Here is a 115343-nt window from a genome sequence, read left to right on the forward strand (position 1 = left end):
TGTGGACGGCGGAGAACGACGGTCTGGTGGCCTTCGAGATGCTGCACCGCATGGTGCACGACCGCCAGTACGGTTGGTTCTTCGATACGGAAGGCAACCTGGTCAAGTCCTTCGACCTGGTGGATTCGAACGGCGCCCTGCCGGTCAACGTCTTCAACAACGAGTTCCTGGACGTGGCTAACCTTGGCGCGCTCGGCTTCGAGACCGTGCCGGACGTGTACGCCAACGTGCAGCCTCGGCCGACCTACGAGGACTCGCTGCTCGGGACCGATCCCTACAACGGATTGGAGCAGTACGACGCCCAGCACGGCGCGCGAGCGACCTACGCGTCGAAAGTGCTCGTGTGGGGCGCCAACGATCGCATGGCCCGGCAGGACCTGATCAACCAAGCTGCCCTGTGGCAGATGGAATTCCACGAGGGCCCCGGCGGTCGCCTGAAGACCCTCTACAACTGGGCCAAGCAGAATCCCCACGTGGCCGGCGAGTTCGGCCGCGGCGAAGCCTGGATCCTCGACGCCATGAGCCACTGGTACGCGATCGCGGACACGGCCGATCGCGCGCGGATGGATCCCTGGTTCCAGATGGTGGTCAAGACCCTCGAGAAGCTGCGCACGCCGATGGGCATCTTCTACGGCAACCGCGACGGCAAGATCACCAACTACTACCAGTTCCAGAACAAGTACGCGATCATCCAGTGGTACGAGCACGAGATCCTGATGCACACCCTGGCCTGCGTGCTGGAGTCGTGGGCAGCGGACGTGGCGACGCAGAACAAGCTCGCGATGTGGTTGGTCGAGGGAGTCCTGGCGTGCAATGACGTGGGTTGGAAGCCCGGCTCGGTCGGCACCTACGACCAGCAGGCCGTGGCTTGGATGGATCCCTCCCTGCCCGCCTTCGCCAACCTGGCCCAGATACCCACTGACGGCGCCGGGGGGGGGCCCGACGCCGACCAGATCGCCGGCCCGGTGGGCCTGGCGCTCCCCTATGCGCTGCCCCAGCAGGCGGTCCAGCTGTTCGGCATGGCCCAGGGATTGACGGGCGCCACGGATCCCCTGCAGGGCTTCGAGTCGCTCTACACCTACTACTTGGGTGTCGAGAACCGTGCTCCGCTCTTGGCCTGGCTGCAGGTCATCTTGCACTGATCTCAGGTCCTCGCCGTCGGCGATCTCGACCGCGACGACGGGAGCGCTATTCGGTGGCCCAGAGCGAATGCTCTGGGCCACTTCTCGTTCGACGAGCGCTTTCGAACAGAGGCGGGCCACGTGCTGAATTCAAGCCCTGAAGTCCAGCTCCCATGTCTGCTCGACGTTCGAGCTAAGCAAGGCCAACGTCGACAGCGCCCCCAGGGCCCCTCTCTCGCCCCCTGGTGTGTGCGAGATGGTTCAACCGTGTTCGACCTGAGAAACGGCCCAAACCTGATGGAACCTTCCCGCGTCTCATCCGACGCGTCCGGCGCGATGCCCCCCGTTGCGTGTCTGGACGTTGTCCCCCTCTCCCACCCCATCATCCATGCTCCGTTCCTCCATCGTGAGCGCGGTCGTCGCTCTCGCGTTCGCTGCCTCGTTCAACGCAGCGCCCGCCGACGTCCAGCACTACGGTCCGACGCTGCGCGTGACGCCATCTGACGCTTCCACCTACGTGGCACGCGGGACGATGCCCCTGCCGCCGGGCACCACCTGGTCGTTCCACTGCCCCTTCGGACTCCGACGCAACGGCACGGTCTATCCGACCCAGTGGTGGCCCGTCGCCTTCCACCCCGACGGGAGTGCGTCGGTGGTAGAACTGGCCGCGACCGTGCCTGGAGAGCCGAGCTTGCCGGCCGATCCCGGGCTGGTCGACTTCGAGATCGTCACCAGCGACCCGCCTTTCGCCCTGACCACGCCCCAGCTCGACTCGGGCCTGGTGTCGCTGCTGACCAAGCCGGGCAAGCTGCGCCTGCGTGTGACCGACTCACACGGCAACGAGTACACCGGCGATCTGAGCCAGTCGATCGTCTCGCCGGCCTCCGATCTGGAGGTCCTGGGGCGCGCCAAGCTGGTCTACATCACCGACGAGCTGCTGACCCTGACCAAGGGTGCTCCGGGCGCCTTGCCCTACCTGGGCGGGTTTCGGGCTTGGTTCACGGCCTACGACCAGGGTCGCGTGGTGGAGCTGGATCTGCGCTGGCACAACGCGGTCCTCAATCCGTTCGGACCGATGATCCCCGACGTGGTCTTCGAGAAGGTCGAGCTGCTCCTGCCGCCCGACTGGACTGCGACGCCCCGCTGGCCGATGCCGACCTCGGGCCCGGCCACCAACGCCAACGTCGACGGCAGTTCGACCAAGGTCTTCCCGATCATCGCCGACGGGCCGACCCCCCACCTGCTGCGCCAGCGCGGCAACTTGACCTGGCGCCTGGTTCTGAGCCGGGCCGGTGACGGCGGCGAGCGAGACGACGCGATCGATCGGCGCGGCTGGGGCACCGTCCAGGGTGGACCGAAGGGTTGGAGCGACCCGGCAACCTCGAACTGGCTGCCCTCCCACGTGCCGGTCCCGGACCTGTCGCCCTGGGAGCCGTCGATCACCAACGAGCTGCGCGGGGATCGCAACCAGATCGAGTTCGCCTTCGCCAACGGCACGCCCTACTACTACGCCGGTGGCCTGGGTGCGCTTGGGCCGTACCACACCTATGGGGTGACCTACGGGGGCATGACCAGCGGCTCGGAGATCTACCAGGTCGCCGGAACCGACCTGGTCTGGAGCGGTGAGAACGATGGCCTGGTCGCCGAGGAGATGCGTCACCGGATGGTGCTCGATCGCCAGTTCGGCTGGTTCTACGACCCCTTCGGAAACCTGGTCGACGCCTTCATGCTGGAGCAGCCGGACGGATCCCTCCCGGTCAACGTCTTCAACAACGACTTCATCAACATCGCGAACCAGGGCGACCTCGGCTTCAGTGAAGCGGAGGACGTCTACGCCGACGTTCTGCCGAGACCGACCTACGAGACGGTCGTGCTCGGGACCAATCCCTACGACGGCCTCGAGCAGCACGACTCCCAGCACGCGACCCGGGCGATGTACCCGATGAAGACGCTGGTCTGGGCCGCCAACGACCGCATGGCGCGCCACGATCTGTTGGCCCAGGCCTCCCTGTGGCACATGCAGATGCACGATGGCCCGGGTGGACGCCTGGCGGCTCTCAACCAATGGGGCAAGGAACATCCCCACGCAGGTGGCGAGTTCGGCCGCGGCGAAGCGTGGATCCTGGACGCGGTTGCAACCTGGTACGCCCTCGAGTGGCCCGGCAAGCGCGAGAAGCTCGACGACTGGATGTCCATGGCGGTCGAGACCCTGTTGGAGCTCAAGACGCCCCTCGACGTCTTCTACGGCAATCGTGAGGGCAAGATCACGGAGTACTACGAGTTCAACAAGCAGTACGCGATCATCCAGTGGTTCGAGCACTCGATCGCCATCAGCACGATCGCATCGGTGCGCGAGAGTTGGGCCCACGACCCCACCACGAAGGCGGCCCTCGAGGACCTGATCGTCAAGGGCGCCTTGGCCATCTGGCGCACGGGTTCGAAGCCCGGGACCAGCGGTCCCTACGAGCAGCAGGCCGTGGCCTGGATCGACCCCGACCTTCCGGCCTTCACTACGCCCCAGGAGATCCCCAGCGACGGCACCGGCGGTGGCCCGGACAACGACCAGGTCGCCGGCCCCTTGGGCTTCGCAGCCCGCTATGCCACCGGTGCCCAGGCCATGGAGGTGCTCGAGTACGCCTCGACGCTGATGGGCTCCGGCGATCCCTTGGGCGCACTGGAGAACCTGACCACCTACTACCTCAACCTGGAGAACCGGGCGCCCCTGGTGGCCTGGCTGCAGTTGATGCAGAAGTGAGCCGGCCCGCCGCCCGCGCGGGCGACCAGGGCGAGCCCCGTGGCTCGGGTCTGCCGAGCTGAGATCCCGGAGCGCTCCACCGGTCCACGGTGGAGCGCTCCGTCGCTGGCGGGCGAGCGATCCCGCTCCCGGCCGGCTTCCTGGGGGCTGGAGGGCACTCCCGCCCCGCGCTACACTCTCCCGCCTGCACGGACGGCGGCATAGCCAAGTGGTAAGGCAATGGATTGCAAATCCATCACCCCCGGTTCGATTCCGGGTGCCGCCTCCAACATCGTCCGAGGGCCGCGCCGACCCGCCCCATCTGGAGCTGGGCGCACGAGGCACAGACGGATCCCCTAGACTCCACCGCCTGGACTCCGACGTCGGCGCACGCGCTGGCCGGGCCCACGGGGTAGTGGCGAAATCGGTAGACGCAGCGGCCTTAAAAGCCGCAGTCCCCTGGGACGTGTGGGTTCGAGTCCCACCTACCCCACTCCGGTTCAGCCAGCGTCCGGGTCGATCGACGACTGATTGGCTCGAGGACTGATTGGCTCTTGTACCGAGTCACTATTGGACCGGGTCGGTCGAGCGCGACGTCAGTCGAGGGCGACGACGACTTCGAGGTCGCCGTCCAGGGGCAGGTCGAGTTCGCGCTCGATCGGTTCACGACCTTCGAGCTCGACCACGAGGCGCGTCGCGGCGGGGTCGATCGGAGTCCAGGAGCGCGCCGGTCGACCGGGTTGCGGCAGACCCTCGCGCTCGGCGCTCGACTGGTCGTAGAAGCTCAGGCGCCTCCAGCCGCCCGGCTCCAAGACTTCGACAGCGCCGCGCGGTTCCCAGCCTTCCCTGGGAGGCTCCAGGGTCAACACCAGGCGCTGCCCGGACCAGACCGGTAGCTCGAGGCGACGCGCATCCCCCGCTCGCAACTCGAACTCCAGCTCGACCGGCGCGAAGGGCAGGGACAGGGTCGGATGGCGCGGGTCGCGATCGCCGACCGCCTCCAGGCGTAGGCGCCATCGACCGGGCTCCAGCGGACCGATCCAGCCCTCGGCGTCAGGCGCGACTTCGAGCGGATGCTGTGCGCCACCGTCCTCCAGTCGCCACAGGCTCGTGCTCGCGGCCAGGGCCCCCCCGCCCGGCGCGATCGCGACGGCGAGCAAGCGCGCCACACCCGGCAGGCCCAGGGCCCGCATCTCGACCCGCACCACTCCCGTCGGCTCGTCGCCCAGATCCACCTGCGACGCCACACGCAGGCCGCCTGCCCCCTGGGCCTCCAGCTCCAAACGCGCCGCGGCCGGCACCAGCAGGGTGCGTTGACCGCGGGCGGAATCCAGCGGGCCACCGGTCTCGAAAGCCGAACCGTCGGGGCCGACGCCACGGACCCGCACCCGGCCCTCGCGCAGCGGCAGGCCGCCACCGTCCGTTGCGACCACCTCGACCAGCAGGGCGTCGATCGAGACGACCTCGCGCTGGCTCCGCTCGCGAGCGGAGACGAGCGATGCAGGGTGTGACGTGATCCACAGGCGCGCCCACGACTCGTCGGCGCCCAGCCGAGCCTCGAGCAGGTGCTCGCCAGGTGTCAGGCCCGTCAGGTCGAAGCGTCCCAGGGGATCGGTGTGGGCGACGCGGACCTCGGCCTCGGCGGCGATCGCTTCCATCCCCGCCGTAGCGATCCCCGACGCGTCTCCCTCCAGGGCGACCAGCCGCGCCCGCAGCTCGACGCCCGAGACCGGGGTCCCGTCCGGCAGCAACAACTGACCCAGGATGGACGCCTCCGAGGACAGCACCAACTCGTCGAGCCAGGCGCTCTCGGTCGGAGCCGGCCGCCAGTGGACCGCGCCCTCGTCGGCGATCACGATCACGGCGTCGCGACCCAGGGCCTGGCGCGCGGGCCGTAGCAGCAGCAGTCCGCCGGAGTCGGTTCGCGCACGGGCCAGGATGCGTCCGCCAGGACCGGCGACAACAGCCGACGCGCCCGCGACCGGACGACCCAGGGAGTCGAGCACCCGCGCTGCGAGGGCCACGTTGGCGCTGGGCGGCGATTCGTCAGCGGGGGTCGGCCCGTGGTCCTCGGGCTCGACCTCAGGACTCGAGCCGAATGCGGGCTCCGGCGCCGGGTCAGCCGACTTGGGCGGCAACCACAGGCCCCAGGCCAACAATGCTGCGCCCGCTGCCAAACCCGCGCTGGCCACCAGTCGCAGTCCGCCCGCCGGTCCGCGGGCGCCGGACCTCCTGGCCTTCACGATCGGATCGACCGGGTCCCCTCGAGACTCACGACGGCGCCACCCTGATCGAACCCGACGACCGGATCGATCGAGGGACCCGGCCCGATCGAGGCTCCATCTCGATCTTCGTCCGCCGTCGCCCGGCGACGAAGGCCTCCGTGCTGAATCTCGCCGTCGGCATCGCTCTCCTCGGTGGCCTCCAATCCCCGGTAGTCGCCCGAGCCGATGTCGCGCTTGGCTGAATCCAGGATCAACCACAGCCCCACCGTCGCCGCGATCATCAGCGACAACAGGACCAGCAAGATGATCAGGTTCTTCCCGCGCCGCCCCAGTGCCAAGTGCGAACTCCTCGGGCCTCAGCCCCGCTCGCCGATCGGCACGTAGGGTCGCTCGGCGACACCCACGTAGACCTGGCCGGGACGGTAGAGCTTGTTGTCCTGCATCTGCTCGTGCAGGTGCGCCATCCAGCCCGCCGTGCGCGCGATGGCGAAGATCGGCGTGAACTGGTCCGTGGGGATGCCGAGCTTCGAGTAGACGATACCGCTGAAGAAATCGACGTTGGGGTGGATGCCCTTGTCGCCCAAGCGATCCACGACGACTTGCTCGAGCTTGAGCGCCACGTCGTAGATCGGAGTGCTGCCGAGCTCGTCGAAGAGCTTGACTGCGAGACTCTGCAGGGCGTGGCTGCGGGGATCCTTGACCGAGTAGACCCGGTGCCCGAAGCCCATGATCTTGCCCTTGTTCGCGAACTGGTCCTGGGCCCAGGCGTCGACGGCTTCGACCGAACCGATCGACTGAAGCGAAGCCAGGACGCGTTCGTTGGCGCCCCCGTGGAGCGGACCCGAGAGGGCCCCTACACCGCCGCAGATCGAGGCGTAGGGATCAGCCTGGGTGCCATAAACCACGCGCGCGGCGAAGGTCGACGCGTTCATCGTGTGGTCGGCGTGCAGCACCAGGGCGCAGTCCAAGATGCGCTCGGCGATCTTGCTGGGACGGTCGCCGGTCAACTGCAGCAGGAAGTTCCCGGCGGTCGACAGGGTCGGATCCGGCGAGATCGGATCCTGACCGCGGCGGAAGCGCTCGTGCGTCGCGACGATCGAGGGCACCGCCGAGAGCAGCCGCAACCAAGCGCCGCGGAAGGCGGCCTCGTCCCCGAAGGGCACCCGGGGCTCGCAGGCTCCGAGCGCGGCGACCGCTGCCTGAAGGACCGCCATCGGATGGGCGTCCTTCGGCATGTCGTGCAGCATCGAAACGAGCGGCGACGGCAGCTCGCGGTGCTGACCCAGCTCCTTGCGGAAGCTCTCGAGTTGCGCGGCGGTCGGCAACTCCCCCTCCATCAGCAACCAGGCGGTCTCCTCGAAGGTGCTCTCGACGGCGAGCTCTTCGATCCGGTATCCGCGGTACTGCAGGATGCCGGCAGCGCCGTCGATGTAGCTGATCGCCGACTCAGCCGCGGGAACGCCAGCGAGTCCGGGAACGAGTTCTTTCTGTGCCACTGTTCGAGAAGGGACGGTTGGGGAAGGTTTCGTTTCGGCGGGGAGGGCCGGCGCTCTGCCGAGGCACTCGCCGCTGCGGTTGGGTCGACGGGATCGGGGGCCGGTGTCGCCGCTGCAGGTGGGCCTGGAGCGGCCCGCCGCGACGCGGCCCTCGAGATTGGGCCTGAGATGGTACGCGCTGGAACCGGTCATTAGGCCGGGCTTGGCGCCGATCGAACCCCTCCGGTCACGGATCGGCTGCTCTGCAGCGGTCCGTCCCGGACTCAGGCCCGCGCCGGCGCCGACGCTGCGGAGAAACCCTCGAACAGCGCCGGAGACCGAGGGGCGACCGGGGCCAGGCGGGTCAAGACTCGGTCAGGTACTCCATCAGCAGCCGCGGGCCGACACCGGAGCCCATCGGGCCGCCGGTGTAGTCCCGATCGAGGCTGCCCCAGGCAGTTCCTGCGATGTCCAGGTGGCACCAGGGGGTCTCCCCCACGAAGTTCGACAAGAAGGCCGCGCCGGAGGTCGAGCCGTTGCCCTGCCCGGGGGTGTTGATGTTCCGCAGGTCGGCCACGGTGCCCTTCATCTGCTCCTTGTGGCACTCCAAGAGCGGCAGCTCCCAGACCGGCTCGCCGGTTGCGTCCCCCGCGGCGCGCAGGCGATCGCGCAGCTCCGGGGTCGACGGGAACATGCCGGTCAGCTCGTGGCCCAGGGCGATGATCACCGCGCCGGTCAGGGTCGCCAGGTCGATGATCTCGTCCGGCTTGACCTTGGTGGTGGTGTAGCAGAGCGCGTCGGCCAGGATCAGGCGGCCCTCGGCGTCGGTGTTGATGACCTCGATCGTCGTGCCGTTCATGGCCGTGTGCACGTCGCCGGGCTTCGTGGCCTGGCCGTCGGGCAGGTTCTCCGAAGCCGGCACGATGCCGTGCACCTCGTGGGGGCAGCCCAGGGCCGCCAGGGCGTGGAAGGTGCCGAGCACCGCGGCGCCGCCGGACATGTCGTATTTCATGTCCTCCATCTTCGCGGCCGGCTTGATGCTGATGCCGCCTGCGTCGAAGGTCAGGCCCTTGCCGACCAGCGCCACCTTGCGGGAGCCGCGGGCGCGCTTGGTGGGCTTGTAGACCAGGTGGATCAGCTTGGCGGGCTCGCGCGAGCCGTTGCTGACGCCGAGCAGGGCGCCCATGCCCAGCTTCTTCATCTCCGCTTCCTCGATCACCTTGATCGTGAGGCGCGGGGACGACCCGGCCAGCTTGCGGGCGGCGGCGGCGAGCTTGGTCGGCGTCAACGCGTTGCCGGGCGCGTTCTGCAGGTCGCGGGTGAACAGGTTCGCGTCGGCCAGGGCCGCGCCGCGCTCGACGCCCCGCTTGAACTCGGTGCCCTTGCCGATCAGCGTCGCGCCCGCGAGGGACGGCTTCTCGGCCTTGGACTTCATCTCCGTGTACTTGTAGGTCCCCATCACCGCGCCCTCGGCCAGGGAGCGCCCGGTGCCCTCCGCGCCACATCCGACGGAGTCGTCGGCGTCGGACGTCCACAGGGTGTAGCTCTTCAGCCCCAGGCTCTCCGCACGCTTCGACGCGATCGCGCCCGCACGGCGTTGGGCCTCCCAGTTGGCGGCGTCGCGCTTGCCCAGGCCGACCAGCAGGACCCGCTCGGCATCGCCGCCAGTGGGGTCGACCAACCGCGCCTCACGAGCCTTGCCCTTGAAGTCCGCCAGCGCGGTCGCCGGCAGGGTCACGCCCGGCGGCAGGGAGAGCGTCTCGCCCTCACAGCACAACAGCACCAGCAGGGGGGTCTTGGCGAGCTTGGCGGAGCGGTCCTTGGTCGTGATCTTCATCGGGGGGAGCGGTGCGTCGGTCGGGGTCGAGGGCGGTTGGTCGGGATTCGCCGCGGCTGCTCGGCTCGCGAGTCGGGGCCGAGCGCTGGGGCTGGATTCGGGGCAACAGGGGGGCGTCGCGGGGATGAGCCGCCCCCGTGCTCACATGTCGATGTACTTGGGACCGCCGCCACCCTCGGGCACGGTCCACTCGATGACCTGGTAGGGATCGGCCACGTCGCAGGTCTTGCAGTGCACGCAGTTGCTGGCGTTGATCATCACGCCGTCCTTGGCCGAACGCTCGGTCCACTCGTAGACGGCCGCCGGGCAGAAGTTCTGGCACGGATTGCCGAACTCCTCGGTGCACCTGGTGACGCAGATGTCCGGGTCGGTGATCACCAGGTGACTGGGCTGGTCCTCCTCGTGGACCGCGCCCGAGTGGTACACGTCGGTCAGCTTGTCGAGGGACAGACCGTCGTCGAAGGTCGGCTTGGTGAGCAGCGACTTGTCGATGCGCTCGGTGTACTGGTAGTCGGGATGCACGCCGCGCCGGGCCTTGAGGCCGCGGCCACCCGTGATCATCTGCAGGCCGGCGTCGATCGAGCCGGCGAAGAAGCCCTCCGCGAAGGCCTGGCGGAAGTTGCGCACGCCCCACAGCTCTGCCTTGATCCACGAGCCCTCGACCAGCTCCTCGTAGCGCTTCAACTTGCCCGCCGAGGTGTCGTCCGCGGCCAGGGCGTCGATCAGCGCTTCCGCCGCGAGCATGCCCGACTTCATCGCCAGGTGGATGCCCTTGAGCCGCGCCATGTTGACGAAGCCGGCGCAGTCGCCGATCAACATGAAGCCGTCGCCATAGGTGCGCGGCAGGCTGTAGTAGCCGCCGCCGGGGATGGTCTTCGCTCCGTAGCGCTCGATCTTGCCGCCCTCGAGCAGCTCCGCGAGCGCCGGGTGCTGCTTCCACTGCACGAACAGGGCGTGGGGATCGAGCTTCGCGTCGGGGTGGTCGAGGCCCACGACGAAGCCGATCGACAGCTTGTTGTCCTTCTGGCCGTAGATCCAACCGCCGCCGTAGCCGCGGGTGCCGAGCGGGTGCAGGGCGGTGTGGATCACCGAACCGAGCATCTGCTTGCCGCGCTCCTCGGGGATCGACCAGATCTCCTTGATGCCGGTCTCCCAGATCTGCGGGTTCTTGCCAGCGTCCAGACCGAGCTTCGAGATCAAGCCCTTGGTCAGGCTGCCTCGCGTGCCCTCGGCGAAGACCGTGGCGCGGGCCTTCACGTTCATGCCCGGCTCGAAGTTGCCCTTCTGGCTGCCGTCCTTGGCGAGCCCTGAGTCGCGGGTCTGCACCCCCACCACGCGGTCGCCGTCGTACAGCACTTCACTCGCCGCGAAGCCCGCGTAGATGTCGATGCCCAGCTCCTCGGCCTGGTCCTTCAACCAGCGCACGACCTTGTAGAGGCTGACGATGTAGTTGCCGTGGTTCTTGAACTGCGGCGGGACCAGGGCGCCCTTGAGGCGGAACTTGCCCCCGCCGGCGAAGAGCACGTCGACGCAGTCGAAGGTGACCTCGCTCTCCACCGGGCAGCCCTGCTCGAGGAAGTCCGGGAAGAGCTCCTGCATCGCGCGCGGATCCATGACCGCGCCCGAGAGGGTGTGGTAGCCGATGTCCTCGGCCTTCTCGAGGATCAGGATCGACAGCTCCTGGCCCTTGGCCTGGGCCAGGCGTTGGAGCGTGATGGCGGAGGCCAAGCTGGCCGCGCCGGCACCCACGAAGAGCACGTCGACCTCGAACTCCTCACGCTCCACGCCGCTGGCGTTGAGGTTGACCCCCCCCACGCGGCCGATCCGCGCGGTGCGGTCGGCGCCGGGCAGGCCGGTCAGGGGGCTCAGGTGCGCGCCGTTCGCGGCGGTCGTACTCGATCCTGCGGTGCTCATGTCGGGGGAGCGATCGGGCCGTGCTACCGAGCCCGGCGCGCGGTCTCGGTCGCGTTGGGGCGGACTGGGCGGGCGGGACGGACGGTCCTTGACGGGCTCGTCCCGGGTTGGATCCGCGCGGACGTGTGGAGCAGAGGACCGCCAGCGGCGGGCCCCATCACGCCGATTCGCGGCCGCGCAGGGTAGCAACGGCGGGCGGGCGTTTGAAGGCGGGGGCCAGCCGCGGGAGGCCGTGGGAGCCGACCCCAGGCGCCCGCACCCGACTCAGGAACGGTCGCCGATCCAATGGTGCCCATCGCCATAGTGCTCTTTCTTCCAGACCGGCAGACGGGCCTTCAGCTCGTCGATCAGGAAGCGGCAGGCACGGAAGGCGGCGTCGCGGTGGGGACTCGCCACGGCCACCACGACCGAGGGTTCGCCCAGGCCCACGGCGCCGGTGCGATGGACGCACAGCATTCGCAGGCTGCGCCCCTCGGGAGAGTCGTAGGCCGGCTCCTCGCTGCCGCCCTCGCCGAAGAGCGCGCGGCAGTCCTCGAACACCCGCTCCATCTCGGGACCGGCCATGGCGGCGAAGGCCTCGTACTCGAGCCGGTCGACGTCCTGGCCCCGGTTGCGGTTGCGGGTCGTGCCCGTGAAGACCACCGAGGCGCCGCAGGACTCGTGGGTCACCCGCGCCAGGCAGGCCCCGGGATCGAGCGGCTCGGACGAGAGCTCGAACAGGCCCCGCTCGAGCAACTCGTCCTCCCCCGGCTCGCCCCCGGAGACCGGAGGCAAGAGGTGCAGGACCTCGGACCCGTCGACGGCCTGGCCGTCGGGCACGTAGCGCGTGCCGAGCACCCCGCGCACGTGGTCCAGGTTCCCCAGCTCGGGCCAGCGCTCGGCCACCAGCCGCTTGGCTCCGGCCACGGTCAGGTCGTCGGGGACGCCGTCGAGGGTCAAGTGTTCGGCGCCGGCCCGCTCGCGCAGGACCGCGTGGAGTTGGATCGTGATCTGCATTCTGAGGAGGCCCGCTATCCCAACGACGGCCGGGTCCGCCTACAAGGTCCTGTCCGGCCAGACCCTGGTCATCAGGCCAGCGGTAGACTTGGCGGTTCGAATCGCACGATGGAAGACCGCGACACCACCTCCCCCAGCTCCCAGGAGCTGCCCCTACACCCGTCCCAGGACCAGCCGGCCCTGGGCGGCTCTCCGTCGGAGCTGGACCTGCCCCCCCACCTGGTCGGGGCCAGCCAGGAGGCGATCTGGGAGTGGGTGCGCGAGACCGGTACGAACCCCCTGCCCGTGCGCGCCCTGCAGATCGAGACGACGTCGATCTGCAACTTCCGCTGCCAGTCGTGCCCCCTTTCTCTGGACGGCTACGACCGGCCCACCGAGCACCTCTGCCTGGCCGAGTTCAACCGGATCCTCGACGCCTTCCCCGGGGTCGAGAAGGTCGAGCTCCAGGGCCTGGGCGAGGTCTTCCTGAACCCCGAGCTGTTCGCCCTCGTGCGCGCGGCGCGCGAGCGCGGGATCGAGGTCCACACCTACTCGAACGCCTCGAAGGTCACCGCCGAGGCGGCCTTCGGCCTGATCGAGTCCGGCCTGGCGTTGATCAATTTCTCCATGGACGGGGCCGACGCGGAGACCTTCCGCAGCCTGCGCAAGGGCGGACAACTGCGCGTCTACAAGCGCTGCGTGTCGAACCTGCTCGCGGCGCGGCGCGCCCTGGGCTCGACGACGCCTTCGATCGGCGTGATGAGCGTGCTCTCCAAGCGCAACCTGAAGCAGGTCCCCGAGCTGCTCGCCATCGCCGAGGAGCTGGGCGTCGACGCGATCACCTTCACCAAGCTCAACGGCAGCCACGTGGCCGGCCAGGAAGTCCTCGAGCTGGACGAGGCCGACCGCGAGTGGCTGCGCTCCCTGCCCCCCTACGACGGCCCGCTGCAGGTCCACTGGGGCTTCGAGCCCTGGACCAAGGAGCAGCGCATGGACTGCTACTGGCCGCGGCACATGGCCTACGTGACCGTCGAGGGCGACGTCACCCCCTGCTGCAACTTCTTCGACAGCCGCGAGCTGAACCTCGGCAACGTGCACGAGAAGACCGGCCGCGAGATCTGGAACGACGTCCCCTACCGCCAGTTCCGCAAAGATCTGCTGGCCGGGGACCTGCACGAGAAGTGCAAGCGCTGCTGAGCGCGCAGCCCACGTCGGCGGGTCGGGTTTGGGCCCGGACGCCGAGAGATCGGGCCAAGGCACGGGCGCGCTGAGGCCCGCCGGCGGGGTCTGGGTGCGGGGAATTGGCGGATGACCGCGCCCGGCGGGTTCGGCGGCGGCTGTTCCCTGGCCCCCTGGATTCACCGGCGCGGGCCGGACCGCCGCGGCGCACGTCCAGCGAAGGGCCGGTCCCGCGGACGTCCTTCGAGGGCGAGCTCGGTGGCAGGATGGGAGCCATGAAGAACTGGACCGTACCCGCCACATCAGCGCTCGCAGCTCTCGCCACCCTCGCAGCCCTGACTCCCGCGTCGGCCGCGCAGACGCCGACCGGCGTCATCACCGTGAGCTACTTCCAGAAGGCCTACGAGATGGACCTCGACGGCGGCCCCGCGACGACCCTCGCGACGATCTTCGGCGTGCGCCCCAACGCCATGGCCAAGGACGCAGCCGGTCGGCTGTGGACGACGGGGAATCCCAGCTCCACCGCCGGCGACCTGATGCTGGTGCGGCTCGATCCGTTCACGGGAGCGACGCTGGACGAGCGCCCGATCCTGGGGCTGGAGAGCGTGCGGGGCTTGACCTTCCTTCCGGACGGCAGCCTGCTCGCCGTCGAAGGCGACAGCACCGGCGGCCCCTCGGAGTTGTACGAGATCGCTGTCGACGGGACCGCGCTGCCGCGGGGTGTCACGGGCAGCCTCGCGATCCAGAGTTTGCACTGGCACGGGGCGCGCCTGCTGGGCGGCACCTCCTCGGCCGTGGTCGAGCTGGACCCGGCGACGGGCGCCGTGCTCTCGACGCTGATCGCGGACACACCGTCGATGCAATGGATGGCGACTGACGCCTGTGGCGACCTGTATGGCGGCTGGGGCAAGTTCCACCGGCTCGACGTCGACGCCGGCACCTGGATCGACCTCGGCTTCCTGCCCTACGGCGACAACCGCGGCTTCGAGTTCCAGCCCGTGCCGAGCACCGTGGAGGTCATCCCCGGCTCGCCCGCCAACCCGCTGGTCTTCGGCCTGGCGCCGGGGACGGACGCCCTGATCGGCAGGACCCTGAAGCTCGCCGTCGACCACACCACCTTCGTCTCCTCGGCCGTCCAGGACGTACTACTGCTGGGCTACACCCAGGCGAACATCCCGACCTTTGCCGGGACCCTGTCGCTGGTCGCGGTCGGCGGCGGCCCCTACTTCTTCGACCAGGTCGGGCTCTACGCGGTCGACATCCCGCTCAGCTGTGGGCTGTTCGGACTGGACCTCTACTTCCAGGCCGCCTCGATCTCCCCCGACAGCGGCATCAGCCTGACCAACGCGATCCGCGTGCAGTTCGGCTGGAACTGAATGGAGCTTCGCGCGGTTGGCGCCGCGGCCTTCGGCGGCCCCGCCCGGGTCACGGGCAGGTAACGGGCTGCGCGGAGCGCCGTGCCCATGGAATCCGAGGGTTAGGGTGACCGAACGCGGAGAGCCCATGATCACCACGACCTTGCTCGCAGCGAGCCTCCGCGCCGCCGCGCCCGCCGACGCCATCGACCGCTGCCGCAACTCCCTCTGTTCGCCGGGCGACCTCGACGGAGACGGCGTGTCCGACGTGGTCGTCGCCGGGCGGCTCGCCGCCGAGGTCTTCGGCTGGGGCGGATGCAGCGTCCCGACCGTGCGGGCCCTGAGCGGGGTCGACGGCAGCCCGCTGTGGACAGCCGAGGGCCAGCCGGGCTTCGGCCTCGAGGTCGCCGCGGCGGGCGATCTGGACGGCGACGGGATCGGGGACGTGGCCGTCGCCTCGCCGAGGGCCTCGGAGGTCTGGAGGGTCACCTCCGGCCCCCTGGTGCTGCTCTCCGGCGGCAGCGGCGCGCGCCTGGCAACCGTCCAGTCGCCCCGGGGCATCGCCGCGTTCGGCACCTCGATCAGCGCCGGACTGCAACTCGTCGGCGACCCGACGCCCGACGTCCTCGTGGGCGCTGACCGGTGCGTCGTGCTGGTGGACGGCGGCCTGCGGCGGCCCGTGTCCCTGTGGTACCGGACCGAGGCCGCGGTGGTCTCGGCCGGCTTCGAGGTGGACGAGTCGGGCGCACTGGTCGCGCCGGCGGAGGCCAGATCCCAGTTCGGCAGGTCCTCGTCGAACCTGGAAGTCGCCGGCTTCGGCATCGCGGACCTCGACGGCGACGGCCGGGGCGAGGTCTTGATCCCCCGCTTCTCGGGCATCTGGCCCGCTCCGTCGACGCAACCGCTGCCGGAGTTCACCGAGCCACTTGCGCTGCGACGTGGCCTCCCGTTGCGAGACGGTTGGGCCGCCACCTGGTTGGTGGACGCCTCGGGGGTGCCCGACGCCGTCGTCACCACGACCATCGACGAGAGCATCTCGGCCACGGACCTCGAGACCGGGGAGGAGCGTTGGTCCCACGACTACAGCGGCGGCTACCTGCAGGCAGAGGGGGCGACGATCGCCCGCGTGGGCGACTTCGACGGCGACGGTCTGGCGGACCTGGCGCACACGGCGAACGAGACGGGCATGGACTGCGACGGGGGATTCCTGGTGATCCACTCCGCGGCGGACGGGTCGGTCCTGCGCCAGCTCGACGTCGTCGGCCTCGACGACTCGCTGCTCCCGATCGAGGGCGATTGGTGCCGCTCGGGCTACGACGTGACGGCCCTCGACGACTCGGACGGCGACGGTTTCCCCGAGCTCGCCCTCCACGCCCCGCGCTACCGCCAGGTGCGCCTGCTCGACGGGCGGACCCTCGAGCCGCGCTGGAACGTGAACCTCGGCCGCTGACAGCGGGTCCAAGGCGGCGGATGCATCTGGTCGCTCGGGAGTCACCGGCAGTGCGGCACGAGGGCTGTCCAGCCGGCCCAGTGGCCGAAGGGCGCGGGCTCCGCCGAACGGCCGACGGGGCCCGTGGGCCCCGTCGGTAGTCGCGTCAGTCGATGCCGCAGGGTCGAACTCCTGTCGGCACGCGGCCCGTCGCCGCTCGGATCTCAGAAGGGCGTGTCGGACATCTCGTCCTCGAAGGACGGGGAGCCGCCCCAGGCGTCGTCGCCGCCTTGGTCGGAGGAGCCGCCGGACTGCTGCGGAGGGGCGCTGCGCTGCTGGCTGCTTCCGCCGCCGCCCCAGGAACCGCCGCCCCCACCGCCGCCGCCGTCTTCCTTGCCGCCGACGAACTCCCAGTTGTCACCGACCACGTAGAGCTTGGAGCGCTTGCCGCCGCCGTTCTTGTCCTCCCAGGTGTCGAGGCGCAGCTTGCCCTCGATGAAGGCCGACTTGCCCTTGGTGTGGAAGCGCGCGAAGGCCTCGCCGCGCTTGCCGAACATGGTCACGTCGACGAAGGTCGGGCGGTCCTGCCACTGACCATCCTGGGTCTGGAAGCGCTCGTTCACGGCCAGGCCGAAGTTGACGATCGCCGTGCCGCTCTGGGCGAAGCGGGTCTCGGGGTCGCGGGTCAGGTTGCCCATCAGAAGGACTTTGTTGTAGCTCGCCATCGTGTCGTGTTGCGGCTCGCAGCCGCCAAGGGGCCGTTGGTACGGCCAGGGAGGAGAGGGAGTCAGATTTCGATTGCTGCGCGGGCGGCGCCGTGCCGCCGGGAGCGGGAGGACGCCCTGGAGCTCGGCTCCTGGGGTGCTTCCCCGGGCGAGCCGCTGGCCCGCCCGAGCCCCGATCCTACTCCCGGCGGGGTTGCCGATCACCTCCCGGCAGGCGTCCCTCCAGACGGTCTACCCGGCCTCCGTCGTTGCGCTGGAGGGGGCGGGGTGCCTACCTTCGGCCATCCCCCGGCCACCACCCAGCCAGCCCCCCCATGAGCGACTCTCCCTCCGCCCCCCGCGATCGTGGCCCCGCCGTCGACGAGCGCCGCAAGCACGCCCGCGCCAAGGCGGAGTGGTCGGCGCGCATCGCCCTGGAGAAGGGCTTCACCGAGGTGCAACTGCGCGACATCAGCGCCGCCGGGGCCTGCTTCTTCTCCGATCGGGAGATCCCCGAGCTGACCCTGCTCGGACTGCACATCGACGTGCCCGATGGCGAGGGCGGCAAGCTGTCGATCGACTCGCGCGGCGTGGTCGTGCGCTGCGCCAAGATCAGCCCGCACCTCGACCACTACGAGGTCGCGGTCTTCATGAACGAGCTCAACGACGAGCAGCGCGCTTCGGTCAATCGCTACGTGGCCGTGCGCAATGCCGACGGCCCGACGGCCTGACCGCGCTCGTCGAGCCTCGGCGACCGGCGCCTTCAGCTCGTGGCTGCACCCGGTGTCAGGCCCGGTATCAGGGTAGTTGCCGCCCGCGGACGACGTCGATCGAGGCTCGACGGACGCGCGTGGGCGAGTGGCGCAGGTCCCTAGCGTTCAGCTCGCGAGGCTCGGCAGTTCCAGCACTCGCTCGTGGCCGCCGAGGTCCTTGTGGAACTTGCCCTCGACGCCGCGCTCGGCCATTCGTTCGCGCAGGCGCGGGGCCTGGTCGTAGCCGAGCTCGATCAACAGCACCCCTCCGGGCCGCAGCAGGGCCAGGCCCTGGTCCATCAGGCGCAGCGCCCAATGGTCCGGATCCCCGGCCGGCGCGAACAGGGCTTCGACCGGCTCGTGGTCGCGCACCTCACGGGCAAGGTCGCCTGCGTGACCGGGGTCGATGTAGGGCGGATTCGACACGATCAGGTCGAAGCGCGCGGTCTCGGACCTCCAGGGCCCCAGACCGTCGCCGCGGTGGAAGCTGACGTCCGCACCCAGGCGGGCGGCGTTGGCCAGGGCGCGATTCAGCGCCGGCTCCGACACGTCGATCGCATCGACCGTCGAACCCGGCAACTCGAGCGCCAGGGTCACAGCCAGGCAACCGCTGCCAGTGCCCACGTCGAGCACCCGCGCCCCGCCGGAGGGGAACAGGGTCTGCTTGGCCCAGTCGCGGGCGAGATCGACGATCAGCTCCGTTTCCGGCCGCGGGATCAGGACCCCGGGCCCGACCTCGAAGCCGCGACCGTAGAACTCGCGCTCGCCGATCAAGTAGGCGACGGGCTCGCCCTTGGCCCGACGCACGAGGAGCTCGCGCGCCGCGACGACCTCGGTCTCGACGACCGGCCGGTCGAGCTGCAGGAACAGGTCCAACCGCCCCAGGCCCAACGCGTGGGACACCAGGAGCTCCGCGTCGAGGCGGAATTCCTCGAGCCCCTTGCGCTGCAAGAACTCCCGTCCCCGCGCGAGCATCTCGCGTGCGACGCGCGGGGGACCCTCGACAGCCGTCACTAGCTCTTGCGCGCCGCTCGCGCCGCCTTGCGGGCCTCGACCGCGGCGGCCTTCTTGGCGTCGCCTTCCTTTTTGGCCTCCATCAGCGCGAGCACCATCGTGTAGACGGCGAACAGGCCCGCACCGGCCGAGAGGATGCTGCCGAGCAGCGCGGGCACCTTCGAGCCGATGTTGCCGCCGCCGATGGTCTGGATCAGGATCGACGTCCCGGCCAACGCCGGGCCGATGAAGAGCATCGGGAAGATCGGCGAGAAGTGCGCGCCCTTGCGGTAGGCGAAGATGTGGACCAGGGTGCCGCCGCCGAGCAGCAGCGAGCCGACCTCGACCATGGCCTTCAGCAGATCACCCATCTGGGGATCGGCCAGGGGCAGGAGGAAGCCCGCGCCGGCCACGAGGAAGGCGAGGATGTGCAGCGGCGTCGGGATCAGCTGCAGGATGTGGTCCTTGAAGCCGCGCGTCTTGGTCCCCCACTCCGGGCCCCAACGGGCCTTGCCGAGGGCGCCCAGGCCGGCCGGGACCGGATCGTCGGTTCGAGCGACGACGCAGCAGTAGAGCAGGAAGCAGCCCAGCGCCACGACCGCCTTGGCTGCCACAGTGGTGACCCAGCCGCCATCGTGGCCGTACCACGGGATCAGCGACCCGACCACCAGCACCCAGGCCGCCTTGTTCAGCAGCAGGGGCGCGGTCTCGAGCTTGCGCTCCTTCGGGCGGAAGGGAATTTTCCCCTCCTTGAGCAGCGTGGCGCCCTCCGGGAGGTCTTGCAGGACGGCGGGCGGGGTCGGGGATGCGCTGGCGTCGGTCATGGTCGGGAAGGGGGTCGTCGCGGGTCTCGGTGGCCAACGCAACGCGTGCCTGGCGGTTCACCGACCGCGCGGCCGGGGACGGAGCATTCTCCACCGAGGCCCCGGCGGTGCAAGCCCCCGCGGCGCCGAGGTGCCGCCTGGGACCCGTGGGAGGGGCCGGGGACAGGAGATCTGTGGAACTCGGTCGGTCGGCACCGCTTCGGGTGGAGCGAGCCCAGTCCGGCGGGGTGACGCTCCGCGAGATCGCTTCGAGGCGCCGAACCCGGCCGCCCCTCAGAGGCGCGCGATGCGCTCCTCGCGGTCCTGCTCGACGAGCTGCTCGAGCAGCGGGTCGAGCCGGCCCCCCACGATCGACTCGAGGCTGAAGTTGGCCCCGAGGCGGTGGTCGCTGACGCGGTTCTGGGGGAAGTTGTAGGTCCGCACGCGCTGGCTGCGGTCGCCCGAGCCGACCTGCTCCTTGCGCTCGGCGGCGCGCGCATCGTGGACCCGCTGACGCTCGGCCTCGAACAGGCGCGAGCGCAGCACGCGCATGGCCTTGGCCTTGTTCTTGTGCTGCGACTTCTCGTCCTGGCACTGGACCACGGTGCCGGTCGGAAGGTGCGTGATCCGCACGGCCGAGGAGGTCGTGTTCACCGATTGGCCGCCGGGGCCGCCCGCGCGCATGGTGTCGATCCGCAGGTCCTCGTCGCGCAGGTCCACGTCGACTTCCTCGGCCTCGGGCAGCACTGCAACCGTCGCCGCGGAGGTGTGGATGCGCCCCTGGGACTCGGTGCTCGGCACGCGCTGCACGCGGTGACCGCCGGACTCGAAGCGCAACAGGTTCCAAGCGCCCTCGCCCTCGACGGCGAAGGTGACGTCCTTGATACCGCCCACTTCGGTCGGGGAGATGTCGATCACCTCCTTCCGCCAATGGCGGGCTTCGATGTACTTGGAGTACATCGTGTACAGATCACCGACGAAGAGCGTCGCCTCGTCACCGCCGGTCCCGGCACGGACCTCGACGATCACCTTCGTGCGCAGCAGGTCGTCGTCCTTGACCAGCTCGCCCTTGATGCGGTGTTCGAGGGCCTCCTCCTTCTCGTCCAGCCCGTCGAGGTCCTCGCGCGCGATGTCGGCCAGCTCGTCGTCGGCGTCGGGCTCGTCCAGGATCGCCTCGGCGTCCTCGCGCACCGACCTCAGCCGCTGGAGCTCCTCGAACAGCTCCGCCGAGCGCTCGAGCATCCCGCGCTCGCGCAGGGCTTCCGAGTAGCGCTTGGGAGCGCCCGCGACCTCGGGATCGGCCAAGAGCGAGGTCAGCTCCGCGTAGCGCGCCGCGCGCTGGGCCAACTTCGACGCGATGGTCGGGGAGACACCCATCAGCGTTGACCTCCACGCAGCGGCAACGGTGCGCCAGCCGATTCCAGGAGTTCCAGCGTCAAGGCCACCGGCAAGCCGACGACGTTGTCGAACCCGCCGCCCGTGAGCTCGGTCACGAATCGATCGGCAGATTCCTGGATGGCGTAGCCGCCGGCCTTGTCGCGCCACTCGCCACTCGCGACGTAGGCATCGATCTCCTCGGCCGTCAGCTCGCGCATGGTCACTGCCGTGGTCTCGGTGGCGGCGTGGGCGGTCGCGCGACCGCCCGCGGCGATCCCCAGGACGCAGACGCCCGTCACGACGCGGTGCGTGGTCCCCGACAGGCTCCGCAACATGCCGGCCGCCTCGCGCGAATCGGCCGCCTTGCCCAGCAAGAGCCAGCCCTGGCTGGCCGGGACGGCCACGATCGTGTCAGCGCCGATCAGCCAGCGCCCCTGGGCCCCGTCACCCAGGGACTCGCGCACGGCCGCGGCCTTGCGCTGGGCCAGTTCGGCGGCCGCAGCCTCGGGCTCCGGCGCGCCATCCAACGATTCGTCCACGTTGGCCGCGAGGACGTCGAAGGCCAGACCCGCCTCCCTGAGGAGGGCGTGCCGTCGGGGAGAGGCCGAGGCCAGGACGATCGCTTCGTGAGCCATGTGGCACTGACGGCCGCTGGTCTCCGCGGACCGCTCGAAGAGCGGCCTCAGCGGGCGCCGGAGCGACTCTTGGTGGACTTCTTCGCCGCCTTCTTCTTGGCGGTCGACTTCTTACCCGCCGGCTTCTTGCTGGCTGACTTCTTCGCCGCCGTCTTCTTGGCAGTCGACTTCTTGGCGGTCGTCTTCTTCGCCGCGGTCTTCTTCGCCGCGGTCTTCTTCGCCGCGGTCTTCTTCGCCGCGGACTTCTTCGCCGCGGGCTTCGCGGCCGCCTTCTTCGCGGTCGGCTTCTTGGCGACCTTGCTGGAGCCCGCCTTCTTGGCCGTCGACTGCTTGGCGACCTTCTTCGCGGTCTTCTTGGGCGCGGACTTCGCCTTGGACGAAACCTTCGCGGTGGTCTTCTTGGCGGCCTTGGAGGCGGCGGGCTTCGCAGCAGCCTTCTTCGCGGCCGCTGCCTGCTTCTTGGCCTCGGCGGCCTGCTTCTTGGCTTCGGCCGCCTTCTGCTTGGCCTCGGCCGCCTTCTTGGCGTCCGCAGCCTTCTTGGCCTCGACCTTCTTGCGCTCGGCGTCCTTGATCTTGGCCACGCGCTCCGCTGCCTTCTTCGCGAGGTCGGCGGTCCTGGCCTTGGCCTTGGCGTCGGCTGAAGCGCGCTTCGACGCGACTGCCTCGGCCTTCTTGCGAGCGCGCTCCTCTTCTTTGCGAACGCGCTCCTCCTCCTTGCGCAGACGCTCGTCCTCGCGCTGGCGGGCGGCCTCGGCCTTGGCCCGGGCGTTCTCGAAGTCGGTCGCGGCCTTCTTGCCGAAGGCCGTCGAGCGCAGCGCAGCGATGGTCAGGAAGGGCGGGTTCTCCTCGTCGTTCCAGCGCTCGAGGATGTCGTGCAGGGCGATCGTCAGGGCCAGCTCGCGGCCCTTGGGCACCAGGGGGTCGAAGGCCTCGTGGGCCTTCTTGACCGACGACGTCTTCGGCCCCAGGTCGAGCTTCTCGAGGAACTTGATCAGCCCCAGGTGCAGCGGCACCTTGCCCTCACCGGCCAGCCACAGCAGGTAGGACCCGCGCGCGAGCCCCAGGACCTTGAACTCCGACAGTTTCTTCGCGCCCTCGGCGACGTCGTCGCGCAGGAACTCGAGGTCCAGGCCGTGGGTCTCCTGGAAGACGTCCTGGAGGTACTCCTTGACCGCCATGGCCGGCGCGCGGAGCTCGTTCAGGAGCTCGAAGCCGGTCTTGCGCGAGCTGGTCTTGATCGACTGGGCGATCTCCTGGACTTGGCTGACGCGCAACTCGTTCCAATCCACGTAGGTGGACCGCAACGACCGCACGGAAGCCTCGGCCTGGGTGGGCGTCAGGTGCTCGAGCAGCACCATATACATCCCGTGCTCGAGGAGGTCGAACCCCTCCACCGGAGCCTTCGGCAGGGGGAGGGGAAACTGATGCTCGTCGAGGAGCTTGACGATCAGGTCGGACTTCTTGCTCACGGGCGGCGAACGGGGTTGTTCGGTTCGGCTGCGCGAAGGGCGCGCGGGGCGGAGCTGCACGCGCCGGGGATCGGCGCGTGGCGGTGGGGTCGTCGCCCCGGCCGCCTGGCCGAGGGCATCACGCGCGGAACGGATAGGGTCGGCCTATCGGCGCTGGTGAGCACCTGGCGGGCCACCTCCGCGGGCGCAGCAGACGTCGAAGCGGGCGACGGTCGCGCGGTCTCGTGCCCTCGCAGGGCGTCTTGACCCTCGCAGGGCAGGGGGTCGGGGATCGGCACGTCGTCCGATCCAGGCCCCCCGCGCGACCGTCACTCGAGCGGCGCTACTCCGCGGCGCCAGCAGCCGCCTTGGCCGCCTTGCGAGCGGCGGCGCGCTCGTCCCGACGGGCCGATTTGGCCGCGGCGAAGCTGGCCTTGCGCTGGGCGCGGTTCGCGCGCTTCTTCGTGTCCTTGGCGCGTCCGGGGCGCTCGCGCTTGGGCTTCTCGACCTTGCCCTCGTAGACGTTCTCCCGCACGAACAGGTTGTTGACCGTGTGGCTGGGCTTGGCGCCGCGATCGAGCCAGAAGCGGGCGCGTTCGACGTCGAGTCGAAGTCGCAGGTCCTCGACCGGCGAGATCGGGTCGTAGATGCCGAGGGTCTCGAGGGTGCGGCCGTCGCGCGGGTTGCGGGAATCAGCGACGGAGATGCGGTAGCAGGGGGCGTTCTTACGCCCGGTGCGCTTCATGCGGATGACGACGGCCATGGTTCGAGTCGGTCGATGTGGTGAGAGTCGAGAGAACCCACCGGCGGCAGGCCGGCGGACGGTCCCGGCGCACGCGGCGCGGGGACTCACGTTGTCCGCCGCAGGTCCGGCGCCCCCTGGAGACTGAACAGAAGACTGATCAGCCGTAGGGGCCGGTTGCGGCGGTCGTCTCGGGCGGACCCGAGGCTTCAGACGACGCGAGCGCGCCGACTGGAGGGCGAGGAGCATAGCGGCCCGGCCCCCCGGGAGCCAGCCTGGGGGAGCGTCAGGGCGCCCTCGCCCCGACCGAGTCCGGCCATCGGCTCACCTGGGCGCCGCGGCCTGGGCGCCGCCGGCCCCTCGGGTGGAGGCCCGACCGGCGGGATCGGGGCCAGCGGGCCAGGAGGCTGCGTCACAGGATGCGGATTCGCCGGTGCTCGACCCTGGCTCGAGCGCAAGGCGCATCAACTTCGCCGTAGCCTCGGCGCCACGGGGTAGTCGGCGCAGGGCCGCGATCGAGTTCGGGGCGAGTGGCGGCGGGTTCGCACTCTGTGGCGCAGGCTCCTGGTCCGCCGCCCCGAATCCGGCCCGGTTGGGTCACCGGAGGGGCCTGGGATCCCAGCGCCGGGGGTCGGCGCGAGATCCCGGCCGAGCAGCGAGTCCGGCGGACTTGCTGCGGCGCGAGATCCGGGGGGCAGCCGACCCCGTCGAGTCGTGGATCGTGGCGGGTCCCGGATCCGTGCGGGTCCCGGATCCGTGCGGGTCCCGGATCCGTGCGGGTCCCGGATCGGGAGACGACCCCCTCGCGGCGACGTCAGGGCTCGGCCGGCGCGCCCTCGCGCCTCCCCGCGCCCCCCGCCGGCCCGGCCCGGCCCGGCCGCGATGGCGCTCCTGGCGGACTCCGGGCCGCCCGCGACGGAGGGGCGAGGGACACCGGTCCCCCACTGCCTGGACTGCAGGCGTGGCGGGCGCGAGGGACCTCAGCTCGACGTCGGCGGTGTGGCGCCTTCGCCTGCTACTCCCACCAGAGCCGATCCCAGTGTCCCGGTGCGCCGTAGGGGAGCTGCTTCCACTGTGACTTGGTCATCCAAGTTGGCTCGTCCACGATGCCATCCTCGTCCGAATCGACGACGAGGACCCGGTAGGGCGGCTCCGTCGGCGAGTAGGAGCCTCTCAGGTAGGCCACGAGCTGCAGTCCGTGCTCGGCGTCGGACCAGACCATCATCTGACTCAACGTACCGAGAACCGGAACCTCCGCCGACGTCACGACCGGCGACGGAGTCGTCAGCTCGTCGTCGAGTGGATCCGCGCTGTGCTCGACCACGCTGCTGTGATAGATCGCCTTCTCGAGGTGCGAATAGAAGTAGACCTGCTCTCCATCGGGAGTCACAGCGATCTTGGCCGGGAGAACGCCCGGCAGCGTCAGCATCCTCTGGCGTTCCGCCGCGGGCAGCTGCGTCGATTCGGGCGCGACGAAGGGGCCTCCACCGAGAATGGATCGAACGGCGCTTCCACCCGATATCGCTCCACCCTGGGCCACCCAAGTCACCGACCAACCACCGGGGCGCCGGTCGAACATCCAGCGCTCCAGGACGCCATTGTTCGCATCGTCGTACCCCGCGACCCAGAGCACATCCCCCCCGGCCGCCGCCGCAAGGTGGGTGACCGTGAATGACACGGACTCCTCCCCCGTCGCGACGCTCCAGGGCTCCGCGTCCGACGCGCGCTCCTTGCGAGTGCGGACGACGGCATGGCCCAGGGCCGTGGCATCGAATCGCTGCCCGAAGAGTCCGCTCGAGTATCCAGTGACGAAGACGGCGTCGGGGTCGAGCTCCTCGAGCGCAATCGGCTCCAAATCGGCCGCTTGCCCCGTTCGGGAACCCGCTTCCGCCCGGGTCAAAGCGAGCAAGAAGATCACGACCGTCGAACCGACGAGGCGCAACTTCCTGAACGACGACTGGTTGATTGCTTCCATCGCTTCAGACCTCGCAGCACTCCGGCGTTGGTATGTTGCTGAGCGGACCGGGCCAACCGCTCTGCCCGTTGCAGCGCAAGTTCGCTTTTCGCGCGTCGTAGGTCTTCCCGACCATCGACTGTAGGAACAGGCACAGGGCAATTCAGTCGATGTCCGATTCGACGTCACAAAGATAGTGTGCGATGAACCAGTTGTAGCTCTTGGAGAAGATCACGGCATGCTCGCAGTAGTTGGCCAACCCCGGGCCGCCGTTGCTGGGATCGTGATGGTACTCGTGCACCAAGATCAGCACAAAGGCTCCTGTCAGGGCACCAGGTGTCTCGATCGCGACATCTCCGAGCAGGTCCTGCACCACCGCGACATCGATCTGGATCTCCCCCGTCCCAGCCTCGATGTCGAACTCCCACCGCCCCGGGTTCCCACCGAGCTCGCCCGGCTCGACTTCGACGACCTCGAATCCCGGAGGTGGCGAGAACCCACTCGCCGCAAGTTGGGCGACGGCGACTTGCAGGGAGTCCGCCGACGGCTGTGTCACCTCCGCGCTTGCCCATGGCGACGAGGCCAAGGCCAATAGAGTGGCTCAGATCCGGGCAGCGGTTGCGAGCCACTGACTTCCCACCCGAACACCAAGAGCTGATCTCTCTCGCATCGACAACCCTCCCTAATGAATCACGAAGAAGGTCGCGACTTCATTGCTCGGATGGAAGCGTGACCGGGCACAACCTGATCCGAATTTACAGCCCCACCAATGAGGCAGCGGGCCGGCCGGATATGAATGCGCACCCCTGGAGCAGGGCAGTGATTCGAATCCACTTGACGGCTCCATTCCGAGTTCGATCCAGACCCTCGATCCAATCGACAAGAACGGATACCCAGCGTCCTTGGGCGGAGAAAATTGGACAACTGTCGGCTTCGCCCCGCCCCACCACGATCGCTCGATCCGTCGCGGCCAGCCATCCGAATAGGAGGCCTGATGGCTGGGCAACGCGCTCCGCGCCCGGACCGCCCCTCGCCCCAACTCGTGACAGCCCTATTTGCGCCGGTTCTTGCGCTTCTGCTTGTTCTTGGCCTTCTGCTTGTCCTTGTCGCGCGCGCTGGTGGCCTTGCGGGTGGCGGACTTGCCGCGAGCTCCGGGGACTCCCCCGCCGGCCAGCATCGAGGGGTCGAAGCCCTCCGGCAGACCGCCGCCGCCACCGAGGCCCATCATCGAGCCCAGGCCCTTGGCGGCGCCGCCGAGCCCGCGCGCCGCGCCGCCGAGCTTGTCGAGCATCCCGCCGCCGCCCAGGTCCGCCGCCAGCTCACCGGAGGGCGAGAAGCCCTCGAGGGCGGCGCGCTTGGCCTTGGAGCCCATGCCGGCGCCCATGCCCATCTTCTTCATGACCTTCATGAGCTGCTTCATCTGCTTCCACTGCTTCAGAAGCTGATTCACGGCGCCCACGTCCTGGCCCGCTCCGCGTGCGATCCTGCGCCGCCGGCCCATGTCGATCAGGTCCGGCTGCAGGCGCTCGCGCGCCGTCATCGAAGTGCACAGGGCCTCGATGCGCTTGATGTGCTTGTCGTCGATGTCGAGGTTGTCGAGCTGCTGGCCCACGCCGGGCAGCATCCCCATGACCTTCTTGAGCGGACCCAGGTTCTGGATCATCCGCAGCTGGGCCAGCATGTCCTCGAGCGTGAACGAGCCCATCACCAGGCGCTCGTACTGGGCCTGGGCCTCGGTCTCGTCGATCTTGTCCTGGGCGGCCTCGACCAGGCCGACCACGTCGCCCATGCCCAGGATGCGGCCCGCCACGCGCTCGGCCGAGAAGGCGTCGAGGTCCTCGATCTTCTCGCCGGTGCCGAGGAACAGGATCGGGCACCCGGTGACCTTCTTCAGGCTCAGCGCCGCGCCGCCGCGGGCGTCACCGTCGAACTTGGTCAGGATCACGCCGGTCAGGGACAGGCGCGAGTGGAACTCCTGGGCGGAACGCACGGCGTCCTGGCCCGTCATCGAGTCCACCACCAGGATCTGGTCGTCGGGCGAGGTGCGCCGCGCGATCTCGGCCACCTCGTCCATCAGCTCGTCGTCCACGTGCAGACGGCCGGCCGTGTCGAGGATCACCACGTCGTTGCCCTGGGCGCGGGCGTGGGCCACGCCCCGCTCGCAGACGTCGGCCGGACCCAGGCCCTCCTGGTGGAAGACGGGCACGTTCAGCTTGCGCCCCAGAACGCGCAGCTGCTCCACCGCGGCCGGACGCTTGACGTCGGCGGCCACGAGCAGCGGCCGCTTGGCGTGCTTGGTCACGAGCAGCCGGGCCAGCTTGGCGCAGGTCGTGGTCTTGCCGGCGCCCTGCAGACCGGCCATCAGGATCACCGTCGGACCCGACTTGGCCATCTGCAGCCGGGCGTCCTCGGGGCCCATGAGCTCGACCAGCTCATGGTGCACCGCGGCCACGAACTGATCCGAAGCACTGACCCCCTTGTCGGCGATCTTGGCCTGGCCCAGGGCCCGCTCGCGGACGCTGTCGACGAAGTCCTTAGCGACCTGGAAGTGGACGTCGGCGTCGAGCAGCGCGCGGCGGACGTCCCGCAGGCCCTCCTCGATGTTGCTCTCGGTGAGCTCCTTCTCCCCGCGGAAGCGGTCGAAGGCGCCGGAAAGGCGTTGGGTGAGACTCTGGAACATGGCAGGTGGGTTCGCGGCGGTCGGGCGAGGAGCATAATCGCTCCCGCCCGCTCACCCACCCGTCGATCCGCCATGACCACCCACACCTCGCTGTCACTCCTGGTCCTGACCCTGCTCGCCGCGCCGGCCCAGACGCCCCTGGAGTGGTCGCCGCCGCCCGGGGCCGAGTTGGCCGCCGACCATCGCGTCCAGTGGAAGCTGGAGTTCGAGGGTGCCGCGATCCAGATCATGGGCGAGGACCAGGACCCCGCCGACTTCATCGAGGGCTACGACGAGGACGCCTTCTCGCGCGACATCGAGCTGGCCTTCGCGGCCCGCGACAGCGAGCTGCGGCTGCCCCTGGGCGACACCGCCGATGGCCCCCTGTCCTTCGTGCGCGAGTACGGGGAGTTCACCGTCGACGGCGAGACGCCCGACATGGCCGAGGGCCTGACCGAGGGCGCGCGGGTGCTCTTCCGGCGCGACGGGGACGACGGTTGGGAGCGGCGGCTGCTCGCGGCCGGCGACGACGCGACGGATTCGAAGGCGGGTGAGCCCCTGGAGTCCCTCTCCGCCCTGGCCGAGGATCTGGGCTTCCGACACCTGGTCCCGGGCGAGGCCGTCGAAGCCGGAGCGACCTGGCGCGTCTACCTCTCCGGCCAGGACCTCTTCGACCTGGTCGCTGGCGGCCTCGACGCCGCCGGCGCCCCGACGATCGCCGCCGGTCTCGGGGCCGAGGACGACGAGCGCGAGCTGCTCGGGCGCCTGGGCGAGTTCCTCGACGTGCTCGCCGAGGGAGCCACCGTCGATTGCACCCTGGTCTCCGTCGAGGCCGACGACGACGGGCGCGAGCTGGCCCGCATCGGACTCGCCCTGGAGCACGAGGGCACCCTCGAGCTGAGCCAGTATTTCACAGACACGGTGAAGTTCGACGACGGCAGCGGCGAGGGGCGCACGCCCGAGGTCGAAGCCGAGATGGCGGTGTCGTACTCGGGGACGGGCGAGCTCACCTGGGACCTGGCGGCGGGATGCTTCGCGGCGTTCGAGTTGACGGTGGAGTTCGAGGCCGAGCTCGACGTCGATCTGGCCGCCGACTTCGACGCCTTCACCTTCGAGATCCACGCGGACCTGGACTGGACCGGCGAGCTCACGCACACCGCCGAGGGTTCGGCACAGTAGTCGCCCCATGCAACCGCTCAAGATCGCCCTCCTGGGGCTCGTCCACGGGCACGTGGACTGGGTCCTCGACTCCGCGCGCCTGCGCGACGACATCGAGTTGGTCGGCGTGGCCGAGCACGACCAGGCCCTGTTCAGGCGTCTGACGTCGAAGTACGGCTTCGGAGACCTGCCGCGCACCGACGAGGCAGCCGAGCTGCTCGAGCGCACCAAGCCCGACGCCGTCGTCGTGATGACCGACATCGTCGGGCACCGGGCAGCCCTGGCCGCAGCCGCGGACGCGGGGCTCGCGGCCCTGGTCGAGCGGCCCCTCGACTTCGACCTGGACCACGCCCTGTCCCTGGCCCGCGTCGCTCGTGAGCGCGAGCTGAGCATCCTGACCCACTACGAGACGGCCCACTACCCGGCCATCCGAGCGGCGGCGGACCACCTGCATTCGGGGGACCTGGGTGAGCTCTCGCGCCTGCGGATCCGCGCCGGGCACCAGGGTCCGGCGGCCCTGGGCTGCGCGCCCTCGTTCCTCAAGTGGCTGTTGGATTCCGAGCGCGGCGGCGGCGCGATGGTCGACTTCGCCTGCTTCGGGGTGCACCTGGCCCTGTGGCTGGTCGGCCGGCCCCCCCAGCGCGTCACCGCCTCGACCCAGTCGATCTGGCCCGAGGAGCACCGCGGCGTGGACGACCAGGCCACGCTGCTGCTGGACTTCGACCGGGTCCAGGCGGTGGTCGAGGCCTCCTGGTGCTGGCCCAATCCGGTCAAGGACGTGGAGCTGATCGGCTCGAGCGGCTTCCTGCGGACCGGGCGGGCGGGCACCTACGAGATCGGCGAGATGGACCTGGGCGGCCCCAGCGCGCGCCACACGGCGCCGCCCTTGAGTGGGTCCTTGACCGACGCCTGGACCCAACTGGCCGCCGTGGCGCGGGGCGCGGTGCCCGATCCCCTGTACGGCCTGGACCTGTCCCTGGGCGTGGCCAGCGTGCTGGAGGCCGCGCGCCAGTCCGCGCGCGAGGGGGTCTCGGTGACTCCCCGTCCCTGGGGCTGAAGAAGCGGGCTGGGGATGGCCGATAGCCCGCTCGAAGGCCCTCGGACCACCGCCGAGGGTCGACCGAGCGTCCCGACCCGCCCGCCATGCAGCCCGTCCACCGCATCCTGATCGCCCCTACTGTCGCCCTGATCCTGTCCGCCGGCGCAGAGCCCACGAGCTACCAGCTCGCGTGGAGCCCGGCCGAAGGCGACCAGTTCGAGCGGCGCTTGGAACTCGAGCTGGAGGTGGAGTTCCGCAGCGGCGGGTTCGAGGTGGCCGGTCAATCGATGCCCCTGGAGGAGGTCTACAACAAGTTCGACCCCCAGGACGGCGAGCGCAGCCTCGACGTCGAAGCCACCGCGATCGACACCGTGCGCAGCGTGGAGCTGGGGCAGTTGATGAGCCTCGAGCGCCAGTACGCCGAGGTCCTGGTCGACGGTCGCCGGGACGACGACGGGCCGGCCCTGGCGCGCTTCAACTGGGACCGCCGCCGCGCGCGCTTCCAGACCGAGGTGATCGACGACGGACTCGATCCGGAAGAGGCCAAGGCCGCCGCGCGCGTGCTGCGCGAGGACCTCGATTGCCGCTGGCTGCTGCCCAAGGGCGAGGTGCGGAACGCGTCGACCTGGAAGCGCGACCTGTCACCCCAGCAAGCCCTGGAGCTGGTCGGCATCCCCGGCATGGACATCACCGAGCTGTTCCGCATCGGCATGGAGGACGACCGGCCGGTGGACCCCGAGCTGTTGCGCGCCTTCGAGCCGGTCCTGGCGGACCTCGGCCGCGAGCGCCACGCCGGAAACGTCGTCGCCGAACTGGCGGGGACGCGCGTCTTCGACGGCCAGACCATCGTTCAGGTCGATCTCACGATCGAAGTCGAGCTGCACCTGGACCTGACCGACCTGATGCAAACCGCCTTCGACCTCGAAGCCAGGATCCGCGCCGACCACCTGGTGCCCGAGCACCTGCGCGCGCTCGTCATCATCAGCGGCGAGGGCGAGGGGCGCTTCGAGTGGAACGTCACCGCGGGACGGTTGCACTCGCTCGAGTCGTCGGTCGACTACGTCTTCGAGATCAACGGCAACTTCGACGCCCCCGTCGACGGCAAGTCGATGCCATTCTCAGGCTGGGGGAGTTGGGGTGGCGAGTTGACCAGCGCGCGGACCGTGACGAAGAAGTAGCTACCGGTAGTCATCCTTGCGCAGCTCGTGTCGTTGGAGCTTCCCGTAGAGGCTGCGAGCCGAGATCCCCGCGGCTTCGGCGACCTTGCCAACCCGACCTTCGTGGCGACGAAGCAGGCCCTCCAAGTAGGCGCGCTCGAATGCCAGAGCCGCCGCCGCGCGCGCCGGTCGAAGCGGCTGGTCGAGCCACCCCTCCGCCTCCGTTTCGCTCCTCGCCGAGCCCGCCGAGCCGTGGTCGTCCTCGGACGCTGGGTCCCGGCCGGCCACGGAGTCGGGTAGGTCCGCGAGGGTGATCTCATTGCCCACACAGAGGGCCAGGGAGTGCTCGATCGCATTCAGCAGCTGGCGCACGTTGCCCGGCCAGCGGTAGCGGATCAGGGCGTCGAGGGCCTCGTCGGTGATGCCGGTCACGCGATCGCTACCCACCCGCTGCACCCTCCGTCGTTGCAACACGCTGAGCAGGTCGACCTGCAGGTGCAGGGGCATCTCGCCGATCTCGTCGAGGAAGATCGTGCCGCCGTCGGCCAGCTCGAAGCGTCCCTTCATGCGGCGTTGAGCCCCGGTGAAGGCCCCCACCATTCGACAGACCATGAACGCAACCTCCCACGTCCACCTGCCCACGCTTGCAGCGCTGCTACTCTCCATCCTGGTCGCGAGTTGTGGCGGGGATTCGACCGGCGGCGGCACCCAATGGCGCCTCGCAATCGAAGAAGCACCCGGCTCGGTTCAGGACGCCTACGCCCAGGAGTTCGCGCGTCTCGTCGCGGAGCGCACCGACGGTGCCGTGTCGGTCACCGTCTACCCCTACGGCGCCCTCGGCACCAGCGACGACATCACCGAGCAGCTCCGCATGGGCGGCCTGCAGTTCGCGATGTCCTCGCCCGGGCACCTCGGCAAGTCGATCCCCGAGCTGCAGGCCCTTCTGCTGCACTTCCTGTTCACCGACGACGAGGCCACCAACCGCGCGGCCCTGGCCGATCCGGAGATCCGCGCCGCGGTGGAGCCGCTGTTCCCGCCCCTCGGGCTGGAGTTGATGTCGATCCTGCCCGAGGGCTGGATGGTCTGGACCACCAAGCAACCGGTGCGTGGGCCCGAAGACTTCGCGGGGATCAAGACCCGCACCATGACCTCGCCGCTGCTGCTGGCGACCTACGACGCCTTCGGCGCCAATCCCCAGGCCATGCCCTACGGCGAGGTCTACAGCGCCCTGCAACTGGACATGATCGACGCCCAGGTCAACCCGCTCTTCGCCATCGAGGAGATGAGCTTCTACGAGGTCACCGACTACCTCGTGCGCGCCAAGCCCGCCCCGTTCCTGACCACCTTCCTCTCCAACCACGACTTCCTGGCCGGGCTCGCCCCCGAGCTGCGCGCCACCGTCGACGGCATCGTCGCCGACCTCGAGCCCTTCCTCGCCGAGCACCAACGCAGCGTCAACGAAGAGCGCCTGGCCGAGATGCTCGCGGCCAAGCCCTCCCTGACCGTGATCGAGCTCGAGCCCGCCGAGCGCGAAGCCTTTCGCGAGTTGGCCCAGCCCCTACGCGACGTCTACCTCGAGCGCGCCGGCCAGGGTGGCCAGGAGGTCCTCGACGCCCTCGAGAGCGCCATCGAGCGCGCGCGGGGCTGAGTCAATCCCGGTCGGTGTCGACATCGACCCGTCCGCTGGCGAAGACGTAGCCCAGGGACCCGGATTCCTCGTAGCCGAAGAGCACGACTTCATGGCGCACTCGACTGCCGCCGTCGATCGGCGTCCAGTGGATCGAGACCTTGCCGTCGAGGTCGTCGTAGACACTCCAGGTGGGCCCGAAATCCACCCACGTCGTGATCTCGCCGCGCTTGAGGCGACCCGTCGACGCCGGGTCGATGACGAGTTCGAGGTCGAACGACATGAAGCCGTTCCACTGGTGCTTGTGGAGACGGAGGGGGCCTCCCTGCGGCCATTCGATGTCGAGCGAGGCGTCTGTCCCTCTGGCGTGACCGAACGGAGTGATCAGCGTCGCATCCGCTGGGCCGCTGAACCGAACGGAGCCGACTCTCTCTTCTTCGCTCAGGCGCACCGATACGCGGGGCGCGACCTCTTCTGAGACCGCACCTCCTCCGCACCCGACGATGGCGAACAGAACCGCGAGCGCCCACAGCCGCATCAGTCGTCTTCGGCCCGCTCGATGTCGGCGCCGAGGGCCACCAGCCGCTCCTCGATGCGCTCGTAGCCGCGGTCGATGTGGTAGACGCGGTGGACCTGGGTCTCGCCGTCGGCGACCAGGGCAGCGAGGACCAAGGCGGCCGACGCGCGCAAGTCGCTGGCGGTGACGTGGGCGCCGGAGAGGCGCTCGGTGCCCTCGACCACGGCCAGGGCTTCCTGGCGACGGATCCGCGCGCCCATCCGCACCAGCTCGGGCAGGTGCATGTAGCGGTCGGGGTAGATGCGCTCGGTGATCAGGCTCACGCCGGTCGCGCGGCACATCAGCGCCATCCACTGGGCCTGCAGATCCGTTGGCAGGCCGGGGAAGGGCTGCGTGGTGCAGTCGGTCGGGCTGGGGCGGAAGCCGAAGTGCTTGGGCTGCACCTCGAGCCAGTCGTCGCCGCGCTCGATGGCGAAGCCGGCCTGCTTGAGGCGGTCGACGAGCGACGACAGGTCCCCGGGCCGGCAGCCGGTGACGCGCACACGCCCGCCGGTGATCGCGCCGGCGACCAGGTAGGTGCCCGCCTCGATGCGGTCGGGCAGGACGGTGTGCTCCGCCCCACCGAGTCGTTCGACGCCGGAGATCTCGAGCCGCGGCGAGCCCAACCCGTCGATCTGCGCTCCCATGGCCTGCAGACAGCGCCCCAGGTCGATCACCTCGGGCTCGCAGGCGGCGCCCTGGATCACGGTCGTGCCCCGGGCCAGGGTGGCGGCCATCATCACGTTCATGGTGCCGGTGACCGACGAGCCGAAGGCCGTGCCGAGGAACACCTCGGAGCCGCGCAGGCCGGAGCTGGGGGCCTCGGCCACGATGTAGCCGTGGTCGATCCGCACCCGCGCGCCCAGGGCCTCGAAGCCCTTGAGGTGCACGTCGATCGGGCGCACGCCGAAGACGCAGCCGCCCGGCAGGCTGACCCGGGCCTGGCCCAGGCGCGCCAGGAGGGGGCCCAGGACGCAGACCGAGCCGCGCATCTTGCGGACGAAGTCCCAGCCGGCCTCGTGGCCGATCTCGCCGGCGGACTCCAGACGCAGGGTGCCGTCCTCCACGGGGCCGACCTCGACCCCCAGCTCGGAGAGCACGGCCCCCAGGGTCCGCACGTCGCTGAGCGCCGGGACCCCCCGCACGGTCAGCGGCTGGTCGGTCAGGAGGGCCGCCGCCATGATCGGCAACACGGCGTTCTTGGCCCCAGAGATCCGGACCGAGCCATCCAGAGCCCGCCCGCCGCGCACGATCAGCTTGTCCATCGGAGGCCGAGGTTACCCCTCGGCGGTCCACCCACCAACGGCGCCGGGGACCCAAAGGAGCCCGCCCCGGGGCCGCCGCCGGCCGGCCGCTCGGGGCTCGAGTTGACCGGGATTGGACAGACTCCTACTATCCTCGGTTCGCGTCGCCCCTCTCAGGGCCTCGGGGAGGCCCCAGAACACCCCGAACCGAGCCCGCTCGCTCGCTCGCGCCCGATCCAGACGTGACCCAAGGATCGCGACCGCCCCTGGCCGCGACCGCCCCGCCCCGCCCAGCAGCCGCCCGCCGCGGTTGCCCACCGAACAACACGCAGGCAGATGTCGACCGAGACCGCCACCGCCGAAGCTCCCGCCCACGAGCACGCTTTCGACCTCTCCCACCTCGAGAACGCGAGCTTCGCGGCCCTGCAGGCCGGACGAGCTGCGATCTTCCGGACTTCTTCGACTCGCAACGGGTTCGCGAAGGACATCGAAGCCCTCGGGCCCGACGGCGACCAGGGCCGCAAGAAGGGTCTGGGCCTGTGGATGCTCGCGCGCCACGAAGAGTCCGTGAAGCTGCTCGCCAAGTTCGAGGGTGACGACGTCGCGGACTACACCCGCGCCCGTTCCCTGATCAGCCTGGGCCGCAACGCCGAGGCGATCCCGCTCTTCGAGCGTTTGACCAAGGACTACCCGAACGAGCCGCGTCCGCGCGGCGGGTTGATCGAGGCGCGCCTCGAAGCGGCCCTCGAAGGGGTCGACGAGCTGACCGAGCCGGAGAAGGGCACCGCGGTGCTCGACGCCGAACTCGACGGCGCCGACCCGGGCTTTCTGCAGAGTGCGGATGGTCGCTACCTGCTCGGTCGCCGCGCCGAACTGAAGCGCGACCTGAGCGAGGCCCTGGACCACTACGCCGCGGCCCACGAGCTCGACCCGACCCTGCGCAACAACCTGCTGCGCGCCGCCTACGCCGCCGAGCGCGCGGGCCTCGACGACCTGGCGATCCAGTTCTACGAGGAGGCGCTCGAGATGCGCCTCTGCAACAGCTCGCACCTGATGAACCTGGGCGTGCTCTACGAGGACACCGGACGCGACCAGGACGCGGCGGCGCTGTACGACATCGTCAGCAACTCGAACCCCACCGACGAGCGGGCGCGGCTGTACCTGGCCGACGCCGTCTCGGCGATGGACATGTACTACGACGAGGATCTGGAGCGCAAAGAGGACAAGCTCAACCAGATCCTGCGCATCCCGATCACCGACTTCGAGCTCTCGGTCCGCGCGCGGAACTGCCTCAACAAGATGCAGATCCACACCCTGGGCGACCTGGTCACCAAGACCGAGCAGGAGCTGCTCTCCTACAAGAACTTCGGCGAGACCTCGCTGAACGAGATCAAGGAGATCCTGCGCTCGAAGGGCCTGCGCCTGGGCATGCCCCGCGAGGAGGCCGTGGCCAGCATCGAGGCCCGCGCTCGCCGGCCCGTGGCCGCGGGCAGCACCGGTGCCACCACCAACGACGACGGTGACATCAGCAACCGACCGATCACCGACCTGCAGCTCTCGATCCGCGCCCGCCGCACGGTCGAGGCCCTGGGTTGCCTGACGATCGGGGACATCACCAAGCACTCGGCCGACGAACTCTTGGGCATGCCGAACTTCGGCAGCACCTCGCTCCAGGAGCTGCGCGCCAAGTTGACCGACATGAGCCTCAAGCTGGCGGGCGAGTAGGCGCCGCGGGCGGCGCGATCGCGTGTACGAGTTCCTCCGAGGACGCTGCGCCCGCCGCAGCCCCGCGCGCCTCGTGCTGGACGTGAACGGCGTGGGCTACGACCTCGTAGTCCCCGCCGGCGCGCGCTTCGCCGACGAGGACCCGCTGCAGGTCTGGACGCACCTGGCGGTGCGCGAGGACGCGCACGTGCTGTACGGCTTCCCCGAACAGTCCTGGCGCGACCTCTTCCGGCTGCTCTTGAAGGTCAAGAAGGTCGGGCCGTCGATGGCCATCGCGCTCCTGTCGGGCATGGAGCCCGAGGAACTGGTGGAGTGCATCCGCGCCGGCGACGCCCTGCGCTTGACGCGGGTCAAGGGCGTGGGTCGCAAGACCGCGGACCAGATCCTGCTCGACCTCTCGGACCAACTCGACGCCTGGGACTCGCCGCCCTCGACCGACGGCACGCCTCCCGCTTCGGCGGACGGAATCCTGGCCGTGGCCGCCTCGGCACTGGTCTCGATCGGCTTCAGCGAGAACGACGCGCGCAAGGGCGTGGAGGCCGCGTCGCGCAAGGTCGGCACCGAGGACCTCGAGCTGTTGATCCGCACCGCCCTGCGACCCTGAGGAGCCGCGCGCCGTGGGAACGACCGACCGCATCGGCGACCTTCCGCCGCCCTACCGCGAGGTGGTCTTCGACTGCGACTCGACCCTGTCGACGATCGAGGGCATCGACGAGTTGGCAGGCGGACTGGCGGCCGAACTGGCCGAGTTGACCGACCGCGCCATGTCCGGCGAGCTGCCGCTCGAGGCGATCTTCGGCGCGCGACTCGAACGGGTGCGCCCGACCCGAGCGGGCGTCGAGGCCCTGGGTCAGCGCTACGTGGAGACCCTTCTGCCGGGCGCGCGGGAGCTCTTCGCCGCGCTGGGAGCCGCGGGTGTGGGCGTTCGAATCGTCTCCGGCGGCCTGGCCCTGGCGGTTCGGCACGTGGGACGCGAGCTCGGCCTGGCAGCCGAGCGCGTCCACGCGGTCGAGCTCGACTTCGACGAGCATGGGAACTACGCGGGCTTCGACGCCACCACGCCCCTGGCCTGCGCCGGCGGGAAGCCGCGGCTCCTGAACGCCCTGGGTCTGGCCCGGCCCGCGGCTCTGGTCGGCGACGGAGCCACCGACCTCGAAGCCGCGGTCGCCGGGGCCGTGGATCGATTCGTCGCCTTCGGTGGGGTCGTCGCGAGGGACGCCGTGCACTCGGCGGCGGCGGTGCGCTCCAACGCGACGGACCTGCGCGGGCTCGCGCCCCTGCTCTTGTCCGAGGCCCAGCGCGAGGCCCTGGCCAGCGGTCCCCACGCCTGGGCTGGCCGTTGAACGCCGGTTCGACCGTCCGGTCGAACCGCTGCGCGATCGTCAGTCCGCCTCGACCAGCCCCTCGTTGCGCGCGACCTCGATCGCCACGGCGCGCACCTGATCGGCCGTGAGTCGGTGCAACTGGTGCACGAGGTAGCGCTCACCGTCGAGCGCCGGGAAGGCGGCGGGATCCGCCGCGAGTTCGCGGTCCAGCTCCACCAGGAAGTCCTCCAGCAAGCGCCGGTAGGCGAAGGCGTGGACCGTGTGGTTGCGGGTGTCGACCTCGGCGGCATCCAACAGGTCGATCAAGGCCAGGCGCGGTTCGCTGACGCAGGCCAGGGCCACCGCCTGGGCACGATACTCCACGCGCCGTTCGATCCCGAGCTCGCCAACGGACTCGCGCAGGAGCAGGCCGAGCAACCGCGCGAAGTTGCGCCCCAGGGGCAGGAAGCGGCTGCGATCGCAGAGGTGCCCTTCCTCGTGTACCTGCACCACTTCCAACAGGTCGTCGAGGGACAAGAGCTCCCGGTTCCCATCCGGCGACGCCGAAAGGTGCCGCTCTTGCAGAATCGCGAGGGCGACCCGATCTGACTGGAGCATGGGTGGGACCAGGCGCCGACGCTCGACGCGGCGTCGTTCACCTTCGAAGCGCGACGGAACCTCAGCCGTCTCGAGTCCCAGCACCAGTGCCGCGTCCTCGGATCCGTCGATGAAGCGCTGCTCGAGCGAGCGCCAACGCTCCAGCCGCGCGCGCTCCGCCTCCACGTCGATCCAATAGCCCTCGTGCAGAGCCGCGCCGCTGACCTCGCCGGCGCCGCGCGAGCGCGCGCCGTCGGCCTCCGCGCCGCCGCACCAGGTGATCACGCCGCTCCAGGGAGCGCCCAGGTGCTCGCCGGAACGCTCCTCGGACCACAGGCGCAGGAGCAGCGTGCCGTCCGGCGCACGACCGATGGCGTCGCCGAACAGGGCGAAACGACCCAGCTCGAGGGCCACCGCCGCCAGACCGGGAACCGCGTCGCCGACGTCCCCGAGCCCCAGTTGCTGGTCGCGCACGCCATGGAAAGGCCCCGGCGCGACCACCGCGGCGATCGGCCCGTAGCGCACCCGTGGTGAGTCGCTCAGTCCCTCGATCAACTCGTCGTCGAGGCCCGCATCGGGACCGAATTCCCTCAGCAACCGCGTCAGCGCGTCGAGTACCCCGGCGATGTCGTCGGGGTTCGGCGACCGCTCGACGCCCATCGGATCGTCGGGATCATAGGGGTCGAGTGACCAGACGCTGCGACCGCGGAACAGGGCGCCCACGACCTCGTCGATCTCCCCGGAGATGGCCTGGATGGCGCGCGACGCGAGATCGAGACGCTCCACCTCGGCGGCGTCCACCCGCCCCTCGCGGGCCGCGCTGCCGAGCCCGTCCAGCAGCACCTCGGCCAGGTCGGCCCAGCCGGCCTCGATCAGCCGGCGACACAGCTCGAGTTGGGATTGGGGCACTCCGGCGTCGGTCACGAGCGCAGTCGCGAACAGCCGCCGCAGTCGCTCGTCGCGGGGCTGCCCGGACTCGTCGAGCACCACCGAGGGTTGGACCGCCAGCCAGGCCCGCGCGCCCTCGGCGTAGTCGCCGCGGCGGAAGGCCGCGCGCAGGGTCGACCGCGGTACAGCCGGCGCCGCTTCCCGGGAGAGCTCGAACTGCACCATGAACAGGTCGCGCCCTGCCATGGCCGCCCGGCCGAGGGCCAGGGCCGGCGGACGTTCCCCGTCCAGCAGCGCGCGCACGACCTCGTACTCGTAGGCCTGGTTCGATCGCCCCTGCTTGCCCGACTGCAGGGCGCTGAGCAGATCCCCCGCCTCGGAATTCGTCAGCGGGCGCTCGCGCAGCAGCGCCAGGCCGCGCTGGTAGCCGCGCTCGACGACGTAGTTGTCGTCGGCCTGTAGCTCGAGTCGCGCCAGGCGCAGGGAGGCCGCGTGGGCAGCGGCGCCCTCCGCGTCCAAGAGGTGCTCCTCGAGCACCTCGCGCGCTTCGTCCCTGTCGCCAGCGCGCAGGGCGAGTAGCGAGACGCGGTTGGCGAAGACTCCGGCCGAGAAGGGGTCACGCGCCAGCTCGAGCGCCCGCCGCTCGCTCTCCAGGGCGGCCTGTGACCGATTGCGCAGCTCGTGGTTCACCGAAAGGGCGTGGTAGGCCCAGGCCTGGGCCCGGTCGTGCCGCAGCGCGGCCTCCATGCGCGCGGTCCCCTCCTCGCCCTCGAGCCGTCCAAGCAGGTACAGGGCGGACGCATCGCCGGGGTCGGACTCCACCGCCGCCATGCGCCGCGCCCAGACCTGGGGGCCGCGCAGGGCGGCCAGGTCGAGCTGGTCCAGGTCGCGCTGGGGCACGATCCAATCCGGAGCCTCCGCTCCGGCGTCGATCAACGCCGCGCGCAACTGCGGCCGGTCCCCGACCACCTCGTCGCGGACGGCGGCGCGCCCCACGTCCCACGCTCGCTGCATGGCATCCAAGGCCGTTGGCGCCGGCGGTGGCGAGGCCGTCGGGCGCGCAGTGCAGGCGACCAACAGGAGCGGGGCAAGCAGGGGCCAGCGCGCCGAGCCAAGCCCGGAACGATCCCCGTCGATGCCGCGCCGAACGGCGTCGCGGCCCCGCCGGACGGCGCCCCCGATTCCCGCGCGGAAACGTCGGATGGCATCACGTCCCGATCCGCTCGAAGCGCGGACACGTCGGACCGGGCTCGGTCGGCCCGGGGCCGATGACTGCGAGGGCGAGGAATCGGTTCGATCGAGGACGGGCGACATCGTGCGCGTCAGCCTACGACCTGGAGCCCGAGCCCGAGCCCACCGGATCTCAGCGACGGATCGCTGGCGTGAAGGCCTCGAAGACCGAGTCCGGCCCCACCTCGCGGTCCAGACGGTCCACCAGACCGCCCCTGGCCAGGATGTCGCCGAGGCCCTCGCCCTGCCCGCCATTGATCGAGCCGGTGTAGACGCGGTACTGGTCGATGAATCCGGCGTCGTAGAAGGCTCGCACCAGGGTCGGTCCGGCCTCGAGCAGCACGCGCCGCGCGCCGAAGCGCCACATCCACTCCAGGGCTCCGCGCAACTGCACGCGCCCGTCGGCGTCGGGTCGCAGGCCGTGGACCCGTGCGCCGGCGTCGGTCAGGTCCCGGTGCCGCTTGGGCGAGGCACCGGCGCGGCACAGGATGTAGACGGGGCCGCCGCTCTCGCCGGGGCCGTCCGGTTGAAACAGCTTTGCGTCCGCCGGCGTGGCCAACTCGGAGTCGAGCACGATCCGCATCGGCGCCATCGCCCCCGACTCCGCGGCGGCGCCGCGCAGGGTCAGTCGCGGATCGTCGGCGCGGACCGTTCCGACACCGGTCACGATCGCGTCGACGCGGGTGCGAAGCTGCTGCACTTCCTCGCGGCTGGCCTCGCTCGAGATCCAACGTCCTTCGCCCACGTCCTCGGGCGGCGACAGTTGGCCGCTGCGGGTCTGGGCCCACTTGGCGATGACCCAGGGCCGCGGGCGCCGCAGGCGCTCGTAGTCGATCCAGCGCAGGAAGTGCGGGGCGACCTCCTCGAGGCGGGTGGCACCGTCGACCCGCTCCACTTCGATACCCGCTTGGCGCAGGACCTCGAGACCGGCGCCGCGATGGCGCGGGTCGGGGTCGAGCGCGCCGATGACCACCCGGCGCAGACCGGCGTCGACGATGGCCTGGGTGCAGGGTCCGGTCTTGCCGGTGGTCGAGCAGGGCTCGAGGGTCACCAGCAGGGTGTTCATCTCGTCGCGCGTCGCGCCGGCGAGCTGCGCGGCCTCGAGGGCCTCGATCTCGGCGTGGTTCCCTCCCCAGCCCTGCGTGAAGCCGACACCCAGGACGCGACCGTCGGCGCTGAGCACGGCGGCTCCCACGCACGGATTCGGAGCGGCGTCGAAACGCAGCACGCGCGCGCGCTCGGCCAGCTTCGCCAGCTCCGCGCGCAGATCGATCTCGGGACCGGTCTGGATCAAGTCTCGATACCCCTCGGGCTGGCTCATGTCGGGTGCGAGGACGCCCCTCCGCTACCCCCGATCGACCAGCACAGGTGCCTAGCGTAAGCCACGACCGCCCGCGCTCAAGCTCCGCCCCCCGACCGTAGGTCCCCGGACCCTGTCCGGGGGCTCCGCGACCTGGCCAGGGCCCGGCGCCGCCGGCACAATGCTCGCCCGTAATTCGGGGGTCCCACGGGCCCCGAGCACCCTCCGAGGCCCCCAGGGGCCGTCCTGGCCCCCCGGCCGCGCCCCCGCGCAGCCCCCATCCACGCAGAGCCCACTTCCATGAGCAAGGCCCCCATTCGCGTTGCGGTCACCGGCGCCGCCGGTCAGATCGGCTACGCCCTCCTGCCCCGCATCGCCAGCGGCCAGATGTTCGGCCCCGACCAGCCGGTGATCCTGCAGTTGCTCGAGCTCCCGATGGAGAAGGCCATGGCCGCCCTCGAGGGCGTGGCCATGGAGCTCGACGACTGCGCCTTCCCGCTGCTGCACTCGATGGTCTTGACCAGCGACGTCAACGTCGCCTTCAAGGACGTCAACTGGGCCCTGCTGGTGGGCTCCAAGCCCCGCGGCCCGGGAATGGAGCGCAACGACCTGATCAAGGAGAACGGGCCGATCTTCGTGGGCCAGGGCAAGGCCATCAACGACCACGGAGCCGCCGACGTGCGCGTGGCCGTCGTCGGCAACCCCTGCAACACCAACGCCCTGATCGCGATGCACGCGGCCAAGGACGTCCCCGACGAGCGTTTCACCGCCATGACGCGCCTGGACCAGAACCGCGCCACGGCCCAGCTCGCCGCCAAGGCCGGGGTGGCCTCGACCGAGGTCAGCCACACCCTGATCTGGGGCAACCACTCGGCGACCCAGGTGCCCGACTACGTCAACACCCGCATCGGCGGCAAGTCCGCAGGCGAGGTCATCACCGACCGCGAGTGGCTGCAGGGTGAGTTCTTCACCACCGTGCAGCAGCGTGGCGCGGCGATCATCAAGGCCCGCGGCCTGTCGAGCGCGGCCTCCGCGGCCGGCGGCCTGGTCGACCACGTCCACGACCTGGTCCACCCCCAGGCCGAGGGCGACTGGCGCAGCGTGTGCGTGCCCTCCGACGGCAGCTACGGCGTGCCGGCCGGGCTGATCAGCTCCTTCCCGGTGCGCGCCACGGCGAAGGGCTACGAGATCGTCCAGGGCCTCGAGCTCGACGACTTCCTGCGCGCGCGCCTGGACGCCACCGTGGGCGAGCTGCAGCGCGAGAAGGAAGTCGTGGCCGACCTGCTCGGCTGAAGCCGGGACCGGACATGACCAGGCGGGAGCGCAATCGGTGTGTGCGACGACTCGGGGTCGTCGTGCTCACCGTCGTTCTCGCTTGGCTCGCGCCGCTGAGTCGCCATCTGCACCCGCCGGACTCCTGCGATTGTGGCCCCGCGTGCGGCACGTGCGTCGAAGCGGGCCACGCGAAATCCAGTGGCGCCGATTGCAGCACGCCGCACAGAGCGCCGAGCGGACAAGGCACTTGCTGCTCCACGCCGCAGCCCGCCCCCTCCCGTCGACCGGTACAGATCACCCGTCGCGGCTGCGATTGCCACGGCGTGCCGAGCTCCATCGCGGGGCGCCTCGCCTGGCCGGCGTTCGACCGCACGCGGGCCCTTGAGGTTCGACACGCGCACCTGCCGGATGCCCACGAGTCTCCGCTCGAGTCTCTGTTCCCCGACGGACTGATGCCCGCGCCTGAGGTCCCGCCGCCCCGCGCTCCCATGCGTTCGACAACAGCCCGCTCGAGCGACGCTCGCGGCGGGGCGCGGACGGGGTGACGCCACCGGCGCCGCCTGGCCGCGGCGTGCGGCTGCGGGCACGGGGTTCGCAGCCCGGAAGATCCAATCTGCGGGAGCGGTGTGTCCTCTCGGACCCGCCCCGCTCGACGGAGACCTCTGCGGTGTTCGACCAAACTCGACTGATCCGGCCCCTTCGATGGGCCGCTGGCTTCTCGTTCTTTGCCCTCTGCATGCCGACCACGGAGGCCCAGGAGGGCGCGTGGCTCGGCATCAACACCACGCCCTTCGTGAGTGTCGGCTTCGACGCCGACCACGGGCACTGGACCTCGGACCGGCCGGACTCCCACGCGCCGATCGGTGTCATGGGTGACCACGTCCACTCCAAGGGGGGGTGGATGTTCTCCATGCGCTACATGCTGATGCGGATGAACGGCTCGCGCGACGGCACCCACCGCCTGTCCGACAGCCAGGTCCTGGGCCAGGGCTACATGGTCACGCCCACCTCCATGGACATGGAGATGTTGATGTTCGGCGCCATGTACGCGCCCGAGGACTGGGTCACGCTGATGGCGATGGTGCCCTACGTCCGCAAGAAGATGTCCCACCTGACCGGGATGGGCGGAACGTTCGAGACCGAATCCGAGGGGCTCGGTGACATACGGCTCTCGGGGCTGTTCCCGGTCTGGCGTGGCGACCACGGCGGGTTGGTGCACCTCGAGGGTGGCCTGTCCCTACCGACGGGCTCGACGAGCGAGCGCGACGCGACGCCCATGAGCGCCAGCGCCAAGCTGCCGTACCCGATGCAGCTGGGCTCGGGCACCACCGACGTGGTGCTCGGCGCCACGGCCCAACGACAACAGGACTGGGGCAGCTACGGCGCCCAGGCCCGCGGTCTCTTCCGCCTGGGCGAGAACGGCGAGGACTACACCCTCGGGGACGTGCACGAGTTGACGACCTGGGCGGCGCACCGCATCGCCGACGACGCCAGCGCGTCCCTGCGCCTGGCCTACGTCCAGTGGGACGACATCCGCGGCGCCGATCCGGAACTCAACGCTGCCGTCGTGCCCACCGCCGATCCGGGGCTGCGCGCCGGCCAGCGCCTCGACGTCGGCCTCGGGGTGAACGGCCGCTTGGGCAGCGCGCGCCTGGCGGCGGAGGTCCTGCTGCCCCTGTGGCAGGACCTCGACGGCCCGCAGCTCGAGACGGATCTGACCCTGGTCCTGGGCCTGCAGCTGAGCCTGTGAGTGACCTGGACCCCGCCGACGGTGCGTCGCCCTCGCGGTAGGCGCGACGCACCGTGCGGCGGGGTCTGCCCCCACTCTGGTGGGATCAGGGGAGGAAGCGCACCGGTGCGGGCGGACTGGCGAAGACCGCCTCCGGGATCGCACCGCTGATGGCGATCCACGCGAACCAGAGATTGGTACCGATCAACGCTGGCCCCACCGCGGGCACGTCGATCGAAGGGGCCGCCGAAGCGCCCTCGGCCGAGAGCGTGCCGAGGGTACCGCCGAAGGGTGCCTGACCCGCGCCGATCAGCATGGCCGTGGTCAGCGCGTCGGGAACCAGTCCCAGCACGACGCCGTTGGGGGGGGGGGATACCGGGCATCCCTAAGCCGACCGAGCCGAGCACCAGGTAGTGTCCTGGATCAGAATTTCGGCGTCACTTCCCGGGCTCCGATCGCCGCTGGCGTCGCCAGCGCCTCCTCCGAGTATCGCAGCGGATACGCGTCGTCGGCGCGCCTAGCCAGCATCGATCGGACCTCCGGGCAGTGACGCCGAATTTCCGATCCAGGACAGTAGGTGGCGCCAGCCAGGCTCGGCGGTCCGTCTAGGGCCAGGTCGAGCGTTCCGGGCAGGGCCGCGACGGAGAGTTGATCGGGGTGTGGCATGAGCGCCGAACACAGGTTCCCGCCCAGGTCGACCACCTCCACGAAACCGGCGTCGGGGCCAATCAGGAAGCCGGCCTGACGTGCGCCAACCAGGACTTGGGAGAAGGCGGCGTCGAACTCGATCGCCTGTCCGAAGTCGTCGAAGGCCTCGGGTGCGACGCTCTCGAAGACCAGAGTCGGCTGGACCGGTGCCGTGGGCTGGTCGAAGCGCGCGACGGATCCTCCTCCGAGATTCAGGCCGACCATGGTCGTGTCGCCGTCGATGGCGAATCCGGTCTTGGTCCCGGCACCGGTGATCCCGAATGTCGCGAGGGGTACCAGGCCGACCGGGGTCACGTCGAAGGGCCATAGCCTGACCCGCGGGAAGGCCGGGTGGAGCGGGTCGGTGGCGGCCGAGAGGGCGACCAGCCGTGGGCCGTCGAGTTCGAGCTGCAGCCCGAAGTCGCCCCCCGCGAACACCTGCGTGGCGTACGCGAGCTGCCAGGCTCCGGTGCCTGTGGCGTCCTGGAAGGCCTGGATCTGGCCGTCGTCGCTGGAAACGAACAGGGTCTGACCGTCGAAGACCAGGTCGCCGGCAGTGGGTTGAGCGGTGATCGGGATCGTGGCCCCCTCGACCCAAAGGCCGCCGGCGCGCTGGAAGGCAACCACCCGGGCACCGCTGGCCGCGGCCGGGGAGCCTCGCACGCGCAAGAACAGCCGGTCGCCGACCACCTCGATACCGTCGAACTGGGCCGACGCGCCGGGAGCCTCGGCGACGGTGATCGGCGGCTCCGACTCGACCTGGTCGACCGACAACAACTCGAAGGGATAGACGGTGTCCCCGAGCCCGGTGCCGATCACCGCGAGGCCGCCCGAGAGCCCTCCTTTGCGGCCGAAGAGACCTTCGAAGGGCAGGTCGGCGGGCGGTTCGATGCGGATCGCGCTGACCCAACGCCCAGAGGCGCCGCGCTGGAACAAGTAGGCGGCACCATCGCGCCCGAAAGTCGCGCCAGTGACGGCGTCGAAGTTCTCGGCCCCGGGCGCCGTGACGAGGAGCAGGTTGTCGGAACGCTCGATGGCCCAGCCGAAGCCGTCACCGGGAGCACCGTCCGGCGCGCCCAAGCGCTGGAAGGAACAGACCTGGGCCCGAGCCGCGTCGGCCAACAGCGCCGCACCAAAGAGCCCGGCGGTGATAGGTAAGGGCGAGATGCGGGACCATTGGAGCGGCGAACTCATGCTGATCATGGGTTGGCAATGTCCAAGCGGTTCGGGTGCTGCCCGATCCATGTTCGTCGCAACCTCGGCCCGCCACGGGCTCGGTCATTCGAGCGCGGACCAGTCGGTGCAACGCCCGTCGGCGCCTTCCGAGAGCGGCGCGAAGTTGAGCGTCTCGGCGTGGATGCGGTCGATCGCCGCCAGGATGTTCTCCTTGACCGCGGCCTCGACCACACCGTCGAGCACTTCGATACCACTCAGACTGAACTGGGTGAATTCGACCTTCGAGGCGTAGACGCACTTCTCGCCGCCGTCGTTGGCGAGGGCGCCCTGGTAGTCGAGCTCGAAGTCGACTCGCAGGGGGCCGATCGTCACGCCCTGGATCGGCGTGCATGTGATCGGTGCCAAGGTCTGGATCGTGAAGTCGAAGCGACCGTCGGTCAGTTGGATCGAGTTGAGGCCGAAGATGCCCCCGGCATCGAGCTCGATCGCCAGGGTGGCACGTACCCGCTGGCCCGTCAGGTCCACGTCGCCGACGGTGCACAGTCCGGGAATCATCCGAATCGGGGTGTCGGCCAGGATCTGGTCGAGCGGGACCGCGTCGAAGGTCGGAGTGATCTGGGGCGAACCGCCCGTCTCCCCCGTGCCGGTCGACTGGCAGCCGGCGGCGAGCACGGGAAGGGCGAGCAGCGAAGAATTCAAGAGTCGCGCGAACATGGGGGGCTCCTTCGTAGGGACAGGGGCTGGACGGCACCAGCCCGGACGTCGACCCTACATCAGGGCCCCTGGACTTTGCAGCTGCTGGGTCGAATCCCCCTCCCACCGAGCTTGAATGGCGAAGCGGGCGCTCGGAGCAAGGTCCGATGTCCGTCTCGGCCCACCGGCTGAAGGCGCCGTGTGTTCGGAACTTGCACCACCTCTCGCGCTGGCCGATCTCAGACTCGTTCTGACACCAGGACCGAGCCCGGAGCGCCGGGTTGCCGGGAGCAGACCTGTTCCCACGTCACCGCTACCTGGAGCCTCGGCACTGGCTCTTGGCCTAGCACGGCTCGAGGCTGCGGATCATCGGTCGCCGTCAATCGGGCAGGACGTCGATGACCACCAGCTCCGGACGGCACAGGAAACGCAAGGGCGGCGCGTCCACCCGCTCGAGGCCTACGCCCCGCGAGACGCAGAGGAACCGTCCCGGCGCGATCTCGTGCAGGCCCGACGACCATCGGCGCGGGATCTCCGAGAGGATCAGCGGCGGCCCGAACAGCGGCAGACGCACCTGACCCCCGTGACAGTGCCCCGCCAAGAGCAGGTCGGCGTCGATGTCCCCCAGGGCGAAGTCGGGGTAGTGCCCGAGGACCACGTGAAAGCCGGGGACGTCGTCGAGCTCGCGCAGGTGGTCACTCTCGTCCGGTGACAGGGTGGTCACCGTCACCTGCCCTAGGGTCACCTGCCCGCGACGGGCCAGCGCGCGCACGCGCGTGCCCTCGAAGACGCGCGTCCAGTCCAGACCGTCACAGTTGCCGGCGACAGCCACCGCTCCGACCGCGCCGCCCACGTCGAGGTCCTGCATCAACTGGCGCAGCCTCGCGATCTGCGCCACACGCTCGGGTCCGGCGCGCAGGTGGATGTAGTCGCCTGCGAACAGGAGCAGGTCCGGCTCGGCCTCCATCGCCGCGCGCAGGGCGCGTTCCTCGTACTCGCCGACCGCGTCGGTCTGGAGGTCGGCGATCAATACGATGCGGACCGGAGTGTCGACTTCGGACGAACGTAGCTCGTGGTGGGTGATTTCGAGCCAGTGGGGCTCGATCCAGAAGGCGTCGACCGCCACGGCGACCAGGGCCAGGGCGCCGGCCAGCTCGAGCGCGGCCACGCGCCGCGCGCCCGCGCGCCAGGCTCCTCGACCGAGGAGCACCAGCAGCAACGGCAGGTGCAGGAACAGGCCCCAGCTCATCAGCTTGACCGCGCCGAACAGCCTCCAGCTCGACAATTGGCACAGGACCAGGGCCAGGATCCCGTAGGCGATCGGTAGCAGGACGAGGGTCAGGGCCACGCCGCGCAGCGAGAGCGGGCGGAAGGCCTTGTCCCCCGCCGACGCTCCGCGGCCAGTCCGCTGGACTGCGAGCACCGCGCCAGTCAGCAGGAGCGCGGCGAGGTGGAACGTGACTTCGGTCATGGTTGGGTCGATCGGTCACGGGGGCGGTGCGACCTCAGTTGCGTACCCGTGGAAAGTCTGCCCCGCACCTCGCTCGGGAACAGGATGCTGGCGACCTGTTACCGCGGCGATATGCGCGATCGAGCGCCGCTCGCGCCGCGCGGAGCGATTTGGGCCGTCGCCCGCTCAGCCGTGCTCGTCGATGACCCGCTCGTCGACGCGCGAACTCCCGCGAAGAACAAGGCGTCCGATCCTAGGCCCTAGCGCGATCAAGGCGTCCTGCGCCGAGTCCCCCACCACCGTCGGCTCAGGAAGCCGCGACCTCGACCAGCTCGCCGGTGAGGCCGAAGGGCGTCGACTCCGCGGCGCGCACCCGCACGGACCTCCCCACCAGCTCCGCATCGCCCTCGAAGGCGACCGGCAGGCCGTGGTGGCTGCGACCCTTGAGGAAGCCCGGGTAGCGATCGGAGACCTCCTCCACGAAGACGTCCAGCTCGCGGCCGACCCAGGCCTGCAGCCGGTTGAACTGCGTTCGCTCGGCCTGGGCGAGCAGGCGCCGGTTGCGGTCCTTCTTCTCCTGCGTGGAGACGTCGTCCGCGCGTTCGTGGGCCGCCGTCTCCGGGCGCGGGTCGTACTTGAAGACGTAGTTCTGGGCGAACCCGATCTCGTCCAGGAAGTCGAGGCTGGCTTGGAAGTCCGACTCGCTCTCGCCCGGGAAGCCCACGATCCAGTCCGAACAGAGCTCGATGTCGGGGACGATCTCGCGCAAGAGCGCCACGCGCCCCCGGTACAGGTCGGTCGTGTAGCCGCGCTTCATGGCGCGCAGCACGTCGTCGGAGCCCGCCTGGGCCGGCAGGGGCAGGAAGCGATCGACCTTGTCGCAGTCGCGGATGGCCTCGGCCAGGGCGACGGTGACGTAGGACGGATGCAAGGTGATCAATCGGATGCGCTCCAGACCGTCCACCTCCTGCAGGGCACGCATCAGGTCGGCCAGGGACGGGCGGCCCCTGCGCCCGGTGCCCCGGGGCTCGCCAGGGGCCGGCTCGGGCAGGTCCTCGCCGTAGCTGTTCACGGTCTGACCCAAGAGGGTGATGACCTTCGCGCCCTGCCCGACCATCCAGGTCGCTTCGTCCACCAGCGCCTGGACCGGGCGGCTCATCACCCGCCCGCGGGTCTTGGGCACGATGCAGTAGGTGCAGTTGAGGTCGCAGCCACGCATCACCGCCAGGTAGCCCTGCAGGCCCCCGGTGTAGGTCTCGCCCGCGCGCGGGACGGCCACCGCGTCGTCCATCTCGACGTCGAGCACGCGCTGGTCCCGCGGCCGGCCGCGCTCGGGGTCGGCGCGCCGCTCGCGCAGGTCGCTGACCAGCTCCGGCAGGCGGTGGAAGCGGCGGGTGCCGACCACCAGGTCCACGTGGCCGGCGCGCTTGAAGACCTCTTCCTGGGCGCGCTGGGCCAGGCAACCGAGCACGCCGATCAGGAGCTTCGGGCGCCGCTCCTTCTCGCGCCGCAGCTCGCCGAGCCAGGAGTAGACGCGCTCCTCGGCGTGTTCACGCACCGAGCAGGTGTTGAACAGGATCACGTCGGCGTCCTCCATGGACGCGGTGATCCGATGCCCCGCCTTGCGGAAACGCCCCTCGACCAGGAGCGAGTCGTACTTGTTCATCTGGCAACCGAAGGTCACCAGGTGCACGGCGAGGTCGCCGGTGGCCGCCTGCGAGTCTTCACCAGGGGGGCCCGCGACGGGTTCGGCGCCGGCGGCGCGGGATTGGGTGCGTGACGTACTCATCTTGGACGGCGTCGCAAGGCGACCATTCTGCCAGTTGGACCCCAGCGGGGACAGGGGGCCGAGGGCGGGCTCGAATCGCTGGCCCCCGACTGCTCAGTCCCGGTGGACGCTCCCCCGGACGCCCCGGCGCTGCTAGCTTGTTGCGCCGAACGGTCCAAGGCCCGCGGTCCCGCCCCCCACATGTCGTCCATCCTGGCCACGCTCCCCATCCTGCGCGACCAGCCCCTGATCCAGGACGCATCGCCGATGCTCGTCCTGGGCGTGGTGCTCGCGCTGGGCATGGTCTTCGGCGCGGGCGCGAAGAAGCTGCGGCTGCCCGGCGTCACGGCCCAGATCCTGGCCGGATTCCTGGCCGGGTCCTCCGCCTTCAACCTGCTGGACGGCAAGGCCGCGATCGCCGACTTGGCGCCGCTGAGCAAGTTCGCCCTGGCGGTGATCGCCGTCGCGGTGGGCTCGCACCTCAACCTGCGGCGACTTCGCAACGCCGGCGCGCGGCTTTCCCTGTTGCTGATCGGCGAGCTGACGGTTCTGCCCGCTTTCGTCTTCGCGGCGCTGATGCTGCTCACGCCCCTGGGCACGGGCGAGGTCGTGCTGGGCACGGCCCTGGCCGGCCTGATGGCAGCGACCTCGATCGAAACTTCGCCCGCCACGACCCTGGCCCTGGTGCGCGAGGCGCGGGCGCGGGGGGTGATGACGAAGACGCTGCTCGCATCCGTCGCCCTATCGAGCATCGCCTGCATCCTCGTGTTCGAGTTGGTGCACAGCGGAGTCACCGGCGCGAGCGGCTCTGGCGCAGGGCCAGGTGCGGTCTTGCTCTCGGTCCTCGAGACCTTGGGATTGGCGATTCTGCTCGGCGGCGGAATCGGGGTCGCGCTGACCGTCATGACCAGGCGAACCACCAAGCCCGAGCGCCTGGTGACCCTGTCCCTGGCCGGGGTCGTGCTCTGCAGCGGACTGGCGAGCCGCCTGGGGACGTCGGACCTGCTCGCGTGCCTGATGTTGGGGCTGGTGCAAGCCAACCTGCTGCCGGCCCGGGAGAAGCTGATCGATTCGGTGCTGGTCAACTTCCAGCCGGCTATCTTCGCGGTCTTCTTCACCCTGGCCGGGATGAAGCTGGACCCGTCGGTCCTGCTCGATGGCGGTCTGATCGCACTGGTGCTCTTCGGCGCTCGAGCCGTGGGCAAGCTGGTCGTCGCCGACGTGGCCATGCGACTGGCTCGAGCTCCCGACGGCGTGCGACGTAACCTGGGCCTGGCCCGCCTGCCCCAGGCCGCGATCGCCATCGGCCTCTTGCTGGTCGCCCAGTCGGACCCCGTGTTGCAACCGGGGATCGACCTGCTGGTGGCCGTGGTCCTCGCCGTGGTGACCTTGAACGAGATCGTCGGCCCGGTGCTGACCCGAATGGCCCTGGTGCGATCAGGCGAGTCCAACATGGATCGCATGCGCCTGATCGACTTCATCCACGAGGAGAACATCACCACGCGACTGTCGGCCGAGACCCCCGAGGAGGCGATCAAGGAGCTGACCGAGCTGCTGGTCGAGTCGCACCACCTGCCCAAGGCCACCCTGGAGCCACTGCTGCAATCCGTGCTGGATCGGGAAGCCCAGGTCTCGACGGTCCTCGGGGGCGGCCTGATGATCCCCCACGGCGTGCTGGAGCAGGGCGACCACATGCTCGGCGCGATGGCCCTCTCCTCGACCGGCCTGCCCTTCCCATCGCCCGACGGGAATCCGGTGCACTGCGTCGTGCTCCTGGCCACGCCTCGCGGCCAGCGCGACCGGCACCTCGAGGTGCTCGCCGCGCTCGCGCGCACGATCGGCGGCGATCCGAACTTCAGGCGCGAGCTGTTCGCGTCCCAGACGCCGGCCCACGCCTACGAGCTTCTGCACAGCGACGAAGCCGAGCACTTCAACTACTACCTGCCCGTCGGTGCCGAAGGCTGGGGCGCGCCGCGGGCGTCGTCGCCGATCTGAGGCGGCCGAGCGCAGGGGCGCAGACCCGAGCGCGGTCAGGCCCGCAGACGGTAGACCCCGCGCTGACCCTGGGTCTCTTCCACGGCGACCTTCAGGTCGCGGATCTCCAGGTCGGGGAAGCGCTCGGCCAAGCGTCGATGGACCTCGCGGCCGATCCAGGTGGCGAAGTTCTCGGCACTCGTGTTGTTGATCGGGAGCACGATCACGTCCTCCTCGGGCGCCGCGTAGTAGCGCTCCCGATAGCGCACCTCGACGACGCCGTCATCACGGCGATCGATCCGCAGCTCGGGGTGATCGCGGGGCAAGAGCCAGTGCTCGTCCAGCTCGTCGACGAGCTCGCGCACCACCGGCTTGACCTCCTTGAAGTCGATCACCAGCCCGTGCGGGTCGAGCCGGCCCTCCAGGTCCACGTAGACCCGGTAGTTATGCCCGTGGAGCCGCTCGGCGGACCCGTCCGGGAAGATCAGGAAGTGGGCCGCGGAGAACTTCAGGTACTCCTTGTCGATCTGGATCGACCAGCTCTCGGTGGGCATGGCGCGTGGGGTCGGGGAGGTGCGGAGAGGGCGGAAAGGGAGCATCCGACCGCCCCCGGACAGATTCAAGCGCCCCGGCGGGAGGAACCGACCCGGGGGCGTCTGCTACTCTCCCGCCCATGGACCTGGCCGCCAAGACCGTTCGCCCCCCCGGCCTCGGGATCGACTTCGACGTCCTCGCCGACGACACGATCATCGGACCCTCGATCGAGCGCGGCTCGTGGGAGGACCACGAGACCCGGCTCTTCCTGGCACACCTGACCCCCGGTTGCCACGTGGTGGACCTGGGCGCCAACGTGGGCTGGTTCGCTGTCCAGGCGATCCTGGCCGGGGCCGTGGTCCACGCCTTCGAGCCCGTGCCCGGCATCGCCGACGTAGCCACGCGCAACATCGAGCGCGCCAACGCCGTCGGGCCGGGCCAGGGCGTGCTGCACCGCTGCGCCGCTGGCGCCGAAGCGGGCACGGCGGAGATCGTGCTGGCAGCCAAGAACCACGGTGACAACCGCGTCTTGGACGATGGCAGCGGTGTTCCCACCGACCTGGCGGGCGCCGAGACGATCAAGATCGACGTGCGCACGGTCGACTCCTTGGTCAGTGAGCCGGCGCGGGTGCTCAAGATCGACACCCAGGGCTCGGAGTGGCTGGCCCTCTCGGGGGCCGCCGGACTGCTGCGGCGCAGCCCGCAGCTGGCGCTCTTGATCGAGTTCTGGCCCTACGCCCTGCGCGGCGCGAAGCCCCAGGAGCTGCTCGACCTGCTCGAGCGCGAGGGCTTCACCATGGGCAAGGCTACCGAGGCTCCCTACCCCATGAGCCCCACCCGGATCCTGGGCCAGGCCCTCGAACGCGATCCGGTCAAGGGCGGGCTCGACCTGTACGGAACGCGCGGGCTGCCGTTCCACGTGCTCGGCGCAGGCGCGCGCCTGAAGAGCATGTGGCGCAGCCTGAAGGAGAAGTAGAGCCGAGGGCGGGAGTCCACGCCGGACGCCACGGGTCGCGCGACCCCTGCGAGTCGTGCGGATCGACCGCGCGGAGCAATGGAACGACCGGACTGCTCGATCGGCTCGGGGCCGAGTCGCATGCGGCTTCAGAGATCGCTCGTCACGCTGATTGGCGCGCCGCCGACGGCGAGGGCCTGACCGACCAGGGCCCCGGTGGCCTCGACACCCTGGGGTTCCAGGCTGATGGTGAAGCTAGTGGCCGCCTTCGGGGGCTGTGTCGCTACACCGCCGCCGCCACCCGATCCGCAGCTCGCAGCGATCGCGGCCGAGGCGCCGAGCAGCGCGGCCGCGAAGGCCGCCGGCGCCGCTCGCCGTCCTCGCCGAGCCGCTCCCTCGCCTGCGGCCGGCCGTCGGCCTTGCCACGCGAGGGTCAGGGCCCCCACGGCGACCACCAGGGCGACCAGAGGAGTCGGCACGGACGGCTGACGGGGCGGGCCCGCCCCGATCAGGAAACCAGCGGCGCCGGCGTCCGGCATCGCGAGGTCGGCGGTTGGAAGGTCGATCTCCCCCACCGTCACCAGCAACCAAGGCGCCTGGCCGGACCCGAGTTGCAAGATGGCCGCGCCGTCCGCGCGTTCGAAACGCAAGCCATCCGCGGCCTCGCCGGCTCCCACCACCAGGAGGGGCTTGGCCGGGTTGTCGGGCTGGCCGTCGCGATCGGTGTCCAGGTGCAGCGCGAATTCCACCAGGGCCGCCAACCCCCCGTCCGACGCAAGGCCAAGGTCGAGGGCACCCAGGTCGACGGGTTCGTCGCCACCGGCAACCAGCTCGAAGCCGATCACCGGCGTCTGGTGAATGGGCGAACCTTCTAGCACCTGTCCGTCGACGACCACACCGACGTCGACCAGTTCCAAGTTGCCTGGAAGGAAAGTCGACGTGGCCCCCTGCACGTTGGCCGAGACCGTGGCGCGAGCCCTCGGCAGGTCGACTACCGGGGGCACGCCCCCGCCGGCCTCGCCCGCGCCGGCCGCGATAGCTCCGCTCCCGTCGACCTCGAGCTCGAAGGTGTAGCTGCCGCTGTCGGATTCGAGCCCTTGATAGCCCTGGAACAGGGCGCCGTAGATGCCGTCACCGGCTACGTCGTCGCCGAGGGATGTGACGCCGTCGTCCCGCAGGACCAGGGTCTGCGGCACCAGGCTGCCGTCGGGACGCAGCACCCGCGCGGTGACCTTGGCACCCGCAACGGGGAAGCCCGAGGCCAGGCTGGCCTTGATCGGAATGGCCGCCGGCCAGGTGACCTGCTCGGCCGCGGAGGTCGCTCCGACCGACAAGTCCGGAGCGCACACGAACCCCGAGAGGTCGAAGACCTCGGTCCCGGCCGCGACGGAGTGGACCCGCGCCGTCCAGGTTCCTGGCGCGGGGCCGTCGACCGTGACGAGCTGCTGGACCGCCGTGACGAACAGCTCGACTCCGGGCCCGGGCGATGGTGCCAGGGCGTCGATGGTCGGCGAACCACCGGGGCCGACGAGGGTCAGGCCCAGGCTCGCCCCCGCATCCGATCCGAGGCTGACCCGCAGGGCGGTCGCGCCCGCCCCGACCTCGATCGGGACGACCTCGGTGGCCCCCGCAGAGATTGGCTCGCGGTTGGACGCGGCGACGACCACGGCGCCGCTGGCCTGGCCGAAGATCTCGGTGAAGATCCCCGGCAGCTGATCCGGCGACTGGGCCGCGATGAACCTCCCGCCGGTGGCCTGGGCCAGGACGACCAGGTCCCCTGGATTGAAGTCCGAACCGAGGGCGATCGTCACCACCGTGGTCCCCGCCGCAACCAGCGGGTCGAGCACGGTGCTCGAGATGCGCGGCGGACCGGCGTTGTTGGCACCGTCCGTCAGGAGCACCACCAACTCGGCGCAACCATTCACCAGTCCCAGCTCACCGCTGGCCTGAGTCAGGGCCGAGCCGATCGCGGTATTGCCACCTGCCGCCAGGCCATCGATGGCGGCAATGGCCGCCCCCTTGTGGGTCGCATCGGCGGGCCCGATGCCGAGATCGATGGTCACCGAGCCGTTGAAGGACACCAGGCCCAGGTCCGCGCCTTTCGGTAGGAGTCCGACGGCCAACTTCGCCCCCAACTTCGTCTGGGCCAGGGCCTCGCCGCCCATGCTGCCCGAGCGGTCGAGCACGAGTACCACGGCCAACTCGCCCACCTCGGAAGCGAAGGCCACCGGCTGGTGTCCGGCCACGTCGCTGGTCGGCGTCTCCAACGGCGCCACCAGTGCGCCCACGCCCGACGAGACCATTCGCGCCCAGCAGGATGTCCCCAGCTGTGCCGCCTGGGCCGTCAGCACCGGACTTCCCAGGGCGTCCGCCAGGCCGGCGTTGTGCTCCAGGTCGGTGCAGAACTCCGTGCGCAGGTTGCTCGGCGCCAGGCCCGAGCCCCCATCCATGATCGACCCGGAGCCCACGCCGGACGGCTCGAAGCAGAAATGCAAGGGGTGGGCGACCGTGGTGGGGTCGGTCCCGATCTGTCCCCTGTGCTCGTCGTAGAGACCGAAGAGGTAGTGCCCGGACTCATGCACTAGCGCGAACTGCCCCAACACCGCACCGGACGTGCCGCGGTGGACCTGACTGATCGTGATGTGACGTCCCGGAACACCGAGGCCGTTCAGGTGCGAGCCCGACGCCGCGTCGCCGGCCGTGATCCAGACGTCCGCCGACGCCTTCAGCTCGTCGCGATCGGTGAAGGTCACCGTGCCGAGCTGAAGCTGCCTCTGCGTGGCGTCGAAGAGCCGCACCGAGAAGGCCTCGAAGACCGGCTCCCAAGCGGCGAACTCGGCCGGCCAGTCGTCCTCGACGGGCACCGCGTAGGCGAAGTAGACCAACAGGTCGATCGTGCCGACCTGAACCTCTCCGCCTCCGAGCGCCGCACCCCTCGGCATGGCGACCGGGCCAGGCTGGGCGGGCACTTCAAGAGCGCCCAGTCCACCCCAGGTGGCCAGAATCACGAGCAAGAACGCGCAGCGGCTCCGTCCTTGGCCCCTCAGTCCCCCGAGAGCGCGATCGATCAAGCTCGTCCCCAATGAAGCCACAGGTCGTGTTCCGGATGGGCGCCGGGGTTCGCAGCACCCCGGCCCGGTCGCCTGCAAGGCATAACGGATCGGCCCACGGATACGCACGGGGAAGTTTCTCGCATTTCCCCGGTCGCGACTCGGAGGCTCGTAGCTGCGCTTCAGCGGCCGATGCAGCGGATCGAGATCGCCGGCCTCGCGTTCGAGCCACGCAAGGGCGGCCGACAGCACAGTGCGGCCGACAGCCCGAGCGCGCTCGACCAGGGGCCGCCGCGCGCCCTCCCCAGACAGTGGAGCCGCCCCCCGAAGCGGAGGGCGGCGTCGTCTAGGCCGCGCTCGGGAGCGAGCGCAGCGATGAACTGCGGACCGTGCCGATCAGGGCTGGGCGCAGCCGGCCACGCAGGCGTCGCGGACTTGCTTGGCACCCGCCATGCAGTCCTGGTGGCAGTCCTTCAAGAACTCCCAACCGATGCAGATGAACCAGAGCCAGGTGTCACAGACCGTGCAAACATCGGTGCAGTCCTTGATGTTCTCCTCGTAGTTGTCCTGGCAACAGGCGATGCACTCGGCGTAGGTCTTGGTCGAGTTGAGGCAGTCGTTGTCGGCCGCAGCCTCGACGTCCCCCCCGACGTCCCCCTCGGCGAATGAGAGGCTGGCCGATGAGAAGCTGAAGATCAGCGCAGCCGTGACACAGAGCGTGGCGAGAATGGCTTTCATGATTCGTCCTTGGGCTCGAGGCCCGTACCGGAGGTCGGCCTCCGGATTCAGAGTCGAAGGGTGGCGGAGCTCGGACCAACCGAGCCCATCGGGGTTGGCCAGCGACCCGGAAGGGATCGCCGGTGGAACTTCGGCTCGTCCACCGCTGCGGCGGGCGATGCTCGGACCGGCGGGACTCAGATGGAATCGAGCCTGCGAATGAACTCGTCGATGCTCGAGATCAGCGTCGCCGGCGCCCGCCCCGAGCGGAATCGCTGCAGCGCAGCGATCGCGACCGAGGCTCGCTCGGGGTCTTGCCTCGCGTTGTCGTAGAGGGTGAAGATCGCGATCGCATGCAGCTCGAGGGAGCCACCCTCGCCGAGCACGCGCTCGGCACTGACCCGGAACTCCTCCCAAGCTCCGCTCTTGGCGATGGCCTTCAGGGCAAGGGCTCGCGCGTCGCCGGGGACGAGCACGTCGGTCGAGATCATCGACAGGTAGTCGAGCGTCTCCTGCCGACGCAGCGGGTCCGCGTCGGCCAGGTTCGCCACCTGATTCTCGACCGTGTTTAAGGCGACGATCAGCTCGGCTTCACCCGCGCTATCGGTCGTGTACTTGAGCCGCTCGATCTGCGCCATCTGCGCCAGACTGATGGGTCCACGGTTACGCCGCAGGAAGAGCCGATTCAGGGAGCGGTGCATGGGATGCTTGGAGCTATCCAAGCGCAGGATGGCGTCGAAGTAGACCCCGCTGCAGTCGCCCAGGGAGTGCGTGAGCAATGCGGCGGTCCGGGCGAGGAGCGGCGCGCGGGTCAGGTCCACCCCATCCAGCTGAAGCTCGGCGACCACCTGAGTTGCGATCTCGTCCGACTCGGCTCCACCGAGACCCCACAGGACGAAGCCCATCTCGGCAGTCACCAGATAGTCGAACAGTTCGGCTCCATTCGACCCCATCAGATCCGCGGGCAGGCTCGTGGCGAGCCGCTCGCGGCGCGGGTCGTCGAAGCCGACCCAAGCGGCCAGGCTGTCCGCCTCCGGCCCTTCCAGCGCACCTTCGAAGGCGAGCGGGTAGAGGCCCGGAACCGTGATCTGCGGCGGTACGTCCGCTTGGAGCAGATCGACCAGATCGATGGGGCCCGCGCAAGTCGATGCGCTCGACCTGCGGCTGGCCGCGAGTAGGGCAGCGCGCGCGAGTTCACCGGAGCCGAGAGTCGCGCGGTGGAGCCAATCCGCGAAGACCTCCCGATGCAAGCCCGCCTCCACATGATCCGCGCTCGCCAGCCAGACGGCGCCGCGGACCAGCGGATCGCGTCCCTCGTCGCGGATGACTTCGGCCACCAATGCGTCGACCACGGTTCGGTCGGCCTCGGTCCCCTTCTGCAGCTGCCCGAGGATTCGCTCCAGGCGTTGGATCGGCGCGATGGCACGGGCGTGGTAGTCGGTCCGGGCGGCCGCGAGTTGATCCAAGTCGTCCACGATCGCCCACACCGAAGCGATGGAATCAACGCCGTCGAGGGACGTCTCCTGGGTGGCGGCCTCGACCGGCCCGCCCTTCGGCGCGACGGTGGGAGCCAGCGAGCGCGCCCCGTCGGGGTTGCGGGCGAGGCTCACCGCATGATCCGTCAACGCGCCGCCGTCGGTCGCCCGAACACCCACGCCGACAGATCCGAGGTCGCCCTTCGACTGCCCCTCGCTCGGATTCGTCAGGGTCAGCAGGAGCAATCCGGCCGTTCCGGCCAAGACCATCGCGGCGATACGGGGCGGCGTGCTCAAGCGCCTGAGGTACGTCGAATCCATCGGTTCTCTCCGTCGAAGTTCACAGGGTCGGGTTGGAAGGGACCGGGCGAGCGGACCTCGTCCCGGGCAACGACGGCCGCCGAGCGCCGTCGCTCGGCAGCGCTCGCGGCGTCAGCCCGCGCAGGCCTTGACACAGGCGTCGAAATCCGTCTTGGCGGACTTCTGACACTTGTTCAGGCAAGACATGTCGAGGACGCTCGACACGCAGATCACCCAGACCCATTGCACGCACTTCTTGCAGTCGTCGTCGCAGTCCGCGAGTTCGGCCACGTAGGTCTTGAAGCAGTCCTCCACACACTCGGCATAGGTTTGCTTCGTACCGTCGGGTGGCGTTTGGACGGCTCCGATCGAACTAACGCTCGACAACAGAACCACGGAGGCAAGCAACACGGAACGAATGGAACTCATCGGAATCTCCCGGTTTGAAGGCCAGCGACCCCTACCGCTCGAGCGTGACCGGTGACGATCCTCGGGGACCGTCGGGGTCTGGGACACTCGGCGGACGCGGGGCCGACTCGATTGCGGCGAGGTGCCTGGACCCCGCTCCCATCGGCGATGCACGACGACCTCTTGGCCGCCTCAACCCCAAAGGCGTGGCGCGCTCGGCCAGGCGTCAGAAAAACCGCATCGCGCGAATGAACGACCGCAATCGCCGGGCCGACATCCCGGCATTGGTACAAGGAGCGCAGCCGGCACGTCTCCGTTGACGCCGGCCGTTGGCGTCAAACGCGCAGCGCGGAACGCCGCGCGCGGCTCCGCCCGGCCGACCGAGTCGGGCACGCAACTGCCGTCGCCACCGCACCCCGCAGGACCGGCGCACCCCAGCAGTCTCCCGGGCGACACCGACGCAACCGCACCTTCACCCGCGAGCCAATCGCGCGGCGAGTGCCGGCCCCCCGGCGAGGCGTCGCGCTCCACCGCGGACGGGGTTGGCCCCTCAAGTGTCGTCGGCGGGCGAGATGCGGACGCTGGACGAAGTCGGGGCGTGCCAGGAGCGGACCCCGTTGGCCGATTCGGGCCAGGTCTTCAGTTCGGAACGCCCTGGTCCACGCGCGGCGGCTGGCCGCGCAGGACGGAGTTGTCCTCGAACAGGCGTGTCTGGTCGATCACCGGGGTCGCGAGCAGGGCCTGCTCGTCGATCTGGCCGGACTGGCCGTAGGCCGCCAGGGCGTTGCCCCAGGTGGTGGCCTCCACGGCGGCGGGGTCGATGCCGCGCTCCAACATCAGGGCGGCGGTCTTGGGCACGCTCAGCGGGTCGCTGACGCCCCAGTCGGCGGAGCTGTCGACGATGATCCGCTGCGGGCCGTACTCCTTGACCAACTCGACCATGCGCTCCGACCCCATCTTGGTGTGGGGGTAGATCGTGAACGCCGCCCAAGCGCCCCGGTCGAGGACGTCGCGCACCGTCTCTTCGTTGTTGTGGTCGATGATCAGCTTCTCCATCGGCACGCCGGCCTCCTGGGCCACGTCGAGGGAGCGGATGATCCCGCGCTTCTTGTCGCGGTGCGGCGAGTGGACCATCACGACCATCTCGTTCTGCACCGCGAGCTCGAGCTGCACCTGATAGGCGTGCTCCTCGGCCGCCGTGATCTCGTCGTAGCCGATCTCGCCCACCGCCACCACGCCCTCCTTGGTGACGAAGCGCGGCACGATCTCGAGCACCTCGCGGGCCAGCCCCTCGTTGTTGGCCTCCTTGGAGTTGAGGCCGATGGCGCAGTAGTGATGGATGCCGAACTGCGAGGCCCGGAAGCGCTCCCAACCGAGCAGGGTCGAGAAGTAGTCGACGAAGCTACCGACGCTGGTGCGCGGCTGGCCGAGCCAGAAGGCGGGCTCGATCACGGCCCGCACGCCGGCGTCGGCCATGGCCTGGTAGTCGTCGGTCGTGCGGCTGATGCAGTGGATGTGGGGATCGAAGAAACGCATCTGGGTACGCGGGGGCGGCGGGGCTCGCGGGGACCTGGGGAGGCCGAGAGCTTACACGGCCCGGCGGACGGGCGCCGGGGGCCTTGCCGGCTCCGGTGTCGTCGCCGAGGCGCTTCAGCACCGAACCTCGAGCGGGGTCGCGGCGGGAGGCCGGCCGCGCCTCAGGCGTGCGCGGCGACCAGACTCGGGTCCTCCAGGGCTCGGTGGAGCTCCTGGTCGATCCGGCCCTCGGCCGCGGCGCGCAGGATCCGTGCGGCGATCGGATGGTCCTCGGTGGCCGCCAGGTCGGCGGCGCGGGCGCTCTCGCCCCGCCGCGCGAAGGCCAGTCCCACCGCCGCGCGCTGGCGCGCTCCGGCGCCCTGCAGTTCGTCCTCCAGGGCCCGCTCGGCGCGCTCGCCCGCGAAGCCTCCCAGGCAGAGCCACAAGTCCGGCGGAATCGGCCGCCCCGCGCTGCGACGCTCGTCCACCAGGTCCAGGGCCATGCGCGCCAGGTCCTCGTCCAGGCGTCCATCGAGCCCGCGCACACGCCACAGGGGCGCTCCGACGAAGAGCGCCTTGATCACGGTCTGCTTCCAGGCCACGTCGTCGAAGTAGCGGGCCGCGTAGGGCGAATCACAGGCGGTCGACTCGAAGACCGTCCGCATGTTGGACCGGCAACACTCCCCCGCCCGCCACACGAAGCGCTCCGGGGCCGGCAGCAGGGGCAGGGACTTGGCGAGGGCGCAGGTCTCGCCCTCGTCGGCGAACTTGAAGGCGTCCTCCAAGGCCTGGGCGGCGGCCTCGGAGGCCAGGTCCGAGCGGCCGAGGATCAACACGACGCGCCCCGTCTCGAGGGTGCTCCAGCGCTCGATCGACCAGTCCGGGACCAGCTCGAGCCCGCGCTCCACGACGGCCTCGCCGAGCTCCAGGGGTCGCGACTTGATGTGCCGCGAGAGACCCGCGAGCAGGGTCCCGAAACGCACCGACGAAACCCCGCCGGCGACCTCCGCCAGGGCTCCGTCGAGGGCGGTCTGGGCAGTAGTGGACAGGTGCGGCGCGAGCGCCTCGCGCAGGAGTTCGGACGGCTTCATTCTCGAGCGGGCATGCCCTTCTGGAGGGACAGGGCGTTGAGGGCAGTGCCAGCGGTCAGCATGTAGGCGGTGCCCAGGAAGTCGGTCGACGATCCGTCGGACCGCATGATCTTGATCAGGTGCGGGCGCAGGCGTTCGTGCCAGGCCTGGCGCTCGGCCTCCGGCAAGAGGTCGATCACCTCGGCCGCGTAGTAGTGCGCGAAGAGGTAGAAGTAGCCGGCGTTGGCGTAGTAGCCCTCGTGGGGAATCGGCCGCATGCGCGCCACGTCGAGGAAGCGGTGGTGCTCGAAGAACCACTCCAGACCCTGGCGGATGCGGTCGGGCGTAATCGAGGGATCGCCCAGCGAGCCCAGGGCCCAGTGCGAGACCTGGATCCGCCCCAGGGAGCCCTTGATGCTGTTGATCGACTCGCCGGCGCCCGCGCGCGGGATGCCGAAGCTCGCGTTGTAGGTGTAGGCGCCGTTGGGCTGGGCGCAGCGCTGCAGGGCGGCCGTCGCGCGCCGCAGGTGGCCCGGATCCTCGATCCAGCCCAGCCCCTCGGCCCGCGCCAGGCTCGGCATCACCAGGGCCGTGCAGAAGCTGGTGGCCCAGCTCGGCCGACGGGAGTACGGCGGGTCGTCGTAGTAGGCCCAACCACCGCTGGGGACCTCGGTCGTCTCCAGCAGGCGCCAGAACTCACGTCCCCGACGATCGATCGCCGCACGCAGCTCGGGGTCGGTCAGACGCGGATCGACCGCCGCCCGGGAGGTCGCAACCAGGCCGTACAAGCCGGCCCAGGTGTAGTCGGTGTCCCAGTCGCTGCCGCGTTGGGGCAGGCGCGTGTCGCACAGCCAACGCACGGCGCGCTCGAAGGCGGCCAGGCGCTCGGGGGTCTCGTCGGCCTTCTGCAGGGCCATGGTGGCCAGGGCGTGGCTCGAGACCTGCCAGGCGTAGTAGGTCTCGATCGAGAAGCCGAGCTCGAGAATCCCGTCCAGGGCCGAGGTGCCCCACGATCCATTCTCGAGCTGGGTGCTGACCAGCCACTCGAGGGACCGATCGAGGGCGTCGCGCGCCTCGTCGACGGTCATGGTCTTCGGAACCTCGGGGCGCGCGCGCAGGGCCTCCGTGATCGCGTCGCCGCCCACGACCTCGACGATGTCGGGACCGCCGCCGGCGGGCCCATCACCGGTCCCCGCGACCGGCACGTCCTGCCGCAGCGGCGCCAGGGCCACGAGGGCGATCAGGATGCTGCTCACGCTTCGACCTCGGCGCGCTTCTCGGCCAGGTCGAGCTCGAGTTCCTCGATCTCGTGGGCGGCGCTGCGCCGGCGCTTCTCGGCCTCGATGCGCGCCTTCTCGAGCTGGCGCTCCGCGCGCTTCAACTTGCGCTTCGCCTCGTCCACCTCGCGCTGGAGCGCGCGGGTCTTCTTCGGCAGCTCGAAGTCGCTCAAGAGGGCGTGGCTGCGCTGCTGCAGATCGAGCGAGCGTTGGGCCATCTCGAGATTGGTCTGACCGCGGCTGATGACCAGCTCCTTGGTCTTCTCCGCGAACTCCTCCACGTCGTACATCGACTGCAGCTCGGCCAGCTCCTGGGCCGCCTGCACCGCGCGGGTCTGCGAGCGATCCAGGTCCAGCTTCGAGGAGTCGAGCTCGTGCGCCGACTCGACCTGGGTGAAGGTCTGCAGGGCCAAGGCGGCCTCCTCGACGGCGACGCCGGCGTCCACCACGGCCTGCTCGGCCTGGCCCAGATCGAGGGCCACGTCGATCTCGGTGGCGGTGCGATCCAACTGGGCCTGCTCGAGCTTCCACTCCATCCCGGCGATCTCTCGCGCCAGCTTGTGGGCCTTCTTCTCGGCGTCGTCCTCGTCTTCCTTCTCGTCGTCGTCCCCATCCGGGGCATCGGTGGCGATGGCCGAATGCTGCGAGGCGTCACTGTCGCTGGCCGCCAGGGGCGTGGCGCAGCCGTGCAGGGCGGGGAGGGCGAAGAGGGCCAGGGACGGAAGCAGGATCGAACGCAGCATGGCGGACCTCGGCGGTGTTGGCGGGGGGTGCGGGCCGGCAGTGCGGCCCCCGTGGGGACATCATGGACGCGGGGCGGTCGGGACGGAAGGGCGCTGGCGGGTGGGCCCCGGCGACGGCGCACGACCCCGGGTCGGTTCGATCCGGGGCGACCTGCGCTCGACGGCGACCGAGGGCCTCCGCTACCCTCCCTGCGCTCCCGTTCACCGACCCCCCCTTAGCGACATGACACACGGATCATTCCGCGTTCCCTCCCCCGTCAACGAGCCCGTCCGCGACTACGCGCCGGGCAGCGCCGAGCGCGCCTCCCTGCGCGCCGAGCTCGAGCGGCAGGCGAGCGAGGTCGTGGAGATCCCGCTGCTGATCGGCGGCGAAGAGGTCCGCACCGGCAACACGATCGACGTGGTCTGCCCCCACGACCACGGACACGTCCTGGCCCGGGCCCACCTGGCCGGCCCGGAGGAGACCGCCCGGGCGATCGAGGCCTCGATCGCCGCGCGCGCCGAGTGGGCCGATGTGCCGTGGGAGGAGCGCGCGGCCGTCTTCCTGCGCTGCGCCGAGCTCCTGGCGGGGCCCTGGCGCGACCGGGTCAACGCCTCGACCATGCTGGGCCAGTCCAAGACCTGCCACCAGGCCGAGATCGACGCGGCCTGCGAGCTGATCGACTTCTGGCGCTTCAACGCCTTCTACGCCGAGGAGCTCTACGCCGAGCAGCCCGAGTCCGGGCCCGGGATGTGGAACCGCCTCGAGCACCGCCCCCTGGACGGCTTCGTGTTCGCGATCACCCCGTTCAACTTCACGTCGATCGCGGCCAACCTGCCGACGGCTCCGGCGCTGGTGGGCAACACCGCGGTGTGGAAGCCCTCGGACACGGCGCTGCTGTCGAACTGGGTCACGATGCAGATGATGCGCGAGGCCGGCCTGCCCGACGGGGTGGTCAACTTCGTGGCCGGGGACGGACCCACCATCGGCGCCACGGCCATCGCCGACCCGCGCCTGGCGGGCATCCACTTCACCGGCTCGACGGCGACCTTCCGCACGATCTGGCGCCAGGTGGCCGAGAACATCGACCGCTACGGGCAGTACCCGCGCATCGTCGGCGAGACCGGCGGCAAGGACTTCGTCTTCGCCCACCCGAGCGCCGATGTGCCCAGCCTGGCGGTGGCCCTGGTGCGTGGCGCCTTCGAATACCAGGGGCAGAAGTGCTCGGCCGCGAGCCGCGCCTACGTGCCGCGCAGCCTGTGGGGCGAGTTGTCGGAGCTGCTGGTCGAGATGACCCGCGAGCTGCGCATGGGTGACCCGGCCGACTTCACCAACTTCCTCGGCGCCGTGATCGACGCCCGCGCCTTCGCCAAGCACCGCGACGCCCTGGCGGCCGCCCAGGCGGATCCCGCGGTCGAGGTGCTGGTCGGCGGGGGCTGCGACGACTCGGTGGGCTACTTCGTGGAGCCCACGATTCTGGTCGCCAGCGACCCGAGCTACGACACCATGCGCCGCGAGCTGTTCGGCCCGATCCTGACCGTCTGGGTCTACGACGACGCCCAGCTCGACGAGGCCGTGGCCCAGTGCGCCAACGGTTCGGAGTACGCCCTCACCGGTGCCATCTTCGCCCGCGACCGCCTGGTGATCCGCAAGCTCACCCACGACCTGCGCTTCGCCGCCGGCAACTTCTACGTCAACGACAAGCCCACCGGCGCCGTGGTCGGCCAGCAGCCCTTCGGCGGCAGCCGCGCCTCGGGGACCAACGACAAGGCCGGTTCGATGCTCAACCTCCAGCGCTGGGTCAGCGCGCGAACGATCAAGGAGACCTTCGCGCCGCCCACGGATTGGCGCTATCCGTTCTTGGGCGCCGACTGAGGAGCGCCTGATCCCGGCCCAGGGCCGGAGGAATGCGGAAACACGGCCGTCGGGAACTCCCCGGCGGTCGTTTCTCGTTACGACGGCGGCGGCGGTGACCAGAGGCCGGTGCGGACGCTTCCCCGGCGGCCGGCGCGCCATGGTCGAACCCGAGTCAATAGGAGCTGTCGAGCGCCCACCCACCGACTCGATCCGACCGGCGGCGGTTCCGGCTCGGCCGCGCGTCGGGGGGCGCCGGCGCCGCTGCCTGGCCCTGGCGGGGGTGTTTCCGGCGAGCTTGGTCCTGTGCGAGCTCGCGGTGCGAGTCCTCGGCCTGGGTCCCGCGCCGCGGCCCGAGGTCTTCGGCACGGTCGTGCGCCCGATCAGCGACCCGGTCTTGCGCTTCATCACCGTGCCCTCGTCCGAGCGGGTCGTGGTCTACCCGCCCTTCGGCGACGATCCCGGTCGTCGGGTGGTTCAGCGCCTGAACCGACAGGGCTTTCGTGGACCGACCGTGGCCCTCCCGAAGGCCGCGCAGGTGCTGCGGATCGTGTGCGTCGGGGACAGCCACACCTTTGGCGAGGGCGTGGAGGATCGCGAGACCTGGCCGCTCCTACTGGGCGGACTGCTGCGCGAGAACGCGGACCGCCCGATCGAGGTCGTCAACGCCGGGGTGCAGGGCTACGACACCGCCCAGGAAGCCCGGTGGATTGAGCACTTCGTGCTGCCCCTCGAGCCGGACATCGTCCTGCTCCAATTCTTCATCAACGACGCGAACAACCCGGGGGCTCGACGCGCCCGTGCGACCCAGGCCGCGACTCCCTGGTGGCTGAAGCTCGCCCATCCGCGCCAGGAGGGTGCGGTGCACTGGCTAAGGCACCATTCGCGCCTGGCGGACGCGCTGCTCGAGGCCGCCTTCCGCCGCAATTACTTCGACCACTGGGGCGAGGGCAATGCCCACTTCCTGGTGGACGACGACCTGGCCTGGCGGGAGTGGTGCCAAGCGATGGAGCGCATCGATCGGATGCTGCGCGAGGCCAAGGTGCCCCTGGCTGTGGTGCTCTATCCCTTCATGCACGCACCGGGCGGGGAATTCGCGAGCCACGACGTACACAGGCGTGTCGCCGAGCACCTCGCAACCGTCGGGATCGCCTGCCTCGACGCCGAGCCGGCGTTCTCAGGTCGCGATCCGGTCGCCCTGCGGGTCCACCCCGGGGACATGCACGCGGGCGCCGAGGCCAATGGCATCTTTGCCGCAGCGGTGGCCGACTGGATCGAGGGCTGGCCCCCCTTCGCTGCCGGCGCGTTCACGACCGGCGCGTCGCCATCCCCCGCTCCTACTTCCCACCCTCCAGCTTCATCGCGACCGGCAGACCGTAGGCCACGCTGAGCACCTCGACCACCGCCTGGGCCTTGAGCGCGCTCGCCAGGGCGTTGTGGTGGATCCCGTCGTTGTAGTAGGTGAACTCCGTGCCCAGCAGGCCGTCGCTGAGCAGTGCGTGGAAGTCGATCACTCGGTCGGCGGGCATCGACGCGACGATCAACGCGTTGAGCGCGTCGATCTCGGTCTGCAGCCCGGATGCGTTCACGACCGGATCCACCAGGGGCGGCACCAGGGCCACGAAGACCTCGATCTCCGAGTCGTAGGCCTGAACCTCGGCGATCAGCTCGTCCAGGTCGGCCTTCACCTGCGCGGCGTCGTGTCCGTAGCTGATGTCGTTCGTGCCCAGCGCGAAGATCAGCCCATCCAGGACCTGACCGGCGTTCAGGGCCTGGTCGAGGATCGTGGGGCCACTCTTGGTCAGGGGCAGCTCGGGGTGAGGACCGGCGGTCGCCCCGGGGATCGAGGTGTTCACGATCTGCCCCGGCGCGAGCCCGAGCAGCCGCTCGGCCATTTCGACCCAGCCCGGCGTGAACCAGGGCGCGACCGAGTTCGAATCCCCCACCACCGCTATCGGCCCGAGCACGCGCCCGTTGTCGTTGTTGGCCAGGGCCCAAGTCATGGTTCCCTGACCGAGCTGGGACCCCGCGGCCTGGTGGGGACCCGCTGCTTGATGCGACCCGGGTCCCTGCTGGGTCCCGAAGTACGCGGCCAGACTGGGTACCGCCGCGAACAGCACGACGGCGCCCCAGCGGGCCACGGAGCGGGCCCGGAGGCTGCCGCGGGGGGAAGAGGGGTGTCGCATCGACGGGGCTCAGGTCGGTGGAGGCTCGGGTCGGGACGGCCGGGGCCTTGGCCAGGGCCTTGGGTGCCGAGCCGATTCTATTATGCGGCTTCCTTCTCGAGCGCCTGGGGCTTCGCCTTCATTGGCGTCGCGTTCCATACGCGTCTCGTGAGGACGGTTCCGATCAGGGCGATCGGGACCATGGCCAGGGGCCAGGCGATCCAGTTGTCCGGATCCGTGGCCGGCCCCATCAGCACCCCTTGATCGTCGAGCTGTTCCTTCGGCAGGAGCCCGCGATAGGTGAACGACATTACGGCCGTTCCCATGTACACGAATCCGTCGATGATGCCGACGGCGACGCCAACGCTTCTCTTACCGCCGAAGTCCATGCTGGCGGTGCCCGAGAGCATCCCGTGGACGCCGATCACGGCCATCGACATGAAGACCACCAGCCAGCCCACCACCGGAGTCTCGTAGACGAAGCAGAGGGTCACGCTACCCAGGAGCATGACCAGGTAGAGCAGGAAGGCCACGGGCCCGCGCCGGGACTGGAACAGATGGTCCGAGATCGTACCGGCAAAGACCCCGCCGAGGATCCCCGCGCAGCATAGGAGCATGCCCCAGTTCTCGTAGACGAAGGTGCCCTTGAGCCCGAGCAGGTCGTCGGTCTGCTTCGCATAGGTCCGGTACCACTGCATGATCGCCTGGCGCAGGAAGCCCGAGCAGAACTCCACCAGCGCGATCGTGACGATGATCGGGTTCCGCATCATGCGCTTGAAGACCTGGATCGCAGGCGGCGGCGGTCCATCGTCGTCGTCCGAGGATGCGTCCTGGGGATCGAAGTCCATCAGCCCCGCCTCACCGGGGGTGTTGCGGACGATCAGGAAGTCGATCACCCAGAAGACCGCCAAGAGCAGGGCCGGCATCAGGAAGACCCAGGTCAGCCCCAGTCCCTCGGACTTGAGGATCAGGTCGCCCAGGTCGAAGGCGAAGTAGATCCCGAGCGAGATCAAGACCCCGAAGATCGCCCCGAACACTCCGCGCTCACGCACGTGGAACCAGGGCGCGTTGACCTTGACGATCGCCACGGCACCGAAGCTCTGGAAGTACATGTTCACGGCGTACAGAGTCGCGTAGACCGCGACGAAGTGCTGCGCCACGAACTCCGCACCGGGGCCGTGGTTCAAGAGCGTCCAAGCTCCGAGCCCCATCAACAGGTTGGCCACCGCCGAGCCAGCAGCGCCGACCAGGATCGCGAACTTGCCGCCGAGCCGGTCCGTCAAGGGACCGTTGAGGAGGAAGGAGAAGCCGTAGACGTAGGTCCCGATCCCGAAGATCAGGCCGAAGTCGTTGTTGCCCATCAGCGCCCCACCGTCGGGCGCGACCATCTCCTCGAACGCGAGCTTGCTGACCGTCAGGTTGTAGCGCCCCATGTAGAGGAACGCATAGGTCAGCCCCAGGGGCAGCCAGTTGAGGATGCGGCGCATCCGGAAGTCGTCGGAATGACCCAAGTGCACCCGCGGCAGTCGTCCGATCACCACGGTGATCACGACCAGCAGGACGACGATGGGCAGTAGCTCTTCGATCCAAACAGACATGGGAGGGCCTCAGGCGTCAGGTCGGAGGTGAGATCGATCGATGCTGTCGTGGCCTGGGGCGGCCGTCGCGCAGGGCGCGGGAAGGACTCGGTTCGGCGCGGGAAGATCCCCGTCGACGCGGCTCAGCGGCCGCGTTCGAGCTGCTCGGCGAGCCCCGGCAACTCCCCCACCCCGTCGACGACCACGTCGATGGCCCCCTCAGCGCGGGTGGACTCGATCCAATCCGGTGTGTGGTCGTGGCGCCGTAGGACGAGCGAGCGCGGCGCACCGGGGGCGTCCTCCGAACGCATCACATGGGGCAGGGCCAAGTCCAGGGAGAAGACGTCGCCGATGATCAGGTCCGGTGTCTCCTCCGCGATGATCGCGCGGTACTTGGGCCGGTCCACGTGGATCCGTCGCCCGCCGACCTCGATCGACTGGTCGCTCTCGCCGAGGATGAACTTGCCGGCGGAGCCGCGGATCCGCAGGGCGTGGTGATCGGCCTCGCCCGCGTCGATGCCGCAGGCCCGGAACCAGCCGATCAGCTTGTCCGGAGCCGAGTTCGAGACCACCACGACGTCGTCACCGCGCGCGGCGAGCGCGTCGATCACCGCCTTCGTCTCCGGCACCAACGCCGGTGGATGCAGGGTGCGGTAGTTGGCGGTGGCGGTCAGGAAGCAGTGGTCGGCGAAGGCCGTGACCGTCTCGTAGCCGCCGTCCAGGATCGCGCCCCGAAACCGGCTCTCGACCTCGCCCTCGGCCTGGGACAGGTAGGCCGCGATCGAGTTCGCGATGCAGAAGGGGTCCTCGTCCACGTAGGCCGTGATGCGCCCGTCTGGAGCCCAACCGAACTCCCGCGGCCGCGAACGGGTGCAACGCTCGAACTCCGCGAAGTGCGCCAGGGCACGGTTGGCGGGCATCGCCGCCAGGCGCGCGGCCTCGGCGACCATGTAGAGCCGAACGCTCTCGGCCTCGATCGCCTGGTCGGTCCAGACGCCGTCGAAGTCGGACAGGATCTTGATGGGCATGGGGAGCGATGGTCGGCGCTGCGGCGTGAAGCCGGATCTTACCGCCGCGCCGTCTCGATTCGGACCGGGCGTCCACAGCAATCGCCAACGCAGCCTGCCGTCCGGGCGGATCTCGCAGCCCGCCCCACGCGGAGCGACTCGGGGAGCGGTCGAGGAACGCATGGGCCACCGTCCAGCAATACAGGCACCGCACCTCGTGAAGCGGCCGCTGAGTGAGGGACCGCGGATCAATCCTCGGAGGCGACTCGTCTCGTCGAGCAGCGCTGGCTGACAGGGCCAGAAGCGGATCGCCCGGTCGGCTCAATCGCGATCGCGTCACCCGCCGAGCTCGACCGGTCCTGATGCCCGCCCGGCTCCGACGCCCATCCCGAGAAGGTGTCGCGGCCAACCGGCCTCGCCCAGCGGACAAGGGTCCAGCAGGTATTCGGGTCACGTCCGGGTTGCGGAACTCGCCACGTCGCAGACGCTCGAATCGACTTCGACGATGTCCCTCGAGGCTCGCGTCACCGGGTGGCTCGCGACGGGTGTCGCAGCACCCCTACCGTTGAATGCGCGGACGAGGTGGAAGTGACGCTCGACCGCGGCTGGACCCTGGTTGGCGCGGCAACCGACGAGCAGGGGCTTCCCCTGTCCGGAGTCGACGTGAGCTGGCGCAGCCGCGCGCCGCAGTCGCACCTCGAACGCCTGTGGATCGAGAATCGGTCGGCGAGGACCGACGAGTCCGGACGCTTCGAGCTCGGCGGCGTGCAGCCCGGCGTGGTCGACCTGATCGCCCGCGCAGAGGGGTTCGCCGAGGCGTCGTTGCGCGTCGCGCCCGGCTCCGAGCAAGATCGAGTCGAGTTCGTGCTGAACAGGGCCCAGACGCTGATCGGGACCGTGCTGCGGCCCGACGGGTCCCCCTCCGACGGCGCGGCCGTCGACCTCGCTGCGGTCGACGGTCGCACGAGCCAGCGTTGCCGAGTTGGCGCCGACGGGAGCTTCGAGTTCTCGGGCCTCGCCGCGGGTGACTACGTCCTGTCGGCCAGTGCTCCGGGGGCCGCTCCGACCGGCCTGCAAGTCCAGGCTCCCAGTCCGGCGGCCGTGACCCTCGTGCTCGGTGCGCCGGCGACGCTGACCGGCACGCTGCCTCTCGATCAGGTCGAGCAGTACGCGGTGGTCCTGCGCGACATGGACGGCAAGCGGGTCTACATCGAGTTCTTCGAGACACCCGTCTTCACCCTCTACGACCTCGTACCCGGGTACTACCTGCTGGAGATCGAGCGTCGCACGCGGCCGCTCCAGGACCTCGGCCTGGTCACACTCCTCGCGGGCGCCACGACCGAGGTCCACGCTGCGGACGCGAGCTCCGGCGGAGTGCTCACGGGTCGCGTGGCCGAGGCTTCGAGCGGCATGGCCATCCCCGCGGAGGTGACGGCCTTCCTCCACGAGGGGGGGTTGGACGGGACTCGGTCCAACGTGGCGTCGGTCGCCTGCGACGACTCGGGCGACTTCGAGCTCGCCGGCGTGCCCCCCCGGGCTCTACTCGGTGTTGGTGCAACCACAGGGCGCGGCGAGCGAGTACTTGACCGGGGTTCGCGTGACCGGCTCGAGTCCAGTCGACGTCGGCCTGATCGAGGTTCAGAGCGGCGCCTCGATCCGGCTCACCGTGCTCGACGCGCAGGGCCTGCCAATGGCCGGGGTCTCCGTCTCGGTCAGCGACGGGAGCGCCGTCATGGCGCGGCGAACCGATGGGGACGGCCAGCTGCTGCTGCAGGGCCTGCGAGCCGGCACCTGCAGCGCCTCGATGATGGTCGAGGGCGTGCCCTTCGTGACGGTCGTCGAGGCTCGGGCCGGGGATCTGGTCGAAGCCGTGCTCGACCTGCGCGAGCGAGTCGTCGCCACCTGGACCGCTCGCATGCTCTTCGCGGACGGATCCCCCGCCGCAGGGGTGCATGTCCGGGCCGTAGCGACCGACCTCGCTTGGACCTCGAGCACGGCGACCTCCGACCACGACGGTCGCTTCGAGCTACAGGGCGAGCTGAACGGTCCGACGCTGCTCGAGGTCTACGGCGTGCGCGAGCAGCGCGGCCGCGTCCAAGAGCTGATCGAGTTCGACGCGCCGGGCAGCGGGCCCGAGTCGATCCGCCTCCCGGGCGCGTCCCTGGTCGGACGCTTCACCGGCGCGAGCACCGGACTGCGCCTGCGCCGCTGCGCTTGGAGCGAGGAGGCTCCATCGGCCTTCCTGGCGAATCGGGGCGGGAGCTTCGTCGAGCGCGACGGATCGAGCGGCGAGGCCTTCGAGATCGGCTACCTCTCGGCGGGCCGCTACGAGCTGGTGTGGGTCGACCGCGACGGTCAGCCCCTGGAGAGCGTGGCGATCGAGCTGGGCCAGGGCCAGCGCCTGCAACTGTGACCTCGCCCCCCCGGGCGGGCCAGCCGCCCTCCCGGGGGGACGCGCGGGACGCGGCGTGGCATCATGTCGGGCTTGCGCCCGGCTCGCCCGGATCCCAAGGGACGGGTGCACCCTCCTCCCGACGATCCATGCCGACCACGACCGACATCCCGCCCAGCGGGCTCGAGCTGCATCCCGACCTGCCGGTCTGCCAGACGGACCTGCCCCTGGACTGGTACCAGCAGGAGCTGCGGCCCTACGCCGAGGAGTTCCAGGCCCTGCCCGACCGGCGGCCGGAGACGATCCTGCGCTGGATGGACCGCTACGTGGTCCCGGCCAAGGAGCACTTCGGGGACTCGCTGCTGCTGCTCGCCCACTTCTACATGGGCGGCGAGATCGTCAAGCTGATCGAGCACTACGGCGGGGCGATCAGCGACTCCTACGCCCTGGCCCTGCAGGCGCGCAACCGGCCGGAGAAGAAGGTCATCGTCGAGTCGGCCGTGCACTTCATGGCCGAGTCGATCGCGATCCTGGCCCACGACGACCAGTCGGTCTGGATCACCAATCCCAAGGCCGGCTGCACGATGGAGATGCTGGCCAAGGACTGGATGGTCGAGCCGGTCGCGGACCAGTTGCTCGAGCGCTACGGCGACGACCTGACGGTGATCGCGTACATGAACACCTCGGGGCGCATCAAGGCCCTGTCGGGGCGCACCAAGGGCGCCACCTGTACCAGCTCCAACGCGCACCTGGTGGTCGACTGGGCGCGGCGCCAGGGCAAGAAGATCCTGTTCGTGCCGGACCAGCACCTGGGCCGCAACACGGCCCACGCCCTGGGGATGGACCAGGCGAGGCTCTTCGCCCTGCCCGATCCGCGCCAGGGTGCGATCGACGTGGAGCGCTACACGACCGAGCTGGACGCGGCCGAGATGATCCTGTGGGGCTCGGCCTGCGGCGTGCACACGGTCCTGAAGCCGCGCCAGGTCGAGTACTGGCAGTCCAAGGGCTACCGCGTGCTGGTGCACCCCGAGTGCACCCTCGAGACGGTCCTGGCCGCCGACGGCAGCGGCAGCACCAACTACCTGTGGGACGCGGTGATGCGCGCCGAGCCCGGCACCAAGCTGGCGATCGGCACCGAGGCCCACTTCGTGCGCAACGCCCGCGAGCAGGGCGCCGCGCGCGGCGTCGAGATCGTGCACCTGGCGGACGTGCCCGAGCCCGGCTACGACTCGATCGGCTGCGGCTGCGCGACCATGAGCCGCAACGACCCGCCCCACCTGGTGGGCACCCTCGACCTCCTGCGGCGCGGCGAAGCGCCGGAGATCTGCCGCGTGCTGCCCGGCGACGCGGTGGACGAGCGCACCATGGGGCGCGACCGCTTGAGCGAGGCGGAGCGCGCGCAGCTCGTGCGCGAGGCGCGCGCCAGCCTGGAGCAGATGATCTCGATCGTCGAGTCGAAGGCCTGAGCCGTCGGACTCAGATCAGGTAGGTCAAGAGCAACCCGCTGGTCACCGCGACCAGGGTGCTGGCCAGGGTCCCGACCAGGTAGCCCTCGGTGAAGTCGCGGTCCTCGAGCTCCTTGAAGCGCGCGATGGACTTGCCGGCCAGCACGAAGCCGATCGCCCCGAAGGCGCCGAACAGCACGAACAGGGCCAGGAGCAGCCGCTCGAGGATGCCGATCACGCGGCCTTTACTGGCCTTGCTGGTGCCCTCCAGGCCCCAGGGTTGCGAGGGGTCCTCGGGCGCACCGGCCGCGGCGAAGCCCACCTGCTCGCGCCGCTCGCAGGCGTCGAGCACGGCGCCGACGATCGCGCTGCCGCCGTGCACGTTGAAGGCCAACACCGCGACGGTCAGGGCGAGGATTCGCACCGGTTCGTACCACTCCACGGGCAGGGCCAGGTCGAAGCCCTGGTGACCGATCAGCGCGATGATCCCGCGCCAGGCCAGGCCGAGGGTCGCCATGTGTGCGAGTTGATCGATGACCCACCAGCGGAAGCGGCGCCCACGACCCGCGGCCGCGTCGCGGGCCTCGACCACCGTCTTCCAGCGGTCGATCAACAGGTGCGCGAGACCCAAGAGGCCCAGGCCCAGGGCGGTCTCGGGCAGGATTCGGAAGGGGACCAGGGGCAGCACCAGGGCGACGTGGCACAGGGTCACCCAGGCGCCGTGCTCCATCAGCACCGCGATCGAGCGGCGCTTGCCCTCGACCATGCGCGCCGACTGGAAGACGAAGTCACCCAGCATGTGGCCGGCGAAGAGCAGGGCCAGGAGCGTCAGCTCGGCCCCGTCCGCGTGGGACCAGCGGTGGAGGATCTGCCACAGCTCCACGGCTACTCCCTGCGCTCCGCGCCGGCGCCCGCGAGCTGCGCCAACAGCAACTCGGCGCTGCGCTCGCCGGCGACGCAGGCCTCGAAGCCCGCCGCCTTGAGGCGCTCGCTGACCACCGAGGGCTGCACGCCGAGCTCCTCGGCCACGTCCTTCTGCATACGGTCCCGCGCGGCGGCGACGGTGGAGGCCTGCTTGTCGGTCCAGCCGGCGCGCTGGTGGCCCAGCAGGGCGAACAGACCGTCGAGGATCATGGCGCCGGAGGGCGTCGACCAACCCGCGGTCATGACCCAGCGCCCCTGCTCGCGCGCCGCCTCGAGGGCCGAGCGCGCCGCGTGGAAACAGGGCCCGTCCAGGCGCCCGATCGGCGCCTGGGCGCCGTCCTCGATCGGCGTCGACAGGCGCCCCCAGCCGATGCCGAAGCTCATGCGCGCCGGGCGCACGGCCCCGTCCAAGAGGCGGATGGCCTGGACCGCCGCCGAAGCCCCCTCGGGTGCCAGCAGGAGCTGCACCTCGTCCCCCGCCGTCAGGGTCGGGCCGGCCAAGACGACCCCCGCCGGCAGGCGCTGCGCCAGGGCGTCGACGCAGGCCCCCAGGCGCTCCTGGACCTGGGCGCGGTCGGGGAGCTCGCGCGAGCGGACGATGTCGCCGATCAGCGCCAGCACTTCGGTCTCAGAGCCGAATTGAGCCATGATTCGGGAAAAATACCGAATCGGCCGCAAGAGGGCTCCAACGAGATCGAATTCGGTCCCAGGACCTCATCGGGGCGCAATTCGCGCCCAGGACCGAATCTAGCGCAACCGGTAAGGCCCCGCTATCCTCACCCGGGCGAGCCCGAGCAGCGTTCCCCGCCGCTACCGACGATCGATCGATGCAAGCACGCACCTGGCTCGCCCGAGCCTGCGCCGTCGCCCTCTCCGCCCTCGCCCTGCTCCCCGCGCCGCCGAGCTCGGCCCAAGAGTCCCCTCCGCCGGGGCTCCCCCGCCCCTACGCCGTGCGGCAGGCCAACGCCGAGCGTGGGCACCTGGCCACGGTCGCCGCGCTCGAAGCCCTCGAGCCCGAGCTCGACGATGGCGAGCGAGACATGTGGCGCGACGTCCTCGCCACCGAGCTGACCTTCGTCCACGACTGGCGCACGGCCCTGCACCTGGACTGCACCGCCTACGCAGCCAATCGGCCGAGCGGCGCCAGTGACCCCGGCACCGACGGCTTCGAGCCCACAGGTGCGGTGACCGCGATCCTCGAGGCGGCCCGCGGCAGGCGCGTGGTGATGCTCAACGAGGAGCACCGCAGAAGCCAGCAGCGCGCCTTCGCCCACCAACTCCTGGGTGCGCTCGCGGCCGAGGGCTTCACCCACCTGGCCCTCGAGACCCTGACCCGCGACGGCGATGCGGTCAGCGAGCTCAACCGCCGCGGCTACCCCCTCGAGTCGGACGGCTTCTACACCAAGGACCCCGTGCTCGGCGACCTGGTGCGCCGGGCGCTCGAGCTGGGCCTGGAGGTCACCGGCTACGAGGCCGAGCTGAGTCGTCGTCCCCCCGAGGTCGCCGCCGACCCCCTGGCCGCCACCAACTGGCGCGAGGAGCGCCAAGCCGCGAACCTCGCCGCCATCCTCGAAGCCGCCCCCGAGGCGCGCCTGATCGTCTGGTGCGGGCGCCATCACCTCCTGGAGTCCGAGCCCTCCGAGGGAGGCGGCGATTGGACGCCCATGGGCGGCATCTTCAAGCGCACCACCGGCGTCGACCCCCTGACCGTCGACCTGATGGTCCTGACCGAGGCCGACCTCCCCGAGCGGGAGGGCCCGGCCTACCGCGCCCTGGTCGACGCGCACGCGCCCGACCGCCCGTCGGTCTTCCGCGACGCCGAGGGCGCGCGCTACAGCACGATCGACGAGCTCGACCTGATGGTCCTCCTGCAGCGCACGACCCTCGTCGACGGGCGCCCCGCTTGGATGTCGATGGGCGGCCTGCGCCAACCGCACGCCATGGACCTCGACGGCATCGGGCAGCGGCCGAGCCCCGGCGCACCCCTGGCTCTCGAGGCGCGCGTCGCGGGCGAGGCCGATGGCGCCGTTCCCGTCGATCGCGTCCTGTGGCGCGACGGCGAGGCGCCCAGCCTGATGCTGCGCCCCGGCCTCGACTACGTCCTGCGCCTGCTCGCCCCGGGCGACGAGGTACTCGCCTCCGAGCGCGTCGACCTCACCACGCCCTCGGCGGCCGGCGACTAGTCGCCCGACTGCGCCTCGAGCTGGGTGATCTTCTGCTTGAGCCAGTTCTTCTCGTCGTCCAAAGCGTAGAGCTCGGGATACTCGTCGAAGGGCATCCAGGTCACGTCCACCACCGACTCGCCACCGGGGAGGACGTGCCCGGTGGCCATGGTCCAAGGCTCGCCATTACGCATGGCGATCTTGAATCCGAGCTCGGGATCGGGCATGCCATCGCCGTCGTTGTCGACTTCCATGTCGGCCGCGCGACGCAAGTACGTGCCCGCACCATCGGCGTAGCGTTCGAGGTGGACGGATCGGCGCGTCTCCCTCAGGTGTACCCGCAACTGATCGTGGCGAGCGTCGAGCGCTTCGAGCTCCCATCCGTCGTACTTCAGCTCGAATTCGAGCGGGTCCACCGGCTGCCGGTACTCCGCTCGCCAAGGTTCGAGGGCCAGGGGTAGCTCCTCACCCAAGCGCCAGCGGGCATCGGGCAAGGACGGCGTGCCCTCGTCTTCGGCATCGAAGACCTCGCCCTCGAGTTCTGCAACGGCCGCGGGTTCGGCGTGGGCGGGTCGGCGTAGCCCCGCCGGGGTCGTGAACGCTCCGGAAGCCGCGGGTCGATCGGCGACGTGCGCCCGACCAGGCGACGCGGGACCTGCGACCTGCGCCGTGGACTGCCCGAGCAGGAATCCGATCCAAATGCCGAGCGCCAGCGCCGCGACACCGACCGCTGCCGTCACCCGTAGGGAAGTTCGCGAGGGGTGCTCTGCGGGTGACATCAGGCGTCGTTGGGGAAGCTTGCCGAAGGATGCAAACCAGTGGCCGCCCAGTCGCGACCGGGGAGCAGCAGTCTGCCCCCCCCACCGACGCTTTCAAGCCCACCGCTCGGTAGTGACCGTCGAGTGACTCGAAAGGCCCACTTGCCAAACTCGCCGTCGCACCACGACCATCACCAACCCGGCCTTCGGGCCTTGGTGCTGGATCGAGGTGAGACGTGCGGCTGGTACGGACCACGGCTCCCTGGCGCTGGTGCGGCTCAAAAGCCGATCGCAGGCTGGGCGGCGGTGCCGAAGCGCAGTTGGTCGACGCCGACCACGAACAGCGGTTGGAACCAGACCTCGACACCCGGCAGGAGACCCGCGGGGAGCGCGAAGTCGAAGGACGTCGTACCAGTCGACCCGATCGCGCCCAGGTCGGTGAAGACCGTGGACGAGGGAGTCAGGTAGAGCAGACCCGAGAACGGGCTGACACTGACGCCGTCGGCCAGGTTGCCGGCGCCGATCAGGACGAAGGCTCGGTCGCCGGGATCGCCGGCGACGCCGTAGTGCATGTGGTTCGAGGGCGCCGGCGCGTTCTCCGGTCGCCACAGGGGTTCTTGGCCGTCGGGCCAGTCCTGCCACAGGAAGCCGTCGGGCAGGGAGCCGAAGGCCCACAGCTCGCCCGCGGCGTCCTCGAGCCAGGTGGCGCGCCCCTCGGTGTGCGGTCCGTCCGCGATCGCTCCAACGGCCAGGCTCGCCATCTGCCACTGGGCGGGCGCGGCGCTCCAGGCGCGGGCGGTACCGCCGGCGACGTCGACGGCGGCCAGGTGATCGCGACCGATCTCGAGACTCTCACCGGCGGCCAGCAGTCCCGCGTCGCGCCAGACTCCCGCGAAGGCGTCGAACACGGCCAGGCTCGAATCGGTTTGCACCGCGGCGATTGACGCGCCCACGTGCAGGGACGTGGCGCCCGCGGGGAGGTCGCGCGAGACCCACTGGGCCCGGCGCGCGCAGAAGGCCCAGACCCGCGAGCCGTCGGCTTCCAAGGCCAAGGCCACCGTCTCGCCAGCAGCTACCGTCGCGCCGGGGACGCTCAACGGGCTGGCCCAGTTGCCCCGTCGCGGCAGGTAGGCGTGCAGGTCACCCACCGCGTCGCGCACCAGGGCGAAGGCGCGCGGACCGGGGATCGGCTCGTGGGGCGCGGGCGCCGAACGTACGTTCCAGCCCTCACCCAACAGTGCGCCGGTGGCGTGCAGCTCGTCGTTCGCGAAGTCGGTCAGGATCAATGTGTCATCCGCCGTCACGAGCAGGTCGAAGTCGCCGGGCCGCGAGACCCAGCCCAGGCCGCCGGCCGGCGCGTAGGTCTCGATGCGCCGCACCTCGACCACGTCGTAGACGGTCATCATGTGCCCGACCGGGTGCTCCTCGGTGGTGCCCGAGGGGTGGATCACTTCGCTCACGACCCACTCGCCGAGGAAGCCGTCGAACACCAGCGAGCGGTAGCGCTGCGTGACGAGCGTCTTCTCGCGGATGTAGCAGGCGTCGCGCATCAGGCGCGGGTTGGTCGAGAAGTGCGCCTCGGTGGAGACGGCCCAGGTCCCGGTGTGACCGGAGAAGGCCGCGTAGAAGGGCTCGCCCTCGAGGGTCGAGAAGTTGAACAGGCTGGCGATGGCCACGTTGCCGAAGGACTGGGCGTAGTCGCCGGTGACGGGCACGGCGAACTCGCCCCAGGTCCCGCAGCGCGCGCCGAAGGCGCTGTAGCCGTCGGGTCGCCGCACGCAGACCACGCCGTCGTCCAGGGCCACGTCGAAGGGGTCGAGGGTGAAGTTGCCCAGGGGCAGGTCGTGCCAACCGTCGTGCAGGGCCGAGAGGGCGTGGGCGGTGAGCGCGCCGGCGTCGTCCTCGATCACCAGGGCGACCTCGTCGTCGACGCCGATCCAGGCAGTCCCCGCGACGGTCAGGGACTCGAGCGCACCGCTGCGTGCGTTCCAGGCGATGAAGGTGCCCGCGTCCTCGATCAGCGCCAGGTGCTCGGCCACGCCGTGCACGGTCGCGCCGCTGGCGGCCAGGTCGACCCAGCCGCTGCCGAGGGCCGCGAACCCGCGCAGGGCCGTGCCGTCGTCGTGGATCAGGATCGAGCCCGAGCGGTCGACGCCGGCCAGGGGGTCGTAGGAAGTGGACGACCACTGGGCCGTCGCGGCGCTCGCCAGGGACGAGAGGGCGAGCGCTACCGAGCACAGACGCGACGAAGCAGCGAACATGGCGAAACCTGTCAGGGGGGGGGCCGAGGCGGGAAGGCGGGGCGGGCAGTGCCCCGCTCCGAGTCTAGGCCAGGGCAGGCGATTCGGCAGGAGGCCGGTTGGCCAGCTCTGGCGCGGCGCTCCCGGCCGCCACCGGGCTCGTTCAGCCGTCGCCGAGCTCGGCCGCCAGGGCCTCGCCGTAGGCTCGGCGGGCCACCGGGTGCAGGTGCGAGCCGTCGTAGAAGGCCCGGTCGCCGGGCGGCTCGTAGGGGATCGGGCCGCCGTAGGTCAGGCCGTCGACCGGCGCGCAGAGGGCCTCGAGCTCGCGCTCGAGGTCGGGCAGGGCTCCGTTCGCCTGCCAGGCGGCGCGCGTCGTCGGGGGCACGGGGGCGAGACGCACCTCGACCCTGGCCCCCAGGCGCCCGGCGGCCTCGGCCAAGAGCGGCAGGAAGTCGGCGGTGACCTCGGACACCATCAGGTGATCCAACGCCGTGTCCTTGTCGATTCGCTGCAACGTCGCGGCGGGTGCTGCGCTCGGCAGCTGCCCGCTGCCCCGCAAGCGCCGGTCCAGCTCACGCATGGCCTCGGCCAGCGGCCGCAGCAGGTAGCCGCGGCGCAGGTAGCTCGGCGGGTAGAGCCAACGCCGGCGGGCCTGGGTCTCGAGCTCGGCCACCAACTCGGGGCGCCCCAGGCGCTCGGACACGGCGTGGCGCTCCGCGGGCCGGTTGAAGATCGAGGTGAAGTACAGCTCGAGGAAGCGCTCCGAGCGCAGGTCGGCCTCGAAAGAGGCCGGCGAGAGCACGTAGACCACGCGCTCCACACCCCCACCGACGCCCCGGCGCGCGAGGGTGTCGGCCAGGCGCTGCACCAGGAAGGCGTTGCCGGCGGTGGACACCGACTGGTTGCTGGAGAGGTCCAAGACACCGTCGGGCACGGGCCAGAGCACGTCGTAGGAAACACTGTCGGAGAGCAGCACCACGCGGGGCGCGATGCGCGCGCCCTGCACCTGCGCCACCCGGGCGTCGAGCTCGTGGCGACCGCGGTGCTCGGGCAGGGCCAGCGCCAACAACAGCTCCACCACCACCGCGAGCACAGCGGCAATCACCAGGGCCGCGCGCGCCTTCGCGGCGCGCTCGGGGGGATCGGGGTTGGGGTCGTGGACGGCCACAGGTCTCGTGTGCGTTCAGGCGCTCAGAACTGGAAGTAGATGAACTCGCCGCCGACGAAGCGACCGAACAGGCTCACGGCCAGGTACAGGCCGACCAGCACCGCCGCCCGCGCGCCCGGTCGCGCCGCTTCGAAGGGACTCTCCGCGTCGCCGCGTCGCCACAGGCCCAGGTCCCAGGCCAGCACGACCAAGGTCGCGCCCGCGGCGACGATCAGGCCGCTGGCCAGGTGCTCCGAGAGGGGCAGGCCAGCCAACAGACCCGCCTGCGTCGGCGAGAGGAAGCCCACGATCTGCGCCATGCTCTCGGCCCGGAAGAAGAGCCAACCGAGCACCACCAGTTGCAGGAAGCAGACCCAGCGCACCGCGGCGCCGAGCCGAGTGCTGGCCGGCCTGTAGCTCGGACGCCGCGACCAGGCCCGGTGCAGCGACAGCAGCAACCCCTGGTAGCCGCCCCACAAGACGAAGTTCCAGGCCGCCCCGTGCCAAAGGCCGCCGAGCAGCATGGTCAGCATCAGGTTGCGGTAGGTCACGAGGGCCCCGCCCCGGTTGCCGCCCAGGCTGATGTAGAGGTAGTCGCGCAGCCAGCTCGACAGGCTGATGTGCCAGCGCCGCCAGAACTCCTGGGGATCGCTGGCGAAGTAGGGCATGCGGAAGTTCCACGGGAAGCGGAAGCCCATGGCCTGGGCGCAGCCTCGCGCGATGTCGGTGTAGCCCGAGAAGTCCCCGTAGATCTGCAGGGTGAAGGCGTACACGCCGACGATGCGCGCCAGGTAGCCGACCTCGTCCCCACCGCCCGCGAAGACCGCGTTGACGGCCGGCGCCAGGTTGTCGGCCAGCACGACCTTCTTGAACAGCCCCCACAGGGCCAACTCGAGGCCCTCCAGTTGGTCGCTCCAGCGGAACACGCGCCGCGCGCGCACCTGGGGCAGGAACTCCGCGGCGCGCACGATCGGACCGGCGACGAGCTGCGGGAAGAAGGCCACGTAGGTGGCGAAGTCCACCAGGCTGCGCTCGGCCGGGATCGTCCCGCGGTAGCGGTCGATCGTGTAGGAGAGGGTCTGGAAGGTGTAGAAGCTGATCCCCACCGGCAGGATCACGCCCAGGGTCCACTCGTGCGCGCCCAGTCCCAGGCTCGCGAGCAGCTCCGCCGCGCTGGCGGCGAAGAAGTCGAAGTACTTGAAGAAGCCGAGCAGCCCCAGGTTCGACGCCAGGGAGATGCCGAGCACCGCGCGGCGCCTGGTCCCCGTCATGCCCGGCCGCTCGAAGGCCAGGCCGCAGGCGAAGTCGATCAGGGTCGAGGCCCAGATCAGGCCCAGGAAGCGCCAGTCCCAGTAGCCGTAGAAGAAGTTGCTCGCCGCGAGCAGCAGTAGGTTCTGCAGCCGGGGCCGCCGCCCCAGGGCCCAGTACACGCCCCAGACGAGGGCGAAGAACCACAGGAAGTGCAGGCTGTTGAACAGCACGGCTCGGGATCGTCAGCGTGTCGCGGGGGCCCCGCGGGGCCGCGCGCGTCGGATCAGCCGCGCTCGACGTCCCACACGCTGGCGCCGAAGTGGTCCCAGGGCAGGCGGCCCTCGTCGCAGTGCTCGTCGGTCGAGAACTGCACGTCCACGAAGTAGACGATCACCGACGGGGTCGCCGGTCGCAGGTTCTTGGCGCCGTGGGCCACGCCGGGCGGGATCCGCACCAGCATCGAGCGGGTGTCGCCGAGCACGAGGCGCTGCACCACGCCCTCGGTCGGCGAGCCCTTCCGCACGTCGCCGACGCACAGGAGGATCTTGTCCGTGGGCGGCACGTACCAGACGTCGGTCTGGCGCTTATGCATGTGGAAGGCCTTGATCGCCAGGGGCTCCATCACGGAGTAGTTCACCTGGCGCACCTCGAAGCCCGGCAGGCCCTGGAGCTTGCCGCCGTCCAGGCGCCCCAGCTCGGTCATCGCGCCCCCGTCGTCGTTGAAGCGGCGCAGCTCGACGATCTCCAGCCCCTCGATCTTGGAGCGGGCGGAGTAGTCCTGGACGGAGTAGGCGGCCTTGGCGGCGTCGTTGAACTCGGGCATGGTCGGGATGGCTTGGGGGGACGGAGCGCCCGGAAGCATACCCGCCGAGCCGGTCGGGGACCGCGGCTCAGGCTTCCTTGGGAGCTTCCTTCGGGGCGCCGAGCAGGATCCGGCCGTGTCGCACCACGTCGCCGACGATCGGCGAAAGGCGCCCCTCGCGGGCGAGCACCACGTGCATCCCCGCGTTGTGGCAAGCGTCGGCCAAGAGGCCCGATTCCTCGCTGGTGGTGTGAACCAGGGTCGGCGTCTTGATCCGGCGCAGGGCGGCGTCGACCAGGCCCAGGGCCATCCCGGCCTCGATGTCGAGGGCGCGCCGCTTGGGGCGTCCGCGCTCGTACAGCATGTCGTGCAGGGCCGGGAAGGCCTCGGGGTCGGTCAGCACGCTGACCAGCCACAGGTGGTCGAAGCCGATGGTCTCGAGGCGCACCAGGGGTTGGGTCGACCAGCGCGGCAGGCTCACGCCCAGGCGCGCCTCGACCGCGGCCAGGGCGCGGTTCAGCTCGCGGGTCTCGGGGCCATCGAGGGACACCACGGTCACCGCGCGCCCGACCAGCAGGGTCTCGGCCAGGATCGGCGCGATCTCGGCGATCCCCGCGCCGATGTAGAGGCTCGCGCCGGTCGGTGAGGCCGAGAGGCGCTCGACCACGTCGGCGGCGAAGCGCAGGGCGGCGTCGCGCTGGGCCTCGCGCTGCTCCTCGCCGAAGAAGTCGTCGCCGCCGTCCTCGCAGTAGGCGCGACCGAGCAGCTTCCAGTTCAGCTCGGACTCGATCTCGACGAGGGCGGCGCCGAAGCGCTCGGCGGCGGCCGGGGAGGGACCCGAGGAGGGTCGGGGCGTGGGGGGTGATTCGACCATCGGGGACAGCTTTCCTACTCGCGCAGATCGAGGTCCAGGGCGGCGAAGGCGCGATCGATCGCGTCCAGCTCGTCGTCGCCCAACTCGAGCGCGCCGGCGCGGGCGTTCTCGTCGGCTTGGGCCGCCTTGCGCAGTCCCGCCAGGACGGTGGTGATGCCCGGTTGGGCGATGGTCCAGGCCAGGCAGGTCTGTGCCAGGGTGGCGTCGTGGCGCTCGGCGATGGGAGCGACGACGTCGTCGAGCACGCCGTTGATCGCGGCGCGGTTCTCGGGCCGGAAGGAGGCGCGGCCCGCGCGCTGATCGCCGGGGGGGAACTCGCGGTCCTCGCGCGCCTTGCCGGTCAACAGGCCCTGTTCGAGCGGGCTGTAGGCCAACACGCCCACCCCGCGCTCCCGGCACCAGGGCAGAACCTCGCGCTCGGCGTCGCGGTGCACCAGGTTGTAGCGCGGCTGGTTGCTGGCCAGGGGCACGCCCTTGGCGGCCAGGGCCGCCTGGGCCTGGTCGAGCACCGCCGGCCAGTAGTTCGACACGCCGATGGCGCCGATCTTGCCCGCGTCGCGCAGCTCGGCCAGGGCGCCCATGGTCTCGGCCACCGGCGTGGTCGGGTCGTTCCAGTGAACCTGGAACAGGTGGATGTGGTCGACGCCGAGGCGTTTGAGAGACTGCTCGCACTCGCGCTTGACCGAGTCCGGGCGGCTGTTCTTGTAGACCTTGACGCGCTTGCCGCCCTCGCCGGCTCCTTCGAAGGCCAGCTGGCCGCGCTCGGCCGGGTCGTCCCAGACCAGGCCGCACTTGGTCATCACGACCACGTCGTCGCGGCCGACGAGGGACTGCGCGACCACGCGCTCGGAGCGCCCGAAGCCGTAGATCGGCGCCGTGTCTACGGCGGTCATGCCCGCGTCGTAGGCCGCGCGCAGGGCCGCCAGCGACTCCGCGTCGTCCGCGTCCCCCCACTGCCATCCGCCGATGGCCCAGGCGCCCACGGTGATGACGGGGACCTCGAGGTCGGTGCTACCGAGAATGCGCTTCTTCATGAGTGGTGATCGGGGGCGCGAGGTGGCGTGTGGGACGTACGGTGGCGGGATCATTCGTCCCAACCGCTGGTGACGACCAGCGGCCTTCGGCCGCTGGTCGTCACCAGCGGTTGGGACGAATGATCCCGCCACCGTACGTCCCACACCAGTCAGTCCTGTTCGCCCGCGGGGTCCTTCTCGACATAGCCGAGGGCGTCCAGGAGTGCCTGGGACGCGATGTCGGGATCAACCACGTGGACGGGCGCCGCGGGGAGCTCGGAGCGGTAGCGCTGCAGCTCGTCGCGCAGTGCCAGTCCGGGTCCGTCGAGGCTGTTGTCCACCACCAGGTTGTGTACCTCGCCAGGGTCGCTCGACAGGTCGTACAACTCGAGCGTGCCCGTGTCGTAGTCCAGGATCAGCTTGTGGCGGCCATCGGTCACCGCCTGTCGGAACTCGAGCCAATCGGGTCCCGCTTCATCCTTCACGACGCTCCTGAAGCTCTCCTTGGCGCTCTTGGTCTGAGTCTGAGCCAAGAGCGTCACGGGCTGGCGATCGCTCCCGTCGAGCACCCCCACCAGACTGCGGCCCTGCAGCGCCGCGGGTGCGTCGAGACCGCTCACGTCGAGCAGGGTCGGCAACACGTCGATGCCGCGCACCAGCAGCTCGCCCTCGCGCTGCCCCGCGAAGCGCCCACCCGGGAAACGGATCACCAACGGCACCCGCAGGGTCTCCTCGTAGAGGAACGGATCGTGGGTGAACCACACCGCATCGCGCTCGGTCAGGGACTCCCCGTGGTCGGCGGTGATGACCACGAGAGTATCGTCCAGCACGCCGCGCTCACGCAGGCCTTCGATCAGGGCTCCCACACCGCGGTCGGCGAAACGGATCCCGTTGTCGTACCGATCCGCGATGTAGCGCCAGTCGAGCTCGCCCAGCCGCCGCTGCTCGGCGCCAACCGGCAGGGGCCCTGCGCGCTCCGTCGGGTTGACGTTGTAGTGGGCCTCGAGCCGTCCGACGCGCACGTCGTGCCCGGGCCCGAACCCGGACTCGGCGAACGGCAGTCGGCCGGGTTGGCGTCCGGTGCCCGGGTAGAAGCCCAGCAGCTCCGCTGACCACTCGCGGTAGCCGAAGGGCCGGTGCACGTCCCACAGGTGCACCCAGGTCGCGAACTTCCCCTCACCCGAATCGACCCAGTCGAAGAAGTGCTCGACCGTGTCCTCCCAGGGACCCGAGAGCTGGGTCGAGGGCAGGTCGAAGTCCTCCAGCAACCCCGTCGGGGGCAGGCCCGGATGGTTGATGAAGGCGCTGGTGCGGTAGCCCGCGGCGCCGAACAGGTCCTGGAAGGTCTGGGCCGCGGGGTCGATCTTGTAGTTCCAGAACACCAGCCCGTGGCTCGGGGTGTTGAGCCCGGTCAAGAGGCTGGCGTGGGACGGCGCGGTGAACGGCGCGTGGGAGTAGGAGCGCTCGAACAGGGCCGACTCGGCCGCGAGGGCGTCCAGGTTCGGGGTCGTGTCGCGCCCGTAGCCGTAGGCGCCCACGTGGTCGGAGCGCAGGCAGTCGACCGTCACCAACAGCACCGAGGGCGCCTCGGCGGGCGAGTTGCCGCAGCCCGCCAGGCCGGCGAGTGCGAGGCCGGCCAGCATGTGGGCCGAGGGAGCGTCGCCCGTGAGCGGGCGTCGACGAGCGGGGGGCGCGGATTGCATGGTCGGGGTACGGGCTCGAGCCGCCCGCGTGGGCGTCGATCGGGTCGCAGTCTACGGCCCGCGGCCGGGGGCACCCCAAGGCTTCGGCTCGGATGTCCGATAGACTCTCCCGCCATGGTCCGAGTTCACCTGTCGTCTCCGCGCCGTCGCCACTCGGCAGTCGCCACCCTGCTCGCCGCGCCCTGCTTGGCCCTGGCGGCCTGCGGCGGTGGGACCGAGGGCCCGTCGCCCCGCGCAACGGTCCGCAACGTGCTGCTGTTCACGGTGGACACCCTGCGCGCCGACCAGCTCGGCTGCTACGGCAACCCCCAGGGCGCCACCCCCGCAGCCGATGCCCTCGCGGCGGAGTCCCTGCGCTTCGACCGGGCGTACTCCCAGGCCACGATCACGAACCCCTCGCTGACCTCGATGTTGACCGGTCTGGTGCCGCCCCAGCACGGCGTGCACGACCAGGCCTCGGGCTTCGCCAAGGGCATCCTGCCCGCGCCGCTCATGATCCAAGCGGAGGGCATCGCCACCGGTTCGTTCATCGCGAACATGTGCAAACTGCAGGACACGCCGCACACCGTCTTCCACGACGGTTGGGACGAGCGCTTCTGCGGGATGCTCGACGATCCCGAGAACTACTCGGAGCAGTACCTCTGGGACGAGGCCGTGGTCACCGCCGGCCTGGATTGGATCGACGTGCAGGAGGGCCCCTGGTTCGCGTGGATCCACCTGATGGACCCCCACGCCGAGCACCGCCCGCCCCCCCACCTGTGGGACTGGGAGCGCGACGCGCCGCGCGAGAAGTTCGACCAGTACGCCTACTACAACCGCTACGAAGAGCTGCGCGAGATGCCGCCGGCGGACGTGGTCGAGCGCCTGTGGCAGCTCTACTCGGCCGAGATCCAGGCCTCCGACGAGCAGTTCGCGCGGGCCCTGGCAGCCATGCACGCGCGGGACGACTGGGACCGCACCGCGGTGATCTTCTCGGCCGACCACGGCGAGGAGCTGTTCGAGACCTGGGTGCGCTACGACCACGGTTTCTCGATGACCGAGGGTGTTTTCCACGTGCCGCTGATGGTGCGCGCGCCGGGGCTCGACGCAGGGGTGTTCGAGCTGCCGGTGGAGTCGCTGCAGATCGCACCGACGCTGCTGGACCTGTTCGAGATCGACCTGCCCTACGAGATGGCCGGGGCGAGCCTGCTCGAGCAGAACCCGAGCACCGGCATCGCCATGTCGTTCGCCGGCAGCCTGGCCACCTCCGTGCGCGGGCCGGTCAATCGCTACTGGAAACGCCTCACGGCCGAGCCCTTCACCCGCGAGTTCGCGCCGTGGCGCACCGAGGCCCCGTGGTTCGTCGAACCCGAGTGCTTGGTCACCTACGCCGCGCCGCCGCCGGGCTGGCAGCCGACCTGGCTCGACGTCGGCGCGGCCGAGAACGCCAAGGTGCTGCAGCGCATGCGTCGCTCGATGGAGGAACGCGACAAGCAGTTGATCCGTTTCGGCGCAGGCTTCCGCATCGACGACCCTGAGCTCATGGAGAAGCTGCAGCAACTGGGCTACACCGGGCTCGAGCTAGGCGGCGACCCCACGCCCGCCGATCGACAGGGCGAATGACCGACGCCCCCGGCGTGCGAGCGACGGCGAGTGCCCTGGTGGCCCTGGCACTCGGGCTGGCCTCCTGCGGGACGGAGGCCGCCCACGGAGCGCGCGTCGACAACGTGCTGCTGTTCTCGGTCGACACCCTGCGCGCGGACCAACTCGGTTGCTACGGGCGCTCGCCGTCGAGGACTCCGGCGATCGACTCCCTGGCGGCTGAAGGACTGCGCTTCGAGCACGCCTACGCCCAGGCGACGATGACCAACGAGTCGTTCACGTCGATCCTGACCGGCCTCCTGCCGCCCCAGCACGGCGTGCGCGACCAGACTTCGGGCTTCGCCCGGGGCGTCGTCCCCCTGGCCACCCTGGCCCGCGACGCGGGCCTCGCGACGGGGTCCTTCGTCGCCAACATGTGTCAGCTCCAGGGCTCCGACCAGACCGTCTGGCACGACGGCTGGGACGAGCGCTTCTGCGGCATGCGCGACCGGCCCGAGGACTACTCGGACCAGTACCTGTGGGACGAGGCCGTGGTCACCGCGGGGCTGGAGTGGATCGACGGGCAGCGCGGCCCCTGGCTCGCGTGGATGCACCTGATGGACCCCCACGCCGAACACCGCCCGCCCCCCCGCCACTGGGACTACGCGGCCCACGACCTGCTCGGTCACGCGGAGCAGTACGCCTACTTCAACCAACTCGAAGAGGCCCGCGTGATGCCCGAGGCGGAGGTCGTGGCGCGCATCCGCGACCTCTACGCCGCGGAGGTGGCCGGGGCCGACGACCAGTTCGCCCGCGTGCTCGAGGCCCTGCGGGCCCGCGACGACTGGGACCGCACGGCGCTGGTGTTCTTTGCCGACCACGGCGAGGAGCTGTTCGAGTCGCTCGTGCGCTACGGCCACGGCATGGCCCTGACCGAGGGCGTGCTGCACGTGCCCCTGATCGTGCGCGCGCCGGGCCTGGCGCCCGGGACGTTCGACCTGCCGGTCGAGGCCCTGCAGGTCAGCCCGACGGTGCTCGACCTGCTCGAGATCGAACCTCCCTACGACCTCAGCGGCACGAGCCTGTTGTCCGAAGCGCCCAGCCTGGGCTTTGCCATGTCCTACGCCGGCAAGGTCGTGACCACCGTGCGTGGCCCCTCGATGCGCTTCTGGCACCGGCACACGAACACGCCCTACGAGCGTGGCTTCGCGCCCTGGAAGACCGAGACGCGGTGGTTCCAGGAGCCGGAGGTCCTGGCCACCTACGAGTCGCCAAGCGACCGGACGCCGACTTGGATCGAGGCCGCGGACGAGGGCTCGGAACAAGCGCGTCGGCGCTTGCGACGCAGCATGAACCAGCGCCACGAATCGATGTTGGTCTTCGGGGAGGGCATCCGGATCCGCAGCGACGAGTTGCGCCAGCAGCTCGAACGCACCGGCTACGTCGACCCCCTCGAGCTGGGCACGGACGACTGAAAAGGGTCCCAAAGGCAGCTGGTCCAGCAGGCGCCCGGCTTGACCGCGCCAGTGGGTCAGGACCTCGCGGCCGACCGGGGGTCAGGTCCAGGTCGGTCTGGGGCCGCCGGCCCTCGAAGGTCATGGTTGCGGTCAAGAGGCCCGCAGCCTCGAGCTTGGCCAGGTGCATCGCCGCCTCCAGCAGTTGGCCGAACATGTGGCCCGGAGCTTCGGCGTGGCCGTTGCGAACCGAGTGCCGCCTCCGATCGGCGCCTCAGACCTGCTGCGCGAGCCGCGCGGGCAGGGCGCTGCGCGTGGTCTCGGGGTGCCGCGCCGGCGGGGCCGCTCGAGCACTCCCAGCTCGCGATCGTGGCCCTGATCTCGGTCGAGGCGTCGCTCGCGATCGAAGTCCCGCTCGGGCTCGTGAGTCGCGACGTGGACCCGTTCGCGACCCAGACCGCGGGGAGTCGGCCCCGGCAGGTGCCAGTGAGGGTCGAATCACCCCCGGAGGCGACCGAACTCGACCGGCCTCAGAGGCTCACGACGGCACCGTCGATGACCCGGAAGGGCCGCTCGAGGCGCCGCGAGCCCTCGGCCACCAGCCAGTACAGGCCGCCCGCCGGCAGGTCGTCGCGCAGCACGCCGCCCTCTCGGCCCTCGAGCGTCCCGAGGGAGCTCCAGCCGTCCTTCCAGGCCCAGAGCTCGTAGCGCTGGCCCGCCGCCGTGGGCAAGGTCGCGCTGCAGGTGAAGTGCTCGCTGGCCTCGAGCGGCTGGACCTCGCCGGCTTCGGTCAGGAAGAAGGGCGGCGCAGCCGGGACCAGCTCGCCCGCGGACCAATGGGCCGGCAGGTAGAGCAGCCCGCCGTGCATACGGTCGAACAGCGCGTCGCCCGACTCGTTGCGACTCCAGTGGATCGCACGCCATTCGCCGCCGTTGAAGACGCACAGGTAGGAGAAGCGCTGCTCGCCGTCGGTGCGCACGGACACGTCGACGGTGTCGAAGTACTGGTCGGTGACGTCGCGGTAGGTCTCGCGATCCAACCACGGCGGCGCCGTCTCGCCCTCCGTCAGTTGGAAGGCCAGGTTACCGAGCTGCTTGGCGTAGGTCTTGCGATAGACCTTCGCCGCGCGGTTGCCGTCGGGGGCGTGGCCACGTCCCTGCGCGTCGAGGATCACCGGCCAGGCGTGGTTGTTGTCCCTGTGCCCCCACCAGGGCGTGTAGTCGGCCGCCGACGCCACCCCGGCCGCGCGCATGGCGTAGGTGGTCATGTTCGTGATGTCCTCGCAGCGGCCGCGGCCCTCGCGGGTCATCTCGGCGAAGCCCTGGTCCGTGGGGTGCAGGTAGTACAGCGTGGTGAAGCCGACGCGCGCGGCCGCCAACTGTCCCATGCGCGCGGCGACGTCGCCCGCGGCGGCGTCTTCGCCTAGCTCGGCCCGCAGTAGCGCGACCTCTTCGCGCAGGGGCGCGCGCCAGTCCTCGACCGGCTCGTTGCTGCCGCGGTGCGGCAGGATCGCCTCGCAGAAGGTCTCGAAGGTCAGGTCCCGCGCCCAGGGGTTTCCGCGCCAGGTCTCGAAGGCCTGGTCGATGTTGGCGACGAGCAGGTCCGTCGTGAGCACCTGCAGGTCCTCGACCAGGGCGCGCTTCTCGAACTCCAGGGGTCCGTGCTGCGCCTCCAACTCGTCGAGCGCGGCTTGGGCTCGGTCGAAGTTCGGGTAGTCGAGGGCGCTGTAGGGCACCTCGTTCCCGTCCGAGTCGAACAAGGCGTAGTCCACGAAGCCGTGGCCGGGCATGTTGCCGATCAGGAAGTACGCGGCCTCGAGCTGCTGCAGGTCTTCGCCATCGGCGAAGTGGGTCAGGACGCGTTCGATCTCGGGCCGGTTGTCGCCGGCGAGCTCGAGGGCCGCCCGCACCTGGTCGGGCCATTCGCCCGGGGCGCCGTTCACTGGGGGCAGGGCCAGGGCGAGCAGTGCGGAGGCGCAGATCATGGCGCGCAGGATATCGCATCTGCCGCCCCGCCCGCGCCGACCCCCTGCCGGGCGGCCCGACCTTCAGGGCAGCCGCGCGATCCGCGCTCCCGTGACCCGCTCCAGCTCGGTCGCCGCCGCGGCCGCCTCCAGCTCGAGCACGATCTCGGCCCGCCGGCTGTCGAGCAATTGACGCTCGAGCTCGAGCTGCGTCAGCAGGCTGCCCTCCCCCACCTCCCGCGCCCGGGCCACCAGGGCCAAGCTCGCCTGCACCTGTGGCGTGAGCCGACCGCGGTTCACGCTCAGACTGCGGCGGGCGCTGGCCAGGCGATCGACGGCCGAACGCACGTCCTGGGCCACCTCGACCCAGGCGGCGTCGCGCAGCTTGACCAACTGCGTCAACTCGAACTCGGCGCGCGAGACCTGGGCCTGGTTCTGATCGAAGATCGGCAGGCTGAGGTTCAGGGCCGGACCGAGCAGGGCGCCGCTGGCACCCTCTTCGATCTCCGTGGACAGGCCCACCTCGGCGTCGCCCAGGCCGCGGCGGCGCTCGGCGGCCACGCGCCGCTCCTGAGCCGCGATCGACAGCTCCAGCGCCTGCAGGTCGAGCCGCTGCTCGACGGCGGTGGCCACGAGGCGTTCCGCATCCAGCTCACCCTCCACCTGGGCCGGAAGGGGCGTGACCAGGGCCAGGCCCTCCACCGGTCGCAGCAGCGACAGGTGCTTGGCCAGCTCGCGCCGCGCCTGGGCCGCTTCGATGCGCGCGGTCTCGACCTGCAGCTGCGCGTACAGCACCGGCCCGTGGGCCAGTGAGACCGCGAGGGCGTCGGCGGCCCCCGCCGCGTAGAGCTCCTCCACGGCGGCAGCGGAACGCTCGGCCAACTCCAGGGACTGGGCCGAGACGCGGCGCAGGGCGTCCGCGGCGACCGCGGCGAAGTAGGCCTGCTCCGCGTCGGCCAGGCCCTCGCCGGCCCGCCGCGCGATCTCCAGCACGGTCGCCTCCAACTCGCGCTGGGCAGCCTCCTGTGCTGCCGGGATACGCCACAGCTCGAGCAGTCCGAAGCCGAGGGTGGCCTCGAACAGCGACCGACCACCGTCGGTCGGAAAGCGCATCAGTAGAGCGAGGGACGGGTTCGAGAGCAGCTGGGCCTGGACCCAATCTGCATGGGCCATGCCGATCGACTGAAAGGCCGCCTGCAGCTCGCGGTTGTTCACCAGGGCCAGGCGACGGGCCTCCTCGAGGGTCAGGCCGTCCAACAGGACCGCGTCCAACTCCTCGACCGACAGGGCCCTCGACCCCGGGTCGTAGGCCGCCTCGCCACCGCTGCGCGCTTCGATCAATGCGCGCGCGCGATCGAAGTCCGCTCGAGGATCGACCGCCTTGCAGCCAGGACCCGAGAGGGCCGCGATGCAACCCGCGAGCCCCGCGACCAGCCTCGTGGGCGCGCTCAAGCGGCACCTCCTTCGGGGCCCAGGGACACGGGCGGCCGACCGAAGCGCACGTACAGGGCTGGCACCACGAGCATGTTGAGCACCGTCGACGAGAGCAGTCCGAAGAGGATCACGTAGGCCATGGGAGTCAGGATCTCGGTTCCCGGTTCGTCGCCACGCATGGCGATCGGGATCAGCGCCAGCCCCGAGGCCAGGGCCGTCATCAGGATCGGCGCAAGGCGCTCCAGGGCGCCCTGCCTGACCGCCTGGACGAAGTCGGTCACGCCCTCCTCCAGTTGCAGGTGCCGCACGTGCGAGACCAACATGATCCCGTTGCGCGCCGCGATGCCGAAGACCGAGATTAAGCCGATGATCGATGCGACCGAGATCACGGCTCCCGAGAGCCAGACCCCCGCCACGCCGCCGATCAGCGCCAGGGGCAGGTTGACCATGATCAAGAGCGCGTCGCGCATGGAGCGGAACATGACGTGGAGCAGGAAGCCGATGCCCACCACGACCAGCCCGCCGAGGATCGCGAGCAGTCGGTTGGTCTGCGCCGCGCTGGCGAACTGCCCGCCGTACTCGACGTAGTAGCCGGAGGGAAACTCCACCTGCGCCTCGATCGCCGCGCGGGCGTCGTCGACCACGCTGACCATGTCGCGCCCGGCGACGTTACACATGACAACGATCTTGCGTTGCACGTTCTCGCGCGAGATGAAGTTGGGGCCACGGTCCACGACGATGTCGGCCAGGGCCGACAGGGGCACGCGGGCCCCGTCGGGGGCGGTGACCAGCACTCGCCCCACGTCGGCGGTGGTCGCGTCGGCCGCCTGCTCCAGCCGCAGGGTCAGGTCGTAGGAGTTCTGATCCTCGAGGATCTGCCCCACGGGCAACCCGCGGAAGGCCGCGACCAGCGCCGCCGAGGCATCGGCCACGTGCAGGCCGTGGCGCGCGAGGTCCTCGCGCCGGTACTCCACGCGCACCTGTGGCACCTCGATCTGCTGTTCGGTCGAGAGGTCGACCACGCCCGCGATGCCACCCATGGCCGACTCCACACGTGCAGCCAGGCTGCGCAGCTCGACCAGGTCCGGTCCGAAGATCTTGACCGCGATGTTGGCGCGGGTGCCCGAGAGCATGTGGTCGACGCGGTGACCGATGGGTTGTCCGAAGGTGGCCTGGATGCCGGGGACCGCGGCGACGTCGGCGCGCAGGGCGTCGAGCAGCGCCTCCTTGGAGCGCGTCTCGAGTCCTAGCCGCGCCGGCGCCTCGAGGTCGAGCACCACCTCGAGCTCGCTGGACTCGACGCCCTGCACGTGCTCGTCCTCCTCGGCGCGTCCGGTACGGCGTCCGATGCTGACCACCTCGGGATGCTCCATGAAGGCGCGCTCGACCACGTCGGCGAGGCCGGAGCTCTCCGCCAGCGAGGTGCCCGGCAGGGTCACCACGCTGACCACCAGTGCGCCCTCGTTGAACTCCGGCAGGAAGTTGCGCCCCATGCGACTCCCTGCGATCACCGCCACGACGAACAGCACCACGGCCGGTGCGGTCGTCAGCAGGGGGAACCGCAGGGCCGCCCGCAAGGGCCAGGCATAGAGGCGCTTCAAGAGCGCCACCAGGGGCGGCTCGCCCCCACCCACGACCGTTCGACTGGTCGGCAGCAGGTACAGGCACAGGGCCGGAGTCAGGGTCAAGGCCGTGAACAGCGACGCGGCCAGGGAGACGCAGAAGGCCACGCCGAGGGGCCGCAAGAGGCGACCCTCCACTCCGGTCAGGAAGAACAGCGGCAGGAACACCAGCAGGATGATGAACGTCGCGAAGACGATCGACGTGCGCACCTCCACGCTGGCCTCGAACACCACCCGCAGGGCGGCGCGGCGCCGGGCCGGCTCCAGGGCGCGGTTATCCCGTAGTCGCCGCACCACGTTCTCCACGTCGATGATCGCGTCGTCGACCAGAGCCCCGATGGCGATCGCCATGCCGCCCAGGGTCATGGTGTTGATGCTCGCGCCACCGAACTGCAGGGCCAGGACCGCGACCACCAGCGAGACCGGGATCGCGAGCAGGGTGATCAGGCTGGCCCGGAAGCTGGTCAGGAACACGATCACGATCAGCATCACGATCCCGCCCCCCTCGAGCAGCGCCGCCGCGGTGTTGTCGATCGAGTTCTCGATGAAGGTCGACTGCCGGAAGAGCTTGGAGTTGATCACCATGCCCTCGGGCAGGGCCGCCGCGATCTCCGCCAGGACCAGGTCCAGTTCGCCGGTCAGGGCCAGGGTGTTGGCCGCGGGCTGCTTCTGCACCGCCAGCACGACTCCCTCGTGGGTGCTGGCGACCCAGTCGGCGTCGCGCATGGAAGCGGAGCCGATGCCGCGGCGGATCGCCGCGCCGATGCGGACCACGCCCAGGTCGCCCACGGTCACGGGCCGGCCGTCGCGTTGGGCCACCACGGTCGCGGCGATGTCGGCTTCCGAGTGCACGCGTCCGATGCCGCGCAGGACCGACTCGGAGCCGGCCTCCACCAGGAAGCCGGCGGAGACGTCCTCGTTGGCCTCGCGCAGGGCGTCGGCCACGTCGGTCAGGCCGACGCCGAACGCCTGCAGTCGCTGGCTGGAGAGCACCACCTGGTACTGCTTCTCCTCCCCGCCGATCGGAGTGACCTGCGACACCCCCGCCACCGCCAGCAGCCGCCGGCGAATCTGGTTCTTGGCCGTCGTGCGAAGCTCGAGCTGGTCGTGCAGCTCCGAGGTCAGCGAGACGAACATGATCTCGCCCATGATCGACGACACCGGCGCGAGGACCGGCGCGCCGACCTGCTCGGGTAGCGAGCCCACGACCGTCGCCAGGCGCTCGTTGACGGTCTGCCGCGCGCGGTAGATGTCGGTGCCCCACTCGAACTCGATCCAGACGACCGAGATCCCGACCGCGGTGGCCGAACGCACGCGGCGCACGCCGGTGGCACCGTTGACCGCCGTCTCGACGGGGAAGGTGACGAGCGTCTCGAGCTCTTCCGGCGCCATGCCGTGGCCTTCGACGATCACAGTCACGGTCGGCGCCGTGAGGTCGGGAAACACGTCGACCGGCATCTTGACGGCCGACCAGGCCCCCAGGGCCAGGAGGATGCCGGAGACGAGCAGGACGGCCAGGCGTTGGCGCAGGCTCCACTGAATCAGAGCGTTGATCATGGCTGGCTCCGAGGCGTCAGTGGGCGTGGCCGTGGCCGAATTCGGCGGGAGACGCCGAGGCCAGGCGCAGCAGGTAGGCACCGGCGGTCACGACCCGCTCGCCGGGCTCGAGCCCCGCGCGCACGCTGACCAGGTCGCCGTCGCGCGGGCCCAACTCGAGGTACCGCTTCTGGAAGGTCTCGCCGTCCAGCAGCACGAAGGCGATCGGTTGGCCGCTCTCGGTGACCACGGCCGTGGTCGGCACGGCGACGGCTTCAGCGGCGCTCCCCGTCGCGAGTTGGAGGTCCACGTACATCCCGGCGCGCAGGAGTCCGTCGGGATTGTCGGCCGCGAAGCGCAGGGCCACGGTGCGCGCCCCCGGCTGCACCTCGCGGCCCACGCTGACCACGCCCCCGTTCAAGTCGGCGACCACGTCGAAGCGTCGATCGGGGAAGGCCGGGATCTCGAGCAGTGCGCCCAAATCGTCGCCCACGGCGGCCAGGTCGAACTCGGACACGTTGGCCACCAGCCAGACCCGCTCCAGATCCATCAAGCGGAAGATCGTGGCTTGGCTCGCCACCGCTTCGCCGCGCACGTGGCCCACTTCGACGACCTCGCCGTCGATCGGGGCGACCAGGGGCGCCCGTCCGGGCACCTCGGCGGCGGTGGTCGCGATCGCGGCGTCGGCACGCAACTGGTCCAGCCGCGCGCGAGCGCGCTCCACGGACTCGGCCAGGGCCAGGGCCCCTTCGATCTCGCGCGACGCGAGCTCGACGTCCATGCGCTTCTGGGCCAACTCGCTCTCGGTGCCCAGGTCGGAGGCTCTCAAGGTCTCGGCGCGCTGGAGGGCCGCGCGCGCGAACTCCAGGCGCGTCTGGGCACGGATCCGCGCCTGCTCGACGTCGACGGAGCGGGCCTCCAGGTCGAGTTCACGCCCCATCAGGTCCAGCTCCAGTCCGCGCAAGCTGGCTTCGTTGGCCACCGCGGCCGCGCTGTCGCCGATCGACAAGGGTGGATCCAGGAAGCCGAGCACCTGACCGGCCACGACCCGCTCGCCGATGCGCGGCAGGTCCCCGGACTCGGGGGCTGCGAGTCGCCCGTCGAACGGCGCGCCGACGACGGCCAGCTCGCCCTGGGGCACCTCGACCACCCCAGGCACCCGCAGGCGTTCGGTCAGGGTGCGCCGCTCAACCACCTCGGTCCTCAGCCCGATGCGCCACTGTTGCTCGAGCAGGAAGTGGGTCACGTCCGCCGGTTCCTCGACCTCCTCGGCCTCGGCCGCCGCGTGGGCGCGGGCCTCGTCCGGATAGACCAGCACCTGCTCGATGGGGATCGTGGCCCGGACGTCGGCTCCGTCGACGATCAGGCGCGCCGCGTAGATCGCCGGATCCTCGATCGCACCGGCGGGGATGAAGATCCCGGGCACCTCGGCTCTCTCGGCGACGAGCGTCACCTGCTGGCCGCCGTCGCCCGACAGTTCGAGCCGCACGCTCGCATCCGCGAGGGGCGCGCCGCTGGCCAGCAGGGTCAGGTGAGCGAGGAAACGCGCTTCGACGCCGGCGACCAGGGGCGGGTACTCGAGGTACAGCCCGAGCTCGTCGGTGAACAGGGTCACGCCGATGGCGACGTGGTCGTGGTCGTCGTCGCCGACAGCGTGCTCGTGGCCCTCGTGGTCGAGATCCTCGTGGATCTCGGACGAACAGCCCCACGCGACGACGGACAGCAAGACGACCAGCAGGGTGCGATCCAAGGCGGATCGGCAGTCATGGTGGAGCATCGTGGCCCCCTCTCGTACGCAGCGGTCTGAATGGACTCGATTCGGCGAGCCGCGCCTACCATCGGCAAGCCGCTCACCTGTGCGCGCGGCCCACGAAGGCACAGCGCGCGTCGACGGTTCGTTCAGGCCGCGATCGGAGGACCGCGGGTCTCAGGCTGCAGACGGGGTGGCGCCGCGGGCGGACCGCGCAGGTCGACGGCCATCCTCCACCCCGCACAGGCGACCGGGGGCGCGACGAGCGTCGCCGGCAGGATCGCCAACAGGTCCACGCAGGCGTCCGGCGAGGTCGGTCGCTGGACGATCAGATCGGCGTCGTGGACCTCGGAGCAGTGCTCCTGGTGGTCGTCGTCGGTGTGCGTCGGACCGTGCCCGACGTGGGCCGCGCAGTCCGCGTCGTGGCTGACGAGGTGGTCCGTGGGGCCGCAGTGCTCCTCGAGGGCCAGGTGCAGGGGCACGTAGAACGTGCGCAGCATCAGCGCTCCGAGCAGCAGCACGCCCACGAACGCGGAAGCTCCGCGTCGGCCACGCTCCGGCCCGCTCGCTCGGTTCAAGGACACCACTGCCGCCCGTCTTCGACCAATAGGCCCTGGATGTCAAGCGCCGGGGGCGGATCGATTCTCAATCGGCGGAGCGCCGAGCCCGGTCCAGTACGACTGCGCGTCGTCCGAGGCGCCGGCGGACCTGGTCTGCCACTCCGACGTTACTTCAAGCCCGGATCGGCCCCCGGCGGGCCGCCGCGGGTGTCGTAGACGTAGATCGACCAGCCGATCCGCATGAAGGGCTCGTAGTCGATCAGCCAGCGGTAGAGCGGGTGGCTGCGGTAGTAGTTGATGGCGTTGACCGCCACGAAGCCCTGCACCGGCTCGCCCGTGGGGCGCACGACGTTGCCGAAGCCCAGGTTCGACAGCTCGGCCTTGGTGTAGGGGTCGTAGTGCAGGCCGCCGGCGGCCTCGACCACCTCGCGGTTGCGTGCGTACCAGCGGCCCAGCTCGCGCACGTCCTGGCCCCAGTCGTCGCTGACGACCGTGATCTCGGGCCCCTTCACGGGCCCACCCGCAATCGCGTTGAAGTACATCAACGAGTGCGGGTGGATCCACAGGCTCTCGAGCGCCGCCACCAGGGCCAGGCCGATCCCGAGCCGCGGCACCAAGGCCTCGAGCCGACCGGCGAGCAGCGCCAGGAAGGGGAACACCGGCAGCACGTAGCGCACACCCATCAGGGCGTTGCCGGTGGAGAAGAGGTAGAAGCTGAGCGCTGGGAAGGCGAGGAACGCGGCCGCGTCGAGCAGGGTCCAGGGCCTGGCCGCGGCGCGGCGCCCGAAGACGAAGGCCAGGGCCAGGCCGGCCACGATCGCCACGAGGAAGGCGATCGGGTTCTTCACCCCCATCACCACCGTGTAGTACTCGGGGAAGGGGTTGACCCCGTCCTTGAACGTCGTGCTCGGGACGATCAGGTTGCGCCGATAATAGCTGCCGTGGCCGTAGTCGCCGTGGTGCAGCTGGTAGTCCACGCCGCGCAGCGCGGTGAACAGGGGGATCGGCACCGCATCGCCGAGCAGGCCGCGGGTCAGGCGCTCGACCCAGCCCTGGGTGAAGAGCTGCTCGTCCCAATCGTCGTAGCGGGCGGCGCCGTACCACTCGCTCCAGGCCTCGGTCCCGGTCAGGCGCGAGCCGTCCGGCTGGCGCAGCTCGCGGTCGGCCAACTGCGGCAGGAGCTCGAGCTTGGTCTCGACCGGCACCAGGGCGTCGGGCGCTTCGAGGACGGCGGCGAAGGCCTCGCGACGAAGATCGCCGGGGCCACCGTCGAGGGCCGTCAGCGCCCGCGCCGCGGCGGCGGCGAGGCCCTCGGGCTCGGTTCTTCGGGTCAACTCGCGCCAGGCCACGATGGCGCGCGAGGTGTCGCCCGCGCCGAGCACGGGCCCCAGCAGGCTGTCGACGTTGCCGACGCCGTCGACCTGCGCCAGCTCCGCGCGCAGGGCCGATTCGATCACCTCGCGGGTCGGTGCTTCGGCCTTGGAAGACACCCTGTAGGCAGCCTTGCCCCAGGCCTCGTTGGCCGAGAGGGACTCGAAGCCGTAGCCCGCCGCGAAGACCGTCAGCCCGCCCAGGATCACCCGCGCCAAGAGCAGCAGCGGCCGCGCGCTGCGGCCACGGATCGCCGCCAGGGCCGCCAGGCCGAGGAAGGCCGGGACCAGCAGCAGGGCGGTGAACTTGGTCAACTCGGCCAGGCCGAAGGCAACTGCGGCCCACAGGGTCCGCCGCGCCGTGGGCTGATCCAAGGCGTCCGCGAAGGCCACCACGGCGATGAAGATCAGCGCCGCCGAGCCCATGTCCAGGGCCGCCAACCGGCCGTTGGCCAGGACGTTCGGGTTCAGGGCCAAGAGCGCCGAGGCCGCGAACCCCGCGCGGGGGCCGAAGCGCTTGCGTGCGGCCGTGAAGACCACCCAAGTCAGGGCGGCGGTCAGCAGGCAGAAGGGCACCCGAGCGGCGAACAGGTTGCGGTCGAGCTGCGCCCCGTTGCGGTCGTAGAAGAAGGCCACCGGGAAGTTGAGCTGGTCGGCCCACGTCGACGGCCAATCGATGCCAGGCAGCAGCAGGAGGGGCGCGCCCGCCAGGTACTTCAGGAGCGGCGGATGCTCGCGATTGAGGGCGAACTCACCGTCCCGCAGGTAGGCGTAGCCCGACGAGATGTAGAAGTGCTCGTCGTAGGTGGGGCCCACCGTCCAGGCCCCGTGCAGCAAGAGCGCGAGCTGGAGGCCGATCAGGGCCAGCATCCAGCGACCCCACAGGCGGCTGGCCGCGGCGGAGGCCGGGTCGCTCGCGGACGCTGGCGAGGGTTGGTTGGCGGGAGAGCTGGAGGCCATCGGCGCCCATAGCCAAGCCGCTGGAGGCGCCCCGGGCAAGCGCCGTCCCCGTCTCCCTCGCCGCTCCGCCCAAGGTTCCGCGCGGGGCCGCTTGGCACCCCGGTCGCGACCCGAGTAGATTTCGACCTCGCCCAGCCCGCCCGGCGCGACCTCGCGCGCCCCGCCCCCCACCCCGCGATGCCCCCCACCTCCGACGGAGCGGCCCCCAAGGTCGTCTGCACGGTCCCCACGTACAACGAGGCCGAGAACATCCTCGACCTCTCGCGGGAGCTGCTCGCCCTGGGGCCCGAGTTCGAGGTGCTCGTCATCGACGACGACTCCCCGGACGGCACCTGGAAGCTGGTCGCCGAGGCGGCCAAGACGGAGCCACGGCTGCACCTGCTGCACCGCACCGTCGACCGCGGGCGCGGCGCCGCCGGCCGCGATGGCTTCGTGCGGGCCCTGGAGATGGGCGCCGACGTCGTCGTCGAGATGGACGCCGACTTCTCCCACCACCCGCGCTTCGTGCCGGCCATGCTCGCGCGGCTGAACACGGTCGATGCGAGGTCCGGGGCCGAGCTGGGCCTGGTGCTCGGGTCGCGCGGCGTCAGCGGCGGCAGCGACGCCGACCGCGGCGCCCTGCGGCAGGTCATCACCAAGGCCGCGAACCTCTACATCCGCCTGCTGCTCGGGGTGCCCGTCGCGGACTGCAACTCCGGCTTCCGCTGCTGGCGGGCCAGCACCCTGCGCGCGATCGAGGTGGAGAAGACCTTCTCCCCCGGCCCCGCGATCGTCCAGGAGCTCTTGTTCAAGACCGCCCGCGCCGGCATCGGCATCGCCGAGATCCCGATCGAGTTCGTGGACCGCGTGCGCGGCGAGTCGACCTTGACCATGCGGATCCTGCTCCAGGGCTACACCACCGTGCTCAAGTTGCGCTGGATGGCGCTGACGGGCAGGCTGTAGCCGCCATGGACGAGGAGCGCGCGGGAACGGAGCGGCTGGCGAGGTTCGCCCTGGCCGCCCTGGTGCTGATCTTCCCCCTGGTCTACCTCGTCAAGGTGGTGACAGGGGAGCGCGTGCCCGTGCCCCAGCGCGCCGATCCGGCCTGGATCCACCTGGTCCTCATCACCGTCGGCGACTGGTCGCAACCGACCTTCGAGCCCGAGTCGCCGGCCCTGGTGCAGATGCTCCAACGGGGCGTGTTCGTGGGCCCGATCTACTCCGCCAGCGACGACCCGGGCGCCTCGGCCGCGAGCCTGTGGACCGGTCGCTACCCGGCCAACAGCGGCGTGCAGTCGTCGTCCCAAGCCCTGCCCTTCGGCGCCTGGACCCTGGCCGAGGGCGCGCGCCGCAGCGGCTACCGCACCGCCGCCTTCCTACAGCAGCCATTCGCCACGCGCCAGAACATCGGCGGCTTCGACCAGGTCATCGAGGGCGAGTCCCTCGATGTCGAGCGGCTGTCGCAGTTGGCCGATTCCTTCCTGCGCCAACATCCGGACCAGCGGCGGCTCCTGTGGCTGCACCTGGAGCGGGCCGGGCGCGACCTGGCCGACGTGGACGCCCTCTTGGGCGCCGTGCAGGCGACCCTGGCCGACACGGGCGACGAGGTCGACACGCTGACCATGGTCACCGGCCTGACGGGCTCACCCCGCGGCTGGATGGAGGCGCGCTGTCGCGTGCCGCTGATGATGGAGCTGCCCACGCAGCTCTCCGCGCGCAGCCGCTCGTCGTCACACCTGAGCCTGGTCGATGCCACCGGGCTGCTGCGGCTCTTGATGCGCCTGCCCAACCCGGACGCCGGCGCAGGCGAGAGCGCGCTGCAATCGCGCGGCGAGACCCTGTGGAACGCGGTCAAGGGTGTCGAGGTCTTCGAGTGGGTCTGGATCGAGGGCGAGTTCGGGCACGTCATGCGCCGCCCGGGGCTGCGGGTGCAGGTCGACCCGGCCCCACCCGACCAGGTGCCCACCCGCGACCTGCGGATTCTGAACGGCACCCAGGCCAGCGGGCAGAGCATGCCGCACCTGTCGCCCGCCGACGAGCGCGGTGCCCTCGAGGCCTACCTGTCGGTTCGCAAGCAGGTTTACGAGGGCGCGACGGAGCCGATCGACGCCCTCGGGGGCTGAGGCCGAGGGAGCGCGCGGACGTCGACCGACAGTGGTCGTTGCGAATCCCCGCGACGCAGGTCGAGCGGTTAGAACCGGGTCCGATTGATCCGTTCCCGACCACGCCACGACGCGCGATGATTCAGAAGACTCCAGCCCTCGCTCTTACGCCCCTCGCCCTCGGCTTGCTGATCGCCGTCGCACCGGCGCAGACGCCCCAGCGCGGACTGACCCTGTTCAACCCGAACGCCGACACGAACACCTACCTGATCGACAACAGCGGTCAGGTGGTGCACTCCTGGGCCTTCGGTCAGATGCCCGGCAACACGGTCTACCTCGAACCCGACGGCACCCTGCTGCGCTGCAAGCAGGTCGCAGGCGGGCTGACGCTGGGCGGCTTCGGCGGCGGCATCCAACGCGCGGCCTTCGACGGCACGTTGACCTGGGACCTCAACCTAGCCAACGCCCAGATCCACCAGCACCACGACGCGATCTCCTTGCCGAATGGGAACGTGCTGACGATCGTGTGGGAGCGGCTGAGCGCGGCCGACGCCATCGCCGCCGGCCGGAACCCCTCCACCCTCGCCGGCCCCAACTGGATCCCCGACGCGATCGTCGAGTACCGCCAGACCGGACCGAGCACGGGCGTGGAGGTCTGGCGCTGGCGGGCCATGGACCACCTGATCCAGGACTTCGATCCCACCAAGGCCAACTTCGGCGTGGTCGCCGACCATCCCGAGCGTCTCGACATCAACTTCCCGCCGACCGGCCCCCCGACCGGGGAGTGGCTGCACGTCAACTCGGTCAGCTACGACCCGGTCTTCGACCAGGTGCTGATCAACTCACCCTTCCGGGGCGAGTTCTGGATCGTCGACCACAGCACGACCACGGCCGAGGCGGCGGGCAGCACCGGCGGCAACTCCGGCAAGGGCGGAGACCTGCTCTACCGTTGGGGCAACCCGGCCGCACACGGCGCGGGGACCGTGCTCGACCAGAAGCTGTTCAATCAGCACGGCACGAAGTTCATCGAGCCCGGTCGACCGGGCGCCGGCAACGTGCTGGTGTTCAACAACCAGGTCGCCGGCCCGCCGCTGCACTCGGAGGTTTGGGAACTGGAGCGCCAGGCCGACGGCACCGGTGCCTACCCCCTGGCGCCGGGCGCGATCTGGGGCCCCGCCGCGCCCGTCTGGACCTACGTCGCCCCGAACCCGGGCGACTTCTACTCGGGCTTCCTCTCCAGCGCCCAGCGCCAGCCGAACGGCGACACCCTGGTCACCAGCGGAACCCAGGCCTGGTTGTTCGAGGTCACGAACGCCGGCGCCAAGGTCTGGGAGCACTTCAACACCTTCCCCGCCGTCGGCGGAAAGATGGTCTTCCGCTCCACCCGCTACGAGCACTACCTGTGGTCGGACGCGGCCGAGGTCTCGGCGGCGAGCGGCGCCACGGTGGGCTTCGACCTGCTCGCCGGCTCGGACTTCGCGGGACACGTCTACCTGCTCCTGGGCTCCGCCAGCGGCACGAGCCCGGGCCTGCCGATCGACGGCGAGCTGCTGCCACTCGTGACACCCGATCCCTACTTCAACTTGACCCTCGGCCAGCCGAACGTCGCGCCGTTCGCGCAGACCCTGGGCGTCCTCGACGGACAGGGACGCGCCAGCGCGAGCCTGACCGTCCCCGCCGGTGCGGTCGGAGCCCTGGTCGGCGTGACCCTCGACCACGCGTTCGTCGCCATCGACCCGGTGGGCTTCGCAGTCAGCTTGGCCAGCAACTCGCAGTCGTTGACGATCGTGCCCTGAGCGGACTGATTCCGTTCCGCGTCGTCCCAACTACGGGCCGTACGGTGCCGGGATCATTTGTCCCACCAGCCGCCAGTGATGCTGCGGCTCGCAGCAACACTGGCGGCTGGTGGGACAAATGATCCCGGCACCGTACGGCCCGTACGTCCCAGCAAACGCAAACCGGCCGGCAGCCCCGCGAAGGGCTGCCGGCCGGCATTGACCTGGGCGCGTCGGCGCCGGGGTCTCAGAGCGTCGCCGGCTCGGATGAGGCGACGAACTGCAGGGTCAGGGGCGAGAACAGCAGGGCCTGGAGCACGGCGATGCCGGTCTGGCCCGTGCCGTTGACGAAGGTCGCGCTGACCTCGCCGCTGGCGTCGAAGGGCAAGAGCCCTGTCGCGATCTGGACGGTGGCCAGGTCGAGGCCGGTGAAGATCGACTCGAGCCCGGGTACGGGCAGCTCGGTGGAGCTCGCCAGGCTCGCGGGGCCCCAGACCAACAGGGCCGCGGCACCGGCGATGCCGCCGCCCACGCGCACCTCGACCGGACCCTGGCCGCTGACGCCGGGACCGATCAGGTCCAGCTGCATGCGCGCGGGCTTGAGCTCGACGCGGTCGTGGGCCCCGGCGGGGTCGACCGTGAGGTAGCGGATCGTCCCGGCTTCACTGGACTGGAAGGCCTGGAAGGGCTCCAGGCCCCCGCCGAGCTCGAACTCCAGCTCGTCGACGTACTCACCCGGGTCCGCCTGGAGCAGGGTGATCGGTGCGCTGCCGCCCGCGGAGAACAGGATCCGGCCGGCGCCGGCCACGGGGTCCGAGTCGGCGATCAGCAGGTCGTTGGAGCCCTCGAGCAGCAGATCACGCAGGTCCGTGAAGCCACCGGCCAACAGGGTCGCATCCGCCAGGCTCAGGCCGCCGAGGGTCTCGGGCAGGTCCTTGTTCCACGGGTTCGAGACCGTGTCGAGGTACAGGTGGAAGCGGTCGACGTGGAAGTTGTAGGAGCGCGCCGACACGTAGAGGGTGTGCTGGCCCGGGGTCAGGTCGAAGTAGGCCTGCTCGTTGGGGAGGCTCCCGCTGTAGTCGAACCACGACAGGAAGTTCCACACGCCGACGTTCTGCCAACCGCCGTTGGAGAAGCACTTGAGCCACGGGCCGTTGTCCATGCGGACCCAGGCGTCGTTCTCCTTGTCCGACTCCGGGTAGTCGTGGCGGTTGTGGATCACGAACTCGTAGCGGCCGCCCGTGGTCACCTCGAAGGTGTAGCTCAGGGTGCCCACGTCGGGAGTGTTGAAGAAGTTCCCGCCGTCCCAACGGAAGTAGCCGTCGCCGGCGAAGCCCGTCTTGGTGTTCTCGAGCTTCCATTGGTCGACGGGCGGGACCGACTCGGTCTCGATCACGATCAGGCCGTTCTGCTCGACGTAGCCGGCGGCCGGCGGGTTGGCCAGGGTCGCCGGGTCGAAGCGGTAGATGGCGCTGGAGCCGGCCGGCGCGGGGACCTGGTCCGTCCGCGTGCCGACCAGCAGCCCGCCATCGGGAGCCATGGCGACGGGGCCGGGCGCACCACCCAGAAGGGCGATGGTGGTCGTGTTGCCGGTGGTCAGGTCGAGGCGCGAGAGCACGTCGCCGCTGACGATGATCGAGCTGGGTGATTCCCAGGCGGCGTCGAAGTTGCCGGACAGGGTGGCCAGCTTGGTTCCGCCGCTGAGGTCCAGCTCGAAGCGAAAGATGTCGCCCGAGTCCCGCTGGCCCGCGATCACGAAGGTCTCGGTGGGATCGATCAGCACGAACCCCGCCTCGCCGATCTGGTCGAACTTGCCGAGCGTGCCGTTGGAGGTTCCGGCCGCCCAGAAGCGGCGCACTTGGAAGCCGTCGTTGCCGACGGACTTGCCGTCGGAGAGGGTCGCCACGGCCTGGGACGGCACGACGTGCGACGGAAGGGTCTCGAGGCCGAAGCCCGGGAGGGGATCGTCGAGGGTCGGAGTGAGACCAGCAGCGGGGAGCGCGGTCAGCGAGAGGGCGGCGGTGAATGCGCAGGCAGCACGAATCATCGTCGAAGCAGGGGTCGGGAACATCGCGAGGCGCCTTGGGAGGAGTCCGTCCGGCGGTTTTCGAGCGGAACAGTCTAAGAGGCCACAATGTGGCCCGTCCCGCTCAACCATCCCTCGTGAGTCACGCTGGGCCCAACGAAGGTCTGCCTTTACTCGGATAGAACCTCGAATCAACCGGGAAGGACCTTCCGGCGACTCTCGAACCAACTTTCCAAGGGCTCTCGGGTGCGACGACCAGGAATCGGCGCGGGTTCAAGGGAGTTTCAGGTCTCGATGAGAACCGGCGGATCCGAGCCTCGAAACTCCTCGCCGCGAGCCCTCACCAGAGGAATGTGCCGCCGGGCTCCAACACCTCGGCCGTGACCCGACGCCCTCGCAGCCCGTGCCAGGTACCCAGGGCCTTGGCGATCGCGCCGCGGGCCTCGCCGCGGAACAGCGAGCGCAACAGCACGAGCGGCCAGGTCAAGACGTCGTAGACGAGGAACCGCAGCCAGCGCACCGGCGTCCCGTGCCGCCGCAGGAACCACGGCGTGTTGACGGCCATCATGTACTTGCGGCGCGGGTTGTAGCCCCCACCGGTCGAGGTGTGGGCGTCGTGGAAGACGTGCACCGGCCCGAGGCAAACCACCCCGAAGCCCTGCTCCACGGCCCGCACGCAGAAGTCCACGTCCTCGTGGTAGGCGAAGAGGTCGCCGTCCAAACCCTCGAGCTGTTCGTAGACCGAGCGCCGCGCCAGGAGCGCACAGCCGGCCACGTAGTCGACCGCGGTCGTCGCCTGCCACGGCTCGCCATCCGGCTGGCGGTGGCCACGCAGGGTCGAGAGGTTCTCGCGGAAGGTCAACATGCCCCCGGCGGCCCAGACCAGGTCCGGCTCCTTCTCGTAGAGCACCCGCGGTCCGACGATGCCTACGTCCTCGTGCTCGACCAGGTACTGCTCCAACCGCCGCAATGCTCCGCGAGGCACTTGGACGTCGTTGTTGACCAGGAACACCGCGTCCGCCCCCCTGTCGAGCGCGATCGCCACGCCCCGGTTGCAGCCGTGCCCGTAGCCCTCGTTGGTGTCGTTGCGAACAACCGTCAGCGCCGGATAGCGCTCGAGCACGCGCTCCAGCGAGCCGTCGACGCTGGCGTTGTCGATGAAGACGATCTCCTCGGGCTCGAGCTCCTGATCCAACAGGCTCGCGATGCAGGGCAGGTTCGCCGCCCCACCGTTCCAGTTCACGACGACCGCGAAGATCCTCACTCGGAGCGCTCCGATCCCGGGTCGACCGCGAACACCCGGCTGCGCGCGCTGCCGCGGGCGAAGCGCGTCTCGAGCTCGTCGCCCACCGACAGGTCACTCCCGTCGCGCACCGCGACGCCGGCAGCGTCGTTGGTGATCGAATAGCCCCGCGCCAGCACCTTCAGGGGCGAGATCGCATCGAGCGTCCCGGCCGCCAGGGCCAGCCGCCGATCCGCGCGTTCGAGGGTCGTCCGCGCGCCGCCCTCGAGCCGCGGGGCCAGGGCCGAGAGGCGCCGCTCCCACAGCTCGACCCGAGCACGGGGACTCACACGTCCCAGGCGGTTGGCCAGGGAACCCAGCCGCTCACCCGCCCGACCGAGGTCGCGCGCCGATGCGGAGTGCAGACGCGCCAGCAGGTGGCGCAGCTCCCGCGCCCGATCGGCCAGGATCCACTCGGCGCCGCGCAGGACCCGCGAGCCGCTAGCCCGCGCCAAGCGATCCGCGCGCGCCTCGACCAGCTCGTCCATGGCCTCGAGCAGGTGGTTCCAGAGCCGCTCGAGCCGCTCCTCGCGCGCCGCGCGGTCGGGAATCACCGTTTGAGCCGCGTCCGTCGGTGTGTGCGCGCGGTGGTCGGCCACCAGATCGGCCAGGGTCGTGTCGGTCTCGTGCCCGACGCCGCTCACCACCGGCACCGAGCATTCCCAGATGGCCCGCGCCACCGGCTCCTCGTTGAAGGCCCACAGGTCCTCGAGCGAGCCTCCGCCACGGGCCACGATGATCACGTCCACGCCGCTGGCGTCGAGCCGCGCGATGGCCGCCGCGACCTGTTCGGCCGCGCCCGGTCCCTGCACCGGCGTGTGGCACAGGCGCAGGGGATGCCCGGACCAGCGCAGGGAGCGGGTGCGCAGGATGTCGCGCAGGGCGGCGCCGTCGCGACTGGTGACGACCCCGATCAGGCGCGGGCTCGTGGGCAGCGCCCGCGCGCGCCCGAACCAGCCCCGCTCGCGCAGCTCCGCCTTGAGGGCCTCGAGACGCGCCAGCAGCTGCCCCACCCCCACCGGTTCCAGGCGGTCGACCACCAGGCTGTACGAGCCGCGGGGTGCGTAGACGTCGACGGTTCCGTGGGCCACGACGCGGTCACCCTCGCGCGGGTTGAGGCGGCCCACCCGCGCCACGTGGCTGCGCCAGACCACGCACGAGATGCGCGCGCCGGCGTCCTTCAGGTCGAAGTAGACGTGACCCGAGGCGGCCTTCTTGAGGCCCGAGAGCTCGCCCTCGACGCGCACGCGCCCGAAGCCCTGGAGCTGCGCGGCGATGCGCCGCGTCAACTCCGTGACGCTCTCGGCCGCGTCCTCGAGCTCGGACGCTCCGGCACCCGTGCGCGACGGCGGCTCCTCGAACAGTCCGCGCATGGTTCAGCTCGAACTGCCGTCGCCGGCGGCGGCAAAGCCCGGGAGCTGGGCTCGGCTCCAGGCGGCCCCGTCGGCGCGCGGAATCACGATCCGCAGCCGTCCGTCCAGGAAGGGCGCCTTGGCGCCGCCGCGCATCGTCGAACCATCGAACAGGTCGATCGTCAGGGTCTCATCCTTCAGGTCGAGGCGCATGCGGTCGGCGAACAGGTGCCGCTGGGTGCGTCCCTGATCGTCGCGCACCTCGAAGTGCACGTCGTGCCACTCCTCGTCCACGATCCCGCCGAGCCAGGCCAGGTGGTAGCCGCTGCCGGCGGGCTCGCGCGCGAGCAGCCCGTTGATCGTCGAGCGCACCATGGGCAGGGACCATCGCCCGTCGTCGATCACCCGCGCCAGGGCCTCCGACATGAACAGCTCGGGCAGCGCGTCCATGAAGGGCTCGGGGTCCACGTGGCGCAACTCGATGCGGTGGCGGCCGTTCTCGAAGGGCAGGCGCCGCCCGCCCTCGGAACGATAGCCCTGCTCGAGCATCAAGGTCAGGCTGCGGCCGGAGCGACTCCCTTCGAGCCACATCCGCGCGGCGTAGATACCGCCCGTCAGGCGGCCGCGGTCGTCGACGGTGCGAAACACCACGGGGCCGGTGCCGATCGACTCGGGCGGTTCGGTCGTCTCGTCGGGCACCTCGATCACTTCGGGCAGGGCCACACTGGCCATGGCGGCCGCGAGGCGGCCGTCTTCGTCGGCGTTCCCCGTGAACGACTCCTGCACCGCATCCCGACCCGGCACGTTCTCGGCCACGTCGGAGAACGGCGCACCCTGCTCGGCCCCAGGGTCCGGCGCGCCAGGTTGTACGGGGCCGGCGATCACATCCCCCGCCACGTCGATGCCCGCCGCGTGTTGCGCCCCGCCGGAACCGGGCTCGCCCGGCGCCGCGTCGAGGTCCGGCGCGCCCGCAAGTGCGCCGACCACTTCCGTGTCCGGTGCCGCGTCGGGACCGGGCGCACCGGGGATCTGCTCGTCAACTCGGCTCGAGTCCGCAGTGGAGGCATCCGCCCCGGTATCGACCGCCGGCAGGCCACCATCGAGGGCGGCCAGGGCGCCCGCCAAGGTGTTCGAGTCGTCGCCGGCTGCCTCGTCCTCGACGACGGGCTGGGCGAAGATCAACTGGCCTGCTTCCAGGAGCTCCACGCCCCAGATGCCCTCCGACCGCAACAGGTTGTTGAGGCGTCGCGCACGGGTGGCGCTGGCCTCGCGCGCCGCGACGACCTCGGCCGCCTCGATGGCGACCGCGGGGTCCGGCTCCACAGCCTCTTCGACCTCCGGCTCGAGGGGCGGAAGGTCGAGCAGGGCGCGCAACTGCTGTTCCAGGGGCCCCATGTCGGTCAGACCCGCGAGCACCCGTTGATGCTCGATGAAGGCCATCTCGCGGTCGATGCGCGAAGTCTCCATGCGCCCGAGTTCACCGTTCAGGCGCGCAACTTGAGCCTCGAGTTGCGCCACGCGCTCCAAGGCACCGTCGAGGTCGAGGGCGGCGGTCCCGTCCGGCTCGACGCGCTCGGCGCGCGGCTCGGTGCCCGCCGTCGATCCCGCCGTCGATCCCGCCGTCGTCGCCGTCACCACCGCCAGGCTGCGAGGCAGGTGGTCGGCACGCTCCTCGCTCTGGGCGAGGGTCCAGTCGGCGACCTCGGGGAAGGTCGACTCCAACCCGACCAGGGTGCCCTCGCCGCTGGGCGGTCGACCCCAGAGGGCCAGTTGGAGGCCGGAGCCCGACGTCAGCGCGGTGCTCGGCGGCGCCAGTAGCGCGCCCACCGCGCCGCGATCGCCCTCGACCTCGGGCAGCGCCAGGTCGGATCCGGTCCCTGTCACGCGGAGGGCACTCCAGTCGATCGAGAGCGGTTCGGACTCGCCTTCGAGCCCGAGTTCCAGGCGGAAGGGTTCGCCCCCCACAAGTCCCAGGCTGCGGCGCAGGGCCTGGGCTTCGAAGGACTGACGCTCGTGGTCCGCGTGCCAGGGCGCCAGGCGCGCGACCAGGATGCGGTCCCCATCGAGCTCGAAACGACCGCGCCAGATCGTGACCTGAGGCGGCTCCTCCACCGACACGGGCGGCTCGCCGAGGCCCGACGAAGCCGCGGGCGGCCCGACCCGCAGCCACCACAGGGCAGCCACGAGGATCGGAATCAGCAGCGCGACGGGACCGACGCGCGTGGATCGCTCGACGTCAGTCAATCGGCGCGACCGGCGTCCCAGTCCTTCTTCTTGTTGTCGTTCCACCAATCTCGCCAGGCGTAGAACTCACGCTCGTCGTGTCCGGTGAGGACCTGCAGCGTGTCCCGCACGGCGGCGGAGATGGCGTCGAAGCGCTCGCGCGCCTCCTCGTAGGCCGAGCTGGCGTCCTCCCCATTGGCCAGTGCGTCCTTGAGCGGGATGATCGTCTTGAGCAGGTTCTCGACGATGTCCTTGCGGACCTTCTGATCGGCCTCGACGTAGCCGGCCAGACCCACCGAAGCGGCCGCGACCAGCTCTTCGTCCTTGTGGTCGAGCATCTCGATCAAGGGCTTCACGCCCTTCTCGGGGTGCACGCGACCCAGGGACTTCAACACGGCCCCATGGGCGCGCAGGGTCTCGCGCAGGGCCTTGTGGTCGACGAGTTTGATCAGCGCGGGGCCCGACTCGGGCCCCATGCGTCCGAGGGCGGTGGCCGCCGCGATCTGCAGGGTGTCGCGGGGCTGGTCCTCGTCGTCGAGCAGCCGCTTGACCGTCACCGCGTCGGCGATCCCGTCGACGATCGACTCGCGATCCTTGGGTCCGCTCTCGGGAAACTCCTGGAGCAGGCTGTCGACGAGGCCGACCGCGGCCTCGTCCTGCTCGCCCTTGCGATCGTTGTAGTGCTCCTCGAGCTGGTCGAGCAGCTTGGCGACCTCGGGCCGCTCGTCAGGCTTCGGGGCCTCACCCTCCTCCTGCGACATGCCGGCAGCCGTGAGCCCAGAGATGGGCCCCGTGACTGGGGTCAGAGGAACAGCCGTTGCCGGCGTGAGGCTGAGAAGCAGGGTCAGAAGGGTGCTCATGGCGATCATCTACGGAGCAGGTGGGTCGACTGCGGGTTCGCCAGCCTACATCGACGCACCCCGCCCGCGATCCTTCCCGGAGTCCGCCTTCCGCACCCGGGGCCCGACTTCCAGCTCCTCGAATCGCCGCTGGAGCGCGGCGGCCACCGGCCCGGCCGCCCCGGGCAGGTCGAGCCCCAGGCCCAGGACCTCGTCCACCGCCAGGACACCCTGTAGGGAATTGGTCAACAGGATCTCGCTGGCCCGGGCCAGCTCGGCGGGTGCGATCGCCGCCACCTCCGTTGGCAGGATCGGCCGATCGTCGGCCAGGAGCGTCGCGCGCGCGACGCCCGGCAGGCAGCCGCGGCAACTGGGCGGCGTCCGCAGGCGGCCGTCGACCACGACCCACAGGTTGGCGACGGTGGCCTCGACCCAATCGCCGTCCGTGGTCGCGAGCAGGGCGTCGTGGGCTCCGCGGGCGACGGCCCGCTCCCGCATCAACACCTTGCCCAGCCGTCCGGTGTGCTTGATCTGCTCGAGCAGGTCGCCCGGCCGCACGACGGGACCCGCGGGCCAGAGCACCACGCGCGCCGGACGCTCCGGCAGGGGCCGTGCCTCGATCCACCAGCGAGTGCCAGGCGCCGCCCGCGGCGAGACCGTCAAGCGCAGGGCGGCGCGATCCACGGGCAGGGCCTCGGCCAGCCGCTCGATTCCGTCGGCGAGGCCATCGAGGTCGGGCAGGTCCAGACCCAGGGAGCGCGCCGAGCGCGCGAGTCGCTGCAGGTGCGCGTCGACGAGTCGCGGCACGCCGCGCAGGGCGAGGGTCTCGAACAGACCGATCCCCAGTCGCAGGGCCGGATCCGCGATCGAGACCCGCGCCGCGTCGGCGGGCACCAGCTCGCCCTGCAACACGACGGGCCAGGCCGCGCCGCGATCGGTCGGGTCGCTCACCGCGAGCCCTCCCCCGCGGCGTCAGCCACCGCCTCGCGAGGGTCGAGACCCAAGGCCGCGAGCATGGCCCGGGCCTTGTGGATCGTCTCCGACTCCTCGGCCGCGGGGTCCGAGTCCCAGGTGATCCCGCCGCCGACGCGCAGGGAGACCTCGCCGCCGCCGGGCGTCGGACGCCACAGCAGGGTTCGGATCAGAATGTCGAAACAGGCGCGGCCGCGGGTGTCGAGGAAACCCAGTGAGCCGGTGAAGAAGCCGCGGCCCTCGCCCTCGAGCAGGGCGATGGCCTCCATCGAGCGCAGCTTTGGCGCGCCGGTGATCGAGCCCCCCGGGAACAACGCCTCTAAGAGCGCCACCGCGTCGACCCCGGGGCGCGGGCGG

88 protein-coding genes, 2 tRNA genes and 1 pseudogene (2 of these 91 only partly in view) are annotated in these 115343 nt (G+C 70.5%); 30 read left to right on the forward strand and 61 right to left on the reverse strand.

The window, feature by feature from the left end; all coding sequences use genetic code 11:
• The 4 genes from Pla133_RS14740 to Pla133_RS14755 form a co-directional block, all read left to right on the forward strand.
• Window positions 1-1142, forward strand: partial view of a hypothetical protein gene (locus Pla133_RS14740; RefSeq protein WP_145066532.1) — the 3' portion only. 1168 nt of this gene lie to the left of the window's left edge; 1142 of the gene's 2310 nt are visible here — the last part of the coding sequence; its start codon lies off the left edge, out of view; it ends in the stop codon at window positions 1140-1142.
• 367 nt (window positions 1143-1509) lie between these two features.
• Window positions 1510-3876: a hypothetical protein gene (locus Pla133_RS14745; protein WP_145066534.1), complete on the forward strand. Its 2367-nt coding sequence runs from the start codon at window positions 1510-1512 to the stop codon at window positions 3874-3876.
• Between the two features lie 194 nt (window positions 3877-4070).
• Window positions 4071-4144, forward strand: a tRNA-Cys gene (locus Pla133_RS14750).
• Window positions 4145-4264: 120 nt separating this feature from the next.
• Window positions 4265-4348, forward strand: a tRNA-Leu gene (locus Pla133_RS14755).
• 103 nt (window positions 4349-4451) lie between these two features.
• On the opposite strand, the gene Pla133_RS14760 is transcribed toward Pla133_RS14755, so the two are convergent.
• The 6 genes from Pla133_RS14760 to Pla133_RS14785 form a co-directional block, all read right to left on the reverse strand.
• Window positions 4452-6098, reverse strand: coding sequence for a carboxypeptidase-like regulatory domain-containing protein (locus Pla133_RS14760; protein ID WP_145168414.1), 1647 nt, complete (start codon window positions 6096-6098; stop codon window positions 4452-4454).
• Complete coding sequence (locus Pla133_RS14765) at window positions 6095-6418, reverse strand: hypothetical protein (RefSeq protein WP_145066538.1); 324 nt, start codon at window positions 6416-6418, stop codon at window positions 6095-6097. The genes Pla133_RS14760 and Pla133_RS14765 overlap by 4 nt, the downstream gene beginning before the upstream one ends.
• Window positions 6419-6436: 18 nt before the next feature.
• Entirely contained in the window at window positions 6437-7576 is a 1140-nt protein-coding gene (locus tag Pla133_RS14770; RefSeq protein ID WP_419191555.1) for a citrate/2-methylcitrate synthase, read from the reverse strand.
• Window positions 7577-7919: 343 nt separating this feature from the next.
• Window positions 7920-9392 carry a leucyl aminopeptidase family protein gene (locus Pla133_RS14775; protein WP_145066542.1) on the reverse strand — a complete coding sequence of 491 codons (1473 nt, stop codon included), beginning with the start codon at window positions 9390-9392 and terminating at the stop codon, window positions 7920-7922.
• A 141-nt stretch (window positions 9393-9533) separates the two neighbouring features.
• A complete protein-coding gene (locus Pla133_RS14780; RefSeq protein WP_145066544.1) occupies window positions 9534-11306 on the reverse strand; it encodes an electron transfer flavoprotein-ubiquinone oxidoreductase in 1773 nt (590 codons plus the stop codon).
• 264 nt (window positions 11307-11570) lie between these two features.
• On the reverse strand, window positions 11571-12302 hold the full coding sequence (locus tag Pla133_RS14785; RefSeq protein ID WP_145066545.1) for a molybdenum cofactor biosynthesis protein: 732 nt from the start codon (window positions 12300-12302) through the stop codon (window positions 11571-11573).
• Between the two features lie 108 nt (window positions 12303-12410).
• Here Pla133_RS14785 and Pla133_RS14790 point away from each other — a divergent pair, with 108 nt between their 5' ends.
• The 3 genes from Pla133_RS14790 to Pla133_RS14800 all read left to right on the forward strand — a co-directional run bounded on the left by Pla133_RS14790 (window position 12411) and on the right by Pla133_RS14800 (window position 16265).
• Window positions 12411-13478 (forward strand): radical SAM protein, encoded by a 1068-nt coding sequence (locus tag Pla133_RS14790; RefSeq protein ID WP_145066547.1) that lies wholly within the window; start codon window positions 12411-12413, stop codon window positions 13476-13478.
• Between the two features lie 257 nt (window positions 13479-13735).
• Window positions 13736-14836: an NHL repeat-containing protein gene (locus Pla133_RS14795; RefSeq protein ID WP_145066550.1), complete on the forward strand. Its 1101-nt coding sequence runs from the start codon at window positions 13736-13738 to the stop codon at window positions 14834-14836.
• Window positions 14837-14963: 127 nt separating this feature from the next.
• Window positions 14964-16265, forward strand: coding sequence for a hypothetical protein (locus Pla133_RS14800; RefSeq protein ID WP_145066552.1), 1302 nt, complete (start codon window positions 14964-14966; stop codon window positions 16263-16265).
• A 203-nt stretch (window positions 16266-16468) separates the two neighbouring features.
• Here the strand turns inward: Pla133_RS14800 and Pla133_RS14805 are convergent, their stop codons facing one another.
• Entirely contained in the window at window positions 16469-16969 is a 501-nt protein-coding gene (locus Pla133_RS14805; protein ID WP_145066554.1) for a single-stranded DNA-binding protein, read from the reverse strand.
• Between the two features lie 314 nt (window positions 16970-17283).
• On the opposite strand from Pla133_RS14805, the gene Pla133_RS14810 reads away from it, so the two are divergent.
• Window positions 17284-17679: a PilZ domain-containing protein gene (locus Pla133_RS14810; RefSeq protein WP_145066556.1), complete on the forward strand. Its 396-nt coding sequence runs from the start codon at window positions 17284-17286 to the stop codon at window positions 17677-17679.
• Between the two features lie 147 nt (window positions 17680-17826).
• On the opposite strand, the gene prmC is transcribed toward Pla133_RS14810, so the two are convergent.
• The 9 genes from prmC to ffh form a co-directional block, all read right to left on the reverse strand.
• On the reverse strand, window positions 17827-18675 hold the full coding sequence (gene prmC, locus Pla133_RS14815; protein WP_145066558.1) for a peptide chain release factor N(5)-glutamine methyltransferase: 849 nt from the start codon (window positions 18673-18675) through the stop codon (window positions 17827-17829).
• 38 nt (window positions 18676-18713) lie between these two features.
• The gene (locus Pla133_RS14820; protein ID WP_145066560.1) at window positions 18714-19517 is read right to left on the reverse strand and encodes a hypothetical protein; all 804 of its coding nucleotides are present in this window, start codon (window positions 19515-19517) and stop codon (window positions 18714-18716) included.
• A 273-nt stretch (window positions 19518-19790) separates the two neighbouring features.
• On the reverse strand, window positions 19791-20873 hold the full coding sequence (gene prfA, locus Pla133_RS14825) for a peptide chain release factor 1 (protein ID WP_145066562.1): 1083 nt from the start codon (window positions 20871-20873) through the stop codon (window positions 19791-19793).
• Entirely contained in the window at window positions 20873-21508 is a 636-nt protein-coding gene (locus Pla133_RS14830) for a Maf family protein (protein ID WP_145066564.1), read from the reverse strand. Before Pla133_RS14830 ends, prfA begins: the two co-directional genes overlap by 1 nt.
• 47 nt (window positions 21509-21555) lie before the next feature.
• Entirely contained in the window at window positions 21556-22977 is a 1422-nt protein-coding gene (locus Pla133_RS26325) for a hypothetical protein (RefSeq protein WP_419191556.1), read from the reverse strand.
• Between the two features lie 322 nt (window positions 22978-23299).
• Complete coding sequence (gene rpsP, locus Pla133_RS14840) at window positions 23300-23719, reverse strand: 30S ribosomal protein S16 (protein ID WP_145066566.1); 420 nt, start codon at window positions 23717-23719, stop codon at window positions 23300-23302.
• A 994-nt stretch (window positions 23720-24713) separates the two neighbouring features.
• Window positions 24714-25673, reverse strand: coding sequence for a hypothetical protein (locus tag Pla133_RS14845; RefSeq protein WP_145066568.1), 960 nt, complete (start codon window positions 25671-25673; stop codon window positions 24714-24716).
• A 142-nt stretch (window positions 25674-25815) separates the two neighbouring features.
• A complete protein-coding gene (locus tag Pla133_RS14850; protein WP_145066569.1) occupies window positions 25816-26244 on the reverse strand; it encodes a hypothetical protein in 429 nt (142 codons plus the stop codon).
• Between the two features lie 459 nt (window positions 26245-26703).
• Window positions 26704-28332: a signal recognition particle protein gene (gene ffh / locus Pla133_RS14855; protein WP_419191557.1), complete on the reverse strand. Its 1629-nt coding sequence runs from the start codon at window positions 28330-28332 to the stop codon at window positions 26704-26706.
• A gap of 72 nt (window positions 28333-28404) precedes the next feature.
• On the opposite strand from ffh, the gene Pla133_RS14860 reads away from it, so the two are divergent.
• From Pla133_RS14860 to Pla133_RS14870, 3 genes are all read left to right on the forward strand, one after another.
• Window positions 28405-29490, forward strand: a complete 1086-nt coding sequence (locus tag Pla133_RS14860) for a hypothetical protein (protein WP_145066571.1) — start codon at window positions 28405-28407, stop codon at window positions 29488-29490.
• A 7-nt stretch (window positions 29491-29497) separates the two neighbouring features.
• The gene (locus Pla133_RS14865) at window positions 29498-30526 is read left to right on the forward strand and encodes a Gfo/Idh/MocA family protein (RefSeq protein WP_145066573.1); all 1029 of its coding nucleotides are present in this window, start codon (window positions 29498-29500) and stop codon (window positions 30524-30526) included.
• Between the two features lie 86 nt (window positions 30527-30612).
• Window positions 30613-31686, forward strand: coding sequence for a hypothetical protein (locus Pla133_RS14870; RefSeq protein WP_145066575.1), 1074 nt, complete (start codon window positions 30613-30615; stop codon window positions 31684-31686).
• Here the strand turns inward: Pla133_RS14870 and Pla133_RS14875 are convergent, their stop codons facing one another.
• A complete protein-coding gene (locus tag Pla133_RS14875; RefSeq protein ID WP_419191558.1) occupies window positions 31687-32277 on the reverse strand; it encodes a sigma 54-interacting transcriptional regulator in 591 nt (196 codons plus the stop codon).
• Between Pla133_RS14875 and dctP the strand changes: the two genes are divergently transcribed.
• A complete protein-coding gene (dctP, locus tag Pla133_RS14880) occupies window positions 32276-33313 on the forward strand; it encodes a TRAP transporter substrate-binding protein DctP (protein ID WP_145066580.1) in 1038 nt (345 codons plus the stop codon). The two genes, Pla133_RS14875 and dctP, sit on opposite strands and share 2 nt — an antisense overlap.
• A gap of 1 nt (window position 33314) precedes the next feature.
• Here dctP and Pla133_RS14885 read toward each other — a convergent pair whose 3' ends face one another.
• Both Pla133_RS14885 and murA read right to left on the reverse strand, forming a co-directional pair.
• Window positions 33315-33575, reverse strand: a complete 261-nt coding sequence (locus Pla133_RS14885) for a hypothetical protein (protein ID WP_145066582.1) — start codon at window positions 33573-33575, stop codon at window positions 33315-33317.
• A gap of 254 nt (window positions 33576-33829) precedes the next feature.
• On the reverse strand, window positions 33830-35113 hold the full coding sequence (gene murA, locus Pla133_RS14890; protein WP_145066584.1) for a UDP-N-acetylglucosamine 1-carboxyvinyltransferase: 1284 nt from the start codon (window positions 35111-35113) through the stop codon (window positions 33830-33832).
• Window positions 35114-35428: 315 nt separating this feature from the next.
• Between murA and Pla133_RS14895 the strand changes: the two genes are divergently transcribed.
• From Pla133_RS14895 to Pla133_RS14905, 3 genes are read left to right on the forward strand one after another with little or no spacing between them, the layout of a single operon-like run.
• On the forward strand, window positions 35429-36817 hold the full coding sequence (locus tag Pla133_RS14895) for a DNA-directed RNA polymerase subunit alpha C-terminal domain-containing protein (RefSeq protein ID WP_145066586.1): 1389 nt from the start codon (window positions 35429-35431) through the stop codon (window positions 36815-36817).
• Between the two features lie 22 nt (window positions 36818-36839).
• Complete coding sequence (ruvA, locus tag Pla133_RS14900) at window positions 36840-37421, forward strand: Holliday junction branch migration protein RuvA (protein WP_145066588.1); 582 nt, start codon at window positions 36840-36842, stop codon at window positions 37419-37421.
• Between the two features lie 13 nt (window positions 37422-37434).
• Window positions 37435-38160, forward strand: coding sequence for an HAD-IB family phosphatase (locus Pla133_RS14905; protein ID WP_145066590.1), 726 nt, complete (start codon window positions 37435-37437; stop codon window positions 38158-38160).
• Between the two features lie 39 nt (window positions 38161-38199).
• Here the strand turns inward: Pla133_RS14905 and Pla133_RS14910 are convergent, their stop codons facing one another.
• Both Pla133_RS14910 and ribD read right to left on the reverse strand, forming a co-directional pair.
• On the reverse strand, window positions 38200-40620 hold the full coding sequence (locus tag Pla133_RS14910) for a hypothetical protein (RefSeq protein WP_145066592.1): 2421 nt from the start codon (window positions 40618-40620) through the stop codon (window positions 38200-38202).
• Window positions 40621-40969: 349 nt separating this feature from the next.
• Window positions 40970-42157, reverse strand: a complete 1188-nt coding sequence (gene ribD, locus Pla133_RS14915) for a bifunctional diaminohydroxyphosphoribosylaminopyrimidine deaminase/5-amino-6-(5-phosphoribosylamino)uracil reductase RibD (protein ID WP_145066594.1) — start codon at window positions 42155-42157, stop codon at window positions 40970-40972.
• Window positions 42158-42436: 279 nt separating this feature from the next.
• Here ribD and Pla133_RS14920 point away from each other — a divergent pair, with 279 nt between their 5' ends.
• Together Pla133_RS14920 and Pla133_RS14925 are read left to right on the forward strand one after the other, a co-directional pair.
• Entirely contained in the window at window positions 42437-43429 is a 993-nt protein-coding gene (locus Pla133_RS14920; RefSeq protein ID WP_145066596.1) for a malate dehydrogenase, read from the forward strand.
• A 649-nt stretch (window positions 43430-44078) separates the two neighbouring features.
• A complete protein-coding gene (locus tag Pla133_RS14925; protein ID WP_145066598.1) occupies window positions 44079-45161 on the forward strand; it encodes a transporter family protein in 1083 nt (360 codons plus the stop codon).
• A gap of 85 nt (window positions 45162-45246) precedes the next feature.
• Here Pla133_RS14925 and Pla133_RS14930 read toward each other — a convergent pair whose 3' ends face one another.
• The 5 genes from Pla133_RS14930 to miaB all read right to left on the reverse strand — a co-directional run bounded on the left by Pla133_RS14930 (window position 45247) and on the right by miaB (window position 50935).
• A complete protein-coding gene (locus Pla133_RS14930; RefSeq protein ID WP_145066600.1) occupies window positions 45247-45492 on the reverse strand; it encodes a hypothetical protein in 246 nt (81 codons plus the stop codon).
• A 71-nt stretch (window positions 45493-45563) separates the two neighbouring features.
• On the reverse strand, window positions 45564-47021 hold the full coding sequence (locus tag Pla133_RS14935) for a hypothetical protein (RefSeq protein ID WP_419191559.1): 1458 nt from the start codon (window positions 47019-47021) through the stop codon (window positions 45564-45566).
• Window positions 47022-47105: 84 nt separating this feature from the next.
• Window positions 47106-47717 carry a hypothetical protein gene (locus Pla133_RS14940; protein ID WP_145066605.1) on the reverse strand — a complete coding sequence of 204 codons (612 nt, stop codon included), beginning with the start codon at window positions 47715-47717 and terminating at the stop codon, window positions 47106-47108.
• Window positions 47718-48075: 358 nt separating this feature from the next.
• Complete coding sequence (locus tag Pla133_RS14945) at window positions 48076-49167, reverse strand: metallophosphoesterase (protein ID WP_145066607.1); 1092 nt, start codon at window positions 49165-49167, stop codon at window positions 48076-48078.
• 286 nt (window positions 49168-49453) lie between these two features.
• On the reverse strand, window positions 49454-50935 hold the full coding sequence (gene miaB / locus Pla133_RS14950) for a tRNA (N6-isopentenyl adenosine(37)-C2)-methylthiotransferase MiaB (protein WP_145066609.1): 1482 nt from the start codon (window positions 50933-50935) through the stop codon (window positions 49454-49456).
• A gap of 180 nt (window positions 50936-51115) precedes the next feature.
• Here miaB and Pla133_RS14955 point away from each other — a divergent pair, with 180 nt between their 5' ends.
• Complete coding sequence (locus tag Pla133_RS14955) at window positions 51116-52909, forward strand: cation:proton antiporter domain-containing protein (RefSeq protein WP_145066612.1); 1794 nt, start codon at window positions 51116-51118, stop codon at window positions 52907-52909.
• A gap of 35 nt (window positions 52910-52944) precedes the next feature.
• Here the strand turns inward: Pla133_RS14955 and Pla133_RS14960 are convergent, their stop codons facing one another.
• On the reverse strand, window positions 52945-53442 hold the full coding sequence (locus tag Pla133_RS14960) for a 6-pyruvoyl trahydropterin synthase family protein (protein ID WP_419191560.1): 498 nt from the start codon (window positions 53440-53442) through the stop codon (window positions 52945-52947).
• A gap of 119 nt (window positions 53443-53561) precedes the next feature.
• Between Pla133_RS14960 and Pla133_RS14965 the strand changes: the two genes are divergently transcribed.
• Window positions 53562-54398: an FkbM family methyltransferase gene (locus Pla133_RS14965; protein WP_145066616.1), complete on the forward strand. Its 837-nt coding sequence runs from the start codon at window positions 53562-53564 to the stop codon at window positions 54396-54398.
• Between the two features lie 128 nt (window positions 54399-54526).
• Here Pla133_RS14965 and Pla133_RS14970 read toward each other — a convergent pair whose 3' ends face one another.
• The 8 genes from Pla133_RS14970 to Pla133_RS15005 all read right to left on the reverse strand — a co-directional run bounded on the left by Pla133_RS14970 (window position 54527) and on the right by Pla133_RS15005 (window position 64932).
• Window positions 54527-57319, reverse strand: a complete 2793-nt coding sequence (locus Pla133_RS14970) for a VWA domain-containing protein (RefSeq protein WP_145066618.1) — start codon at window positions 57317-57319, stop codon at window positions 54527-54529.
• A gap of 504 nt (window positions 57320-57823) precedes the next feature.
• Complete coding sequence (locus Pla133_RS14975; protein WP_145066620.1) at window positions 57824-58165, reverse strand: hypothetical protein; 342 nt, start codon at window positions 58163-58165, stop codon at window positions 57824-57826.
• Window positions 58166-58341: 176 nt separating this feature from the next.
• Window positions 58342-59940 (reverse strand): hypothetical protein, encoded by a 1599-nt coding sequence (locus Pla133_RS14980; RefSeq protein ID WP_145066622.1) that lies wholly within the window; start codon window positions 59938-59940, stop codon window positions 58342-58344.
• A gap of 111 nt (window positions 59941-60051) precedes the next feature.
• The gene (locus tag Pla133_RS14985) at window positions 60052-60348 is read right to left on the reverse strand and encodes a hypothetical protein (protein ID WP_145066624.1); all 297 of its coding nucleotides are present in this window, start codon (window positions 60346-60348) and stop codon (window positions 60052-60054) included.
• A gap of 618 nt (window positions 60349-60966) precedes the next feature.
• Window positions 60967-61863, reverse strand: coding sequence for a TatD family hydrolase (locus tag Pla133_RS14990; RefSeq protein ID WP_145066626.1), 897 nt, complete (start codon window positions 61861-61863; stop codon window positions 60967-60969).
• A gap of 161 nt (window positions 61864-62024) precedes the next feature.
• Complete coding sequence (locus tag Pla133_RS14995) at window positions 62025-62933, reverse strand: EboA domain-containing protein (RefSeq protein ID WP_145066628.1); 909 nt, start codon at window positions 62931-62933, stop codon at window positions 62025-62027.
• The gene (locus tag Pla133_RS15000; RefSeq protein WP_145066629.1) at window positions 62930-64168 is read right to left on the reverse strand and encodes a prenyltransferase/squalene oxidase repeat-containing protein; all 1239 of its coding nucleotides are present in this window, start codon (window positions 64166-64168) and stop codon (window positions 62930-62932) included. Before Pla133_RS15000 ends, Pla133_RS14995 begins: the two co-directional genes overlap by 4 nt.
• Window positions 64165-64932 carry a hypothetical protein gene (locus tag Pla133_RS15005; RefSeq protein ID WP_145066630.1) on the reverse strand — a complete coding sequence of 256 codons (768 nt, stop codon included), beginning with the start codon at window positions 64930-64932 and terminating at the stop codon, window positions 64165-64167. The genes Pla133_RS15000 and Pla133_RS15005 overlap by 4 nt, the downstream gene beginning before the upstream one ends.
• Before the next feature lie 223 nt (window positions 64933-65155).
• Here Pla133_RS15005 and pruA point away from each other — a divergent pair, with 223 nt between their 5' ends.
• Complete coding sequence (pruA, locus tag Pla133_RS15010; RefSeq protein ID WP_145066631.1) at window positions 65156-66787, forward strand: L-glutamate gamma-semialdehyde dehydrogenase; 1632 nt, start codon at window positions 65156-65158, stop codon at window positions 66785-66787.
• 139 nt (window positions 66788-66926) lie between these two features.
• On the forward strand, window positions 66927-68156 hold the full coding sequence (locus Pla133_RS15015; protein ID WP_145066632.1) for an SGNH/GDSL hydrolase family protein: 1230 nt from the start codon (window positions 66927-66929) through the stop codon (window positions 68154-68156).
• Here the strand turns inward: Pla133_RS15015 and Pla133_RS15020 are convergent.
• The 3 genes from Pla133_RS15020 to Pla133_RS15030 all read right to left on the reverse strand — a co-directional run bounded on the left by Pla133_RS15020 (window position 68104) and on the right by Pla133_RS15030 (window position 71536).
• Window positions 68104-68952, reverse strand: a complete 849-nt coding sequence (locus Pla133_RS15020) for an SGNH/GDSL hydrolase family protein (RefSeq protein WP_145066633.1) — start codon at window positions 68950-68952, stop codon at window positions 68104-68106. The genes Pla133_RS15015 and Pla133_RS15020 overlap by 53 nt on opposite strands.
• Window positions 68953-69032: 80 nt before the next feature.
• Window positions 69033-70529: an MFS transporter gene (locus Pla133_RS15025; protein WP_145066634.1), complete on the reverse strand. Its 1497-nt coding sequence runs from the start codon at window positions 70527-70529 to the stop codon at window positions 69033-69035.
• Window positions 70530-70651: 122 nt separating this feature from the next.
• Window positions 70652-71536, reverse strand: coding sequence for a hypothetical protein (locus Pla133_RS15030; RefSeq protein ID WP_145066636.1), 885 nt, complete (start codon window positions 71534-71536; stop codon window positions 70652-70654).
• Between the two features lie 642 nt (window positions 71537-72178).
• Here Pla133_RS15030 and Pla133_RS26330 point away from each other — a divergent pair.
• The 3 genes and pseudogenes from Pla133_RS26330 to nadA all read left to right on the forward strand — a co-directional run.
• Window positions 72179-72571: pseudogene (locus tag Pla133_RS26330) on the forward strand (carboxypeptidase-like regulatory domain-containing protein); the annotation flags it as partial.
• 490 nt (window positions 72572-73061) lie between these two features.
• Window positions 73062-73928, forward strand: coding sequence for a carboxypeptidase-like regulatory domain-containing protein (locus Pla133_RS26335; protein ID WP_419192481.1), 867 nt, complete (start codon window positions 73062-73064; stop codon window positions 73926-73928).
• 128 nt (window positions 73929-74056) lie between these two features.
• Window positions 74057-75373: a quinolinate synthase NadA gene (gene nadA / locus Pla133_RS26340; protein ID WP_419192452.1), complete on the forward strand. Its 1317-nt coding sequence runs from the start codon at window positions 74057-74059 to the stop codon at window positions 75371-75373.
• A gap of 10 nt (window positions 75374-75383) precedes the next feature.
• On the opposite strand, the gene Pla133_RS15040 is transcribed toward nadA, so the two are convergent.
• Entirely contained in the window at window positions 75384-76235 is an 852-nt protein-coding gene (locus Pla133_RS15040; RefSeq protein ID WP_145066640.1) for a DUF3307 domain-containing protein, read from the reverse strand.
• A gap of 2 nt (window positions 76236-76237) precedes the next feature.
• Window positions 76238-76924: a SatD family protein gene (locus tag Pla133_RS15045; RefSeq protein ID WP_145066642.1), complete on the reverse strand. Its 687-nt coding sequence runs from the start codon at window positions 76922-76924 to the stop codon at window positions 76238-76240.
• A gap of 179 nt (window positions 76925-77103) precedes the next feature.
• Between Pla133_RS15045 and Pla133_RS15050 the strand changes: the two genes are divergently transcribed.
• Window positions 77104-78459, forward strand: a complete 1356-nt coding sequence (locus tag Pla133_RS15050) for a hypothetical protein (RefSeq protein ID WP_145066644.1) — start codon at window positions 77104-77106, stop codon at window positions 78457-78459.
• On the opposite strand, the gene Pla133_RS15055 is transcribed toward Pla133_RS15050, so the two are convergent.
• The 8 genes from Pla133_RS15055 to Pla133_RS15090 all read right to left on the reverse strand — a co-directional run bounded on the left by Pla133_RS15055 (window position 78456) and on the right by Pla133_RS15090 (window position 88226).
• A complete protein-coding gene (locus Pla133_RS15055) occupies window positions 78456-79217 on the reverse strand; it encodes a hypothetical protein (protein ID WP_145066646.1) in 762 nt (253 codons plus the stop codon). The two genes, Pla133_RS15050 and Pla133_RS15055, sit on opposite strands and share 4 nt — an antisense overlap.
• A 257-nt stretch (window positions 79218-79474) precedes the next feature.
• Window positions 79475-81457 carry a hypothetical protein gene (locus Pla133_RS15060; protein ID WP_145066648.1) on the reverse strand — a complete coding sequence of 661 codons (1983 nt, stop codon included), beginning with the start codon at window positions 81455-81457 and terminating at the stop codon, window positions 79475-79477.
• Between the two features lie 142 nt (window positions 81458-81599).
• The gene (locus Pla133_RS15065) at window positions 81600-82604 is read right to left on the reverse strand and encodes a hypothetical protein (RefSeq protein WP_145066650.1); all 1005 of its coding nucleotides are present in this window, start codon (window positions 82602-82604) and stop codon (window positions 81600-81602) included.
• Window positions 82605-82627: 23 nt separating this feature from the next.
• Window positions 82628-84064, reverse strand: a complete 1437-nt coding sequence (locus tag Pla133_RS15070) for an MBOAT family O-acyltransferase (protein ID WP_145066652.1) — start codon at window positions 84062-84064, stop codon at window positions 82628-82630.
• A 53-nt stretch (window positions 84065-84117) separates the two neighbouring features.
• Complete coding sequence (locus Pla133_RS15075; protein WP_419191561.1) at window positions 84118-84657, reverse strand: dTDP-4-dehydrorhamnose 3,5-epimerase family protein; 540 nt, start codon at window positions 84655-84657, stop codon at window positions 84118-84120.
• A 67-nt stretch (window positions 84658-84724) separates the two neighbouring features.
• A complete protein-coding gene (locus Pla133_RS15080; RefSeq protein ID WP_145066656.1) occupies window positions 84725-85510 on the reverse strand; it encodes a hypothetical protein in 786 nt (261 codons plus the stop codon).
• Window positions 85511-85524: 14 nt separating this feature from the next.
• Window positions 85525-86544, reverse strand: a complete 1020-nt coding sequence (locus Pla133_RS15085) for an aldo/keto reductase (RefSeq protein WP_145066659.1) — start codon at window positions 86542-86544, stop codon at window positions 85525-85527.
• Between the two features lie 149 nt (window positions 86545-86693).
• Window positions 86694-88226 (reverse strand): sulfatase family protein, encoded by a 1533-nt coding sequence (locus tag Pla133_RS15090; protein WP_145066661.1) that lies wholly within the window; start codon window positions 88224-88226, stop codon window positions 86694-86696.
• Between the two features lie 114 nt (window positions 88227-88340).
• Here Pla133_RS15090 and Pla133_RS15095 point away from each other — a divergent pair, with 114 nt between their 5' ends.
• On the forward strand, window positions 88341-89828 hold the full coding sequence (locus Pla133_RS15095; protein WP_145066664.1) for a sulfatase: 1488 nt from the start codon (window positions 88341-88343) through the stop codon (window positions 89826-89828).
• A complete protein-coding gene (locus tag Pla133_RS15100; RefSeq protein WP_145066666.1) occupies window positions 89825-91261 on the forward strand; it encodes a sulfatase in 1437 nt (478 codons plus the stop codon). Before Pla133_RS15095 ends, Pla133_RS15100 begins: the two co-directional genes overlap by 4 nt.
• A gap of 509 nt (window positions 91262-91770) precedes the next feature.
• Here the strand turns inward: Pla133_RS15100 and Pla133_RS15105 are convergent.
• From Pla133_RS15105 to Pla133_RS15130, 6 genes are all read right to left on the reverse strand, one after another.
• Window positions 91771-93225 (reverse strand): transglutaminase domain-containing protein, encoded by a 1455-nt coding sequence (locus tag Pla133_RS15105; protein ID WP_145066669.1) that lies wholly within the window; start codon window positions 93223-93225, stop codon window positions 91771-91773.
• 63 nt (window positions 93226-93288) lie between these two features.
• Window positions 93289-94656 carry a TolC family protein gene (locus tag Pla133_RS15110; RefSeq protein ID WP_145066671.1) on the reverse strand — a complete coding sequence of 456 codons (1368 nt, stop codon included), beginning with the start codon at window positions 94654-94656 and terminating at the stop codon, window positions 93289-93291.
• Window positions 94653-97817, reverse strand: coding sequence for an efflux RND transporter permease subunit (locus Pla133_RS15115; RefSeq protein WP_145066673.1), 3165 nt, complete (start codon window positions 97815-97817; stop codon window positions 94653-94655). The genes Pla133_RS15110 and Pla133_RS15115 overlap by 4 nt, the downstream gene beginning before the upstream one ends.
• Window positions 97818-97833: 16 nt before the next feature.
• On the reverse strand, window positions 97834-99546 hold the full coding sequence (locus tag Pla133_RS15120; RefSeq protein WP_145066675.1) for an efflux RND transporter periplasmic adaptor subunit: 1713 nt from the start codon (window positions 99544-99546) through the stop codon (window positions 97834-97836).
• A gap of 149 nt (window positions 99547-99695) precedes the next feature.
• Complete coding sequence (locus Pla133_RS15125) at window positions 99696-100130, reverse strand: hypothetical protein (protein ID WP_145066677.1); 435 nt, start codon at window positions 100128-100130, stop codon at window positions 99696-99698.
• A gap of 143 nt (window positions 100131-100273) precedes the next feature.
• Entirely contained in the window at window positions 100274-102436 is a 2163-nt protein-coding gene (locus tag Pla133_RS15130) for an ArnT family glycosyltransferase (RefSeq protein ID WP_145066679.1), read from the reverse strand.
• A gap of 177 nt (window positions 102437-102613) precedes the next feature.
• Here Pla133_RS15130 and Pla133_RS15135 point away from each other — a divergent pair, with 177 nt between their 5' ends.
• The 3 genes from Pla133_RS15135 to Pla133_RS15145 all read left to right on the forward strand — a co-directional run bounded on the left by Pla133_RS15135 (window position 102614) and on the right by Pla133_RS15145 (window position 106313).
• Complete coding sequence (locus Pla133_RS15135) at window positions 102614-103378, forward strand: polyprenol monophosphomannose synthase (RefSeq protein ID WP_145066681.1); 765 nt, start codon at window positions 102614-102616, stop codon at window positions 103376-103378.
• Between the two features lie 5 nt (window positions 103379-103383).
• Complete coding sequence (locus Pla133_RS15140) at window positions 103384-104538, forward strand: alkaline phosphatase family protein (RefSeq protein ID WP_145066683.1); 1155 nt, start codon at window positions 103384-103386, stop codon at window positions 104536-104538.
• 116 nt (window positions 104539-104654) lie between these two features.
• A complete protein-coding gene (locus Pla133_RS15145) occupies window positions 104655-106313 on the forward strand; it encodes an aryl-sulfate sulfotransferase (RefSeq protein ID WP_145066685.1) in 1659 nt (552 codons plus the stop codon).
• Between the two features lie 226 nt (window positions 106314-106539).
• On the opposite strand, the gene Pla133_RS15150 is transcribed toward Pla133_RS15145, so the two are convergent.
• The 7 genes from Pla133_RS15150 to Pla133_RS15180 form a co-directional block, all read right to left on the reverse strand.
• Window positions 106540-108339, reverse strand: a complete 1800-nt coding sequence (locus tag Pla133_RS15150) for a YncE family protein (RefSeq protein WP_145066687.1) — start codon at window positions 108337-108339, stop codon at window positions 106540-106542.
• Between the two features lie 319 nt (window positions 108340-108658).
• Entirely contained in the window at window positions 108659-109582 is a 924-nt protein-coding gene (locus Pla133_RS15155) for a glycosyltransferase family 2 protein (RefSeq protein WP_419191562.1), read from the reverse strand.
• On the reverse strand, window positions 109579-110973 hold the full coding sequence (gene xseA / locus Pla133_RS15160) for an exodeoxyribonuclease VII large subunit (RefSeq protein WP_145066691.1): 1395 nt from the start codon (window positions 110971-110973) through the stop codon (window positions 109579-109581). Before xseA ends, Pla133_RS15155 begins: the two co-directional genes overlap by 4 nt.
• A gap of 3 nt (window positions 110974-110976) precedes the next feature.
• Window positions 110977-113196, reverse strand: coding sequence for a hypothetical protein (locus Pla133_RS15165; protein WP_145066693.1), 2220 nt, complete (start codon window positions 113194-113196; stop codon window positions 110977-110979).
• Window positions 113193-114035: a HEAT repeat domain-containing protein gene (locus Pla133_RS15170; RefSeq protein ID WP_145066695.1), complete on the reverse strand. Its 843-nt coding sequence runs from the start codon at window positions 114033-114035 to the stop codon at window positions 113193-113195. Before Pla133_RS15170 ends, Pla133_RS15165 begins: the two co-directional genes overlap by 4 nt.
• Before the next feature lie 45 nt (window positions 114036-114080).
• Window positions 114081-114965: an aminotransferase class IV gene (locus tag Pla133_RS15175; RefSeq protein ID WP_145066696.1), complete on the reverse strand. Its 885-nt coding sequence runs from the start codon at window positions 114963-114965 to the stop codon at window positions 114081-114083.
• On the reverse strand, window positions 114962-115343 hold the 3' end of the coding sequence (locus Pla133_RS15180; protein WP_419195394.1) for an anthranilate synthase component I family protein. It continues 974 nt past the right edge of the window; 382 of the gene's 1356 nt are visible here — the last part of the coding sequence; the start codon falls outside the window, past its right edge — the gene reads right to left on this strand; it ends in the stop codon at window positions 114962-114964. Before Pla133_RS15180 ends, Pla133_RS15175 begins: the two co-directional genes overlap by 4 nt.

Source organism: Engelhardtia mirabilis (assembly GCF_007748095.1).
Lineage (GTDB): Bacteria > Planctomycetota > UBA1135 > UBA1135.

What these genes read in the sequence shown, in the direction of transcription:
- rpsP (WP_145066566.1), bottom strand. Translation starts at nt 23,719, where the DNA reads ATGGCCGTCGTCATCCGCATGAAGCGCACCGGGCGTAAGAACGCCCCC.
- Pla133_RS14845 (WP_145066568.1), bottom strand. Translation starts at nt 25,673, where the DNA reads ATGGAAGCAATCAACCAGTCGTCGTTCAGGAAGTTGCGCCTCGTCGGT.
- ffh (WP_419191557.1), bottom strand. Translation starts at nt 28,332, where the DNA reads ATGTTCCAGAGTCTCACCCAACGCCTTTCCGGCGCCTTCGACCGCTTC.
- ribD (WP_145066594.1), bottom strand. Translation starts at nt 42,157, where the DNA reads ATGAGCCAGCCCGAGGGGTATCGAGACTTGATCCAGACCGGTCCCGAG.
- Pla133_RS14945 (WP_145066607.1), bottom strand. Translation starts at nt 49,167, where the DNA reads ATGACCGAAGTCACGTTCCACCTCGCCGCGCTCCTGCTGACTGGCGCG.
- Pla133_RS14910 (WP_145066592.1), bottom strand. Translation starts at nt 40,620, where the DNA reads ATGCAGCGAGCGTGGGACGTGGGGCGCGCCGCCGTCCGCGACGAGGTG.
- Pla133_RS15060 (WP_145066648.1), bottom strand. Translation starts at nt 81,457, where the DNA reads ATGTTCGCTGCTTCGTCGCGTCTGTGCTCGGTAGCGCTCGCCCTCTCG.
- Pla133_RS15090 (WP_145066661.1), bottom strand. Translation starts at nt 88,226, where the DNA reads ATGCAATCCGCGCCCCCCGCTCGTCGACGCCCGCTCACGGGCGACGCT.
- miaB (WP_145066609.1), bottom strand. Translation starts at nt 50,935, where the DNA reads ATGAGTACGTCACGCACCCAATCCCGCGCCGCCGGCGCCGAACCCGTC.
- Pla133_RS14820 (WP_145066560.1), bottom strand. Translation starts at nt 19,517, where the DNA reads ATGACCGACGCCAGCGCATCCCCGACCCCGCCCGCCGTCCTGCAAGAC.
- Pla133_RS14785 (WP_145066545.1), bottom strand. Translation starts at nt 12,302, where the DNA reads ATGCAGATCACGATCCAACTCCACGCGGTCCTGCGCGAGCGGGCCGGC.
- Pla133_RS14810 (WP_145066556.1), top strand. Translation starts at nt 17,284, where the DNA reads ATGAGCGACTCTCCCTCCGCCCCCCGCGATCGTGGCCCCGCCGTCGAC.
- Pla133_RS14830 (WP_145066564.1), bottom strand. Translation starts at nt 21,508, where the DNA reads ATGGCTCACGAAGCGATCGTCCTGGCCTCGGCCTCTCCCCGACGGCAC.
- Pla133_RS15105 (WP_145066669.1), bottom strand. Translation starts at nt 93,225, where the DNA reads ATGATCTGCGCCTCCGCACTGCTCGCCCTGGCCCTGCCCCCAGTGAAC.
- Pla133_RS14790 (WP_145066547.1), top strand. Translation starts at nt 12,411, where the DNA reads ATGGAAGACCGCGACACCACCTCCCCCAGCTCCCAGGAGCTGCCCCTA.
- Pla133_RS14885 (WP_145066582.1), bottom strand. Translation starts at nt 33,575, where the DNA reads ATGTCGTTCGACCTCGAACTCGTCATCGACCCGGCGTCGACGGGTCGC.
- Pla133_RS14870 (WP_145066575.1), top strand. Translation starts at nt 30,613, where the DNA reads ATGCAGCCCGTCCACCGCATCCTGATCGCCCCTACTGTCGCCCTGATC.
- Pla133_RS15055 (WP_145066646.1), bottom strand. Translation starts at nt 79,217, where the DNA reads ATGTCACCCGCAGAGCACCCCTCGCGAACTTCCCTACGGGTGACGGCA.
- Pla133_RS15030 (WP_145066636.1), bottom strand. Translation starts at nt 71,536, where the DNA reads ATGCCCATCAAGATCCTGTCCGACTTCGACGGCGTCTGGACCGACCAG.
- Pla133_RS14940 (WP_145066605.1), bottom strand. Translation starts at nt 47,717, where the DNA reads ATGTTCGCGCGACTCTTGAATTCTTCGCTGCTCGCCCTTCCCGTGCTC.
- Pla133_RS14975 (WP_145066620.1), bottom strand. Translation starts at nt 58,165, where the DNA reads ATGAAAGCCATTCTCGCCACGCTCTGTGTCACGGCTGCGCTGATCTTC.
- Pla133_RS14780 (WP_145066544.1), bottom strand. Translation starts at nt 11,306, where the DNA reads ATGAGCACCGCAGGATCGAGTACGACCGCCGCGAACGGCGCGCACCTG.
- Pla133_RS15005 (WP_145066630.1), bottom strand. Translation starts at nt 64,932, where the DNA reads ATGCTGCGTTCGATCCTGCTTCCGTCCCTGGCCCTCTTCGCCCTCCCC.
- Pla133_RS15145 (WP_145066685.1), top strand. Translation starts at nt 104,655, where the DNA reads ATGATTCAGAAGACTCCAGCCCTCGCTCTTACGCCCCTCGCCCTCGGC.
- Pla133_RS15075 (WP_419191561.1), bottom strand. Translation starts at nt 84,657, where the DNA reads ATGCCCGAGTTCAACGACGCCGCCAAGGCCGCCTACTCCGTCCAGGAC.
- Pla133_RS15150 (WP_145066687.1), bottom strand. Translation starts at nt 108,339, where the DNA reads ATGATTCGTGCTGCCTGCGCATTCACCGCCGCCCTCTCGCTGACCGCG.
- Pla133_RS15045 (WP_145066642.1), bottom strand. Translation starts at nt 76,924, where the DNA reads ATGGCTCAATTCGGCTCTGAGACCGAAGTGCTGGCGCTGATCGGCGAC.
- Pla133_RS14985 (WP_145066624.1), bottom strand. Translation starts at nt 60,348, where the DNA reads ATGAGTTCCATTCGTTCCGTGTTGCTTGCCTCCGTGGTTCTGTTGTCG.
- Pla133_RS15130 (WP_145066679.1), bottom strand. Translation starts at nt 102,436, where the DNA reads ATGGCCTCCAGCTCTCCCGCCAACCAACCCTCGCCAGCGTCCGCGAGC.
- Pla133_RS15140 (WP_145066683.1), top strand. Translation starts at nt 103,384, where the DNA reads ATGGACGAGGAGCGCGCGGGAACGGAGCGGCTGGCGAGGTTCGCCCTG.
- pruA (WP_145066631.1), top strand. Translation starts at nt 65,156, where the DNA reads ATGACACACGGATCATTCCGCGTTCCCTCCCCCGTCAACGAGCCCGTC.
- Pla133_RS15025 (WP_145066634.1), bottom strand. Translation starts at nt 70,529, where the DNA reads ATGTCTGTTTGGATCGAAGAGCTACTGCCCATCGTCGTCCTGCTGGTC.
- Pla133_RS14800 (WP_145066552.1), top strand. Translation starts at nt 14,964, where the DNA reads ATGATCACCACGACCTTGCTCGCAGCGAGCCTCCGCGCCGCCGCGCCC.
- Pla133_RS15015 (WP_145066632.1), top strand. Translation starts at nt 66,927, where the DNA reads ATGGTCGAACCCGAGTCAATAGGAGCTGTCGAGCGCCCACCCACCGAC.
- prmC (WP_145066558.1), bottom strand. Translation starts at nt 18,675, where the DNA reads ATGCTCGCGCGGGGACGGGAGTTCTTGCAGCGCAAGGGGCTCGAGGAA.
- Pla133_RS14920 (WP_145066596.1), top strand. Translation starts at nt 42,437, where the DNA reads ATGAGCAAGGCCCCCATTCGCGTTGCGGTCACCGGCGCCGCCGGTCAG.
- Pla133_RS15050 (WP_145066644.1), top strand. Translation starts at nt 77,104, where the DNA reads ATGCAAGCACGCACCTGGCTCGCCCGAGCCTGCGCCGTCGCCCTCTCC.
- xseA (WP_145066691.1), bottom strand. Translation starts at nt 110,973, where the DNA reads ATGCGCGGACTGTTCGAGGAGCCGCCGTCGCGCACGGGTGCCGGAGCG.
- Pla133_RS15095 (WP_145066664.1), top strand. Translation starts at nt 88,341, where the DNA reads ATGGTCCGAGTTCACCTGTCGTCTCCGCGCCGTCGCCACTCGGCAGTC.
- Pla133_RS14875 (WP_419191558.1), bottom strand. Translation starts at nt 32,277, where the DNA reads ATGGTCTGTCGAATGGTGGGGGCCTTCACCGGGGCTCAACGCCGCATG.
- Pla133_RS14860 (WP_145066571.1), top strand. Translation starts at nt 28,405, where the DNA reads ATGACCACCCACACCTCGCTGTCACTCCTGGTCCTGACCCTGCTCGCC.
- Pla133_RS14805 (WP_145066554.1), bottom strand. Translation starts at nt 16,969, where the DNA reads ATGGCGAGCTACAACAAAGTCCTTCTGATGGGCAACCTGACCCGCGAC.
- dctP (WP_145066580.1), top strand. Translation starts at nt 32,276, where the DNA reads ATGAACGCAACCTCCCACGTCCACCTGCCCACGCTTGCAGCGCTGCTA.
- Pla133_RS14955 (WP_145066612.1), top strand. Translation starts at nt 51,116, where the DNA reads ATGTCGTCCATCCTGGCCACGCTCCCCATCCTGCGCGACCAGCCCCTG.
- Pla133_RS14775 (WP_145066542.1), bottom strand. Translation starts at nt 9,392, where the DNA reads ATGAAGATCACGACCAAGGACCGCTCCGCCAAGCTCGCCAAGACCCCC.
- Pla133_RS14865 (WP_145066573.1), top strand. Translation starts at nt 29,498, where the DNA reads ATGCAACCGCTCAAGATCGCCCTCCTGGGGCTCGTCCACGGGCACGTG.
- Pla133_RS15170 (WP_145066695.1), bottom strand. Translation starts at nt 114,035, where the DNA reads ATGAGCACCCTTCTGACCCTGCTTCTCAGCCTCACGCCGGCAACGGCT.
- Pla133_RS15100 (WP_145066666.1), top strand. Translation starts at nt 89,825, where the DNA reads ATGACCGACGCCCCCGGCGTGCGAGCGACGGCGAGTGCCCTGGTGGCC.
- Pla133_RS15020 (WP_145066633.1), bottom strand. Translation starts at nt 68,952, where the DNA reads ATGCGACACCCCTCTTCCCCCCGCGGCAGCCTCCGGGCCCGCTCCGTG.
- Pla133_RS14995 (WP_145066628.1), bottom strand. Translation starts at nt 62,933, where the DNA reads ATGAAGCCGTCCGAACTCCTGCGCGAGGCGCTCGCGCCGCACCTGTCC.
- Pla133_RS14795 (WP_145066550.1), top strand. Translation starts at nt 13,736, where the DNA reads ATGAAGAACTGGACCGTACCCGCCACATCAGCGCTCGCAGCTCTCGCC.
- Pla133_RS14970 (WP_145066618.1), bottom strand. Translation starts at nt 57,319, where the DNA reads ATGCCGAGGGGTGCGGCGCTCGGAGGCGGAGAGGTTCAGGTCGGCACG.
- Pla133_RS14935 (WP_419191559.1), bottom strand. Translation starts at nt 47,021, where the DNA reads ATGAGTTCGCCGCTCCAATGGTCCCGCATCTCGCCCTTACCTATCACC.
- Pla133_RS14745 (WP_145066534.1), top strand. Translation starts at nt 1,510, where the DNA reads ATGCTCCGTTCCTCCATCGTGAGCGCGGTCGTCGCTCTCGCGTTCGCT.
- nadA (WP_419192452.1), top strand. Translation starts at nt 74,057, where the DNA reads ATGCCGACCACGACCGACATCCCGCCCAGCGGGCTCGAGCTGCATCCC.
- Pla133_RS15080 (WP_145066656.1), bottom strand. Translation starts at nt 85,510, where the DNA reads ATGGTCGAATCACCCCCCACGCCCCGACCCTCCTCGGGTCCCTCCCCG.
- Pla133_RS15115 (WP_145066673.1), bottom strand. Translation starts at nt 97,817, where the DNA reads ATGATCAACGCTCTGATTCAGTGGAGCCTGCGCCAACGCCTGGCCGTC.
- Pla133_RS14895 (WP_145066586.1), top strand. Translation starts at nt 35,429, where the DNA reads ATGTCGACCGAGACCGCCACCGCCGAAGCTCCCGCCCACGAGCACGCT.
- Pla133_RS15085 (WP_145066659.1), bottom strand. Translation starts at nt 86,544, where the DNA reads ATGAAGAAGCGCATTCTCGGTAGCACCGACCTCGAGGTCCCCGTCATC.
- Pla133_RS14990 (WP_145066626.1), bottom strand. Translation starts at nt 61,863, where the DNA reads ATGCGTTTCTTCGATCCCCACATCCACTGCATCAGCCGCACGACCGAC.
- Pla133_RS14960 (WP_419191560.1), bottom strand. Translation starts at nt 53,442, where the DNA reads ATGCCCACCGAGAGCTGGTCGATCCAGATCGACAAGGAGTACCTGAAG.
- Pla133_RS15135 (WP_145066681.1), top strand. Translation starts at nt 102,614, where the DNA reads ATGCCCCCCACCTCCGACGGAGCGGCCCCCAAGGTCGTCTGCACGGTC.
- prfA (WP_145066562.1), bottom strand. Translation starts at nt 20,873, where the DNA reads ATGGGTGTCTCCCCGACCATCGCGTCGAAGTTGGCCCAGCGCGCGGCG.
- Pla133_RS14980 (WP_145066622.1), bottom strand. Translation starts at nt 59,940, where the DNA reads ATGGATTCGACGTACCTCAGGCGCTTGAGCACGCCGCCCCGTATCGCC.
- Pla133_RS14965 (WP_145066616.1), top strand. Translation starts at nt 53,562, where the DNA reads ATGGACCTGGCCGCCAAGACCGTTCGCCCCCCCGGCCTCGGGATCGAC.
- murA (WP_145066584.1), bottom strand. Translation starts at nt 35,113, where the DNA reads ATGGACAAGCTGATCGTGCGCGGCGGGCGGGCTCTGGATGGCTCGGTC.